The 113313-nt window shown below is 70.5% G+C and carries 104 protein-coding genes and 4 pseudogenes (2 of these 108 cut by a window edge); 58 read left to right on the top strand and 50 right to left on the bottom strand.

Going from position 1 to position 113313, the window contains the following annotated elements:
• Positions 1 to 986: the 5' portion of an acyl-CoA dehydrogenase family protein gene (locus OG780_RS37365; RefSeq protein ID WP_328455729.1), read on the bottom strand. Its footprint begins 205 nt before the window's first position; only the first 986 of its 1191 coding nucleotides appear in the window; the start codon lies at positions 984 to 986; its stop codon lies beyond the left edge, outside the window.
• Between the two features lie 222 nt (positions 987 to 1208).
• Positions 1209 to 1391 carry a CbtB domain-containing protein gene (locus OG780_RS37360; RefSeq protein WP_443062345.1) on the bottom strand — a complete coding sequence of 61 codons (183 nt, stop codon included), beginning with the start codon at positions 1389 to 1391 and terminating at the stop codon, positions 1209 to 1211.
• Between the two features lie 65 nt (positions 1392 to 1456).
• On the opposite strand from OG780_RS37360, the gene OG780_RS37355 reads away from it, so the two are divergent.
• Complete coding sequence (locus tag OG780_RS37355; protein WP_328455727.1) at positions 1457 to 2044, top strand: histidine phosphatase family protein; 588 nt, start codon at positions 1457 to 1459, stop codon at positions 2042 to 2044.
• 18 nt (positions 2045 to 2062) lie between these two features.
• On the opposite strand, the gene OG780_RS37350 is transcribed toward OG780_RS37355, so the two are convergent.
• Positions 2063 to 2434 carry a ferredoxin gene (locus tag OG780_RS37350; RefSeq protein ID WP_328455725.1) on the bottom strand — a complete coding sequence of 124 codons (372 nt, stop codon included), beginning with the start codon at positions 2432 to 2434 and terminating at the stop codon, positions 2063 to 2065.
• Between the two features lie 51 nt (positions 2435 to 2485).
• Entirely contained in the window at positions 2486 to 2878 is a 393-nt protein-coding gene (locus OG780_RS37345) for a nuclear transport factor 2 family protein (protein WP_328455723.1), read from the bottom strand.
• Positions 2879 to 2960: 82 nt separating this feature from the next.
• On the opposite strand from OG780_RS37345, the gene OG780_RS37340 reads away from it, so the two are divergent.
• Positions 2961 to 3524 (top strand): PadR family transcriptional regulator, encoded by a 564-nt coding sequence (locus OG780_RS37340; protein ID WP_328455721.1) that lies wholly within the window; start codon positions 2961 to 2963, stop codon positions 3522 to 3524.
• Positions 3525 to 3768: 244 nt separating this feature from the next.
• Positions 3769 to 4926 (top strand): Gfo/Idh/MocA family protein, encoded by a 1158-nt coding sequence (locus tag OG780_RS37335; protein WP_328455719.1) that lies wholly within the window; start codon positions 3769 to 3771, stop codon positions 4924 to 4926.
• A gap of 234 nt (positions 4927 to 5160) precedes the next feature.
• Here OG780_RS37335 and OG780_RS37330 read toward each other — a convergent pair whose 3' ends face one another.
• Complete coding sequence (locus tag OG780_RS37330) at positions 5161 to 5562, bottom strand: hypothetical protein (protein ID WP_328455717.1); 402 nt, start codon at positions 5560 to 5562, stop codon at positions 5161 to 5163.
• A gap of 942 nt (positions 5563 to 6504) precedes the next feature.
• Here OG780_RS37330 and OG780_RS37325 point away from each other — a divergent pair.
• On the top strand, positions 6505 to 7539 hold the full coding sequence (locus OG780_RS37325) for a hypothetical protein (RefSeq protein WP_328455716.1): 1035 nt from the start codon (positions 6505 to 6507) through the stop codon (positions 7537 to 7539).
• Positions 7540 to 8023: 484 nt separating this feature from the next.
• On the opposite strand, the gene OG780_RS37315 is transcribed toward OG780_RS37325, so the two are convergent.
• Positions 8024 to 8425 carry a hypothetical protein gene (locus OG780_RS37315; RefSeq protein WP_328458660.1) on the bottom strand — a complete coding sequence of 134 codons (402 nt, stop codon included), beginning with the start codon at positions 8423 to 8425 and terminating at the stop codon, positions 8024 to 8026.
• Positions 8426 to 9215: 790 nt separating this feature from the next.
• Between OG780_RS37315 and OG780_RS37310 the strand changes: the two genes are divergently transcribed.
• On the top strand, positions 9216 to 9548 hold the full coding sequence (locus OG780_RS37310) for a hypothetical protein (RefSeq protein WP_328455714.1): 333 nt from the start codon (positions 9216 to 9218) through the stop codon (positions 9546 to 9548).
• A 120-nt stretch (positions 9549 to 9668) separates the two neighbouring features.
• Positions 9669 to 10121, top strand: coding sequence for a hypothetical protein (locus OG780_RS37305; protein WP_328455712.1), 453 nt, complete (start codon positions 9669 to 9671; stop codon positions 10119 to 10121).
• 68 nt (positions 10122 to 10189) lie between these two features.
• Here OG780_RS37305 and OG780_RS37300 read toward each other — a convergent pair.
• Positions 10190 to 11054: pseudogene (locus OG780_RS37300) on the bottom strand (TIM barrel protein); the annotation flags it as partial.
• A gap of 43 nt (positions 11055 to 11097) precedes the next feature.
• Positions 11098 to 11682: a hypothetical protein gene (locus OG780_RS37295; RefSeq protein ID WP_328455710.1), complete on the bottom strand. Its 585-nt coding sequence runs from the start codon at positions 11680 to 11682 to the stop codon at positions 11098 to 11100.
• Between the two features lie 150 nt (positions 11683 to 11832).
• On the opposite strand from OG780_RS37295, the gene OG780_RS37290 reads away from it, so the two are divergent.
• The 8 genes from OG780_RS37290 to OG780_RS37255 all read left to right on the top strand — a co-directional run bounded on the left by OG780_RS37290 (position 11833) and on the right by OG780_RS37255 (position 20206).
• Entirely contained in the window at positions 11833 to 12510 is a 678-nt protein-coding gene (locus tag OG780_RS37290) for a response regulator transcription factor (RefSeq protein WP_328455708.1), read from the top strand.
• Between the two features lie 40 nt (positions 12511 to 12550).
• Positions 12551 to 13981, top strand: a complete 1431-nt coding sequence (locus OG780_RS37285) for a sensor histidine kinase (protein ID WP_328455706.1) — start codon at positions 12551 to 12553, stop codon at positions 13979 to 13981.
• 113 nt (positions 13982 to 14094) lie between these two features.
• The gene (locus OG780_RS37280) at positions 14095 to 14601 is read left to right on the top strand and encodes an AraC family transcriptional regulator (protein ID WP_328455704.1); all 507 of its coding nucleotides are present in this window, start codon (positions 14095 to 14097) and stop codon (positions 14599 to 14601) included.
• A 197-nt stretch (positions 14602 to 14798) separates the two neighbouring features.
• Complete coding sequence (locus tag OG780_RS37275; protein WP_328455702.1) at positions 14799 to 15818, top strand: sugar ABC transporter substrate-binding protein; 1020 nt, start codon at positions 14799 to 14801, stop codon at positions 15816 to 15818.
• Positions 15818 to 16885 carry an ABC transporter permease gene (locus OG780_RS37270; RefSeq protein ID WP_328455700.1) on the top strand — a complete coding sequence of 356 codons (1068 nt, stop codon included), beginning with the start codon at positions 15818 to 15820 and terminating at the stop codon, positions 16883 to 16885. Before OG780_RS37275 ends, OG780_RS37270 begins: the two co-directional genes overlap by 1 nt.
• Positions 16886 to 16893: 8 nt before the next feature.
• On the top strand, positions 16894 to 17805 hold the full coding sequence (locus tag OG780_RS37265) for an ATP-binding cassette domain-containing protein (RefSeq protein ID WP_328455698.1): 912 nt from the start codon (positions 16894 to 16896) through the stop codon (positions 17803 to 17805).
• 280 nt (positions 17806 to 18085) lie between these two features.
• Positions 18086 to 18658: a TetR/AcrR family transcriptional regulator gene (locus OG780_RS37260; RefSeq protein ID WP_328455696.1), complete on the top strand. Its 573-nt coding sequence runs from the start codon at positions 18086 to 18088 to the stop codon at positions 18656 to 18658.
• A 366-nt stretch (positions 18659 to 19024) separates the two neighbouring features.
• Complete coding sequence (locus OG780_RS37255; RefSeq protein ID WP_328455694.1) at positions 19025 to 20206, top strand: acyl-CoA dehydrogenase family protein; 1182 nt, start codon at positions 19025 to 19027, stop codon at positions 20204 to 20206.
• Between the two features lie 55 nt (positions 20207 to 20261).
• Here the strand turns inward: OG780_RS37255 and OG780_RS37250 are convergent, their stop codons facing one another.
• Positions 20262 to 21047, bottom strand: a complete 786-nt coding sequence (locus tag OG780_RS37250) for an ANTAR domain-containing protein (RefSeq protein ID WP_328455692.1) — start codon at positions 21045 to 21047, stop codon at positions 20262 to 20264.
• A 99-nt stretch (positions 21048 to 21146) separates the two neighbouring features.
• Here OG780_RS37250 and OG780_RS37245 point away from each other — a divergent pair, with 99 nt between their 5' ends.
• Entirely contained in the window at positions 21147 to 21542 is a 396-nt protein-coding gene (locus tag OG780_RS37245; RefSeq protein ID WP_328455690.1) for a helix-turn-helix transcriptional regulator, read from the top strand.
• Between the two features lie 207 nt (positions 21543 to 21749).
• Here the strand turns inward: OG780_RS37245 and OG780_RS37240 are convergent.
• The 3 genes and pseudogenes from OG780_RS37240 to OG780_RS37225 form a co-directional block, all read right to left on the bottom strand.
• Positions 21750 to 22348 (bottom strand): annotated as a pseudogene (locus OG780_RS37240) (TIGR03557 family F420-dependent LLM class oxidoreductase).
• Between the two features lie 153 nt (positions 22349 to 22501).
• Entirely contained in the window at positions 22502 to 22846 is a 345-nt protein-coding gene (locus OG780_RS37235) for a hypothetical protein (protein ID WP_328455688.1), read from the bottom strand.
• 246 nt (positions 22847 to 23092) lie between these two features.
• Positions 23093 to 23398 carry a hypothetical protein gene (locus OG780_RS37225; protein ID WP_328455686.1) on the bottom strand — a complete coding sequence of 102 codons (306 nt, stop codon included), beginning with the start codon at positions 23396 to 23398 and terminating at the stop codon, positions 23093 to 23095.
• Between the two features lie 228 nt (positions 23399 to 23626).
• Between OG780_RS37225 and OG780_RS37220 the strand changes: the two genes are divergently transcribed.
• The 3 genes from OG780_RS37220 to OG780_RS37210 are packed head-to-tail and all read left to right on the top strand — an operon-like array spanning position 23627 to position 25486.
• A complete protein-coding gene (locus OG780_RS37220) occupies positions 23627 to 24298 on the top strand; it encodes a HemK2/MTQ2 family protein methyltransferase (protein WP_328455684.1) in 672 nt (223 codons plus the stop codon).
• Positions 24282 to 24491: a CDGSH iron-sulfur domain-containing protein gene (locus OG780_RS37215; RefSeq protein WP_326789496.1), complete on the top strand. Its 210-nt coding sequence runs from the start codon at positions 24282 to 24284 to the stop codon at positions 24489 to 24491. The genes OG780_RS37220 and OG780_RS37215 overlap by 17 nt, the downstream gene beginning before the upstream one ends.
• Positions 24488 to 25486 (top strand): iron-containing redox enzyme family protein, encoded by a 999-nt coding sequence (locus tag OG780_RS37210; RefSeq protein WP_328455681.1) that lies wholly within the window; start codon positions 24488 to 24490, stop codon positions 25484 to 25486. The genes OG780_RS37215 and OG780_RS37210 overlap by 4 nt, the downstream gene beginning before the upstream one ends.
• Before the next feature lie 46 nt (positions 25487 to 25532).
• Here the strand turns inward: OG780_RS37210 and ligD are convergent, their stop codons facing one another.
• Positions 25533 to 25904: a non-homologous end-joining DNA ligase LigD gene (ligD, locus tag OG780_RS37205; protein ID WP_328455679.1), complete on the bottom strand. Its 372-nt coding sequence runs from the start codon at positions 25902 to 25904 to the stop codon at positions 25533 to 25535.
• The gene (locus OG780_RS37200; protein WP_328455676.1) at positions 25901 to 26269 is read right to left on the bottom strand and encodes a DUF6479 family protein; all 369 of its coding nucleotides are present in this window, start codon (positions 26267 to 26269) and stop codon (positions 25901 to 25903) included. The genes ligD and OG780_RS37200 overlap by 4 nt, the downstream gene beginning before the upstream one ends.
• A 124-nt stretch (positions 26270 to 26393) precedes the next feature.
• On the opposite strand from OG780_RS37200, the gene OG780_RS37195 reads away from it, so the two are divergent.
• The 9 genes and pseudogenes from OG780_RS37195 (at position 26394) to OG780_RS37150 (ending at position 34202) form a co-directional block, all read left to right on the top strand.
• Positions 26394 to 27374, top strand: coding sequence for an endonuclease/exonuclease/phosphatase family protein (locus tag OG780_RS37195; protein ID WP_328455674.1), 981 nt, complete (start codon positions 26394 to 26396; stop codon positions 27372 to 27374).
• Between the two features lie 336 nt (positions 27375 to 27710).
• Positions 27711 to 28751: a vWA domain-containing protein gene (locus tag OG780_RS37190; RefSeq protein WP_328455672.1), complete on the top strand. Its 1041-nt coding sequence runs from the start codon at positions 27711 to 27713 to the stop codon at positions 28749 to 28751.
• A 143-nt stretch (positions 28752 to 28894) separates the two neighbouring features.
• Entirely contained in the window at positions 28895 to 29110 is a 216-nt protein-coding gene (locus tag OG780_RS37185; RefSeq protein ID WP_328455671.1) for a hypothetical protein, read from the top strand.
• Positions 29095 to 29247, top strand: a pseudogene (locus OG780_RS37180) (IS982 family transposase); the annotation flags it as partial. The gene OG780_RS37185 and the pseudogene OG780_RS37180, both read left to right, overlap by 16 nt.
• Positions 29248 to 29961: 714 nt before the next feature.
• Positions 29962 to 31116 carry an MFS transporter gene (locus OG780_RS37170; protein ID WP_328455669.1) on the top strand — a complete coding sequence of 385 codons (1155 nt, stop codon included), beginning with the start codon at positions 29962 to 29964 and terminating at the stop codon, positions 31114 to 31116.
• 34 nt (positions 31117 to 31150) lie between these two features.
• Positions 31151 to 31846, top strand: a complete 696-nt coding sequence (locus tag OG780_RS37165) for a TetR/AcrR family transcriptional regulator (protein ID WP_328455667.1) — start codon at positions 31151 to 31153, stop codon at positions 31844 to 31846.
• A 261-nt stretch (positions 31847 to 32107) separates the two neighbouring features.
• Entirely contained in the window at positions 32108 to 33100 is a 993-nt protein-coding gene (dhaK, locus tag OG780_RS37160; protein WP_328455665.1) for a dihydroxyacetone kinase subunit DhaK, read from the top strand.
• 93 nt (positions 33101 to 33193) lie between these two features.
• Positions 33194 to 33793: a dihydroxyacetone kinase subunit DhaL gene (dhaL, locus tag OG780_RS37155; RefSeq protein ID WP_328455663.1), complete on the top strand. Its 600-nt coding sequence runs from the start codon at positions 33194 to 33196 to the stop codon at positions 33791 to 33793.
• Complete coding sequence (locus OG780_RS37150) at positions 33786 to 34202, top strand: PTS fructose transporter subunit IIA (RefSeq protein ID WP_326789471.1); 417 nt, start codon at positions 33786 to 33788, stop codon at positions 34200 to 34202. The genes dhaL and OG780_RS37150 overlap by 8 nt, the downstream gene beginning before the upstream one ends.
• Positions 34203 to 34444: 242 nt before the next feature.
• Here the strand turns inward: OG780_RS37150 and OG780_RS37145 are convergent, their stop codons facing one another.
• Positions 34445 to 35110: a TetR/AcrR family transcriptional regulator gene (locus OG780_RS37145; protein ID WP_326789470.1), complete on the bottom strand. Its 666-nt coding sequence runs from the start codon at positions 35108 to 35110 to the stop codon at positions 34445 to 34447.
• A 170-nt stretch (positions 35111 to 35280) separates the two neighbouring features.
• On the opposite strand from OG780_RS37145, the gene OG780_RS37140 reads away from it, so the two are divergent.
• The gene (locus tag OG780_RS37140; RefSeq protein WP_328455656.1) at positions 35281 to 36045 is read left to right on the top strand and encodes an SDR family NAD(P)-dependent oxidoreductase; all 765 of its coding nucleotides are present in this window, start codon (positions 35281 to 35283) and stop codon (positions 36043 to 36045) included.
• 14 nt (positions 36046 to 36059) lie between these two features.
• On the opposite strand, the gene OG780_RS37135 is transcribed toward OG780_RS37140, so the two are convergent.
• Positions 36060 to 36770, bottom strand: a complete 711-nt coding sequence (locus OG780_RS37135) for a glycoside hydrolase family 75 protein (RefSeq protein WP_328455654.1) — start codon at positions 36768 to 36770, stop codon at positions 36060 to 36062.
• 365 nt (positions 36771 to 37135) lie between these two features.
• Between OG780_RS37135 and OG780_RS37130 the strand changes: the two genes are divergently transcribed.
• Both OG780_RS37130 and OG780_RS37125 read left to right on the top strand, forming a co-directional pair.
• Entirely contained in the window at positions 37136 to 38119 is a 984-nt protein-coding gene (locus OG780_RS37130) for a fibronectin type III domain-containing protein (RefSeq protein ID WP_328455652.1), read from the top strand.
• Positions 38120 to 38454: 335 nt separating this feature from the next.
• Complete coding sequence (locus OG780_RS37125) at positions 38455 to 39018, top strand: hypothetical protein (protein WP_328455650.1); 564 nt, start codon at positions 38455 to 38457, stop codon at positions 39016 to 39018.
• Positions 39019 to 39261: 243 nt separating this feature from the next.
• On the opposite strand, the gene OG780_RS37120 is transcribed toward OG780_RS37125, so the two are convergent.
• The 5 genes from OG780_RS37120 to OG780_RS37100 all read right to left on the bottom strand — a co-directional run bounded on the left by OG780_RS37120 (position 39262) and on the right by OG780_RS37100 (position 44548).
• A complete protein-coding gene (locus OG780_RS37120; RefSeq protein WP_328455648.1) occupies positions 39262 to 39807 on the bottom strand; it encodes a PadR family transcriptional regulator in 546 nt (181 codons plus the stop codon).
• A 163-nt stretch (positions 39808 to 39970) separates the two neighbouring features.
• Positions 39971 to 40420 (bottom strand): spore-associated protein, encoded by a 450-nt coding sequence (locus tag OG780_RS37115; RefSeq protein WP_328455646.1) that lies wholly within the window; start codon positions 40418 to 40420, stop codon positions 39971 to 39973.
• A 197-nt stretch (positions 40421 to 40617) separates the two neighbouring features.
• Positions 40618 to 42633 carry an NADPH-dependent 2,4-dienoyl-CoA reductase gene (locus OG780_RS37110; protein WP_328455644.1) on the bottom strand — a complete coding sequence of 672 codons (2016 nt, stop codon included), beginning with the start codon at positions 42631 to 42633 and terminating at the stop codon, positions 40618 to 40620.
• A gap of 206 nt (positions 42634 to 42839) precedes the next feature.
• Entirely contained in the window at positions 42840 to 43643 is an 804-nt protein-coding gene (locus OG780_RS37105) for an alpha/beta fold hydrolase (protein ID WP_328455642.1), read from the bottom strand.
• A gap of 110 nt (positions 43644 to 43753) precedes the next feature.
• Positions 43754 to 44548: a putative protein N(5)-glutamine methyltransferase gene (locus tag OG780_RS37100; RefSeq protein ID WP_328455640.1), complete on the bottom strand. Its 795-nt coding sequence runs from the start codon at positions 44546 to 44548 to the stop codon at positions 43754 to 43756.
• 409 nt (positions 44549 to 44957) lie between these two features.
• Here OG780_RS37100 and OG780_RS37095 point away from each other — a divergent pair, with 409 nt between their 5' ends.
• Positions 44958 to 45383, top strand: a complete 426-nt coding sequence (locus tag OG780_RS37095) for a MarR family winged helix-turn-helix transcriptional regulator (protein ID WP_328458658.1) — start codon at positions 44958 to 44960, stop codon at positions 45381 to 45383.
• 17 nt (positions 45384 to 45400) lie between these two features.
• Here the strand turns inward: OG780_RS37095 and OG780_RS37090 are convergent, their stop codons facing one another.
• Complete coding sequence (locus OG780_RS37090; RefSeq protein ID WP_328455638.1) at positions 45401 to 46171, bottom strand: GNAT family N-acetyltransferase; 771 nt, start codon at positions 46169 to 46171, stop codon at positions 45401 to 45403.
• A gap of 367 nt (positions 46172 to 46538) precedes the next feature.
• Between OG780_RS37090 and OG780_RS37085 the strand changes: the two genes are divergently transcribed.
• Positions 46539 to 47144, top strand: a complete 606-nt coding sequence (locus tag OG780_RS37085) for a sulfite oxidase-like oxidoreductase (protein ID WP_328455637.1) — start codon at positions 46539 to 46541, stop codon at positions 47142 to 47144.
• Complete coding sequence (locus OG780_RS37080) at positions 47137 to 47916, top strand: ferredoxin reductase (protein ID WP_328455635.1); 780 nt, start codon at positions 47137 to 47139, stop codon at positions 47914 to 47916. Before OG780_RS37085 ends, OG780_RS37080 begins: the two co-directional genes overlap by 8 nt.
• Before the next feature lie 14 nt (positions 47917 to 47930).
• Here OG780_RS37080 and OG780_RS37075 read toward each other — a convergent pair whose 3' ends face one another.
• Positions 47931 to 48845, bottom strand: coding sequence for a universal stress protein (locus OG780_RS37075; RefSeq protein WP_328455633.1), 915 nt, complete (start codon positions 48843 to 48845; stop codon positions 47931 to 47933).
• 431 nt (positions 48846 to 49276) lie between these two features.
• On the opposite strand from OG780_RS37075, the gene OG780_RS37070 reads away from it, so the two are divergent.
• The 3 genes from OG780_RS37070 (at position 49277) to OG780_RS37060 (ending at position 51336) form a co-directional block, all read left to right on the top strand.
• Positions 49277 to 49861 carry an Rv1733c family protein gene (locus OG780_RS37070; protein WP_328455631.1) on the top strand — a complete coding sequence of 195 codons (585 nt, stop codon included), beginning with the start codon at positions 49277 to 49279 and terminating at the stop codon, positions 49859 to 49861.
• A 99-nt stretch (positions 49862 to 49960) separates the two neighbouring features.
• Positions 49961 to 50926 carry an acetylxylan esterase gene (locus tag OG780_RS37065; RefSeq protein WP_328455629.1) on the top strand — a complete coding sequence of 322 codons (966 nt, stop codon included), beginning with the start codon at positions 49961 to 49963 and terminating at the stop codon, positions 50924 to 50926.
• Between the two features lie 8 nt (positions 50927 to 50934).
• Complete coding sequence (locus OG780_RS37060; RefSeq protein WP_328455627.1) at positions 50935 to 51336, top strand: nuclear transport factor 2 family protein; 402 nt, start codon at positions 50935 to 50937, stop codon at positions 51334 to 51336.
• A gap of 136 nt (positions 51337 to 51472) precedes the next feature.
• Here the strand turns inward: OG780_RS37060 and OG780_RS37055 are convergent, their stop codons facing one another.
• Complete coding sequence (locus OG780_RS37055) at positions 51473 to 52174, bottom strand: hypothetical protein (RefSeq protein WP_328455625.1); 702 nt, start codon at positions 52172 to 52174, stop codon at positions 51473 to 51475.
• 95 nt (positions 52175 to 52269) lie between these two features.
• Positions 52270 to 53172, bottom strand: coding sequence for an aldo/keto reductase (locus tag OG780_RS37050; RefSeq protein ID WP_328455623.1), 903 nt, complete (start codon positions 53170 to 53172; stop codon positions 52270 to 52272).
• A gap of 870 nt (positions 53173 to 54042) precedes the next feature.
• Between OG780_RS37050 and OG780_RS37045 the strand changes: the two genes are divergently transcribed.
• Together OG780_RS37045 and OG780_RS37040 are read left to right on the top strand one after the other, a co-directional pair.
• A complete protein-coding gene (locus OG780_RS37045; protein WP_328455621.1) occupies positions 54043 to 54768 on the top strand; it encodes a GntR family transcriptional regulator in 726 nt (241 codons plus the stop codon).
• A gap of 159 nt (positions 54769 to 54927) precedes the next feature.
• A complete protein-coding gene (locus OG780_RS37040) occupies positions 54928 to 55803 on the top strand; it encodes a hypothetical protein (protein ID WP_328455620.1) in 876 nt (291 codons plus the stop codon).
• Positions 55804 to 55900: 97 nt separating this feature from the next.
• On the opposite strand, the gene OG780_RS37035 is transcribed toward OG780_RS37040, so the two are convergent.
• Together OG780_RS37035 and OG780_RS37030 are read right to left on the bottom strand one after the other, a co-directional pair.
• Positions 55901 to 56494, bottom strand: a complete 594-nt coding sequence (locus OG780_RS37035) for an HD domain-containing protein (protein WP_328458656.1) — start codon at positions 56492 to 56494, stop codon at positions 55901 to 55903.
• 291 nt (positions 56495 to 56785) lie between these two features.
• Positions 56786 to 57616, bottom strand: a complete 831-nt coding sequence (locus OG780_RS37030) for a class I SAM-dependent methyltransferase (protein ID WP_328455619.1) — start codon at positions 57614 to 57616, stop codon at positions 56786 to 56788.
• 275 nt (positions 57617 to 57891) lie between these two features.
• Between OG780_RS37030 and OG780_RS37025 the strand changes: the two genes are divergently transcribed.
• A complete protein-coding gene (locus tag OG780_RS37025) occupies positions 57892 to 59499 on the top strand; it encodes an alpha-amylase family glycosyl hydrolase (protein WP_328455617.1) in 1608 nt (535 codons plus the stop codon).
• A 726-nt stretch (positions 59500 to 60225) separates the two neighbouring features.
• Here OG780_RS37025 and OG780_RS37020 read toward each other — a convergent pair.
• Complete coding sequence (locus tag OG780_RS37020) at positions 60226 to 60579, bottom strand: ribose-5-phosphate isomerase A (protein ID WP_328455615.1); 354 nt, start codon at positions 60577 to 60579, stop codon at positions 60226 to 60228.
• A 117-nt stretch (positions 60580 to 60696) separates the two neighbouring features.
• Between OG780_RS37020 and OG780_RS37015 the strand changes: the two genes are divergently transcribed.
• Complete coding sequence (locus tag OG780_RS37015; protein WP_328455613.1) at positions 60697 to 61098, top strand: COG4315 family predicted lipoprotein; 402 nt, start codon at positions 60697 to 60699, stop codon at positions 61096 to 61098.
• 1541 nt (positions 61099 to 62639) lie between these two features.
• Here the strand turns inward: OG780_RS37015 and OG780_RS37010 are convergent.
• Together OG780_RS37010 and OG780_RS37005 are read right to left on the bottom strand one after the other, a co-directional pair.
• A complete protein-coding gene (locus tag OG780_RS37010) occupies positions 62640 to 63464 on the bottom strand; it encodes a hypothetical protein (RefSeq protein ID WP_328455611.1) in 825 nt (274 codons plus the stop codon).
• A 77-nt stretch (positions 63465 to 63541) separates the two neighbouring features.
• Positions 63542 to 64189 carry an RNA polymerase sigma factor gene (locus OG780_RS37005; protein WP_328455609.1) on the bottom strand — a complete coding sequence of 216 codons (648 nt, stop codon included), beginning with the start codon at positions 64187 to 64189 and terminating at the stop codon, positions 63542 to 63544.
• A gap of 53 nt (positions 64190 to 64242) precedes the next feature.
• Between OG780_RS37005 and OG780_RS37000 the strand changes: the two genes are divergently transcribed.
• Both OG780_RS37000 and OG780_RS36995 read left to right on the top strand, forming a co-directional pair.
• Positions 64243 to 64428, top strand: a complete 186-nt coding sequence (locus OG780_RS37000; protein ID WP_328455607.1) for a hypothetical protein — start codon at positions 64243 to 64245, stop codon at positions 64426 to 64428.
• Positions 64429 to 64926: 498 nt separating this feature from the next.
• Positions 64927 to 65961, top strand: a complete 1035-nt coding sequence (locus OG780_RS36995; protein ID WP_328458654.1) for a C40 family peptidase — start codon at positions 64927 to 64929, stop codon at positions 65959 to 65961.
• A 166-nt stretch (positions 65962 to 66127) separates the two neighbouring features.
• Here the strand turns inward: OG780_RS36995 and OG780_RS36990 are convergent, their stop codons facing one another.
• From OG780_RS36990 to OG780_RS36970, 5 genes are all read right to left on the bottom strand, one after another.
• Positions 66128 to 67393, bottom strand: a complete 1266-nt coding sequence (locus OG780_RS36990) for an RNA polymerase sigma factor (RefSeq protein WP_328458652.1) — start codon at positions 67391 to 67393, stop codon at positions 66128 to 66130.
• Positions 67384 to 67725 carry a YciI family protein gene (locus tag OG780_RS36985; RefSeq protein ID WP_328455605.1) on the bottom strand — a complete coding sequence of 114 codons (342 nt, stop codon included), beginning with the start codon at positions 67723 to 67725 and terminating at the stop codon, positions 67384 to 67386. The genes OG780_RS36990 and OG780_RS36985 overlap by 10 nt, the downstream gene beginning before the upstream one ends.
• A complete protein-coding gene (locus tag OG780_RS36980; protein WP_328455603.1) occupies positions 67722 to 68468 on the bottom strand; it encodes a nuclear transport factor 2 family protein in 747 nt (248 codons plus the stop codon). The genes OG780_RS36985 and OG780_RS36980 overlap by 4 nt, the downstream gene beginning before the upstream one ends.
• 93 nt (positions 68469 to 68561) lie before the next feature.
• Positions 68562 to 69815 (bottom strand): cytochrome P450 family protein, encoded by a 1254-nt coding sequence (locus OG780_RS36975; RefSeq protein ID WP_328455601.1) that lies wholly within the window; start codon positions 69813 to 69815, stop codon positions 68562 to 68564.
• Positions 69816 to 69892: 77 nt separating this feature from the next.
• Positions 69893 to 70726 (bottom strand): alpha/beta fold hydrolase, encoded by an 834-nt coding sequence (locus tag OG780_RS36970; RefSeq protein ID WP_328455599.1) that lies wholly within the window; start codon positions 70724 to 70726, stop codon positions 69893 to 69895.
• Between the two features lie 130 nt (positions 70727 to 70856).
• On the opposite strand from OG780_RS36970, the gene OG780_RS36965 reads away from it, so the two are divergent.
• The 3 genes and pseudogenes from OG780_RS36965 to OG780_RS36955 all read left to right on the top strand — a co-directional run.
• Complete coding sequence (locus OG780_RS36965) at positions 70857 to 71306, top strand: MarR family transcriptional regulator (RefSeq protein ID WP_328455597.1); 450 nt, start codon at positions 70857 to 70859, stop codon at positions 71304 to 71306.
• A 427-nt stretch (positions 71307 to 71733) separates the two neighbouring features.
• A complete protein-coding gene (rho, locus tag OG780_RS36960) occupies positions 71734 to 72873 on the top strand; it encodes a transcription termination factor Rho (protein ID WP_328455595.1) in 1140 nt (379 codons plus the stop codon).
• An 89-nt stretch (positions 72874 to 72962) separates the two neighbouring features.
• Positions 72963 to 73820: pseudogene (locus OG780_RS36955) on the top strand (D-alanyl-D-alanine carboxypeptidase family protein); the annotation flags it as partial.
• A 59-nt stretch (positions 73821 to 73879) separates the two neighbouring features.
• On the opposite strand, the gene OG780_RS36950 reads toward OG780_RS36955, so the two are convergent.
• The 11 genes from OG780_RS36950 to OG780_RS36900 form a co-directional block, all read right to left on the bottom strand.
• A complete protein-coding gene (locus OG780_RS36950; RefSeq protein ID WP_328458650.1) occupies positions 73880 to 75355 on the bottom strand; it encodes a glycosyltransferase 87 family protein in 1476 nt (491 codons plus the stop codon).
• Between the two features lie 182 nt (positions 75356 to 75537).
• Positions 75538 to 76944, bottom strand: a complete 1407-nt coding sequence (mptB, locus tag OG780_RS36945; RefSeq protein ID WP_328455593.1) for a polyprenol phosphomannose-dependent alpha 1,6 mannosyltransferase MptB — start codon at positions 76942 to 76944, stop codon at positions 75538 to 75540.
• A 99-nt stretch (positions 76945 to 77043) separates the two neighbouring features.
• Positions 77044 to 77985 carry a glutaminase gene (locus OG780_RS36940; RefSeq protein WP_443062256.1) on the bottom strand — a complete coding sequence of 314 codons (942 nt, stop codon included), beginning with the start codon at positions 77983 to 77985 and terminating at the stop codon, positions 77044 to 77046.
• Positions 77986 to 78146: 161 nt separating this feature from the next.
• Positions 78147 to 78983 (bottom strand): undecaprenyl-diphosphate phosphatase, encoded by an 837-nt coding sequence (locus OG780_RS36935; RefSeq protein ID WP_328455589.1) that lies wholly within the window; start codon positions 78981 to 78983, stop codon positions 78147 to 78149.
• 82 nt (positions 78984 to 79065) lie between these two features.
• Positions 79066 to 79440 carry a fluoride efflux transporter CrcB gene (crcB, locus tag OG780_RS36930; RefSeq protein ID WP_328455587.1) on the bottom strand — a complete coding sequence of 125 codons (375 nt, stop codon included), beginning with the start codon at positions 79438 to 79440 and terminating at the stop codon, positions 79066 to 79068.
• Positions 79437 to 79841: a DUF190 domain-containing protein gene (locus tag OG780_RS36925; RefSeq protein ID WP_328455585.1), complete on the bottom strand. Its 405-nt coding sequence runs from the start codon at positions 79839 to 79841 to the stop codon at positions 79437 to 79439. The genes crcB (OG780_RS36930) and OG780_RS36925 overlap by 4 nt, the downstream gene beginning before the upstream one ends.
• Positions 79838 to 80314, bottom strand: coding sequence for a fluoride efflux transporter CrcB (gene crcB, locus OG780_RS36920; RefSeq protein ID WP_328455583.1), 477 nt, complete (start codon positions 80312 to 80314; stop codon positions 79838 to 79840). The genes OG780_RS36925 and crcB (OG780_RS36920) overlap by 4 nt, the downstream gene beginning before the upstream one ends.
• A 198-nt stretch (positions 80315 to 80512) precedes the next feature.
• Positions 80513 to 81493: an SMP-30/gluconolactonase/LRE family protein gene (locus OG780_RS36915; protein WP_328455581.1), complete on the bottom strand. Its 981-nt coding sequence runs from the start codon at positions 81491 to 81493 to the stop codon at positions 80513 to 80515.
• A 4-nt stretch (positions 81494 to 81497) separates the two neighbouring features.
• Positions 81498 to 81785, bottom strand: coding sequence for an ArsR/SmtB family transcription factor (locus OG780_RS36910; protein WP_328458648.1), 288 nt, complete (start codon positions 81783 to 81785; stop codon positions 81498 to 81500).
• A 145-nt stretch (positions 81786 to 81930) separates the two neighbouring features.
• Complete coding sequence (locus OG780_RS36905) at positions 81931 to 83490, bottom strand: glycoside hydrolase family 53 protein (protein ID WP_328458646.1); 1560 nt, start codon at positions 83488 to 83490, stop codon at positions 81931 to 81933.
• A gap of 586 nt (positions 83491 to 84076) precedes the next feature.
• Positions 84077 to 86098, bottom strand: coding sequence for a beta-galactosidase (locus OG780_RS36900; RefSeq protein WP_328455579.1), 2022 nt, complete (start codon positions 86096 to 86098; stop codon positions 84077 to 84079).
• A gap of 310 nt (positions 86099 to 86408) precedes the next feature.
• On the opposite strand from OG780_RS36900, the gene OG780_RS36895 reads away from it, so the two are divergent.
• From OG780_RS36895 to OG780_RS36870, 6 genes are all read left to right on the top strand, one after another.
• Positions 86409 to 87731: an extracellular solute-binding protein gene (locus OG780_RS36895; RefSeq protein WP_328455577.1), complete on the top strand. Its 1323-nt coding sequence runs from the start codon at positions 86409 to 86411 to the stop codon at positions 87729 to 87731.
• Positions 87728 to 88651 carry a carbohydrate ABC transporter permease gene (locus OG780_RS36890; protein ID WP_328455575.1) on the top strand — a complete coding sequence of 308 codons (924 nt, stop codon included), beginning with the start codon at positions 87728 to 87730 and terminating at the stop codon, positions 88649 to 88651. Before OG780_RS36895 ends, OG780_RS36890 begins: the two co-directional genes overlap by 4 nt.
• Complete coding sequence (locus OG780_RS36885; protein WP_328455573.1) at positions 88648 to 89553, top strand: carbohydrate ABC transporter permease; 906 nt, start codon at positions 88648 to 88650, stop codon at positions 89551 to 89553. The genes OG780_RS36890 and OG780_RS36885 overlap by 4 nt, the downstream gene beginning before the upstream one ends.
• Positions 89550 to 90581: a LacI family DNA-binding transcriptional regulator gene (locus OG780_RS36880; protein ID WP_328455571.1), complete on the top strand. Its 1032-nt coding sequence runs from the start codon at positions 89550 to 89552 to the stop codon at positions 90579 to 90581. The genes OG780_RS36885 and OG780_RS36880 overlap by 4 nt, the downstream gene beginning before the upstream one ends.
• Positions 90582 to 90707: 126 nt before the next feature.
• Positions 90708 to 91058, top strand: coding sequence for a VOC family protein (locus OG780_RS36875; RefSeq protein ID WP_328455569.1), 351 nt, complete (start codon positions 90708 to 90710; stop codon positions 91056 to 91058).
• Between the two features lie 94 nt (positions 91059 to 91152).
• Positions 91153 to 91545 carry a MarR family winged helix-turn-helix transcriptional regulator gene (locus OG780_RS36870; protein WP_328455567.1) on the top strand — a complete coding sequence of 131 codons (393 nt, stop codon included), beginning with the start codon at positions 91153 to 91155 and terminating at the stop codon, positions 91543 to 91545.
• A gap of 145 nt (positions 91546 to 91690) precedes the next feature.
• On the opposite strand, the gene OG780_RS36865 is transcribed toward OG780_RS36870, so the two are convergent.
• Both OG780_RS36865 and OG780_RS36860 read right to left on the bottom strand, forming a co-directional pair.
• Complete coding sequence (locus OG780_RS36865; RefSeq protein WP_328455565.1) at positions 91691 to 92107, bottom strand: SseB family protein; 417 nt, start codon at positions 92105 to 92107, stop codon at positions 91691 to 91693.
• Positions 92108 to 92317: 210 nt separating this feature from the next.
• Positions 92318 to 95287 (bottom strand): carbohydrate binding domain-containing protein, encoded by a 2970-nt coding sequence (locus tag OG780_RS36860; RefSeq protein WP_443062255.1) that lies wholly within the window; start codon positions 95285 to 95287, stop codon positions 92318 to 92320.
• Positions 95288 to 95580: 293 nt separating this feature from the next.
• On the opposite strand from OG780_RS36860, the gene OG780_RS36855 reads away from it, so the two are divergent.
• Positions 95581 to 96597 carry a permease gene (locus tag OG780_RS36855; RefSeq protein WP_328455563.1) on the top strand — a complete coding sequence of 339 codons (1017 nt, stop codon included), beginning with the start codon at positions 95581 to 95583 and terminating at the stop codon, positions 96595 to 96597.
• Positions 96594 to 97376: a TIGR03943 family putative permease subunit gene (locus OG780_RS36850; protein WP_328455561.1), complete on the top strand. Its 783-nt coding sequence runs from the start codon at positions 96594 to 96596 to the stop codon at positions 97374 to 97376. Before OG780_RS36855 ends, OG780_RS36850 begins: the two co-directional genes overlap by 4 nt.
• A 42-nt stretch (positions 97377 to 97418) precedes the next feature.
• Here OG780_RS36850 and OG780_RS36845 read toward each other — a convergent pair whose 3' ends face one another.
• Entirely contained in the window at positions 97419 to 98189 is a 771-nt protein-coding gene (locus tag OG780_RS36845) for a TetR/AcrR family transcriptional regulator (protein WP_328455559.1), read from the bottom strand.
• Positions 98190 to 98461: 272 nt separating this feature from the next.
• Between OG780_RS36845 and OG780_RS36840 the strand changes: the two genes are divergently transcribed.
• From OG780_RS36840 to OG780_RS36820, 5 genes are all read left to right on the top strand, one after another.
• Complete coding sequence (locus tag OG780_RS36840; protein WP_328455557.1) at positions 98462 to 100174, top strand: MFS transporter; 1713 nt, start codon at positions 98462 to 98464, stop codon at positions 100172 to 100174.
• A gap of 366 nt (positions 100175 to 100540) precedes the next feature.
• On the top strand, positions 100541 to 101653 hold the full coding sequence (locus OG780_RS36835) for an aminotransferase class V-fold PLP-dependent enzyme (RefSeq protein WP_328455555.1): 1113 nt from the start codon (positions 100541 to 100543) through the stop codon (positions 101651 to 101653).
• Between the two features lie 258 nt (positions 101654 to 101911).
• Positions 101912 to 102697 carry a DUF3592 domain-containing protein gene (locus tag OG780_RS36830; protein WP_328455553.1) on the top strand — a complete coding sequence of 262 codons (786 nt, stop codon included), beginning with the start codon at positions 101912 to 101914 and terminating at the stop codon, positions 102695 to 102697.
• A gap of 170 nt (positions 102698 to 102867) precedes the next feature.
• Entirely contained in the window at positions 102868 to 103134 is a 267-nt protein-coding gene (locus OG780_RS36825) for a hypothetical protein (RefSeq protein ID WP_328455551.1), read from the top strand.
• Between the two features lie 295 nt (positions 103135 to 103429).
• Positions 103430 to 104941 (top strand): DUF4246 domain-containing protein, encoded by a 1512-nt coding sequence (locus OG780_RS36820; RefSeq protein ID WP_328455549.1) that lies wholly within the window; start codon positions 103430 to 103432, stop codon positions 104939 to 104941.
• Between the two features lie 17 nt (positions 104942 to 104958).
• Here OG780_RS36820 and OG780_RS36815 read toward each other — a convergent pair whose 3' ends face one another.
• Positions 104959 to 113313 carry the 3' portion of a non-ribosomal peptide synthetase gene (locus OG780_RS36815; RefSeq protein WP_328455547.1) on the bottom strand. It continues 3030 nt past the right edge of the window, so 8355 of the gene's 11385 nt are visible here — the last part of the coding sequence; its start codon lies off the right edge, out of view; the stop codon is at positions 104959 to 104961.

Here is a 113313-nt window from a genome sequence, read left to right as displayed (position 1 = left end):
GCCTCGGAGCCGTACACCTTGACCGCGGAGGCGTCCTGCGGGGTGAGCGTGCCCTCCTGGACGGCGTTCACCATCCGCCAGTTGAGGAGTTTCATGGCGTCGAGTTTGGTGTGCGTACGGGCGAGGAGGCGGCGCACCCAGGGCAGGTCGACGACGCGGCGGCCGTCGGCGAGTTTGGTCTCCATCGCCCAGCGCTGGACGTCGTGCAGGGCGCGGATGGCCATGGTGCCGTGCGCGGCGAGGGTGACGCGCTCGTGGTTGAGCTGGTTGGTGATCAGCCGCCAGCCCTTGTTCTCCTCGCCGACCCGGCGTGTGGCGGGGACCCGGATGTTCTCGTAGTAGCTGGCGGTGGTGTCGTGCGAGGCGAGCGTGTTGATGATGGTGCACGAGTAGCCGGGGTCGGAGGTCGGTACGAGGAGCATGGTGATGCCCTTGTGGGGCGGGGCGTCCGGATCGGTGCGGACCGCGAGCCACACCCAGTCGGCCGTGTCGCCGTTGGTCGTCCAGATCTTCTGGCCGTCGACCGTGTAGTGGCCGGTCTCCTCGTCGCCCTCCCGCACGGCCCTGGTCCGGAGCGCGGCGAGGTCCGTCCCGGCACCGGGCTCGCTGTAGCCGATCGCGAAGTCGATCTCGCCGGAGAGGATCTTCGGCAGGAAGTACGACTTCTGCTCCTCCGTACCGAACCGCATGATCGTCGGTCCGACGGTGTTGAGGGCCATCAGCGGAAGCGGCACCCCGGCCTGGGCCGCCTCGTCGAAGAAGATGAACTGTTCCATCGGGCTCAGGCCCCGCCCGCCGTACTCCTTGGGCCAGCCGACCCCGAGCCAGCCGTCCGCGCCGAGCCGTCGGATCGTCTCCCGGTAGAAGCGCTTCTGCGCCGCCGGATCCCCGTAGCGCGCGTACGCGTTGTCCGGAACCAACTCGGCGAAGTAGAGACGAAGTTCGGTCCGTAACCGCTGCTGCTCCGGCGTGTATTCGAGATGCACGGCGCCTCCTGCCTCCCCGGGCCCGACCTGACGGCGCACACCGTAGAACGTGTTTCAAAAATTGGGAATGCCGATGACGCGGACGCCGGGTCGGCGGTGCGTGGGCGGGCGCGCCTGCTCATGCGAGGGGGCGGTGCCCGGTCGTCCGGGCACCGCCCCCTCGTGCGGGCCGGATTCCCCGGCCGTCGCGGAATATCGTGGCTCGTACGTTCCCCGTCGCCGTCAGTGGCAGGGGAAACCGAGCAGGTGACGGGCGTCGCGGACCCATTCATGGACGTTCTCGCCGGAGACGAGGAAGGTGGCGCCCTGTTCGGCGCCGACGAGGTGGAGCAGGACCAGCAGGAGGCGACCGCCCCGCCGAGCCGGGGGTTCGGCTCCGGTCACGGTCCACGACGTACGAGCCAGGCCCGTACAGCACGAACTCGACCCGTACAGCACGGGCCGGGTCCACGACACACGAGAGTGATGGCATGACCAGCCGAGTGTTCTTGATCTCCGCGGCGATCGGCGAGGCGCTGCGCGAGGCCCGCTTCGACGACGGTAGTAGTCCGGTGGACGCGTCGGGCCTGCGGGCCGCCCGGTCGGCGGCCGACGCGGGTGCCGTTCCGGCGGGCGGGCGGCTGTGGGTCTCCCCCACCGTGCGGTGCCGGCAGACCGCTGAGGCGCTCGGGCTCGAAAGAGGCTTCGAGGCAGCGGAGTTGGCCCCTCTCGATGTGGGCCGCTGGCGCGGGGCGACGCTGGCCGAGGTGAGCGCGAAGGAGCCGGAGGCGGTGGCGCGCTGGCTCGCCGATCCCGCGTCGGCGCCGCACGACGGCGAGTCGGTGCGGGCGTTCTGCGACCGGGTGGCGGAACGCCTCGACGCGGCGGCGGCTCTCGACGGCCGAACCGTCGCCGTGGTGGAACCCGAGGTCGTACGGGCCCTGGTGGTACGGGCGTTGGGGGCACCTGAGCCGGCGTTCTGGCGCGTGGACGTACCGCCGCTCACCGTCACGGAGTTGAGCGGGCGCGCGGGGCGCTGGAACCTCCGCGCCGGACGCCCGCTCGCCGGACGGGCCTGACCCGGGCGGCGTACGGACTCAGCGCAGCGTGGCGATGAAGTCCGTGCACGACCGGGCGCATTCACGGCATTTCCGCGCGGCGGCCTCCGCCCCGGAGCATGCGTCGAAGGCCTCCGCGCACTCCAGGCATACGTCCCTGCACCACTCCAGCTGAGCGCGGACATCCCGTTCGTTCCGACCCGGGTGACGGGACAGCACATGACAGGTCGCCTCGCACACCTCCGCGCACAGGATGCCCGAACGCCGCGCGGCCTCCTGCTTCTTCGGCCCGTCGGGATCCATGAGGCTCGCGCGCAGCGCGGAGCTCCTGGCGCATTCGGCACAGGCCCGGGCACACTCGAAGCGGTCCTCCAAGAACTGGAAGAGCTCCTGCTGTGAAGTCGTCGTCACAACAGCCGGGTAGCCGGAGGAAGTCGGTTCAAACAGCGCGAATCCGGACCCTCACGCGCCGGCCGCCTCCCGGGAGATCTGCTCGAACTGCGCCCCCATGGCCTCGGAGAGCGCCTGCGCCGCCGACAACGGGCGCACCATCACCATGAGTTCGTCGATGCGTCCGTCCTCGTCGAAGTGCAGGAAGTCGCAGCCGTTGATCTCCTTGTCGCCGACCTTGGCCGTGAAGACCAGCGCGTGGTCACGGCCGTCGGCCCCGGCGATCTCACGGACGTAGCGGAAGTCGCTGAAGACGCGCCAGACGCCGCGCAGGATGGCGGCGGTGATCGGCTTGCCCGGGTACGGCTTGAAGGCGACGGGGCTGGTGAACACGACGTCGTCGGCCAGCAGCTCCTCGACCGCGCCGAGGTCTCCGGCCTCCACGGCCTTGCGGAAGGAGTTCATTGCGACCACCTCTCATACTCAATTAATTGATTAGGTGCGGATAAGATTAGTCCTGTGGACGGAGGCCGTCTAGCCTTGCGGGATGGCATTGCGCAACGCGGTACTGGCCTCACTCCTGGAGGGCGAGGCGTCGGGCTACGACCTGGCCAAGGGGTTCGACGCCTCGGTGGCCAACTTCTGGATGGCGACACCGCAGCAGCTGTACCGGGAACTCGACCGGATGGAGTCCGAGGGGCTCATCGAGGCCCGGCTCGTGCAGCAGGAACGGCGACCCAACAAGCGGGTCTTCTCGCTGACCGAGGCGGGGCTCGAAGCGCTGGCCTCCTTCACCTCCGAGCCCGCGAAACCCACCGCGATCCGCGACGAGCTGATGGTGAAGGTGTACGCACTCGACATGGGGGACGCCGACGCCGTCCGGGTGGCGATCGCCGAGCGGCTGGAGTGGTCACGCGCCAAGCTGGCGCACTACGAGCGGATCGGCGCCCGCCTGCTCGACGGGCGCACCGAGGACGAGTACCTCGCCGGGGCGGAGCGCGTCGGCCCGTATCTCACTCTCCTGGGGGGACGCGCCTTCGAGCAGGCGATCATCGAGTGGGCGGAGCGGGCCCTGCGGGTTCTGGAACGGCGGGCGTCGGCCGCAGGCTGAGCGGGGCCTCATCGCACCAGCCTGATCGCGGGCCGGACCGGACCAGTTTGATCTCGTTCCGGTCCAGTCCGATTCGGTTTGGTTCGGTCCCGTTCGGTGTGGGTGGGTCCGGATTGGCGCGGGTAGGTCTGGATCGGTACGGATAGGCCCGGTTCGGTTCGCGATGGTTCCGGTGCGGGATGGTTCCGGCACACGGTTCGGTGCGGGATGGTTCCGGTGCGGTTCGGTTCGAAGGAGGGCGATCGTGGTGCGTGCGCTCGGTGTCGCTGTCGTGGGGTTCGGCTGGATGGGACGGGTGCACACGCAGGCGTACGCCCGCGTACTCCATCACTTCCCGCGGCTCACCCTGCGTCCCGAACCGATCGCCGTCGCCGACGAGGTACCCGGCCGTGCCGAGGAGGCCGCCGCTCGGTACGGCTTCGCCGGCGCCGTACGTGACTGGCGGGAGATCGCCGCCGATCCACGTGTGGAGGCCGTGAGCATCACCGCGCCGAACTTCCTGCACCGTGAGATCGGTGTGGCCATGGCCGAGGCCGGCAAGCACATCTGGATCGAGAAGCCGGTGGGGCTGACCGCCGACGACGCCCGGGCGGTGTCGGGCGCGGTGGCCGAGGCCGGGGTCCGGGGCACGGTCGGCTTCAACTACCGGGGCGCCCCCGCGGTCGTGGCGGCCCGCGAGCTGATCGCCTCCGGCGGCATCGGGGACGTGACCCACGTGCGCATCCGTCTCTTCAGCGACTACGCGGCCCATCCGGAGGGCGCGTTGACCTGGCGCTACGAGCGGGAGCGCGGCGGCAGTGGTGTCCTCGGCGACCTGGCCTCGCACGGCGTCGACCTGGCACGTTTCCTGCTGGGCGAGATCGAGGCGCTGGCGGCGGACACGGCGGTCTTCGTGCCGGTGCGGGCCCGGCCGGCCGGCGCGACCGCGGGGCACGCGCGCGCTGCGGGCGGCGAGCCGACGCCCGTGGAGAACGAGGACTACGTCAACTGCCTGCTGCGCTTCGTCTCCGGCGCGCGCGGCGTCCTGGAGGCGTGCCGGGTCTCGGTGGGCGAGCAGAACAGCTACGGGTTCGAGATCCACGGCACGAAGGGCGCGGTGTTCTGGGACTTCCGCCGGATGGGCGAGCTCGGCGTCAGCCGGGGCACCTCGTACCAGGACCAGCCGGTCAGCACCGTGTACGTCGGTCCGGGAGCCGGTGACTACGCCGCCTTCCAGCCGGGGGCGGCGAACAGCATGGGCTACGACGACCTCAAGGTCATCGAGGCGCACACCTTCCTGCGCTCCATCGCCGACAACAGACCGTACGGCGCCACGCTGGTCGACGCGGTCCGCAGCGCGACGGCGCTGGACGCGATGGCACGCTCGGCGGCGTCGGGGGCGTGGGTGACGCTGGAGGCATAGCCCTCCGGGCCCGTCACCGGGTGGGTCAGGGCCGTTTCGGTACATCCGCCCGGCACCGGTGGATCAGACGTGAGTTTCATAGGGAGCCGCAGCTCGATCGCCGACCTTGCGGAAGATGAGCAGGACCGGCGGATACACCCGCTCGACGGCGTCGCTCGGCGCAGGCTGCCCCGGATGCCGGGCGACGTAGCGAGCCGCCGACCGACCTGGATCCGTTGCCCGCCGAATCAGGGTTCAGGACACCATGGCGTAGATCGCCAGCCCCAGGAGGAGAAGGGCCCAGGCCAGGACGACCGCGCAGGTGAGACGGAATCGGAATCTGCTCCAGTACTCCGCCCGCCGACCGTCGGGAGTGTCCGTGCGCCAGGCCGACGGGATGTCGACGCGACCTTCGGCGATAGCCGTCGCGGCCCGTCGCACATCCCCGGGGTGATAGGAGTAAAATGTCGGCGCCGCCCCGTACGTGCCCCGGCTCTCCCCGCCGTACTGGCGGACGCGGACATCCGCACGACCAGCGGCCCCCGGCAGCCACTCCTCACGCACCGGCCACAGCTCGGCGACCTCGCGACTGTCCAGCCAGGGCTCCTCCTCCTCCTGCGCCGTCTCGGGTGCTCCCGGATCTGGCGTTCGCGGCACGCTTCCCCCTCGATGCGACAAGCCCCCAGTACACACCCGCCGCCCCGCATGCCGACAGAGCGCCTGCGGCGCCGCCACGCGCGATCACTGCAGCCCTCCGGGCCGTCAATTGGCGCCGCGACGCCGACGCCGCGCCGAAAGCAACGTGACCCAGTACTGGCCAAAGAAGAGGCCCTGGACGAGTTAAAGCCAGCGCAACGGTTGGGCGACGCCCAAAGGGAGGAGGTCCACTGGAAGCGGCCAGGGGCCCGGTGACCGCAGGCAGTGGGAGGTCCCCGAGCCAGGATCGGCGCGCGAACTCATCCGTGCCGCCCCGGCCCGTTGCCGAAGCCCCACCTCCGGCTTGCGTCAGGAGGCCGGCTGCGCCATCTCGATCAGCACTTGCCGACATGGGGACTGACCGCAACCGTCTGGCTGCCGCGCCTGCGGCGGCCCAAGCGCCGCGGCTCCGCCCGATGCGCAACACCGACAAGTGCGCTCCGATCCCGGCTGCGTCCGCGCCGCCCATCCGCTCCCACTCCTCAACTCCATTCAGGGCATGGGGCAAAGGCGGTCGCACGGGGATGTCAGCGACCCGACCATGCCAAAAATGCCTGATGACCTGTACAGATACGGACGGACTCTCAAAACCGCGCAGGAGATGCTGTAACTGATAACGGCACCAGATGACGCAGGAGTTGACGCAACAAATGTCGCAGTCCGAGGCCGCGCCGAAGTCGTCACGCTGCCTGTAACGCACCCGGCTCGCCGCACAACTCCCCGACAGCGACGTCCGGTCGGGAGCGCGGGGGCGGTCAGGACGTCGGCACGTACCTCGGTTCAGCACACCGCTGAGTCCTGAGCTCCGGCTACCGGATATCCGGGCCCAATTGCATCCTCACCGATGTCGGTCCTCTCGGGCGTGGTCGGCTCCGATCAGACTCGGCATTGGGACGGTGTGACGTGGGTGAGTGGCGAACCGATCAGGCGGTCGCGATGTGCCGGGCGCTGACGGACGGCGCGGACCTGACCTCGTTCGCAGGCGGGCCCTTCGACATGCGGGCTGTGGTGGCCGCCATCCGACCCGAGGCCAAGGACGGATTCCTGCTCGACGAAGTCCCCTGGGAGCACTTCCCAAAGGGGGACCGCGTCAGGGTGGCCGTTCTCCTGCTTCCTGCCGGCCGCTCGTCCGTCCATGCCGGAACGGGCGTTGTGGACGGCATGTGCGCAAACGGCATGCGGGCCGCCGCCGCGCTCGTCGTGCCTTTCTTGATCCGCGTTGGCGCCGACCCGCGCCATCCATGCCGTGCCGACGCACTCGCCGAAGTCTCCTCCCCGGCTCGCGCCCGCTACTTCGGCATCGCCTCCCGTGACGGACTGCTGCTCCATCGCGCCGACACTGAACATGACCTCTACGACGACTACGGCGTCGAGGTGACCGGCTACCCGACGGGCTGGTCGGTCACCGCCGCCCGGGCCGCGATCACCGCCGACACCACCCTCCTGCAACCCCTCCTCGACGACCCCGACCCCGCAATCCGGACCCGCGCCGCCTACACCCTGGCCACCGTCACCGTCACCGACCCCGCGGTGCGTGCCGCCTTCCGCACCCGGCTCGCCGCCGAGCAGGACCCGATCGTCCGCGCCGCCCTGGTTCTCGCCACCGCCGAAGCCACCCACACCCGCCCGCACCCGCCGACCACCGCGTGGATGCGAGAGCGGTGGCAGAACGGGCACAAGTGCCCGAGGTCCGGCTGGCCACCGCGATCGGCTGGCTCTGCCTCACCGACGAACCCGCCCCTGCCGACCTGCGCGCCGCTGTCGACGACCTCGCGACCGACGAGCGCGCCACGCCATGAACGCCCTGCCCTGGATGGCCGCTGCCGGCGGATCCGACGAGACCGGACTGCGGCGCTGCGTCCGAGAGATGCTCCACCCCGAACAGCCCGATCCAGTGGGGTACGACGACCCGTGGGCCCAGCGCCGCTGACTGAGTGAACAGGCCGCTGATGTGCCCAAGCCTGCTACCGCGCCCCGCCCACCGGGCGTTCGGCGAAGGCCAGCGCGCCCGCAAGTCCTCACCGCGCTCTCCCCGGGTACGACTCCCTGACCGGACGGCCCGCCGCGCTAAGTGAGCTGACGGACGCGGCACCGTGCACCGTGCACCGACGGATCGGTGAAGACTCCGGTGGACCTGGCACTCACCCCAGAACACCGGCGCGGGCACGAGGCCCTGTACGGCGCGTTGGGCAAGGCCGCCTGGACGCCGACCGGCTGCGGACCGCGCTGGCCAGCCTGCCACCGCCGCCCGCCGCTGGCAGCCGCCCGGTGCTCGGCGTCGACGTCTCACCGCGGCCGGACGCCGAGACCCAGACCGCTCGGACTTCCGTTCCTATGGCTGCGGCGACGCGAAGCACCAAATGATCCCCGGCTGGCCGTAGCTGATGTGCCCCCGGCGACCACCAGCGACAAAGCGCGGTACTTACGATGGGTCCGCTGCGCCTCGGTTGTCCTCGACGTGGACGACGTGAAGCTCAGTGCCGTCCCGGTGGCGCTTGGAACGTCCGAACAGCCCGACAGCGATGTTCGACTGGTCCTGAGGCTCATCAGGGCCGACATAGGTGAGAACGTCGTTGTGATGCCCCGTGACAACCCATCCCTCGACCTCCTTGAGGTCGATCACCCCGAAATCGCCTGCCGAGGATCCCGCATGCGCCGGGCCAAACTCCTTCAGGAGGTCGGTGGCCTGTTCGGCAAGCTCCCCTTCCGGAGCGGTCAGCACGACACAGGTGCCATGCTCGAACAGCACCCACGACTTGCGAGGGTCGGCGAGAAGCCGCTGCCAGACGTCAATCAGTATCTTGGTGTTCACGCCGGTCATCATGACGCAGAGCACCGACGCAGGGTGACGATCGACCGACAGCTACGGCATCGGCGGGAAGCGGAGCGAACTCGGGGCTCGGTCATGTTTCCGCTGCGGCTTCACCGGAGTCAGCGTCAAACTGTCGCTCCCCCGGCCACGCCCGGCGCATTTCCTCTTCCGCATTCTCGTCGGCTCCGCGTGAGCGGAGGTATCTCGAACGACGACCAACTCGACACGGCGACGCGCACATCGACTCCGTGCGAGCGAACAAGCCATGCGCGCTGGCCGCGGTGCGGCCACTCCGCCCACTGGGGTCGGACAGTCGGCAATGCGCCCTTCCCGTTGCCGTGGCCGGGGTCCTCGGGCCGACCATGCCTCCCCGGCACGATGCGCAGCGGTGCCACAGCGACCGGACGAAGGTTGTGCGTAGTCAGGTTGCGTTCAGCGGTTGCGCGGTTCGGCTGCAAGAGTTCGGCGTTGTCTTGCGTACAGCCGGGTCTTCGGATGTGTAAGTCGCCCTTGTGGGTCTGATGGTGCCCTTGTGCGCATCCGCGTGCGATACGGCGGGGCGGTATGAGCGTGACCGCTGGCGGGCTCGTGGCGTGCGTCGGGGTTGCCACTGGCTGCCCCGTGGGACTCATGGTCGGGACTGTGGTCGGGCTGGCCGTGGCCCTAACCGTGGCCTTTATATCTGCATCGTGACCATATGGATCTCCAACAGGGACGAGTGCTCCACTTACCGTTAGGCGGCCGGTTCTTCGACATCGTGGTGACCGCGTCCGGTCCTGAGGCCTATGCCGTCGTGGACCTCATGGATCAAGTTCAGTACGTTCCCGGTCAGCGCCCCGACGCCTGCGGGCCGGTCATCGAGGACCCCGAACGGAACTGGCTCATCTGGCTCGTTCCCCCGGGCACGCACGAGAGCTGGGAGCCCCACCGGTACGGCGCATGTCTGGGCAGCCCGTACGAACTCGCTCTGCCACCGATGCTGCAGACGGAGCCACCTGGCCCGTACTGGCTGCGCCCTTGCCGCGGGGACCGCCTTGTGCCGTCCTGGCCGCTGGCCGACTTTCTCGGCAGGTTCCAGCCCGGCCCCACGCCACATGAGGAACTTCTCGGATCCGTGCTGAGCACGATCGCCTGATCTCCGCGTGCGGTGGCGGCGAACGCCCCGGACCCTCCATCGCACGCGGTTCCACCCCTCGCACCCGGACAACCAACCAGGCATGCCGGCGGCAGGGGCACCACCGTGAGGGAACACGACATGACCACACCCAGCCGACATCCGGCGCCCTCCGCCACTCCCCGGCCTGACGATGTGCGCCTGGAAATCCTGCGCAGGCGCTACGAGGCGGACATCATCGCCGCGGCCGCCCGTGCGCGCCGCACGGTACGCGCCGCCCCATACGTGCTGGCCGGGCCCGGCGGTGAGCGGCAAGCGGACCTGGAGCTGATCGAAGCGCATGTACAGCACAAGGGATGGCACGTCACGCGGGTCTCCTTCGCCGACCTCGGCCAGGCTCCCCCGATCGGCCACCGGGTGGGGTTCGGCGAAACCTGCCTGTACGCGGCGCAGGGTTTCGCGCACGGCATCGTCGCCATCGCACGAACAGCCATCACCACGGGCAACGACGCCTACGCGGAGCTGCTCGTACAGCTCCACTGCCGTGGTGTATTCCTGTCCTTCCTCCCGACCATGCACGACCCCGCCCACTGAACAACTGTCTCGACTCCGGCCGGGTGCGGCCCGTGCTGCGCCACAGCCCGATGCTGGTCCCACACTCCCTTCGCCGCCCCGCCTCCCCGACGGGGCGGGTCGGGTGGCTCCAGGCCGATTGCGGCGAGCGCGGCGCTCTCGCGGGCGCGCGGCGGTGCCGGTATTGACCAGGATGCGGGCCTCACCCTGCTTCCAGAGGCCAACCAGCTTGCCGCGGTGCCGTGCGGTGCGGGTGAAGCCGAGCGCGCCGAGCACCGTGGCGACCGGCTGGGCGTCGGGGTGGCCAGTTCGGCGAAGACGATGCCCGACGGGACATCCGGCGGCGGCAGTTGGGTGATCCCGGCGGCCCTCTTGGAGGGCCAGCACGGAGCGGTGAGCGTCGAGGGCCGTCGGTGCCGCTTCCGCCTGGCGGAAGACGTCGTTGAAGACCTTGAGGGAGGGACTGTCGTAGCCGATGCGCAGCACGTGCCGCAGCATGCCGGCGATGTCGAAGCCGCCCTGGCCAGGGAAGCAGTGGTAGCGGCGGCTCCCCTGCAGTACGTCCATCGCGCGCAGCAATGCGTCGGCCAGTTGGAGGAAGAAGATCTTCTCCCCGGGGATGTCCTCGCTACCCTTGGGGTTGCTGCCGCGGGAGAGGATGTGGAAGGTGTCCAGGCAGGTGGCGAGGGCGGGATAGCCTGCGGACTCGACGACGTGCCAGGCGTGGTCGTAGGTGCTGATGTGGCGGCCCCAAGCGAGCTCCTCGTAGACGACGCGGATGCCGAACTCCTGGGCCAGGTCGGCGAGCCCGCTCAACTGCTCGGCAGCGAGGTCGTCGTCGAGGGCGAGCGGGAAAACGCTGGAGTAGACGAGGACGGTGTCCGCGCCGAGGCGTCGCATGAGTTCGAACTTGTGGCGGGCGCGGCGCAGAGTGCGGGCGAACTCGGCGGCGGGCCTATGCGGCGCGGCCGGGGCCGCGCCGCTCGGGTCATCCGGTTCAGCCGCCCAGGACGGTGTTGCCGGTCACCGTGCCGCCGGTGCCGTCGACGGTCACCACGTGCCGCACCCCATCGGGGCCGACGACCACGATCCGCCAGGCCCGGCCGCCGCCCTGCTCCGTGACCGGCGCCAACGACTCGACCTTGCCGTCCTTGACCGCGGAGGCGGCCTTGTCCACGGCGTCCGCCGCGGAGAGCGAGGGCAGCGGGGCCGGAGCCTCGCCGGCCGACAGCTCAGGGCCGTCCTCGCCACGTGAGCCGCCCTCGCCGTCCAGGATCCGGCCCTCGCGCTGCCTCAAGCCGTCGTGCCCGTCACGGCCTTCGGGCTCGGCCCCGAACCCGCCACGCCACTCGTGCGCGCCGGCGGGCACCATCTTGCGCTCCCCGCGGCCGTCCTCCTCGTGGTGGTGGATCGCCGCGGCGACGCCGCCGCCTATCACCACCACGGCCGCCGCGCCGGCCACGGCCCAGCGCGCCCTGCGGCCGCCCGGCAGGCGCCTGCCGGCCGGCTTCGTCCCCGTCGTACCCGGACCGTCCTCGTCCGGCCGTTCCTGCGGCTCCTGCGCACCTACGGATTCGCTCACTGTGCCCACCCCGATCTCCCGGAAAGGTCCGGGCCCTGTGCCCGGTCGTCCGGGCACAGCATCGCTGGCGGCTGCTGAAGACTTCCTGAAGACCTGAAGGTGCCTTCAGCTTGGCGCCTTCCCCGCCCGGCGACCTGCCACCCTGGGGGCATGCGCGTACTGGTGGTGGAAGACGAGCGCCGGCTGGCCCTGGCGCTTCAGCACGGTCTGACGGCCGAGGGCTTCAGCGTGGACGTCGCCCACGACGGCCTCACCGGGCTCACCAAAGCCACCGAGCGCGCCTACGACGTGGTCGTGCTCGACATCATGCTGCCCGGCCTCAACGGCTACCGGGTGTGCCAGCGCCTGCGGGCCACCGGCAGCAACGTCGGCATCCTCATGCTCACCGCCAAGGACGGCGAGTGGGACGAGGCCGAGGCGCTGGACACCGGCGCCGACGACTACCTGTCCAAACCCTTCTCCTTCGTGGTGCTCGTAGCCCGCCTGCGGGCGCTCGCCCGCCGGATCGGCACCCGGGCCCCGAGACGCACCGTGCTGGGCGACCTGGTGGTCGACTCCGCCGCCCGCACCTGCACCCGCGGGGGCGTCTCCGTCCCGCTCACCCCGCGCGAGTTCGCCGTGCTTGACCACCTCGCCCGGCGGGCCGGGGAGGCCGTCTCCAAGCGGGAGATCCTGGACGAGGTCTGGGACAGCGGCGCGGACAGCGACCCCAACACCGTCGAGGTCCACGTCAGCGCCCTGCGACGCAAGATCGACACACCGTTCGGGCGGGCGGCGGTACAGACCGTCCGAGGCGCCGGATACCGACTGGCGGCCGACGGTGGCTGAGCCGGATCCGACCACGCGGAAACCAAAGCGTCCCGGGATCGTGCGCGCGGCGCGCCACCGGGTCCGTGCCGCGCTGCGCCGCCTCACCGGACGACCCCGTGCGGCCGCGCTGATCCGTCGGCTGGCGCCGCGCTCGGTCCGTACCCGCACCACCCTCGCCGCGTGCGCGAGCGTGGCCGTCGTCCTGCTCGCCACGTCGGCCGCCGTCCTGCTGCTGCTGCGGGGCAACCTCGAACGCACCGTGGAGACCGGGGGCCGCGCGCAGGCCAAGGACGTCGCCCGCCTCGCCGCGACCGGACGCCTGCCCCAACCGGTGACGCTCGGCCCCGGAGCCGACTTCATCCAGGTCGTCGACGCTCACGGAAAGGTCGTAGCGCAGAGCCAGAACCTCACCGGCCGCCCCGCGCTCACACCCACCGGCACCCACAACGGCCACCGGACGTACAACCTCGACGCCCTCGGCGAGGAACACCACCAGCGCGTCACCACGGTCACCACCACGAGCCCCACCGGCCAGGTGGTCACCATCCACGTCGGGGCCTCACTGCGCACCGCCGACGCCGCCGAGGACGTCACCGCCGCGGCTCTCGCCGCCCTCAGCGCCCTGCTGATCTCCACCGTCGGTGTCCTGACCTGGCGTACGACCGGCCGCGCGCTGCGGCCGGTCGAGGCCATCCGCGCCGAGGTCGCCGCCATCGGCGACCGCGCCCTGGACCGCCGGGTCCCCGCCCCGCGCAGCGACGACGAGATCGCCCGCCTCGCCGACACCATGAACGCCATGCTCGAACGGCTGGAGGCCGCGGGTACGCGGCAGCGCCAGTTCATCGCCGACGCCTCACACGAGCTGCGCAGCCCCCTCGCGGTACTGCGCACGCAGTTGGAGGTCGCCCTCACCCACCCCGATCCGGAAGTGCGCGACACCCTGGTGGCGGGCGCCCTCCAGGACACCGAGCGGCTCCAGGCACTCTCCGCCGACCTGCTGCTGCTCGCCCGCCTCGACGCCACCGGACAGAGCCGGCCCACCGAACCCGTCGACCTCGTCGAACTCGCCCGCAGCACCGTGGCGGTTCGCTCCACCGACTCCCACCCGGTCACGCTCCACGCCCCGGACGACGTCACCGTTCCCGGCAACGCCCTGTGGATCGGCCGACTGCTGACCAACCTCCTCGACAACGCCCAGCGCCACGCCCGGCACACCGTCACGGTGCGGCTGTCGGCCGACCCGGAGAACGGCGACGCCGTCCTGGACGTCACCAACGACGGCCCCCCGATCGCCCCCGCCGACCAGGAGAAGATCTTCGAACGGTTCGCCCGCCTCGACGACGCCCGCAGCCGCGACGACGGCGGCACCGGTCTCGGCCTGCCCATCGCTCTGGACATCGCCGCCCTCCACGGCGGCACGATCACTGTCCTCGACACCCCGGACGGCACCACGTTCCGCACCCGCCTCTCCACCAGCACCCGGGTATGACGGCGGGTGGCACTCGCATCGGCGGCGCAGCTCGTCGGGTACGCGGCTGCCCGCGCACCGGGCCGGGCGCGCCGGCGTGCGTCTGATCGGAACGTCAGGGGGCGGTGAGGGGTGTGTCCTCGGCGGGCACCGGTTCGTCCTGGACCGGTTCGCGCAAGAAGGCGGAGAGCAGCATCGCGAGCACCGGCACGGTGGCCAGTACCGCGAGTGCGACCCGGCACATCGAAGAAGTGCTGCGCGACCGACTGCGCCGCGTGACAGCCCAGCCCATTGTCCTGCCCGCCGCCCGCGACCGACGACTGGCCGAAGCCTGCCGCCTCGTCGAAGAAGACCTGCACCAGCCCTGCACCCTGGCCCGGCTCGCCGGCCGCGTGCACACCAGCGAGCGCACCCTCTCCCGCCTCTACCGCGACGAGTTCGGCATGACCTTCCCCCAATGGCGCACCCGCGCCCGGATCTTCACCGCGATGGTCATGCTCGCCGAGGGCGCCACCGTCACCGGCACCGCCCACGCCTGCGGATGGGCGACGACCAGCGCCTTCGTCCAGACCTTCGCCCAGACGGTGGGCATCACCCCCGGTAACTACCGCGCAGGCATGGGCAAATCGCAGGAGGAATGACGGCCGAAGCGGCGAGGGCGGTCGCGGAGCAACGCCCGACGCCCCGGACACCCGCTGCCGAAAGTGATCTCAAGTCGGGCCCCGGTCAAGGGCGTTGCCGATCGATCCGGTTCCGTTCACATGCGTGATGCGCCTGATGCTGGGGATGTACGGGAGGAGATACACAGGCCCCGGTCGCACAGTGAGGTGCTGCAGAGATGGATCGCACGTTTCATCCCCGTTCACGGAGAATCACCCCGCTCATCGCCCTGACCGCCGCGGCCTTATTGCTCGCCTCGGGGTGTTCCAGCAGTTCAGGCGGCAAGAAGGCCGAGGAGAGCGGGGACGGCGGCACCGCGGGCAAGGCGAACACACCGCGGATGACGGTCGCGCTGGTCACCCACCAGGCGCCCGGCGACACGTTCTGGGACATCGTCCGCAAGGGCGCCGAGGCCGCGGCCGCCAAGGACAACATCGATCTCGTCTACGCGCACGACCCGAACGCGGGCGACCAGGCCGGCCTGGTGCAGAACGCGATCGACCAGAAGGTCGACGGCATCGCCATCACCCTGGCCAAGCCCGGCGCCATGAAGGACGTGGTGAGCAAGGCGACTTCGGCCGGCATACCCGTCGTGGGCCTCAACTCGGGCCTGAGCGACTGGAAGAAGCTGGGCCTGACGGAGTTCTTCGGCCAGGACGAGACCGTCGCGGGCGAGGCACTCGGCAAGAAGCTGAACGCGGAGGGCGCCAAGAAGGCCGTCTGTGTGATCCAGGAACAGGGCAACATCGGCCTCACCCAGCGGTGCGACGGCGTGAAGAAGACCTTCAGCGGCACGACCGTGAACCTGTACGTCAACGGCACCGACATGCCGTCCGTGAAGTCCACGATCACCGCGAAGCTCAAGCAGGACCCGGCGATCGACTACGTCGTCGCGCTGGGCGCCCCGTACGCCCTGACCGCGGTGCAGTCGGTGAGTGAAGCCGGCAGCAAGGCGAAGATCGCCACCTTCGACCTCAACAAGGAACTCACGGGCGCCATCAGCAAGGGCACCATCCAGTTCGCCGTCGACCAGCAGCCCTACCTCCAGGGCTACTTGGCAATCGACTCGCTGTGGCTCTACAAGAACAACGGCAACTACAGCGGTGGCGGCGAGCAGCCGGTGCTCACCGGTCCGGCGTTCGTGGACAAGAGCAACGTCGACGTCGTCGCCAAGTACGCCACGAAGGGCACTCGGTGATGAGCACGGCCGGGCCGACGGCGACCGCGCCGCCGGCCCCCGGCCCTCGCACGGCCGGCGGGCGGGCCGCGCGGCGCCCCCTGGCGCTGCGGCTGCTCGCCCGGCCCGAGGTCGGGGTGTTCCTCGGCGCCGCCGCCGTGTTCGTCTTCTTCCTGATCGCGGCGCCGTCGGTGCGCTCCGGCGGTTCCATGGCGACCGTGCTCTACCAGTCGTCGACGATCGGCCTCATGGCCCTGCCCGTGGCCCTGCTGATGATCGGCGGCGAGTTCGACCTGTCCGCCGGGGTCGCGGTGATCACCTCGGCGCTGACGGCGAGCATGCTCAGCTACCAGTTCACCATGAACGTGTGGGCGGGTGTCGTGGTGGCGCTCGTCCTCTCGCTCGCGATCGGGGCGTTCAACGGCTGGATGATGGTCCGCACCGGACTGCCCAGCTTTCTGGTGACGCTCGGGACCTTCCTGATCCTGCAGGGCGTCAACCTCGCCGTCACCAAACTGGTCACCGACAACGTCGCCACCGACGACATCAGCGACATGGACGGCTTCGGCCAGGCGAAGAAGATCTTCGCCTCGTCGTTCGGCGTCGGCGACGTCCAGGTGAAGATCACGGTCGTGTGGTGGCTCGTCTTCGCGGCCCTCGCCACCTGGGTGCTGCTGCGCACCAAGTACGGCAACTGGGTCTTCGCGGTCGGCGGCGACCAGGACAGCGCCCGCGCGGTCGGCGTACCGGTGACCTTCACCAAGATCACGCTGTTCATGGCGGTCGGCTTCGGCGCCTGGTTCGTCGGCATGCACGAACTGTTCTCGTTCAACACGGTGCAGTCGGGTGAGGGTGTCGGCCAGGAACTCATCTACATCGCCGCGTCGGTGATCGGCGGCTGTCTGCTCACCGGCGGCTACGGCTCCGCGATCGGCCCGGTCTTCGGCGCCTTCATGTTCGGCATGGTGAACCAGGGCATCGTCTACGCCGGCTGGAACCCCGACTGGTTCAAGGCCTTCCTCGGCGTGATGCTGCTCGGCGCCACGCTCGTCAATCTGTGGGTCCGCCGCACGGCGACCCGGAGGTGAACCGACCCATGGCAGACAACGGATCCGCAGCCGCGGGTACCCGCCCGGACACCCCGCCCGGGGACGGCGGCGCCGCGATCGTCGAACTGCGCGGCGCGGGAAAGTCGTACGGCAACATCCGCGCTCTCCACGACGTGTCCCTCTCCGTCCGTCCCGGCCGGGTGACCTGCGTCCTCGGCGACAACGGCGCCGGGAAATCCACCCTCATCAAAATCATCTCGGGGCTGCACCGGCACAGCGAGGGCGAGTTCCTCGTGGACGGCACGGCGGTACGGTTCAGCACTCCGCGCGAAGCCCTCGCCAAGGGCATCGCGACCGTCTACCAGGACCTCGCGACGGTGCCGCTGATGCCGGTGTGGCGGAACTTCTTCCTCGGCTCCGAGCTGACCAAGGGCCCCTGGCCCGTACGCCGGCTCGACATCGCCCGGATGAGGCGGACCGCCGACCAGGAACTGCGCAACATGGGCATCGTCCTCGACGACCTCGACCGGCCGGTCGGCACGCTCTCCGGCGGGCAGCGCCAGTCCGTGGCCATCGCCCGCGCGGTGTACTTCGGCGCCCGCGTCCTCATCCTCGACGAACCGACCGCCGCGCTCGGCGTCAAACAGTCCGGAGTCGTGCTCAAGTACATCGCCGCCGCCCGCGACCGCGGCCTCGGCGTCATCTTCATCACCCACAACCCGCACCACGCGTACATGGTCGGCGACCACTTCAGCGTGCTGCGGCTGGGCACGCTCGAACTCAGCGCCGACCGCGGGGAAGTCGGCCTGGAGGAGCTCACCGACCACATGGCGGGTGGCGCCGAACTGGCCGCGCTCAAGCACGAGTTGGCTCAGGTACGCGGGGTCGACGTTCAGCGCCTCCCGGAGGCGGAGGACCTCGGGGCGCCCGCACCCGTCTCCCCCGAGGAGGCGCCCTGACACTCCCCCGTCCGGCCCGCGCCCGACGCGTCGAGGGACCACCGGCCGGGGGCGGACGACCGCGACACCGCCCGGCCGTCCCCGACCCGACCGGCTCCAGGACCGGTTGCCCAGACCGATTTGCCCGGACCGGTTCCCGGGTGCGTGAGCGGCTCCGACCGGCCGCGCCCGCAGGACCTCCCTGGCGGCCGTCGGCCAGGACAGCGGGCCTTCGGCCCCGTGATCACGGCTCCTGGAGGGGCGGCGGTCACTGTGATGGAGGAACGGTTACGCTGAGATCATGCCGTCCACACGTCGTACCGCGCGCCAGACCGACCTGCTCGAGCGGCTGGTCGCGTTGCTGGTGGCGGAGGGCTTCGCGGCGTTCACGCTCGACGAGCTGACCGACCGGCTGCACTGCTCGAAGACGACGCTGTACCAACTCGCGGGCAGCAAGCAGGAGTTGGTACGGGAAGCGGTGAAGCACTACTTCCGGGAGGCCGCACAGGCCGTCGAGAAGCAGGTGGCCGACACCTCCGCGCCGTCCGAACGCGTGGTGGCCTACCTGAACGCGGTCGCCGAGCAGCTGCGGCCGCTCTCCCGGCAGTTCCTCGACGACATGGCCCAGTTCGAGCCGGCCCGCGAGGTGTACGAGGCCAATACGCGCCTCGCCGCGGGCAGGATCCGGCAGTTGATCGCGGACGGTGTGGCCGCCGGGGCGTTCCGTGACGTCCATGCCGCGTTCGTGGGCGAGGTCGTGGCCGCGACCATGCAGGAGATCCAGCGCGGCGAGGTCGCCGCGCGCACCGGACTGAACGACGCCGAGGCCTACGCCGAGCTGGCCTCGCTCATCGTGCACGCCGTCTCGCCCTGACACCGCCTCGCACTGACGCCGTCCGCCTCTGGCGCCGTCCACCCCGACGTCCCCGTCGAGCGGCGTAGACCGGCGTCGCGACAGCCACCCACGCCCCGAGGCGACGGCCCACGCGTCCGCACCCCCACGGCCGCCGGCACCCCATCCCCGCGCCCGCGCCCGCCCCTGCCCCTGCCCCCACAGAGCCGGCCGGCCACAGCCCGACCCACCACGTACAGGACATCACGCACACAGGGCCCATCGTCCGGTCACCGCAGGAGCGAATCCATCGACGGTCCACATGGCCTGGTGGTACCAAAAACGATACTGTTGTATCGCCTGGCGTATCAATATCGTCCGGCGAACCGCCACCACCGAGGACATGCCATGCCCGCGACCCGCACCCTCCCCACGCCGGAAGCCGTCGACCTGATCGCCCTGACCCGCGAGCTCGCCGAGAAGGAGCTCGCCCCGCGCGTCGCCGAGGCCGAGGCCGAGGGACGCTTTCCCCGCGAGGTCTTCCGCACGCTCGGACGGGCCGGGCTGCTCAGCCTGCCCTACCCCGAGGCGTTCGGCGGGGGCGAGCAGCCCTACGAGGTCTACCTCCAGGCGCTGGAGGAGATCGCCGCCGTGTGGGCGAGCGTGGCGGTAGGCGTCTCGGTACACGCGCTGTCCTGCTTCGCCCTCGCCGAGTTCGGCACCGAGGACCAGAAGAAGGAGTGGCTCCCGGACATGCTCGGCGGCGAGCTGCTCGGCGCCTACTGTCTGTCCGAGGCCCATGCCGGTTCCGACCCGGGCGCGATGCGCACGCGGGCGGTACGGGACGGCGACGACTACGTACTCAACGGCGCGAAGGCCTGGACCACCCACGGTGGGTACGCGGACTTCTACACGGTCATGGCCCGTACGTCCGACGAGGGCTCGCACGCCATCTCCTGCTTCCTCGTCCCTGCCGACACACCCGGCGTAGTGGCCGACCCCCCGGAGCAGAAGATGGGCCTGACCGGGTCCGCCACCGCGACGGTTCGCCTGGAGAACGTGCGTGTCCCCGCGAGCCGCCGGCTCGGCGAGGAAGGCGAGGGGCTCAGGATCGCGTTCGCCGGACTGGACTGCGGACGGCTCGGTATCGCGGCGGTCGCCACAGGCCTCGCCCAGGGAGCGCTGGACCACGCGCTGCGCTACTCACGGGAGCGGGAGACGTTCGGCCGGCCCATCATCGAGCACCAGGGACTGGCCTTCGTCCTCGCCGACATGGCCGCTGCGGTGCAGGTCTCCCGGGCCACCACGCTCGCCGCCGCCCGGCTCAAGGACGAGGGACTTCCGTTCCAGTCCGAGGCGTCGATCGCCAAGCTGATCTCCACCGACAACGCCATGAAGGTCACCACCGACGCGGTCCAGGTTCTGGGCGGCGCCGGCTACACCCGTGACTTCCCGGTCGAGCGTTACATGCGCGAGGCCAAGGTCATGCAGATCTTCGAGGGCACCAACCAGATCCAGCGCCTGATCATCGGCCGCGGCCTGAAGGAGAGCGACCGCGGCAGCCTCCGGGTGCGCGGCGCGGGGAAGTAGGGTCCTGCCTCCCCGGCGACCGGGTCGCCGCCGGGACTCGGTCACCGGGGAGCGGTCATGCCGATGGTCTGCGGCCCTCCAGGGACGCGGCTCGGACGGCGGGCGGAACCCAGTCACGGCGCCGGTGCCGACAAGGTGATTGCGGGTCGTCGGAGATCTCGGCGACCGCCGCGGAGATCCGCTGCTTCAGATGGTCGGGCAGCGGATCGCCGGTGACGGCCGCGACCAACTCCTCGGCGATGAGGCGCAGTTTGGTGTTGCCGCGCTGGGACACCTCGACGAGGACACTCCAGGCGTCTTCGTCGCTCAGGCCGAACGAGGCCATCAGGACCCCGCGGGCGAGGTCGATGACCGGCCTGCTCCGCATCGCCCGTCTCAGGTCGACGACCTCGGCGCGCAGGTCCTTCTCGTACTTCCCGTCCAGGTGCGGACCGGCACCGTTCGAGGGCGCGAACAGAGGTGCCGTGCCGGTGAGCATGAGCAGCCGCTCGACCGCGTGTCCAGCCGCGCCGACATGGACCGTCTTGCCCTGGGCGAGAGCAAGGCTCCGGAGGTGCAACAGGACCCGGAGGCCGGAACAGTCGCAGAAGTCGACCCGCGCGAGGTCGAGATCCAGTCCCTGGCGCGCCTGGGCCAGGGCGGCGCACAGGCTGTGTTGCAGCGGTTGCGCGGTATCGATGTCGATCTCACCGGCGACGACGACGAGCGTCCGTGAGCCGGCGGGATACGCGGCGGTCTCGAGGAAGGGCGACGCGCCTCCCACCCTGGCGCCGCAGGCCAGTGCACCGTGGGCGGCTCCGTCCCCGCTTCCCTCAGGGGGAGAGAGCGGATGTTCTCGCATGGCATACAGGTTCGCCCTCGACCCGGTTACACGTCAAGAGATACATGAACTCTCTTTCACCCTTTTGAATGCGTGAATGAAGAGGCCTACTCTGGGGGGATGACTGAGGTACCCGAGGGACACAGCGGCTGGACGTTTCTGACCAACCACGCACGAGTCCTCGCCGCGATCGCCTCCGGGGCGCAAGGCACGCGTATCCGCGACATCGCCGCACGGTGTCGGCTCACGGAGCGGGCAGTCCAGAAGATCATTGCCGATCTGGAGCAGGACGGCTATCTGGACCACACCCGGCGAGGGCGCACGAACCTCTACCACATCCAGCCCGGGACCAGCCTTCGGCACCCGGCCGACTCGGGCCTGACGGTGGCCGACCTCCTGGCGGCTCTCGACCAGCACGAGAGCTCCCCCGAAGCCCCGCTCGGGCAACGTACGGAGCCGTCCGCGTCCGATCAGTCCGGTGTGTTCACTCGCGACGACAGCACAGCGGCCTCGTAGGGTTCCGTACGGCCCGGTCAGCACCTCGCCCGCCGGAGCACGGTCGCTCCCGGCAGGGCGCCGACCGGTGCGGTGGCAGGAAAGCGAGTACCCCGAACCTGGCTGTCCCGGGCCGCTTCCGTCATTCCCTGTCCGTGAAGACGCCGGTCTCCAGGTGGTCGAGGAGGTCGGCGGGGTCCCGTGGTCATCGCTGGTGTCCTCGCCGTCTCACAGGTCACGCAGGGCGGGAAGCAGCTTCCGCTCGGCCCATTCCAGGTACGGCTCCTGGTGGTCGCCGCCGATCTGGACGAGCGCGACCTCGGTGAACCCCGCTTCGACGAAGGGCCGTACGGCGTCGACCACGGAGTCCACGTCGTCTCCGCAGGGAATGGACCCGGTCACGTCCTCGGGCCGTACGAACTGGGTCGCGCCGGCGAATCCTCCGGGGCCGGGCAGTTCGGAGTCGACCGGCCATCCGCCGCCCACCACGTGCTCGTTGAGGTTCTCGCCGGAGCCGAGCCCCAGGCGGAAGCGTCCCTGGGAAAGGAGTTGCACGGTGGCGGTCTTCTGGGCGACCACCGCGGGATGGTAGCGGGTCGTCGGGCACGTCACGTACGTCATCAGATGGGGATGCGTTCGGTGGCCTGCGCGGCGGCGCCGAGGACACTCCACGCGTACGGGGCGTGTCCCTGGGAGTCCAGCCAGGGGAAGTAGTGGTCGGACGTGACGGAGAAGTCGAAGCCGGCGCGCTCGGCTCCGGTCACATGACCGACGAGCTCACGCGGGCCGGCCTGTTCCGTCATCGTCGTGCACCCGATCCGCACCATGCCGCTCTCCTCCTCGTGGCCGGGCGCCGCCGGGGTGGGCCGGAAATCCCGAGGCCCGGTCGGCGGCGGAACCCCGTGGCAGCGCCGCGTGTTCTTGCGCCTCTCCGACACTGCCGCTTTGTCGCTCTGTCGCTTCGTCCGGAGTCGCAGGTCCTATCGCTTCGTCCGGAGTCGAAGGTCGACCTCCTTCTCCTGGTCTCCCGACGCCGTGCCCTGTTCCTGAACGGCGAACGCGCCGCTCAAAGCCTCACGCAGCCGGTCCACGGCGACGTAGCCGCCCTGCAACGTGGCGCTGACCGATCCCTCCAGAGGGGTGGGACCGGTCGGGATGCGTTCCTCGGTCGGATCGAAGTCCGCGCTCCACACGGGAGGACGGTCGCCCGGCTGCTCGTGAGGGACGTCGGCGGCGGGCCGGTCGGTCGGGAAGGCCGTCCGCAGGACGCCGAACACGGTCGCGACGTCCTCCTTGGACACTCCGGTGAGGGACACGGTGACCATCGGGTCACTCTCCTTTCCGCTGCGGTACGACGGTGTACTTCGGGTCCTCCGCGGAGGCGATGCCCGCCGCGAAGACCCCGAAGCGGGTGCAGGCCGACCCTGCGAGCAGCGCGAGCACGGCGACTGGCCGGCAGCGTCCTCCGGCCAGCGCCGCGGCCGCGGCGCCCCTTCCGGGCGGCCGGCTCTTGCCACGGTCAGGGGCCGTCCCAGCCTCACCCGGCCGGGCTCCCACGGCACGCCGGCGTGTCAGGCGGACGGTTCGTCGGGCACGGGATGTTCCGGGCGGGCGCTGCCGGAGTGCGGGGCACCTCTGCGCCCGGTGCCGGCCTCGTCCGTGTCGGGGATCTCCGGGTCCGGGATCTCGTCCCCGGAGCCCTGTGCACCGGAATTCTCCGCCTCGGGCCCCTCGCCCTCGGTCCACTTCTTCGGCACGCCGACGGCGTCCCACGGGTCTTCGTCGGGTGTGGCCTGCTGGTCGGGCAGATCCCTCGGTACGGGCTTCGGTATCGGCCCACCACAGGCTCCAGGGCCATCCGGGTGGCGCTCGTTCACGGCGTCCTCACTTCCTCGCGCGGGGCGTGGCGTCAGGCGCAAGTACCCCTCTGCCTCACGATGATGCCGATGACCGCCGGACCGCCCCGGTGCCGGTCAGCCACGAGCCCGATCCGTCCGCGAAGACCGCCACGAAGATCGCGTGTAGGCCTCCATTCGAAGGGAACCCAGAGCACAGAGTCCCAGATATGGGCATCAATCGGACATGCCGAGATATGGAGGTGCCCCATGGGGATGTCCGGCGAGGTCCCGCTCATCACGCCGCCCGGCGTGTACGCGCCTCAACGGGACACCGAGCTCCTGATGGACGCCTTGTCGCGGGAGCGCGTGGGCCCCTCCACCGACGTGCTCGACCTGGGAACCGGCAGCGGGGCCCTTGCCCTGCGGGCCGCGAGACTGGGGGCGCGGGTGACGGCCGTCGACATCGACTGGCGCGCCGTTCTCACCACGCGCCTCAACGCGCTCCTCGCACGGCGTCGCGTCGTCGTTCGCCACGGCGATCTCACAGCGGCCGTACACGGACGGACGTACGACCTGGTGGTGAGCAATCCGCCCTACGTTCCGTCCCCCGCGCTCCGGATGCCGTCCCGGTCCCCGGAACGCGCCTGGGACGCCGGGCCGGACGGTCGTGTCCTCGTGAACCGCGTCTGTGACGAGGCGCCCGCCGCTCTGCGCGCGGGTGGCGTACTGCTGCTCGTCCACTCCGCCCTGTGCGGGACGCGGCCGACGCTGCGGCGGCTCGCCCGCGCGGGGTTCGAGGCGGCGGTCACCGACCGCGCCCTCGTCCCCTTCGGCCCCGTGCTGAACTCGCGCCGGACCTGGCTGCGACGCCAGGGCCTGGTCACCGATGAGAACGACAACCGGGAAGAGCTGGTGGTCATCCGTGCCTGGCAAGCCTGAGCGACCGCGCCGCGTCACCGTGGACCGCGAGGGCCCTCTTCTCGTCGAGGGCCCGGTCGAGGTGGTGCTGGAGGACGGAACGGTCGTGGCTTCCCGCCGTTTCCGGGCGGCGATCTGCACCTGCCGGCGCAGCCGGACCTATCCCTGGTGCGACACCAGTCACCGACGCCGGGCGAGGCGGGAAACGACGTGAGAGGCCCCCTCCTTCCGACCCCGCGGGGCGAGATATCGCGCTCTCTCGTCTCGACCCTGCGCTACGGCACCCCGCTGCCCGCGCTCCCGCACGGCCTGGAGGACACCGATCCGTACGGTGACGACGTACAGCTCGCTCTCTACACGCTGTACGAACTCCACTACCGCGGCTTCGCCGAGGTGAGCGACGAACGAGAGTGGGACCCCGGGCTGCTGGCCCTGCGCCGGTCTCTGGAACTGCGCTTCCTGAAGGCCCTGCGCGACGATGTGACCGCCGATCCGCATGCCGACGACGCCCTCGAAGCCCTGCTGCTCGAACCGGTCGGCCACGACGAAGCCAGTGTCGGTCACTTCCTCGAACGCGACGGCGAACTGTGGCAACTGCGGGAGTACGCCGCCCTGCGCTCGCTGTACCACCTCAAGGAGGCCGATCCGCACGCCTGGGTCGTCCCACGCCTGTACGGCCGCGCCAAGGCGGCCATGGTGGCGGTCGAGTTCGACGAGTTCGGCGCCGGCCGCGAGGAGGACGTCCACGCCCGGCTCTTCGCGGACCTCATGGCCGACCTCGGCCTGTGCGCGGACTACGGCCATTACGTCGACGCGGCCCCCACCGAGGCGGTCACCACGGTCAATCTCATGTCCCTGCTGGGCCTGCACCGAGCCCTTCGGGGCGCTCTGGTCGGACACTTCGCCGCGGTGGAAGTCACCTCCTCACCCGGGTCCCGACGTCTGGCCGCCGCCCTGCGCAGGGTCGGCGCCGGCAAGGCGGCGCAGCGCTTCTACGACGAGCACGTCGAGGCCGACGCCGTCCACGAGCAAGTGGTACGCCGGGACGTCGTCGGCGGTCTGCTGGCGAGCGAACCCGAACTCGAGCCCGACGTCGCCTTCGGCGTCCGGGTCACCGGCTTCCTCGAAGAACGGCTGGCGGCCCACCTGTTGGCCTCGTGGAGGCAGCGACGCAGTGCGCTGCGGATTCCACTCGGCCCGGACGGCTGAGCGACGCATCAGGTGACCGGCACATCAGGCCGGACGCGTCGTCCGGTCAGCGCAGCCGGTCGAGCCGGCGCCCTGCGGGGCCGAGTGAACGGCCCCGTCGGAACGCGTTCTGCCACGGGTTGCCTTCAAGCCGTGCGGAGATGTCCCGCAGGGTGAAGCTGGCGTAGGCGTCGCGCTGAATGTCCGGCACGTCCTTCTGCATGAACGACACATCGCCGATGCCGTCGGGATGCCGCTCCAGCATCAGCGGACGGCCGCACAACTGCGGCAGCATCCGGTGGGCGACGGTGCGGTAGTACCGAGCGAGGTCGGCCTTGGTGATGCCGTCGTCGGGGAACAGCACCTTGCCGGGCCGACTGATCCGTACGGTGCGGCCGCCGGCCTTGAATTCCCGAGATTCGGCCGATGCCGGACTCATGTGTTTCCCGGGCCGCCGCTGCCGAAGGAGCCACGCGATTCCGAACTCCAGCGCGGGCGGGCCTGGTCCTCGCTGCGCCTGCTGCCGGAACTGTGGAGCTCGTGCGGAGTCAGACGCTCGCGCCCGTCCATGGCCTCGGAAACCTCATCCGGCTCCCGCACCTCCGATGTTTCGTAGGTGGGTCCGCCCTCCGGCATCCGGGGATGCTCGTGCGGCTTGGGGGGATCGGACTCCCGCCGGCGCACCCGGATACCGAGCCGGACGGCCCACATCAAGACCGCGACGACGACAAGGCCTCCGATGAACGCACCGAGAGTGCCCACCGCCGCGTTCGACATGGCTGTTTCGACGTAGGTCGGGTTCATGGGCGACGAGTACCCCGCCCCATGAGTTGCATACGGATCTCGCCGCGAAGAGCAGAACCGGATGCACCAGGCGGCTCGTCCTGGGAGGCAAGAGCCGGAGCAAGAGGCGTGCGGATGGGAAGCCATGAGTGAGCGGGACCCCGGTGCGGCGGCGAAGACGGCGACACCCCGCGATCGGTCGTCCTGGACCCGGGGGCGGGTGCTCGCCACGTTGGCGGTATTCACCGCAGTGCTGGTGACGTTCCATCGGCTGGTCCCGAACACCCCCGGACACCTGGGCAGTCTGCTGGAATCGTTCCTGCCCTGGTCCGGCCTGGTGATCATGGTGCTGCTCGGCCTGGCGCTGCTGCGCCGCTCAGCGCTCGCGCTCGTGGCCCTCCTGCTGCCGACGGCGGCCTGGACGTACCTTTGCGGCGGGTTGCTGCTGCCCGAGGCACAGCCCGGCGCGCACGACCTGGTCGTCGTACAGCACAACGCCGGCGACGAGAACACCGACCCCGCGGGTACGGCCCGCTCCCTGGCCGATGCCGAGCCCGACCTCATCGCCCTGGAGGAGCTGTTGCCCGCGGCGCTGCCGGTCTACGAGAGAACGCTCGCCCCGCGCTATCCGTACCACGCGGTGGTGGGGACCGTCGGGCTGTGGTCGCAACACCCGCTCACCGACGTCCAGAAGGTGCACATCAAACCTCCTGAGATCACGGAGCCCTGGAGCCGCGGGCTACGGGGCGTGGTCCACACCCGACACCGCGAGATCGCGGTCTATGTCGCGCACCTGCCCTCGGTCCGTATCCACGCAACCGGCCTCGCCTCCGCCTGGCGCGACGAAAGCGCCGGCCTGCTGGGCAAGGCCGTCACCGCCGAGAGACTGCACACGGTGATACTCCTCGGCGACCTCAACAGCACGGTGGGCGACCGCGGGCTGGCCCCGCTGTCCTCACAGATGAACGTGCCGGCACGGGGATTCGCCTTCAGTTTCCCCGCCGCGTTCCCACTGGCCCGGATCGACCAGATCATGGCCCGCTCGGCGACCGTGAGTCACCTTCGTACCCTGCCCGCCACTGGCAGCGACCATCTGCCGGTCATCGCCCGGATCACATTGGGCTGAGGGCATCGCCGGGGCACATGCATCGCCCGGCATACTCCGTGCGGCCTTGGTGAGATCACCGCCGACCACAAATGAAAGCGTGGTCGACGAGCGCTCCTCCACCGGCTCTCGCAATCCCCGCAGCGTCGAGTTCCCCCGCTTCACCTGAGCACCATAGCCACGACTCACGCCGGCCCCGTGACCTGCAACTCCAGGTTGGAAAAATCTCATTGGGGATAAGCGGAAGGCCCGCGGACGAGCCCAGACGCCATGGCCGTTCCGCTCCGGGAGCCAAGATCGATTGTCAGTGGTGGGTGAGACAGTAGGGGCATCGAGTCGGAACCAGGGGGAGCTGCCATGGCCGGAAGTCAGAACTACATCAATCACGTTGCCCTCGTGCTGGATGCCAGTTCGTCCATGTCACATCTGAGCCGCAAGGTTGTCGAAGTCGCCGACCAGCAGATTGCGTATCTTGCTCGCCGGTCGAGGGAGCTGGACCAGGAAACCCGTGTCACGGTGTACGTCTTCGCGGACAAGGTGGAGTGCGTCATCTACGACAAGGACGTGCTGCGGATGCCGTCGCTGAAGCAGTTGTACCGGGTCGGTGGAATGACGGCTCTGCTCGCAGCCGCACTGAAGTCACAGCAAGAGCTGGCACAGACGGCCCAACTGTACGGCGACCACAGCTTCCTGACGTTCGTACTCACGGACGGACAGGAGAACGCGAGTCATCGCTGTCCGGATGCCCCTGCCAGGAATCCGCGTGAACTGGTCAAGGCCGTGGCCGAGATGATCGCGACCCAGGAGGACAACTGGACGCTGGCCGTCCTCGTGCCGGACCAGATGGGCAAGCGCGAGGCCATGCAGTGCGGTTTCCCGAGGGACAACATCGCCGTATGGGACGCCACGAGCACACAGGGTCTGGAGGAAGCCGGACAGGTCATCCGGGAGGCCACCGAGAAATTCATGGTGGGCCGCACCCAGGGCATCCGGGGATCGCGGGCAGTGTTCTCCGTGGGTGCGGAGGCAGTCAACAAGGACACCATCAAGGCGGCCGGCCTCGCTGCGGTGGATCCGTCGGGGTACCGGCTGATCCCGGTGACCCGTGACGCGGCGATACGGGACTGGGTCGTCGAATGCGGCCACACCTACCGTACCGGTGGCGCGTTCTACCAGCTGAGCAAGCCCGAGAAGATCCAGGCACGGAAGCAGATCGCGGTGCTGGAGAAGAAGACGGACCGGGTGTACTCGGGACCCGAGGCCCGAGCCCTGCTCGGCCTGCCGGACGTGGAAGTGCGCGTCAAGCCCGACCACAACGACGACTTCACGATCTTCGTGCAGAGCACCAGCGTGAACCGGAAGCTCGTACCGAACACGCGGCTGCTGCTTATGCTCTGACACCTTGAGCGTGATGTCTGCAAGCGATTCGGGGCCTTCTGGGTGAAGCGGGCGAGGAGGATCCCGCCGCGGTGGCGGAGGTCATCCGTGCCCAGAGGGCTGAGTAAGGCATCCCGCAGCGCGTCTCCTGCCAGATGCTGAGGGTGAGCGAGTCGTGGTTCTACAAGCAGGCCAAGGATCCGGCGACCAGGCGTGAGGCGCGCCGGATGAGCCTTGGTGAGGAGATCAAGCGGATCTTCGATCAGTCCGGGGGCACCTACGGATCGCCCAGGATCTTCATCAAGCTGGTGCGCGCAGTGCGTGAAGACAGACCCGGACCCTCGCGACAGCACTCCATGCCCGCATCGACGACGAGCTGAAGGCTTCGCCATGGTTGGCCCGGTGGCGGCCTGCCGGCGGGATCGCACCTACGCTCAGTGACACCGAACCGGTCACGCCAGCGGTCATGTCCGCGCTGCTCGGTTACACGTCCGAGCGGCGCCGGCCGCGCCGCGCCGAGGCACTCACCGTCAGCGAGGGCACGGTCAGCAAGCACTTCGGCTCCGTCCTGACCGAACTCGACCCGCCGTTGTCGGACTCGACGAACCGCCGGGTCCTCGCGGTGCCGGCCCACCTGCGGGGATGGAGCACGCGACGAAGGCCGACGGGCCGTCCACCGCGCACGAAGCTCATCAGACGAGCCACCGCACCGGGTGGCGGGCGCCCCCAGCCGGAAGCGACCGTGCGCCCCGAGCCTGTTCATCAGCTCTGCGGTGATCCACCGGCCAGTGCCTCCGGCGACGAGGGCGACGCGACGGCCTTCCTCCAGCAGATGCATGAGCCGGGCATGCAAGCCTTCGGCTTCGATGCCGCGCAGCCGCGGGACGTGGTGGCGCCGAATGGCGCGGTCCGCGGACCGGCAGAAGCGGGTGACGGTCCGCGGCACGGCGTACGAGAGCGCCTTGTCGGTCCCGTTCCGCTCGGCGACCAAGTGATCTTCAGACGCTTGAGGCTGCCCGGGCCGGGTGACCCCGTACGCAGCGAGAGCCATTGAATAGACGCGACGACTAGTCTAGTCTCTCTGATTAGACGCAACGGTGAGTCTCGCCTTGCTCTCCCGTTGCTCCGTCTGTATTCACACTCACGAGAGGCCACTTCAGTGGGGAACTCGACCGTCCGCGCCGTCGACCAGACAGGCCCAAGCGCGAGGGCCCGGGGTAGCAGCCTCGCCGTGTTCAGCGTGGCCTTCGCCTTCTGGATCACCATGGCGGGCACCACGGTGCCCACACCGCTCTACCCGCTCTACGGCGACGCGTTCGGTTTCACGCCGTTCACCGTCACCGTGATCTTCGCCGTCTACGCCCTCGGAGTCGTGGTCGGCCTGCTCGCGTTCGGGCGGCTGTCCGACCAGGTGGGACGCCGACCCGTCCTGATCGCCGCGACCTTGCTGTCCGTATGCGCCGCGGTGATCTTCATCCTGGCCCAGAACCTCGCGGCGCTGCTCATCGCGCGGGTCGTCTCCGGCTTCTCCGCAGCGCTCGTCACCGGCGCGGCCACTGCCTCGCTCGCCGAACGACTCGGCCAGAACAGCCGGGTCAAGCCCGCCACCCTCGCACTGTTCGCGAACATGGGCGGTCTCGCGTGCGGCACCTTACTGGCGGGCATCCTGGCGGATCTCGCGCCGTCTCCGCTCCGTGCGCCCTGGGTCGTCATGCTCGTCCTCGCCGCCATCGGCATGCTCGGCATCGTGGTGAGCGGGGAGAGCTCGGATCACCGGTCCGGCTTCTCCCTCCAGTTCCAGCCCCTGCACATTCCCGGGGAGATTCGGTCGGACTTCCTGCGCTCGGCCATGGCGGGGGGCGCCGGATTCGCCGTGCTCGGAGTTCTGACCGCCGTGACGGGACTGTTCCTGGGGACCGTGCTGGACGAGTCCGGCCACTCACTGACCGGGCTCGTGGTCTTCATGGCCTTCGCCTGCACCGCCCTCGGCCAGCTCCTGGTCCGCACACTCAAGCCCGGCGCCGCGCTGCCCGTGGCATGCATCGGTCTGATCGCCGCCGCCACCCTGATCGCGGTGGCCATGGCCACCCGCACCCTGTCCCCCTTGCTCGTCGGAGCCGCCGTGAACGGCCTTGCGACAGGAATCGCCGTCGGCCACGGCATCGGCAGCATCACCACACACAGCGCTCCGCAGCACCGGGGTGCGTCCGTCTCCACGTTCTTCGCCATCCTGTACTCGATGCTCGCCATACCCGCCATCGGCGTCGGCATCCTGATCCGCCAGACCAGTCTGCGCCCCGCGGGCGAGACGTTCAGCGCAGTGGTGGCCGCGCTCGCCCTCGGCGTGCTGCTGAGCCTGGTCCGCCCCGCCAAGAAGGCCGCTTGAGCCGGTCCGCACACCACATCCCGGTGAACCGGCTGTGCCAGAATCGTGGAAACGTACGACTCGAAAGGCTGAAGGAACCATCAGCACCACGCGGAAGCCACAACCGGCCTGCGACCAGCACCCCGTCGTCAGCCGAACCGGTCCTCGACGCAGCGAGAGCGTCCGGGTCGCAGTACTCCATGCCGCGGACGACCTCCTGGTCGAGCGGGGGTTCGCCGCCCTGACCATCGAGGGCATCGCCCAGCGCGCGGGCGTGGCCAAGCAGACGATCTACCGCTGGTGGAAGTCGAAGGTCGACATCCTCCTTGACACACTCACCGACGACGCCCGCGAGGCACTTGAGTGGCGTACAGGAGAAGGCAGTCCCGAGGACGACCTCAAGGACCATCTGCAGCGCGTGGCCGACTTCTTCCAGGAGCCGGCCGGCCAGGTGATGCAGGCTCTCCTCGGACATGCCCAACTGGACAAGGAAACCGCCGCCTCGCTACGCGGCGGCTTCCTGCTGGAACAGCGCGAGCGCGATATCGCCGGTCTGCGCGTGCTCCTCGCGCGTGCCCAGGACCACACAGTCGACGACCGGACCGTCGACCATCTCGTGGATCTACTGCTCGGCCCCCTGTACTACCGGGTCCTCGTGTTCGGCATGCCGATCGACAAGGAACTCGTGGACACCACGGCCCGGCTCGTACTCACTCTGGCCAGAGAGTCCGCTTCTCCTGAAGCCGACTGAATCACAGTCCCACCGACAAGCGGGTGACCTTCGCTACCGCAAGGTCAATACTGGGGATGACAGCACTCCCGCCGACCCGCACCCAGCCGCCCCCGCAGAACTGGCAGACCATCACGAAAGTCGGCATCGGGGCAGCATCAGTACCGCCGCAGCCCGGCAACGAGCTCCACGAAGCGCCAAGATCAAGAACTATCCGCACCAGGTTCGAGCAGGTAAAACACAGGTCAGGAACTCGTCCGTCAGTCTCACCGGGAGGTTTCCATGAAGATGCTCATCAACGTGGCCGAGACGGTGGTGGCGGACGCGCTGCGGGGCATGGCGGCGGCCCATCCGGAGCTGACGGTGGACGTCGACAACCGCGTGATCGTACGCAGGGACGCCCCGGTCGCGGGGAGGGTGGGCCTCGTCTCCGGCGGCGGGTCCGGGCACGAGCCGCTGCACGGTGGATTCGTGGGCCCCGGGATGCTGTCGGCGGCCTGCCCGGGCGAGGTTTTCACGTCGCCAGTTCCTGACCAGATGGTGCGGGCCGCGGCGGCCGTGGACAGCGGCGCGGGCGTGCTGTTCATCGTGAAGAACTACACCGGCGACGTCCTCAACTTCGACATGGCGGCGGAGCTGGCCGAGGACGAGGGCATCCGGATCGCCAAGGTCCTGGTCAACGACGACGTGGCCGTCACCGACAGTCTGTACACGGCCGGGCGGCGCGGAACGGGCGCGACGCTGTTCGTGGAGAAGATCGCGGGCGCCGCCGCCGAGGAGGGCGCGCCCCTGGAGGCGGTCGAGGCACTGGCGCGGCAGGTCAACGAGAGGTCGCGCAGCTTCGGCGTCGCGCTCAGCGCCTGTACGACTCCGGCCAAGGGCAGCCCGACGTTCGATCTGCCGGCCGGGGAGCTCGAACTCGGTGTCGGCATCCACGGCGAGCCGGGCCGGGAGCGGCGCGCGATGATGACCTCGCGCGAGATCGCCGACTTCTCGGTGCACGCCATCCTGGACGACCTCGCGCCGCGCAATCCGGTGCTGCTCCTCGTCAACGGCATGGGCGCCACCCCGCTGCTGGAGCTGTACGGCTTCAACGCGGAGGTGCAACGGGTGCTGGCCGAGCGCGGCATCCCCGTGGCGCGCACGCTGGTCGGCAACTACGTCACCTCCCTCGACATGGCGGGTGCCTCGGTGACCCTGTGCGAGGTGGACGAGGACCTGCTGCGTCTGTGGGACGCGCCGGTCAAGACGCCGGGGCTGCGCTGGGGTGTGTGAACCCCGCCGGTGGGCCGGGTACGGCAACCGGGCCCGCACCACCGGCCCTTGACCGGCAATCAGGTCGACTCCCCTACCACGCAAGGAGATTCCGTGCTCGACGCCGATTTCTTCCGTCGTTGGATGACCGTGACCGCCGCTTCGGTGGACCGGGAGGCGGAGCGGCTCACCGACCTGGACTCGCCCATCGGTGACGCCGACCACGGCAGCAACCTGCAGCGCGGATTCGCCGCCGTGACCGCCACGCTGGAGAAGGAGGCTCCGGACACCCCCGGTGCCGTACTCACGCTCGCCGGGAGGCAGTTGATCTCGACGGTCGGCGGCGCGTCGGGGCCGCTGTACGGCACGCTGCTGCGCCGGACCGGCAAGGCGCTCGGGGACGCCGCCGAGGTCACCGGCGAACAGTTCGCCGAAGCGCTGCGCACGGGCGTCGACGCGGTCATGGCGCTGGGCGGAGCCGCGCCCGGCGACAAGACCATGATCGACGCTCTGGTGCCCGCGGTCGACGCGCTCGCCGAGTCGTTCGCCGCGGCGAAGTCCGCCGCCGAGGAGGGCGCCCTGGCGACGACACCCTTGCAGGCCCGCAAGGGCCGGGCGAGTTATCTGGGTGAGCGGAGCATCGGGCATCAGGACCCGGGCGCCACGTCCTCGGCCCTGCTGATCGCGGCACTGGTGGAGGCGGCAGGTGAGTGACACCGAGGAACGACGCGTCGGCATAGTGCTGGTCTCGCACAGCGCAGCCGTCGCCGCGTCCGTCGCCGAGCTGGCGACGGGCCTGGCCGGCGGTGGCGCGCTCGCTCCGGTCGCGCCGGCGGGCGGCACCCTGGACGGGGGGCTCGGCACCAGCGCGGACGTCATCGCCGCCGCCGCGGCCTCCGTGGACCGCGGTGCCGGGGTCGCCGTGCTCACCGACCTGGGCAGCGCCGTGCTCACCGTCAAGGCGTTGCTCGCCGAGGGCGACGAACTCCCGGACGGCACGCGGCTGGTGGACGCCCCGTTCGTCGAGGGTGCGGTGGCCGCCGTCGTCACGGCCTCGGCGGGCGCCGACCTCGCGGCGGTGGAGGCCGCGGCGGCGGAGGCGTACACCTACCGGAAGGTGTGAGGGCCGGAAGGCACAGCGCCGCCCGGCGTGAGGACGGCCGACGCGGGAACCGGCCGGACCGAGAACCGGCAGCACGTGAGCCGGAGCGTACGCGGGAAGCGTGAGCGCTGCCGTCGGAGCGTACGCGGGAAGCGTGAGCGCTGCCGTCGGAACGGGCTCCGGGAAGCGTGAGCGCCGCCGTCGGAACGGGCTCCGGGAAGCGTGAGAGCCGCCGTCAGGTACGGGAAGCGCGAAAGCCCGGGTCAGGTGATTCCGTTCGCCGCGACAACCAGGGCCGAGCGGATGGTTCCGGCCAGTTCCGCCCTGGCCGTCGCGGGATCGGGCTCCGCGTCGTCGGTGCGCCAGGCATAGTGCTCGACCGCCGCGCGCAGCGCCGCGTTGAGCATGGCGGCCTGGATCTCCGAACGCAGATCGACGGCGCCCAGCCCGGCCCGGTCGGCGAGCGCGCGGGCGAACACCGGCTCGGCCTCGTCATGGGCCTGAAGCCAGACGGCACGCAGCCCCGGCTCGGTACGGGTGAGTCTCAGCAGCGTACGGACCCTCGGCGGCTCCGGCCTCGCCATCAGTACCTCGCCGTTCGTGGACGCCTGCTCCAGCGCGTCCTCCAGGGGGGCGCCCGCGGGCCAGGCCCGCAGCGCCGCGGCGATCGCGTCGATGCCAGCCGCGAACAGCGGGCTCACGCACGCCTCCTTGCCCGGGAAGTAGCGCCACAGGGTCCGCGTGGACAGGCCGACGGCCTGGGCGATCTGGTCCCCGGTGGTGGCGGTCACCCCTTGGTCCACGAACAGTTCCACCGCGGCGCGGGCGATCTCCAGCCGGATCTCGGCCTTGCGTTCGTCGGTGAGCGGCGGCCGCCCGGTACGGCCGCGGCCCTGGCCGGGGTGTTCGTCGATCGCGCCGTCCGGCACTGATGACTCCTCGGTTCTCGGTTCGTCCGCAGATGCCGCCCGGGACTGCGGCTGCGCCGATTCTAGCGATCTCTCTCCCTCCGAAGACTTTCTGTCATTCGGTGACAATAAGTCGTACCGTGGCGGCGCGGCACCTCGCCCGCACTCGCACACACCCCTGGGAGAACGTCATGAGCACCACTGGAGCGGACGGCCGCAGCGTCATCGTCACCGGCGCCGGCTCGGGCATCGGCCGTGCCACCGCCCTCGCCTTCGCGGCGCAGGGCGCACGGGTGGTCGTGGCCGATCTCAACGCCGAGGGCGCCGCGTCGGTGGTCGGCGAGATAGAGGCCGCCGGCGGCAGCGCCGTGGCCGTGACGGGCGACCTCAGCGAGCAGGAGGTCGTCGACCGTGTGACCGCGACCGCGGTGGAGCGGTTCGGCGGTGTGGACGTACTGGTGAACAACGCCGGGATCATGGACCGCATGTCGGCGGTGGCCGAGGTCAGTGACGCGGAGTGGGAGCGGGTCATCCGGGTCAACCTGACGGCCCCGTTCCTGCTGACCCGGGCGGTGCTGCCGCACATGCTCGCCGCGGGCAAGGGCGTCGTCGTGAACACCGCCTCGGAGGCGGGTCTGCGCGGCAGTGCCGCCGGGGCCGCGTACACCGCCTCGAAGCACGGAGTCGTCGGGCTCACGAAGTCCCTCGCCGTGATGTACCGGGACAAGGGCATCCGCGCCAACGCCATCGCCCCGGGCGGCACCAGCACCGGCATCACCGTGGACATCGAGGCGGGCGCCCACGGCCCGGCCACCCTCGGCGCCTACATGGGCAACGTCGGCCGGCTCGCCGAGGCCGAGGAGCAGGCCGCGGCGATCGTGTTCCTCGCCTCGGACGCGGCCAGCAACGTCAACGGCGTGATCCTGCCCGTCGACAACGGCTGGGCCGCCGTCTGACGACGGGACGGCCCTCAGCCCCCGCCCATGAGTCTCAGGGCCAGCCGCTCCCCCGCCTCCACCGCCGCGGCATGGTCCTGGACGGGTGACACCCGGGCGTTCTTGAACACTAGGTAGGTGACCCCGGCAGGGGTACCGCCGCCGCGGGGATCGGCACGGATTCCGAGCCCCGCGGCCGTCGCGTACGAGGCCTCGCCGATGATGTCCTGCGGGCCGGTGTCACCGACGACGGCGTACTGGACGCGGTCCCGGTAGATCACGACCGCGACCGAGCCGGGCCCGATGCCGTGGTCCCGGTAGTTCCAGATGTCGCTCGGCGCCGGGACGACGACGTAGGGCAGGGTCTCGGCGCTCAGATATCGGCCGTCGGACTGCTGGAAGGCCGTGGACTCGGAGAAGAGCGGGTCGGTGCCGCTGTTGCACAGGGGGCCCGGTCTGCCGTCGCAGTCGATGTCCATGTCGGCCGTCCAGAAGACCGCGCCGGGGGCGTCGCAGACCGGGATGTCGGCCCGGGTGCCGTCGTCGCTGCGGTATCGCCCGTGCGAGACGGGGGTGCAGCCGCCGAGTTTCGCCAGCAGGTCGGCGGCTCGGACGGAGCCCTCCCGTGCGGGTGTGACGGGGCTTCCCGGGCGGCCCGTGGTGGGGATCGTGGACAGCACCGCCGGGACCGAGGCGAGCAGGGCGGCTGCCGCGGCCGCGGCCAGCGTCAGCGACTGGACACGCACGATGGGAGACCCTCTCCTGGGGGGCATGGACGCTCATCTGCCCCAATCTGGTGGGCCGTCGAGAGCGCGTCCACCGGGAGGGGGCCGGACGGTGCACGGCCGCTTCCGCGGGCGCCGCGCGGCCCAGCGGCCCTGGCCGGACCCGGCTCCGACCGCTCGGCCGCGCGCGTCGGCACGGGATCAGCGACGACAGCGTTCCGCGCCGCGGGCAGGAACTCCCCTGACAGTGGGGCGAGTTCACACCGCGTCGGGATCAGCATACGTACCCCCGCGACAGTCCGGTCAACGACGTCCGCCCTCTTGATGTGGTCGCGTCACCCGTGTCTTATAGGTACAGACCAATCCCGTCGAGGGAGGGCAGACCCGTGCGACGCGTTCCCCTCACCGTCCCGCGCGCCCTGGTGTGCGCAGCGCTGCTCGCGCTCACCTCCTGCGGATGGGGCGCGCCGACGTCCGTCGAGGGCGAACGGCTGCCCGCCGCGGCGACGGGCGTGACCGCTGCCGCCGGTAGCTCGACCAGCGTGCACGTCATGTGGAACCTGACCACCGAGGACCCGAGGATCACCCGCTACGAGGTGTATCGCGGCACCACCAAGGTCAAGGAAGTACCAGGTTCGGAGCACATGGTGGACATCACCCGGCTCGAACCGTCCACCTCGTACGTCTTCAGGGTCCGGGCCCGGAACGCGGACGGGGTCCCGGGGCCGCTCAGCCGGCCGGCGTCGGCCACCACCCCGGCGGCGGTCGCGGCCGACCGCACCGCGCCGACCCGCCCCGGCGGCCCGCACGGGAAAGCCGTGGGCGGCCGGGCGGCCCAGCTGTCCTGGACCAGGTCCTCCGACGCGCGGGGCGTGGCGTCGTACGACATCTACCAGGGCACGTCGAAGATCCACAGTGTGGGCGGCGCGCAGACGGCGGCCGTCGTCACCGGGCTGCGGCCGGGCACGGCCTACGTCTTCACCGTGCGGGCCCGCGACGCCGCGGACAACGTCTCGGCGCCGAGCGGCTCCGTCCGGATCACCACCGCGCCGGGGCCCGCGGACGACCGGAGCACGGCACCGGCCGACTTCCGGGCGACGACCCACCGGCGCGACGGGGCGTACTACATCGACCTGGCGTGGACGGCCCCCGAGGTCGACGGGGTGATCACGGAGTACCGGATCCAGCTCGACGGGCGTGAGGTGACCTCGCTCGTCTGGGGCGGCAGCCCGCCCCGCGGCACCTGCAACCACAGCTTCTACGTCGGCCGGGAGGCGGACGTGACGCACCGGGTACGCATCCGGGCGAAGCTACCCGACGGCACGTGGGGCGCGCTGTCCCCGGAGCGCTCCGTGACGACGGGCCGCTGACCACCTCCACAGCGCCCCGGCCGTCGCGCGGGCCCCGCAGGCGTTCCCGCACCGCCACGCGTTCCCGCACCGCCGCACGTTCCCGCACCCGCTCCCGCTCCGGCGACCGGTGACCAGGGCGGAGACGAAACCGGAGCCGGTGAACCTGCGGGGGAAGCGGGCCCTCGGCCGCGTCGGCAGTCCGCCGGACGATGGAATTCGTCACCTGCCCGGTCCCCGTCCGCATGCGCGCCCCGGCCGGGGCGCATTGGCTCGCACCGAGGCAGCACGGGCCTTTCCAATCCTCGGCGGTGCATGGGATGTACCGCCAACCGTGCCGCTGGAGGGCAGTTCCTATGCGTACCACTCAGAGACTTCTCCGCTCCGGCCTGACCGTGGCCGCCACCACTGCGCTTCCGCTCACCCTGGCCGCGCCGGCGGCCGTCGCCTGGGGTTCCGGGATCTCCGTGAGCACCAGTGGCACCTCGGTCTCGGTCACCACCAGCGCCTGCCCCAGCAACGGAAGCAGCTTCGGCAACGCCTCGTTGCTCTCCAGCGGGCAGACGAACTTCGCCCAGGGGCGCCAGATGCCGCTCACCGGGACGAGCAGCAACCAGTCGGCGGCCTGGACCGGCGTCAGCCCCGGAACGTTCACGGTGATCGTGGTCTGCCAGGACGGCACGACGGCGGGCACCCAGTCGATCATCGTCGCGGCCAGCGCGGCCCCCTCGACCCCCGCGACCCCCACGATCTCGACGACGGTCTCACCGTCACCGTCGCGCGGTGTCATGGGTGGACTCGGCGGGGCCGTGAAGGACTACGGCACGGCCACGGTCGTCGGCGGCGGCGCCCTGGTCGTGACCGGCACGGTGGCGACGGCCTGGTTCCTGCGCCGCCGCTCCAAGCCCCACCGGCTCTGATCCGGGGCCCGTCGCGACGGGCGGCCGTTTCCGCCGGCTCCGGCCGCGGGCGGCCGCCCCGTGCCGGGATTCGGCCGCCTCGGGCATCGGTTCAACCGCCCCCTGAGCCGGGTTCCGCCGCGCCGGGCCTCGGTTCAACCACTCTGTGCCAGGATTCGGCCGCCCTGTACCGGGCTCCTCATGGAACGGCCCCGCTCTCCGGCCGGGCGTACGCCCGGCCGTGGCCGGGCACACGGTCGGCGCTCAGTCGCTCGCCCGCATGCTCTCGAACTCGGCCAAGGCGTGGGTCAGCCACTGGGTCCAGAAGGTCTCCAGGTCGATACCGGCTCTCAGGACGAGATGGCGCAGCCGGTCCTCGGGCGTGCTCTTGTCCGGCGGGAAGTCCCGGTCCTGGATCTGCTCGTACTCGGCCAACTGGCCTCGGTGCAGGGCGAGATGGCGGCGCAGATCGGCCTCGACGCCCTCGGTGCCGACGACGGCCGCGGCGCGCAGGCGCAGCAGCATCGTGTCGCGCAGCGGCTTCGGGTCCTGCGAGGCGGCGGTCCAGCGGGCGAGTTCGGCGCGGCCCCCGGGCAGGACCTCGTAACTCTTCTTCTGACCCCGGGCGTGCTGCTCGGGGGGAAGCGCCTTGATGTATCCCTCGGCCTCCAGTTTTCCCAGCTCGCGATAGATCTGCTGATGCGTCGCCGACCAGAAGTAGCCGATCGACTTGTCGAACCGCCGGGTCAGTTCGAGGCCGGACGAGGGCTTCTCGAGCAGGGCGGTGAGGATCGCGTGCGGGAGTGACATGAGGTCATCCTAGGGAGCGCCCGGGGCGCCGCCCGATGTCCGGCCGCGCTCCGCCGGGCACCGCGACAGGGCACTCGCCCCGGCGGGACTCGGTGAGTCCCGCCGGGGCGAGTCGGGTCAGGCGTCCCCGCACGGCCACCGGGTGGCCGCGCGGAGCGGCGGGTCAGCGGGTGAACGTGACGCGCTGCTCCTTGAAGGCGCCGCAGTTGGAACCGGACACCTGGGTGTACACGTTCTTGATCTGGCCACCCCAGTCGACGCAGTGGCCCTTGCCGTACACGTACGTCGGTCCCGCGTACGACGTGTACAGCCCGTAGTCGTCGTCGCCCAGGCCGGTGTCGGAGACGTAGACCCATGCGGCCATCTCCACGGCGGTACCCGGGCTGTTGCGGATGGTGGTGACGCAGTTCTTGCCGTTCGAGGAGTTGTACGTCAGGTACACGGTGCCCAGAGAGCCGATGGGCGCCGAGTTCACCGTCTTGTAGGCGCTGCCGCAGACCTTCTGCGGCGTGGTGTTGGCCGCGGCCGAGGCGGGCGCCGCCATGGCGGTGGTGGCCCCCACCATCAGGGCGGCGAAGGCACCGGCCATCAGGGCGGAACGGTTGAATCGCATATTTCCCCCTTGCGATCTTTGGAGACGTTTGCTCCTGCCTGATGTGACCCGCGACACTCCAAAACGGTTGTGCTTGCCCTCGAAAATTGTGCGGCCGGAACGACGTGCGGCGGACGGGACCGGCCGCGCGGGCCGCCCATCACCGCCGCCGTCGACCGTGTGAAGGTGCTCCCTGGCGGGTCCTCCGGCGCGGGACCCTAGAGCGCCGCCGCCAGCTCCGTGCCCTGCTTGATGGCCCGCTTGGCGTCGAGTTCGGCGGCCACGTCGGCGCCGCCGATGAGGTGGACACCGCGGCCCGTGGCGAGCAGCGCCTCGTACAGGTCGCGGCGCGGCTCCTGTCCGGTGCACAGCACGATCGTGTCGACCTCCAGGACCTGGCTGTGCCCGTCGACGGTGACGTGCAGTCCGGCGTCGTCGATCCGGTCGTACCGGACACCCGGAACCATGGTGACGCCCCGGTGCTTGAGTTCCGTGCGGTGGATCCAGCCGGTCGTCTTGCCGAGTCCGGAGCCGACCTTGGAGGCCTTGCGCTGGAGGAGGTGCACGGTGCGCGGCGGGGCGGGCCGTTCGGGGGCGGCGAGACCGCCGGGGGTCCGGTAGTCCATGTCGACGCCCCAGCCGCGGAAGTACGTCGCCGGGTCCTCGCTCGCCTTGTCGCCGCTGTCGGTGAGGAACTCGGCGACGTCGAAGCCGATGCCGCCGGCGCCGAGGATGGCCACGCGGTCGCCGACGGGGGCTCCGTCGCGCAGGACGTCGAGGTAGCCGACGACGCTCGGGTGGTCGACGCCCGGGATCTCCGGGGTGCGCGGGCTGACGCCGGTGGCGACGACGACCTCGTCGTACGTCTCCAGCGTCTCCACGGTGGCCGGCGTGTTCAACCGGACGTCCACACCGTGCAGTTCGAGCTGCGTGCGGAAGTAGCGGATCGTCTCGTCGAACTCCTGCTTGCCGGGGACCTTGCGGGCCACGTTGAGCTGGCCGCCGATGTCGGCCGCGGCGTCGAACAGCGTGACGTCGTGGCCGCGTTCGGCGGCGCTGACGGCGCAGGCGAGTCCGGCCGGCCCGGCGCCCACGACGGCGACGGTCTTGCGCAGCCGGGTCGGTGCGAGGACGAGCTCCGTCTCGTGGCAGGCGCGCGGGTTGACCAGACAGGAGGTGATCTTGCCGCTGAAGGTGTGGTCGAGGCAGGCCTGATTGCACCCGATGCAGGTGTTGATGGCTTCCGGGCGGCCGGCCTCGGCCTTGGCGACGAAGTCGGGGTCGGCGAGCATCGGCCGGGCCAGCGAGACCATGTCTGCGTGGCCGTCGGCGAGCAACTGCTCGGCGATCTCGGGGGTGTTGATGCGGTTGGTGGTCACCAGCGGGATCGAGACCGAGCCCATGACCTTCTTGGTCACCCAGGCGTACGCGCCGCGCGGCACCGAGGTCGCGATGGTGGGGATACGGGCCTCGTGCCAGCCGATGCCGGTGTTGATGATCGTCGCTCCGGCGGCCTCGACGGCCCGCGCGAGCGTGATGACCTCGTCGAGCGAGGAGCCGCCGGGCACCAGGTCGAGCATCGACAGACGGTAGATGACGATGAAGTCGTCGCCCACGGCCTCGCGTACGCGGCGGACGATCTCGACGGGGAAGCGCATCCGGTTCTCGTACGAGCCACCCCAGCGGTCGTCGCGCCGGTTGGCCTGGAGGGCGATGAACTCGTTGATGAGGTAGCCCTCGGAGCCCATGATCTCGACGCCGTCGTAGCCGGCCTGCCGGGCGAGCCGGGCGGCGCGGGCGTAGTCGTCGATGGTCTGCTCGATCTCGGCGTCGCTGAGCTCGTGCGGCACGAAGGGGCTGATCGGGGCCTGGAGCGCACTGGGGGCCACCAGGTCCTGGTGGTAGGCGTACCGGCCGAAGTGCAGGATCTGCATGGCGATCCTGCCGCCCTCACGGTGCACCGCGGCAGTGATCTCGGCGTGCTGCTCGGCCTCGGCCTCGGTGGTCAGCTTGGCGCCGCCCTCGTAGGGCCGTCCGGCGTCGTTGGGCGCGATGCCACCGGTGACGATCAGGCCCACGCCGCCTCGCGCGCGGGCGGCGTAGAACTCCGCCATGCGCTCGAAGCCGCGCTCGGCCTCCTCCAAGCCCACGTGCATGGAGCCCATGAGCACGCGGTTGGGCAGGGTGGTGAAGCCCAGGTCGAGCGGGTTCAGCAGATGCGGGTAACGGCTCATCGGGCCCTCCGTGCACGGTGTCGTCGTACGTCTGTTGTAGACGACGGGCCGCGCGTTATGCAACTAGTTGCACAATGAGGAGGATCACTCGGCGGGAAGCCCGGGGCGGGCCGAAGGAACGCACGGCGCGGCCGGGGAGCACGCGGCGCGGGCCGAAGGGACGTGCGGACCGGACCGGAGAACATCGGCGCGGGCCGGAGGCGGGGTCAGCCGAGAGCGACCTGAGCCACGAGTTCGGCGACCGTATCCGGCTGCTCGACCATCACCAGGTGGCCCGCGTCGGGGACCGAGACCAGGGTCACGCCGGGGGCCGCTTCCAGTCCGGCGCGCTCGTCCTCCGACAGACCGACGTCGTCGTGGTCGCCGCGCACGACCCAGGCGGGCACACCCGAGTCACGGAGCCGCGAGACCAGGTCCGGGTACCGGTCCAGATAGTCGAAATAGTGCCGGATCACCTGGCGGCAGAACGCCGGGTCGTTCTTCTCGAACTCGGCGGTCAGCGCCTCACGCCGGGCCGGGGGCAGTCGGCTCACCATGACGCGGGGCGTCAGTTTGACCAGACCGGACCAGGTCAGCGCCCCGATGCCGGGCACACGCCCGAGGCTGTTGGCGATCGCGAGCGCCTTGTCCTCGTCGGATGCCGAGAACGTGGGGGAGAGCAGCACGACGGGACCGGTGAAGAGCCCGCCGGCCGCCATCTCCAGGGCGACGTTGGCGCCGATGCTGTGGCCGACCACGACGTCGCAGCCCCGCTCCGCGGCCAGGGCGCCCGCCAGCGCCGCGTAGTTCTCCATGGAGAGATCGTGCGGCGGCGTGGTGCCCGCGTGCCCCGGCAGGGTCGCGGCCACCAGCCGCACCGGCGCGGAGGCGAGCGGCGGTGCGGCCATCAGATCGTCGTAGAACGCCGTGCTGCACATCCCGCCGGGCAGCAGCAGCACCCGGGTGCCCGCGTCCGCGGGCCCCGACTCCTTGATTTCCCACGCGTCGAACGTCCGGGGGGTGCTGCTCATGTCCGGGCCTCCCTCTGGTACCTGCCGTCAGCCGGAGTGTGGCGCGCGGGGCGGCACGATCGGCCGACCGAGGGCCGAACGCGGCATGTCGCCGCGTCCGGCCCGCCCGGTCAGGGCTTCACGCCGATCACCACGTTGGCGTACCTCTCCTCCGAGACGGACAGGCGCGCGATCAGTCCGGCACGGGCGAAGGCCTCGACGGCCGTGGGCGCCTGGCGCTCGCTCGTCTCGACGAGGACACAGCCGCCGCGGGCCAGCCAGCGCGGTGCCTCGGCGGCGACGCGGCGCGCGAGGTCGAGTCCGTCGGCGCCGCCGTCGAGGGCGACCAGGGGTTCGTGGTCCCGGGCCTCCGAGGGCAGCAGGCCGACCTCGTCGGTCGGGACGTACGGCACGTTGGCGGCCAGGACGTCGACCCGGCCGCGCAGCGTGGCGGGCAGTGCCGCGAAGAGGTCCCCCTCGTGGACCCGGCCCGCGAACGGCGCGACATTGCGGCGGGCGCAGCGCACCGCCGCCGGGTCGATGTCGGCGGCGTGCAGCTCGGGACCGCCGAGGGACGCCGCCAGCGCGGCGCCCACCGCGCCCGAGCCGCAGCACAGGTCCACCACGACGGACGCGCCGCGCGCCAGCGCGACCGCCTGCTCGACGAGGAACTCGGTACGGCGGCGCGGCACGAAGACGCCCGGGTCGAGGCTGATGCGCAGACCGTGGAACTCGGCCCAGCCGAGGACGTGTTCGAGGGGCAGTCCCGCGACGCGCCGGTCCACCATCGCGGAGGCCTCGTCCGGGGTGCGGGCGGCGGAGCGGATCAGCTCCGCCTCGTCCTCGGCGAAGACACAGCCGGCGGAGCGGAGCGCGGCGACCATGGGGTCTGCCGCGTCGGGAACGTCAGGAGAGAGAGGAGGCATGAAGCCGAGGGCCTTTCGACGAACCGAAGGGCGCTCCCACGGCCACCGTCAGACGGCGACCGCGTTGCCTGGAGAGGAGAGCACCCGACCTGACACAGCGGTAATGGGTCTCACCTCCTCGGCCACTCGTCGGCCGAGACGGTCCTCGGCCGGGAGGGTCACCTTACAGGAGCGATCACCCGACGGGCGTCGACAGGTCGCCGCCATGGGCGGACCTCTCGCCGCCGGATTCACTCGGGCCGACTTGTGTGACTCTCACCCCTCCTGCTCCAAGTTGTATTATGCAACCAGGGCAGCTCAGAGAGGTTCCGTCATGGCATCCGAAGGAGCCGGCGAGCACGCCGTCACCACCGGGACACCGGCCGACGGCGTGACGGCCGACGCGGCGGTGGAGATCATCCAGCGGGAGATGACCGTGTTCGCCCGGAGGGCCCGCGCCTCGGCGGGGCGCATGCATCCCGAGCTGTCCCTGGTCTCGTACACCCTCCTCGGCCATCTGGAGGAGGTCGGCGGCTGCCGGGCCACGGACCTCGCCGCGCACTACGCGCTGGACAAGTCGACGGTGAGCCGTCAGGTGGCGGCGCTGGAGCGGGCCGGGCTGATCGGGCGGCGCACCGACCCCGAGGATCACCGTGTCCAGGTGCTGCATCCGACCGCCGCGGGCACCGAGATCCTCGCCCAGGTGACCCGCAGCCGCCGGACGGCGTTCCGCGAGCGGCTCGCGGACTGGCCCGAAGAGGACCTCGCCCGCTTCGCGTCGTATCTCCTGCGCTACAACGCCGCGGCCCCCGTCCTCGGCACGGGGAAGCCGGAATCAGGGCCACGGAGGGACTGACCCGGCATCCCGTGGTGTCATCCCACGCCCGCGGTCCGGCCGTCGCCCAGGTGTTCGGGCACCCGTGCGGCCATGAAGCGGACCCTGCGGCGCAGCCGGAATCCCAGCGACTCGTAGAGACGGATGGCACCGGTGTTGCTCGCGGCCGTGTGCAGGAACGGGGTCTCACCACGCTCCCGGATGCCGTGGGCGACGGCCAGGATCAGACGTGTGGCCAGGCCCTCGCCGCGGTGGCCGGGGTCCGTGCAGACCGCGCTGATCTCGGTCCAGCCCGGCGGGTGGAGCCGCTCGCCGGCCATGGCGACCAGGGCGCCGTCGCGACGGATCCCGAGATACGTCCCCAGCTCGACCGTGCGCGGCTCGAACGGGCCCGGCTGGGTCCGTTCCACCAGGTCCAGCATGTCCGGCACGTCGGCGGGGCCGAGCCGTACCGCCTCGGCGTCGGGCGCCGCGTCCAGCCCGTCGTCCACCAGCTGGACCCCCTCGAGGCTGAAGACGACCTCCCAGCCGTCCGGGGTCCGCCCGTCGAAGCCGGCCAGCGGGGCATCGCCCCCGGGGCCCACCAGGGCCGCCAGGTCCGCCCAGTCGGCGGCGCCGGGATCATCGGGCAGCGCCAGCCACGGAGACACGTCCAGGGGGTAGCGCAGCACACGTCCACGCCGTTCGGCGAAGTGCGCGTGGGGCCCGGTGAGGGAGCCGAGCGCCGGGTTGTCGAGAGGGTGACGGCCGGCGGGGGTCTCCTGCGTCTCCGGGCCCTCGAACCGTGTGGAGACGTGCGCCTCGGTCATCTGCTCCCTCACTCTCCTTCGCTGTGGTCACCGGTCACGCCGTGACACCGCTCGCCGCGACACCGCTCACCGCTGGTGCGTGTACGGGCCACCGGAGTCGGCTTCAGGATCAAGGAGGATCGGGGCGCGGCTATTCCCGGGCTCCGGAAGAGTTCATACGTACGCAATGATCAGCGCCCGGTACCGGCTCGAAGCACGATCCGTGTGCGCGTACCGTTGAATGGTCAAGAAGCGGTGCGTGCATGGGACACCGATCCGTGCCCGTACCCGTACCTGAACCCGTCACCCTCGATCCGCGGGTGGCCGCCGCGGCGGCCACGCCCGATCGGCGGGCCGTCGTCCCTGCGGTCCTGGAGGCACCACCCGTATGAACGTCACGCGAGGCTTCACCGGCCGCCCGCGCGTCCACAACGCCGGACTGCCGCCCGGCCAGTACGACGCCGGCGACGACTGGCCCGTCCTGTCCGCCGAGGTGACCCCGGACCTGGCACCCGCCGACTGGACCCTGCGGATCGACGGCCTGGTGGCCGAGCCTCGGACCTGGGACTGGGAGCAGGCGCACGCGCTGCCCGCCTCGTCGTACGAGGGCGACATCCACTGCGTGACGAGCTGGTCGAAGTTCGGAGTGCGCTTCGGCGGCGTGTCCCTGGACACGTTGCTGGAGGCCGTACGACCGGACCCGGCCGCCACCCACGCGGTCGCGTACTCGCACACCGGGTACACCGCGAACCTCCCGCTGGCCGACCTCACCGGTGGTCGCGCCTGGATCGTGTGGGAGTACGACGGCCGGCCGCTTCCGGCCGAACACGGCGGCCCCGCCCGGCTGATCGTGCCCCACCTGTACTTCTGGAAGAGCACCAAGTGGATCGCGGGGATCCGGATCCTCGACCACGACGAGCCGGGATTCTGGGAACAGAACGGCTACCACGCCCGCGGCAACCCCTGGGAAGAGCAGCGTTACTCCGGTGACTGAGACCACGACCTTCGTACCGCCGACGGCCTTCGTACCGCCGACACGGTTCGCCGTGCCCGGACGCATCGCCGTGAACACGAGCACGGCCACCACCTGGCAGACCGCCACGCTCACCGAGATCCGCCGCGAGACCGCGCACGCAGCGACGTTCCGGTTCGCCGTGCCCGCGTGGGAGGGGCATCTGCCCGGCCAGCATCTGATGCTGCGGCTCATCGCCGGGGACGGATATGTGGCGCAGCGCCACTACTCCATCGCGTCCTCACCCGACGGCACCGGCCACATCGAACTGACGCTGGACCATGTCGACGGCGGCGAGGTCTCCGGCTGGTTCCACACCGTGGCCCGGCCCGGCGACTCCGTCGAGGTACGCGGTCCGCTCAGCGGCTTCTTCGCCTGGCCCGGGGACCGGCCGGCGCTGCTCGTCGGCGCGGGTTCCGGGGTCGTGCCGCTGATGTCGATGCTGCGGCACCACCGCGCGCAGGGGCTCGACGTACCGCTGCGCCTGCTGGTCTCCGCGCGCAGCCCCGAGGAACTCATCTACGCACCGGAGTACGGCGACGAGACCACAGCCGTGTTCACCCGCGCGGCCCCGGACGGTGTGCCCGTCGGACGTATGACAGCCGCACATATGGCGCCCCTCCTGGCCGAACAGCCGCCCGGTGGGTGGGAGGCCTATATCTGCGGTTCCAACGGATTCGCCGAGCACGCCTCGCGCCTGCTGGTGGAAGCCGGGCAGCCGGTGGACCGGATTCGGATCGAGCGGTTCGGCTAGGGCCTCGCGGCACGTCAGCCGTGCGGCACCACGACGACCGGGCAGGTCACCTGGCGGATGACGGTCCGTGCCGCGCGGCCCAGGCGCTCGCCCGCGCGGCGACCGACGATCAGCAGGCCCGAGCCGGTGGACGCCCTCAGCAACCTGTCCGCGGGATGGCCGTGGACGACCTCTTCCGAGACCGGGGTGTCCGGGAACTTGGCGCGCCAGGGCTGGAGCGTGTCACTCAGGGCGTGTCGTCGGACGGTCTCCCGGTCGTGCGCGCCGCCGGGCGAGGCCACGGTGGCCGACGGCTCGGCCGGGACGCGGTCGTCGTCCGGGGGCGAGGTCCAGGCGTGCACCACGAGGAGCGGTGCCGAGCGGACGGCAGCGGTCTCGAAAGCGTGGCCGACCAGTTGGTCGGCGGGGTGCTCCAGATCGAGGCCGAGGACCACGGGACGGTAGGGCACGGTGCCCGGGAATACGTCTCCGGAGGTGAACGCCCTCTCGTCCTCCGGGAGTTCACCCTCCCGGACGAGAACGACGGGGCGCTCCGCGGCGGCTGCGACGGCCAGGGCGACGGAGCCGGCCAGGAAGCCCGCCGGAGCGGGGTGGCCGGTGTGACCGCGGGAGCCGACGACCAGCGTCTGTGACTCTGCGGCCGCCGCGAGCAGCGCGGGCACCGCGGGCGCCTCGGTGTGGCGCGCGAGGATGTCCAACGCCGGGTGCGCGTACGACAGTTGGATCGCCGCCCGGTCGAGCGCCGACCTGGCGCACCCCACGGGCACGTCGACGTCCGGAACGCGCGCGGCGACACGCTGCGGTGTGCCCGCGTGCACCAGACGCAGCGGGAGGCGGCGTCGTTCGGCCTCGCGGGCCGCCCAGTCGGCGGCGTCCAGACTGGCGCGCGAACCGTCGATTCCCGCGGTGATGGTGGTGCCGGTGTTCATGACCGATGCCTTTCGGGGTGTGGACGGCGGGTGCCGGGAGGCCTTTCGCGCCCGGCATCTCCGGGAATCCGGGCCGGTGGGTGTATCCGGCCGGGGGCGGGGCAGTCGGGTGTGCGCCCGGCTGTCGCGGGCGGCGGCGGTCTGTCTCGCCATCGGGGCTCCTGTTCGCCGACGCGGTGGTGTACGGGTTCCACGGCGGGCGGGGATCAGTCGTTCGCCGTGCGGCACCGCACGGGCCGACGCCGGACCGATCGGCGCCGGAAAACCGGCCGACGTCGGGTGCCGTGTGCTGTGTGCTGTGTGCTGTGTCAGGTGCGGAACCGTCAGGTGCGGTGAACCGGCCGCGGTCGGCAGGCTGTTCGGCGCCGGGGACGCAAGGCGCCGGTCGCCGGGATCGTCCGGGCGTCGGCGCGCGGCAGTGAGGAGGGGACATGCGAACCCGGGTGCGCGGCTGGCGCTGGCGCCGCAATCCGCTGCGGCGCCGTTCCGATGTCGTCGAGGCGTGGTGGGCGCTGGCCGTCTGTGTTCTGCTGTGCGTCGGCGCACCGCTCGTGGGGGCGGGGGCCGCGTGGTGGACGTATGACGGCACGCAGGCACACGCGGCGGCCCGGCACGCCGCCCAGCAGCACGTCCGTGCCGTACTGGTGGAGGACGTGCCGACAGCGGTGCCGTCGAGGCCCGGCGCCAGACCGCCTTCGCCGTCCGCGCGGGTTCGCTGGACAGGGTCGGACGGGACGCGGCAGACCCGTCTGGTGGGCGTGCCCGCGGGTCTGCGGCGCGGTACGCGCGTCGACGTGTGGACCGACGCGCGGGGACGGATCGTGCGTCCGGCGCCGAGCTCCTCGGTGATCCTGCAACAAGCCCTGGCCATGGGCGTCTTCGCGTCCGCGGGCGCCGTCTCCGTCCTCTTCGTCGCGCATCTCTGCGTACGCAGGGCTCTGGCGCGCCGCCGGCTGGCCCAGTGGGAGCACGACTGGGCGCGGACGGAACCGGACTGGACCCGGCGCACGGCCTGACCGCCTGGAGTCTCCCCGTCCCGGCGCGGCCGTAGCGGGCCCCCGAGGGCGGACGTACGGTGTGATCATCCGCGCCCGTGTGCCGAAAGGTGGTCCCTGATGGCCCTGTTCGACCTCCCGCTCGACGAACTCCGCACCTACCGCAGCGCGTCCGCCGAGCCCGAGGACTTCGACTCCTTCTGGGCCAAGACGCTCCAGGAAGCCCGCGATCACGACCTCGCCGCCCGCTTCGAACCGGTCGACACCCCGCTGAAGACCGTCACGGTCCACGACGTCACGTTCGCCGGGTTCGGCGGGCATCCGATCAAGGGCTGGCTGACCGTGCCGGCGTGGGCGAACTCCCCGCTGCCCACGGTCGTCGAGTTCATCGGGTACGGCGGCGGACGCGGACTCCCGCACACGCATCTGCTGTGGGCGTCGGCCGGCTTCGCGCACTTCGTGATGGACACCCGCGGCCAGGCGAGCGCGTGGGGCGGGGGCGAGACCCCGGACCCGGTGGGCAGCGCCCCCGCTTTCCCGGGGTTCATGACACGGGGGATCGAGGACCCCGAGACCTACTACTACCGGCGGCTGTTCACGGACGCGGTGCGCGCGGTGGAGGCGGCCCGCTCGCACCCGCTGGTCGACGCGGCGCGCGTCGCGGCGCTGGGCGGAAGCCAGGGCGGCGGCATCACCATCGCGGTCGGCGCTCTGGTGCCCGACCTGGCGGCGGTCGCCCCCGACGTACCGTTCCTGTGCGACTTCCCGCGTGCCACGGTTCTCACGGACCGCACCCCGTACCGGGAGATCGGCAACTACCTCAAGACCCATCGCGGCCGCACCGAACAGGTTCGGCGCACCCTCTCCTACTTCGACGGGGTGCACTTCGCCGCGCGCGGCCGGGCACCCGCCCTGTTCTCCGCGGCCCTGGAGGACCAGACCTGCCCGCCGTCGACGGTCTTCGCGGCCTTCAACGCCTGGGCGAACGAGGACAAGGAGATCGAGGTGTACGACTTCAACGACCATGAGGGCGGCGGCCCTTACCAGCAGGCCGCGCAGTTGCGCTGGCTGCCCGCGCGCGTCTGAGGCCCGTGATGGACACGATCACCGCGGCCCGGCGCTTCGTACGGGTGTGGGAGCGAGGCTGGGCGGCCCATGACGTCGAAGCGATCCTGGAGCTGTACTCGGACGCGTGCGTCCACCGGTCCATGCCGTTCCGGGAGCCCCACCGCGGCCGGGACGAGCTCGCCGCGTACCTGCGCTGGTCCTTCGCGTCCGAGACCACGACCGACGTTCGCTTCTCCGACCCGCTGGTCGGCCAGGACGGCCGTGCGGTCGCGGAGTTCCGCGTCCTCGCGCAGGAGGACGGCCGTCCCACGACACTCGCGGGCTGTGTCCTCGTCCGCTTCGACGCCGCGGGACTCGCGGTGGAGACACGGGACTACTGGCACAGCACCCCAGGGTCCGTACCCGCTCTCCCCTGGCTGACGGCTTAGGCCCTGACGCGGCGGAGCGGGGCATCGAGGCAGGGAGGCGGGTGGGGGCATCCAGGCAGGGGGAAGGACAGGAGAGCAGGAACAATCGTCGGACGGCCACGGACCCATGGAGAGCCGGGACCGTCGGACGGTCGTGTCAGAAGAGGCTGTCCCACCGGGCGTCCACGCTCCACGCGCTCGCGCCCGACGCGTAGTCGGCGAAGAGCGTGGCCACCTGGTCCTTCTCGTCCAGCACGCAACGGTAATGGCGTTCCGGGGCGCCGTCCCGGTGTTCGACAGCGAACCCGCCCGTGGTCAGGCCCGCGTTCGGACCGTGACCGACCTGGAGGAAATGGCCGCTGCGCCTCTCCAGGATCAGGAACCAGTTCTCCTCGGACAGCCGGTGCACGGCACGTTCGATCACGTCGAGGTCGGCGTCCTCCACCTTCGGCCCGACGCAGGGCTGAAGACTCAGTCCGTCCGTCGCGCGCAGCGCAGGCGGCAGGTGAAGCACTTCCGTCTGCGGGTCGAAGCAGACGAGTCCGTGCCGACCGGCGAGGGCCACCACCTCGGGCGCCACCGCGTCGGCCCGGTCCCAGGACATGGGCATGATCACGTGTGCGGCGGAGACGTCGAGACGTACCGTCCATGGCGACCCCGTCGGCCGCGGACCGTCGGCCGCGGTGTCCGACAGCTCGGGGAACCGCCCGGTCAGCTCCCGATGGAACGCGGGCACGGCCTCACTCGCGACGACTCCCGCCCCCGCGAGGTCGCCGTCGCACAGCCGCTCGTACGTTTCGGTGGCCCTGGCGACCGAGACCCGCTCGGACTCGAACCACACCGCAAGATCAAAACTCATGCCGCCTCACATCCATCCGAGCCCAGCCTGTCTCCGCGACCGTACGGCGGGCCACTGACAACGCCGGCACCCCAGCACCCCAGCGCCTCCCGGGATCACGAGCCGTCGGTGACCGGTGCTCCGAGCAGTTCCTGTTCCTCCGGGGTCAGCCGCAGGGCGGCCGCCGCGATGTTCTCGTCCAGGTGGGCCGGATCGGCCGTCCCGGGGATGGCCAGCACGTGCGGCCCGCGGTGGAGGGTCCAGGCGAGCCGCACCTGGGCCGGTGTCGCGCCGTGGGCGCGGGCGACCGTGCGGACCCGGTCGTCCCGCTCCTGCCCGGCGGCCGCCTCCCGGCGCAGTCCGGAGACCGCGAAGAAGGGGACGAAAGCGATGCCGAGCTCGCCGCAGAGGTTCACCAGGCCGCTCTCGTCGGCCCCGCGCGCGTCGAGCCCGTAGGAGTTCTGCACGCAGACGACAGGGGCGATGGACCGGGCCTCGGCGACGTGCTCGGGGCCCACGTTCGAGAGGCCCAGGTGTCGGATCAGACCCGCCTCGCGCAGGTCGGTGAGCGCGCCGAAATGCTCGGCGACGGAGTGCATGTCGCGGCCGTTCCGGCGCAGGTTCACCACGTCGAGCTGGTCCCGGCCCAGCTGCCGCAGGTTCTCCTCGACCTGACCGCGCAGTTGGTCGGGGCGGACCATGGGGTGCCACGCGCCGGACGGGTCGCGGCCCGGACCGACCTTGGTGACGACGACCACGTCGTCCCGGCGGGACGACAGCGCGCGGTTGATCAGCTCGTTGGCCGAGCGCAGCGGGGAGAAGTAGAAGGAGGCCGTGTCGATGTGGTCGACGCCCTGGTCGACCGCCCGGCGCAGCAGGCGGACCGCGAGGTCGCGGTCGATCGGCGGGCCGTCCGAGTTCCCGGCCATGCCGTTGCCGGTCAGGCGCATCGCCCCGTAGCCGATCCGGTTGACCTTCCGGTCGCCCAGTTCCCATGCCCCCGCTGCCCCCGCACTCACCGTGCACCGTCTCCCCTCGTCTCGGCGGACAGTGGGATCACCGCCCGGCCAGAGCCTGGAGTATGAGGCGGCCCAGGGGTGCGCCGACAGGGGTGCGGGCAGGGTGAATCGTCACACCCGATTCGGGAACGAACCGTCACCGCACGGCCGTTGGACCTGCAGAGGGACGTTGGAGAGACGTCCGGTCCGGGTTCCCGAACACGATCGGCCCGGCCGACGCTCCCGTGACCGACCCGAAGCGGGCACAGCGGTCGTCCCCATGACCTGTGGGTCTACGCCCCCGCCCGCGCGGGAGCGAGCGGCCCACGGTCCGACATCGGCACAGCACGGCGGAACGCTTCTGCGGGTCCTCGCCGGTACGCACGGGGGCAACCGGCCCACGGTCCGACATCTGCGCGCACTGCGGCGGAACGCCTCTCCGATCCCTCGCCGGGTACGCGCGGCGGCGGCTGTTGGCCGGAGGACGCTCGCCCGCCGTTTCCCCTCGGTGACCGAGGCCGCCGCTGACTGTCCACGCAGGGTTTCCCTCCGACCCGCGCGGGCGGAACGGCGGCTCGCACGCCCCCGGCCGGGGACTTTCGGACAAGGCGGGTTCGGCAGGCATCGCGATCTCGCGGACCCGGAAACGGGGTCCCGCCGAGGTGCCGGACGGACCGCGCGGGCCCGCACGGCTCAGTCGGTCCAAGGCAGTCGCCACTCTCCGGCGCCGGCGGCGGCGCGCTTCGAATGCGGCCCGGGCCGACCGGGGGCGCGGGCTGAAATCGGCCGAAGTCCCGGGACACCCTTTCCTAGTGGTTTAGACCAATGCTAGATGTGGTGGCGCACCGAGCTCACACGGCTACATTTTGTCACCACGCAGGAGGCGCGGACATGGCCCGCACCACCCATCCGTCCGACCACGAACCGCTGTACGCACGGATCGCCGCACAACTGCTCGGCGAGCTGCGCGACGGGATCATCCCGCCCGGGGAACGACTGCCGGGGGAACGCGAGTTGGCCAACCGGTTCGGCGTCAGCCGGGAAACCGTACGCCAGGCGCTGCACAGATTGCGGCGCGACGGCCAGGTATCCACCGACCGGCGCGGCAGCCACGCCACGCTGTCCGGCACCGGCGCCGAGCACGTCCCGTCCCTCGACTTCCCCGTCGGCGCGCACACCGGCGAACCCGACGGGTGCCGGCGGACCACCGTGACCTGGGAAACTCCCCCACCGGAACACGCCGAGGCCCTCGGACTCGCCCCGCTGCGGGCGACGTTGGTCCACCGCTACGAGTCCGCCGCGGCCGACGGCAGCGGACTGCGCTCGGCCGTGACCTCGTTCTCCGCCATCGCGGTGACGGAGGTGGAGGAGCTCGCCCGCTACCGCGACCGCGCGAACGGCCACGCCTCGGCGCAGCTGTCACGCGCCTACGACTGGATGCGCAAGGCGGGTCTGACCCTGCACCATCGGGACGCCATCACCAGGCTCCCGCAGTCGGTTCGGGTCACCCGGCGCGTGCACGACCAGTACGACCGCCCCCTGGAGATCACCGACCTGACTGTGGCCGCCCAACAGGACGCCCTGGTCTACGAGTTCACGCTGCCTGCGGCCAAGTGAACCTGCGGATCGGTGAACGGTGTCGGCCCAGTACCCCCGAAGCTGTCGCGAGGTGGCAAGCAACTCTCTGAAGCCGATCTCCCCGCAGGACCACTCCACGCGAACGCCGGACGCGACGACACCTTGATCCTTTCGGTTCCGTGCCTGTTCAATCAGCAGATGACTGAGATCGATGTCGACCTTGGCACCGTCACCACGCCCTCCGGAATGCTCGTGCTGGGGATGGCGGGCTGGATCGACTACTGGCCGCAGGCGGGCCGCCCGCTGTCCGAACGGGCCCGGACCGCAGTAGCCACCGGCGGCGGCCACCTGCACGGGCCCGAAGGCAGCGAGCCGCCCGCTTGGACGTGCGAGGCGATCGCCGTGGAGGCCGCCACAGACCGGCCCCTGCGCGTGCGGGCCCGTACATCGGCCTCACCCTTCGACGGGGAACCGACGATCGCCGTCCTGGAGGTCGGCCTCGGCCTGCCCTGGCCCGGCCCCGATGGCGGCGAACCCGTGCAGCTCGGCGACCTTCCGGTCGACCGATGCGGCATGGTCCTCGGCGACGCCCAGGCGCTGGACGGCTTCATCGGCTTGGACGGCCAGTCCACCGACGGCCTGGCGGACGTCACCTACTGGGGCAAGTACGAAGACACCGTCCATGCGCAGTTCGGCGGTGACCGCATCCCGCAGCACCCCAGCGGACACGGGCCACGCGGGTGGCTCGACCTCCCTCTGGCCGAGGCCCAAGCGGTCGCCGAACGGCTCCGGACCTGGACCCGCGAAGGACCCGGCAACGGGCTGATGGTCGCCGTCGACGCCCACACCGACTTCCACCGATTCAACCGGGCCGGATGGAACCACCCACTACTGGCCGGCCTCATCGACCTCGGCGGCTGCCCAGTACTCGGCATCAGTTGGGACCCTGGGGACCACTCCATGCGCCACCGCGGAGAGCGGGCCTACGGACAGGTCTACCCCGCCACCCTCGAAGCCCGCGCCGGCGAAGCGGTACTGCGCTGGACCATCCCGCCGCACGACCCTGGCCTGTGAACCGCACCCCGGCTGGGACCGTGCCGGAAGAACCCAGTTGAGCTGGACGGCTCAGCCAGGCGCACCCAGCAAGCGGTGAGACGACAGCCTCGAGCCCTCAGCCGTAGATCGGGAAGGACGCCTGGAACGCCAGGCGCTCGTCGGCCCCGTCGCCGATGCGGGCGAGAACCCCATCGAGCGCGATGAACTCCTCCCAAGCCGCCCGGCCAGACGCTTCGGCCAGCCGAGCCACGACGAGATCCTCCAGGTCGGGAACGCGCTTGTTCTTCCAGATCTTGTCGGCGAGGCTCACCAAGAGATCTTCCGAACCGACACGCGACTCCGCCCACGACGCATGCGTCGCGGCAAAGCGGGCCAGCTCCCGGCTGACGCCATGGCCGAGCAGAAGAGTCTGCCCCGCCTCCTCATGCGCCGCCCCTGGCCCGGAGAGCTCCGAGACGTGCACCGTCTTTCCTACGTCGTGCGTCGCAGCCCCGAAGAGCACCGCCTCTCGGTCGAACGTCACGGTGGGGCAGCGCTGCTCCACCCAGTCGGCCAACTGGTGCGCGACATCATGGACAGCCCGCAGGTGAGCCGCCAACCGCGGCGGACTTCCCAACTCCGACAGAAGCTCTGCAACACGATCCGGCAGAGGGAGCAGAAGCGAGTCGAGGGTGCCGCTCATGGCCCTCGACAAGACAGTGTTGGCCATCACCGCGTCAGGGTACTGACCACAGCCTCCTGTTGTGTCCGTACGGGGAACCTCCACCGAACAGACGTGGTGCCCGGCGGAAGAGATCGACCTGCCCTGACGGCGTCTCATTTGAGGCGACTGCCTGGTCTTGGAGGGCCGCAGGATTCAAGCCCTGCACGGTAGAAGCGGCTGGCCCGGCTACGGCGCTGACGCCGCTCAGGGCTCGTCTCAACGGGCGGTATGCGGCAACGGCCTGATTACGTAAGGCTGCTTGTCACTTCATGGCGGCTTCGGGAGTACCCGGCCGTGTCACGCGGCGCCGGCAGGCCCTCCCGGGGTGTCCTCACGTGTGGCCACGACCATCCGGGCTCGCGGGCTGCCGTCCCGTCGCCGGCCGAACTCGTTCAGCGCGTGAAGCTCCGTCCGGAATCCGGCCCGCGCCAGTTCCCGCTCCACGTCGCCCAGCCGGAACGTGCGGTAGTACATGACGAAGGTCGGACGCCGGACGGCGTTGCGCACCCGCATCACCGTGTCGAAGCCCAGCATGACCCAGTACCAGAGCGAGCCGGGCCGCGGCGGAGCCATGATCGGGAAGGCGAGACGTCCGCCCGGGCGCAGGACGCCGTGGACGCCGGCGAACAGGCCGGGCAGCTCGTGCGGCAGAAAGTGCCCGAAGGCGCCGAAGCTCACGACGAGGTCGAAGGCGGGCCCGAAGGGCAGGGCGCGGGCGTCGGCGCGCACGAGGGCGACCGTCGGCGACCGGCCCTCGCCCGCCGGGGACGGTCGATCACCGGCCGCCGAAGAAGGTGGACCACCAGCCGCCAAGGACGGTGAATCACCGGCCCCGAGCCGCGAGCGCCCGACCGCCAGCATGCCCGTGCTGATGTCGACGCCGGTGACGCTCTCCCGGCACAGCTCCCGCAGGACCTCCATGCCCGCGCCGGTGCCGCAGCAGAGGTCGAGTCCCGCGGCGAACGGCCCCATCGGCGCGAGGGCGCTCCCCACGGCTTCGAGGATCGCCTCCGGGGTCCGGAACGGCGTGTGGTCGAACTTGGGTGCGAGCAGATCGTAACCGTGTTCGACCGACGAGAGTGCCTGCACGGTCAGCTCGCGGAGGGTGGGACCTTGCGGGGAGAACATCTCGCCGAGCTTAAGGGCTGCGGGGCGGCGGAGGCGCGCGCCTGCGTGGACGGCCGCGGTCGCGGTGCGGTCGGTTCGGAACGCCGCCGCCGTCACCCATGACGCCTCGTCGGCCGGGTATCGGCAGGGGCGCCCGGCACGCACGCCGCCCTTCCCCGGCCGGGCACCCCGATCCGGGCCAGGGCACCCCCGCGTCCGGGCCGGGAGGCGACCAGCGGCCGAGCGGCGGCCCGTGGGGCAGCGGACGCCCGGTGCGCTGATCTATCGTCACCGGCATGACCTCGTTCCGCCCCGCCCCCGCCTGGCTGGCCGACGCCGTCTTCTACCAGATCTATCCGCAGTCGTTCGCCGACTCCGACGGTGACGGCATCGGCGACTTCGCCGGGATCACCGAGCGCCTCGACCACCTCGCGTGGCTGGGCGTCAACACCGTCTGGCTCAACCCGTGTTTCGTGTCTCCGTTCGGCGACGCCGGGTACGACGTCGCCGACTACCTCCACGTCGCACCCCGCTACGGCACGAACGACGACCTCGCCCGCCTCGTCGACGAAGCGGGCCGCCGCGGGATCCGCGTCCTGCTCGACCTCGTGGCGGGCCACACCTCCGACCAGCACCCCTGGTTCCGGGCCGCGATGGACGATCCGGACGACGACCGGTACGTCTGGGCACCCGAGGGCCGCCTCCCGGACGGATTCGTCCCCTCCCCCGGGACCCGCCCGGGGGCGTACCTGCCGAACTTCTTCGCGTTCCAGCCCGCCCTCAACTTCGGCTACGGGCGGCCCCGTCCGGACGAGCCCTGGCGCCTGCCGGTCGACGCACCGGGTCCGCGCGCCAACCGCGCCGCGCTGCGCACGGTGATGGACCACTGGCTGGGCCTCGGACTGGCCGGCTTCCGTGTGGACATGGCCGCCTCGCTCGTGAAGGACGACCCGGACAAGCGGGAGACCGCCGCGGTCTGGACGGAGTTGAGGCACTGGCTGGACGGCGCGCACCCAGAGGCCGTGCTGCTCTCGGAGTGGGGCGAACCCGAGGTGTCCGTCCCGGCGGGATTCCACGCGGACTTCTTCCTCCAGTTCGGCGGCCCCACCGACGGGCTCGCCCTGCGCTCGCTGTGGAGCAACGGCGAGGGCACGGTCAACGAGGCCTGGGACCCGCTCGACTGCTTCTTCGACGCCGAGGGCCGCGGCTCACCGCGTCCCTTCGTGGAGGCCTGGCGCGGTGCGGCCGACGCGCTCGGCGAGCACGGGTTCATCGCGCTGCCGACCGCCAACCACGACTTCTCCCGGCTCAACTGCGGCCCCCGCACGGCCGGTCAGCTGCCCGTCGCCTTCGTCTTCCAGCTCACCTGGCCGACCCTGCCGGCGATCTACTACGGCGACGAGATCGGCATGCGCTACGTTCCGGGACTGCCCGAGAAGGAGGGCAGTGTCCTGGGCCCGCGCTACAACCGCGCGGGTTCCCGTACGCCGATGCAGTGGGACGAGGGCCCCAACGCCGGTTTCTCCACGGCCCCTTCCGACCGCCTGTACCTCCCTCTCGACCCGCTCCCGGACCGCCCGACGGTCGCCGCCCAGCGGGCCGACGACACCTCGCTCCTGCATCTCGTACGCCGCCTGGTCGCGTTGCGCACCGGCACACCGGAGCTGGGGCCGGCCGGCTCGGTCGAGGTGGTGCACGCCGGATACCCGTTCGTGTACGTGCGGGGCGGCCGATATCTCGTCGTGGTCAACCCTCGTCGGGAACAGGCGAGTTGTTTCGTCGAGTGGGCCACCGGCCTCCGCTCCCTGGAATCGGACGGCGTCGGGATCGACGCCGGCACGGTGAGCGCCCGGGGATTCGGCTACGGCGTGTTCGAGCTCGCCGACGCACGGCGCGGATCCTGACCGACCGCCGTTCCCGCCCCGCGCCCCGGCCGCCGAGCCGACGCCCGGCCCGCCCCCGTCACGGCGGGCGGGGCCGGGTCAGCCTCCCAGGCGAAGGCAGGCCAGCCAGACGTCCGGGGTGCTGGGGACGGCTTCCTCCGCGCGTGAAGCGGTCCGCGTGGGGCCGGCCGCCTTCGGCCGTGCGCGGCGGGCGAACAGCAGGCGAAGTGCGGGAAGGCCTGACAGGGATACGGGGGCTGCCGGGGATACCTGGCCTGCCGGGGTCGTGGGAGCCTGAGCGGTCATGAGAGCGAGCCTCCTGGGGCTGGGGGTCCGGTGTGTCCGCGCTCCCGCCCGATACCGGCCAGGAGCGCTGCTTCACCCCACCGACGAAGAGCCCCTACGCCGATCGACACTCCGCGAGCCGCTTCTCCAGAACGTTGCCTCCTGTTTCCCTGAGCACCCCTCTTTTCCTCGTCTATACAGGTCAGCAGGTGCGGCGCCATCCCGACCGTGTTGATCATTCACGGGCTTTCACCGTCCTTCCGGACCCAGATCGGCCCCAGAGAAGCCCCGTCGGCAGGCTGTCCCGGCTTCAGCCGGGCGGACTTCCGGCTGAAGCGCCGGGCACGAAAGCCCCTCCAACGCAGACCCCTTGCGGAGCAGGGAAGCCCAAGGTGATCCCCGGCGCCGGGCGAGGCCCACTCGCACCCTCCGAAGCCATAATCCACGTCGCGATGATCGATCTCAGACGAACGCGTCGGCGACCAGCATCGGAGGGAACAGGCCATGCTCGACGACGCCCGGGGTGGCGCCGAGCAGCGCGGCCACGCCCGCGAGGTCGTCGACGCCACCGTGGTAGTCACATTCCGTAATGATGTTGACCCCCTCCGTCACCACCTTCGTGGCTCCGCGATGAGGTCTCCGGCCTGCGGGTCCGGCATGACTTACCCGTTGACGGGGCCGCTCACCAGAGTCTCGGGTGAACGACCGACGCTGTGGCCAGCTCGTCGGCTTCGGGGTGTACTGGGAGATGTGCGGCGCGCGCCCACGAGCGGAGGCCGCAATACACTCTCCGAGGCGATTCTCGTGAATAGACACACCAGAGGATTCATCGCCGCCACTGGATCGGCGCTTCTCCTGTCCGCGACGACCGTCGCGTACGCCCAAGGCAACAGCCACAGTCCGGCAAGCGGTGCACACGCAGCGGCGTCGGCCGTGAGCACTTCGTCCTCCGCGACGGTGTCCACCAAGTCCACACCGCTCGGCAAGATCCTGGTCAACGGCAAGGGACACACCCTTTACCTTTTCCAGTCCGACCAGAAGAACAAGTCCACGTGCAACGGGGACTGCGCCAAGGCCTGGCCGCCGTTGAAGGCGAACGGAAAGACGATCGCCAAGGGCGGCGTCAACAGCAAACTCCTCTCGGCCATCACGCGCAGCGACGGCTCGAAGCAGGTGACGTACAACGGCCACCCGCTCTACACGTTCACCGATGACACAAAGGCCGGGCAGACCAACGGCCAGGGGATCGACGCCTTCGGCGCCAAGTGGTACGTGCTGGGCACTGATGGCAAGCAGATCACCAAGCAGTCGTCGTCACAGAGCGGCGGCTACTGACCAGCCCACCTGGCACAGCTGTTCGATCCTGTCCCTTGTCCACACCTCCCAGGACAGTGGTGAGGACCCGCACTGTGGCGGCTGCGGGTCCTCACCCACAACCCCACGACGGCAGCACGAGCACTGCCGCAGCAGGCGGTGGCTTACGTCCCGCGGACGCGCGGGGCCGAATCAGCCCGGCAGCAGCAGTCAGAGCTCCTGGCCGGAGTGCCTGGTGCGCGATGGTGAGAGCGCGTGCCGCATCGCCACGCTTCTACCGGCGTCCGCCCTCAGCCTGATCGTCAGGCGCCCGACGTTGAGATGCGGTGGCGTTGTTTCAGGGAGTGCCGCAGCTGGTGGCTCCGCCGGGGCAGGTGACGCTGCCGCTGGACGCCATGCCCGCGATCCCCAGCACCAGGACGATGAGAGCCAGGATGATCACAGGTACGTTGTCTGCAGCCCAACTGTCTTGCTCGCGTGGAGGTTTCGGAGCGTTGGGCCGTGGGCTCACATTGTCGCGTGCGGGTTCGGCACCAGGGCCGCCATTCCCTCTGTCACCATCGCGTCACCCGTCGTCGTTGCCTCTTTCACGATGACACGGCATCGGACCTCACACGTCAAGCCCCGCGCCGTGCGGGCTCTCCGAACAGACGTCCATCCACGGGACGGTGAACGCCATCGGCCGCACCCCGCAGCCGGGACACGATCGGGGGTGGCCCCGGCTGCGCACGAACTCCGTCAACTCCTGCGCTTGGGCGCGGCCTTGGCAGCCCGGCTGCCCGAACGCCGTCGCGGGCCCGGTGGGCGTGCCCGCGAGGGCGGGAGGCGGGTTTCGGGGCGTCACAACGATGGGCTGGTGCGCCAGCGCGCGGCCAGCCGCTTCGGCGCCGCGGTGCGTGCACTGCCGTTCATGTCTTCCCCCTCCCTTGTCCGCCATCGACCGTCCGTGCACGCGCACCCTTCACCGGCAAGGCAGGCGCCGTGTCACACGGCACCGATCTCGGCTTTCCCATGATCAGTTGCCTCCCACCTGCAACCCTGCCGAGGCCGTCGGCGCCCCCTCGTCTACCGCTTCCCTGCCTGCCCGCCGGCTGACTGCCGGGCGGGTGGGCCGGGGCCTTCATCGCGTAGGCAAGGTCGGCAGTGGTCCGGGAACCGGTCCGGTGACCCGCTCCGGTGCTTTCGGCCGGGGCGGTGGTGGTACGCGGCATCGGTCGGCCGGCCTGTCGCCGCCGCCTTCGATAACGGTGAGCAGCCGTCTTAGCCGGACTGCAGGTGGCTGAGAAGCCTCTCCAGATGGGCTGTCAGGTTCTTGTGACGCCGTAGTTCACGGATCCGCTCGACAGGCAGCTCGCGCCAGTTGCTGCCGAGAGCGCCGGCGTCCGCCCGATCTGCACGGCACTCGACGATCTTCGCTCCAGGCCGTAGGCATACCGAGACCGACGACCGTTTGCTTGCGGGAACGCCTATCGATCTGGGCGAGCTCATCCTCAGCGCCGGCGAGACCGGCGCGTAGTCCTTCGGCTTCGCCGGGCAGCAATAAGGTCGACCGAATGGCCCATTTACCGGTTGTTGGTGAACTGCGGGTCCTTCTCCTGGTTGTAGATCTCCTCACCGGATGCGTTGTAGGCATGGACGTAGGGACTCGGGCCCGCATAGTGCGAGCCGGGGTTGTCGACGGAGAGAGCCGCCGCGTAGACGAACGCGCCGCCCGCCATGACCGCCGGGTACTGCTTCGGATTATCGCCGTAGCTGATGGCGATCTTGGCAATGTTGGATGTGTAATGCCCGGCGCCCAACATGAGATATCGCCCCTTGCCGGCGGCCTCGCGAATGGAGTCGAAATACTCGATCGTACGACCGGTGCCCCACAGGCGATTGTTGATGAACGTGGGCGGGGAATCCTGACTGTTGCCCTTGTCGCCCTTTGACTGGCATTGCACGTACTGATCGGCGGAGTTGACGGCGATGACCACACCGTCCCCGCCCCGCGAGGCGATGGGAGCGCGGGCCGCGACCACCGCGTGGTAACTCGAGGCATCCGAGCCCAGGCAGGAGGCCAGGATCTTGGCGACGGTCCCCGCGTCGATCGGGCTCGTCGTCCCGCTGGTGATGGCGAACGCGTCCGGGGTGGAAGTCGTGCGAGTCGATGACGGCGCCGACCCGGCTCCGGCCGACGTGGAGCCACGCGTTGTGATCGGACTCGGTGGTGCGGCGACGCTCGTCGGGTTTCCGGCAGGATTGGCAAGAAGCGGCTTGGCATCCCCTATCCCGCTGAAGACGGCCACGGCCGCGACGCTCACCGCCGCGACGCCGGTGGCAACACCCAGCGGCACTCCCCACCTGCGTCGCAGCGAAGCACGGTTGTCCTCTGGATCGATCTTCATCAGTAGCTCCTCTCGGGTCCGCCGGTGGTTCGGCAGATCACGATCGGAAGGAGCCGCGGGAATGCCCGGCATGTCATTCATCGTGCGACCTCTTCCGCGTTGACGGGACTCCTCGAACTGAATGACGCCGGAACCGTGGATCTGCCGACGAGGTCGGCCCCCAGCCTCCGCCGCGCGCGGTGCAGTCTGGACTTCACGGTTCCGACCGCCACCTCCAGCGTTGCCGCAGCCGCCTGCTGATCCAGGCCCGACCACACGCAGAGCTCGACGACCTCGCGTTCATGGCGCGGCAGCCGAGCCAGCGCCCGGTGGATCTCCGACATACGACGCTCGTCGTCGACCAGGACGGCGACGCGGTCCGCGTGGTCGCCCACCGACTCGTCGTGCGAGACGAGCCGGCGCAGCAACGCCTCGGCCCGCCTCAGCCGCCGCCTGGTGTTCGACAACAGGCGGTCGGCGATGCCCAGCAACCACGGCAGGGCCGAGTCGCGGTCCAGCACCGTCTCCGATCGCCGACGCCAGGCATGCAGGAACACGGTCGACGTGAGGTCTTCGGCCTCGGACCAGTCGGCCGTCCGCCGGAACAGGTGGTTGTAGACGGTCTTCCCGTGACGGTCGAAGATCCGACCGAACGCCTCCCGGTCGCCGTCGACGGCCCTCGCCCACAGTTCTCGATCAGATATCCCTCCGACCGGTACGGCGGGACCAGCGTCATTCAGTTCCATGCCCTATACGTGTCCGGCAACCGGCCGAAGGTTCCCGCTGAACCAGATCCGCTTTGACGGACTCGGATCCAACCGGCCAGAGCGACGGTGCCGGTTGGAGGCAGACGGCGCTGCCCCTGCTGCCGGAGAAGTGGTCGCCCGAACAGATCGTCGGGCACCCGCGTCTGCGTCACGGGGACGACCCACGGACGCAGATCACCCACGAGACGATCTACCGGACGATCCACACCACCCGCTGACAGGTGGTCCCCCTCGAACTGTGCAGGCGCGTTCGAACTGGCCGCCCGATCCGGAAGAACAAGCGCCACACGGTGAAAGGCCAGTGGCGTTCACAGATCACCGACGCCCGACCGATCGAGGAACTGCTCCGGCAGTATCTGCCCAAAGGAACAAACCTGTCGACGTTCAGCCAGGACGAGCTTGACGCCATCGCGACGAAGTTCAACAACCGGCCGCGCGAGTGCCCGGGATTTCGCACATCAGCCGAGAGTGTCGCCTTGACCGGTCGAATCCAAATCAACACCTGCCGCCTCACCGACAACACCCTGAAGGGAGCCTTCACTCGTCTCTGTCACTCAACATCCGGCATTACAACGCCACTTGCTCTAATGAAGACTGAGTCACTACAGTCGCCACCCGAACCTTTGCTCGGTTGTTCACTCGCTGGGGTGACAGCAAAGGATCACCGCTCGTCGGCGTATTCGGCAGGCGGCCGAAAGAAGAAGGAGCTCGCTTTCGTGGCGTCCCACCGTCGACCCAAACAGCCGAGCCGCACCCGTGTGACCGTGCTCACCACAGCCGCCGCTGCCGCCGTTGCCCTCAGTGCCAACGTCGCCAATGCCGCGCCGTCCGAGAAGCCCGACAAGGACGAGGTCAAGACCAAGGTCGACAAGCTCTACCAGGAGGCCGAGCAGGCCACGGAGAAGCTCGACGGCGCCCAGGAGAAGCAGAAGGAACTGCAGAAGGAGATCAACTCCCTGCAGGACAACGTCGCCCGCGGCCAGGAAGAGCTCAACGAGCTGCGTGACGGCCTCGGTTCGATGGCCAGTGCCCAGTACCGCACCGGTGGCATCGACCCCTCCGTGGCGCTCTTCCTCTCCTCGGACCCGGACGACTTCCTGGACAAGGCCTCGGCCATGGACCAGCTGACCGCTCAGCAGGCCGAGTCGCTCAAGAAGGTCCAGGAGAAGCAGCGTTCGCTCGCCCAGCAGCGCTCCGAGGCCTCCGCGAAGCTCAAGGACCTCGCCGACACCCGGACCAAACTCGCGAGCAAGAAGAAGGAAGTCCAGAGCAAGCTGGGCGCGGCGCAGAAGCTCCTGAACACGCTGACGGCGCAGGAGAAGGCGGCGCTGGCCACCCAGGACCAGCAGCGGGCCACCCGCGCCGACGAGCGGGTCGACCTCGGCACCACCAAGGCCGCCTCGGGACGCGCCGCCGCCGCGTTCGCCGCCGCCCAGAGCGTGATCGGATCACCGTACGCGTACGCCCACTCCGGCCCCAGCACCTTCGACTGCTCGGGCCTCACCTCCTGGGCGTACGCCCAGGCCGACGTGACCATTCCGCGCACCTCGCAGGCCCAGGCCAACGCGGGCACCCGCATCTACTCGCAGAGTGATCTACAGGTCGGCGACCTGGTCATCTTCTACGGCGACCAGCACCACGTCGGCCTCTACGCCGGCAACGGCCAAGTGCTGCACGCCCCGCACACCGGCGCGTTCGTCCGCAACGAGTCGATGGCCGACATGCCCTTCCAGTTCGGCGTCCGGATCTGATCCGTGCCTCGGTCCGGGGCTGCGGTGCGGTCTTGGTTCACGGGGTTTCACCGTCCTTCCGGACCCGGATCGGACCCTGAGAAGCCCCGCCGGGGGCCTGCCCCGGCTCCAGCCGGGCGGGCTTCCGGCTGAAGCGCCGCACGAAAGCACCTCCACCGCAGGGCCCCTACGCCGATCGACACTCCGCGAGCCGCTTCTCCAGAAATCTCCGCTCGGCCGCGTTCTCCACCAGTGCGAGGGCCCTGTCGTACGCATCGGCGGCCTCCACCGTGCGTCCGGCGCGGCGCAGCAGGTCCGCGCGGGTGGCGGGCAGCAGGTGGTACGTGTCCAGCTCGCCCTCCGCCTCCAGTTCGGCGACCAGGGCGAGCCCGGCGTCGGAGCCTTCGGCCATGCCCACGGCGACCGCCCGGTTGAGCCGGACCACGGCGGAGGGCACGAAACGCCGGAGCTCGCCGTAGAGGCCGGCGATGTCGGCCCAGTCGGTCTCCTGCGCCGTGGCGGCGGTGGTGTGGCAGGCGGCGATCGCGGCCTGGATCTGGTACGGGCCGGGGCGACCGCGGCGCAGGGCGGTCTCCAGGAGTGCGGCGCCCTCGTCCGCCTCGGACGTGTTCCAGGCGGTACGGTCCTGGTCCTCCAGCGTGACCAGGTCGCCGGAGGCGTCGACGCGGGTGCCGCTCCGGGCGTCGTGGAGCAGCAACAGCGCGAGCAGTCCGAGGACTTCGGGCTCGTCGGGCATCAGTCGGGCCATGACGCGGGCGAGGCGGATCGCCTCGGCGGAGAGGTTCGCGCGCACGAGATCGGCACCGGCCGTGGCGGCGTACCCCTCGTTGAAGAGCAGATAGAGCACGCCGAGGACACCGGTGGTGCGTTCGGGCAGGAGGTGCGCGGGCGGTACGCGGTAGGGGATGCCCGCGTTGCGGATCTTCCGCTTGGCGCGCACCAGCCGCTGCGCCATCGTCGCCTCGGGGACGAGGAAGGCGCGCGCGATCTCCGGCGTGGTCAGCCCGGCCAGGGTGCGCAGGGTGAGCGCCACCCTGGCCTCGATGGCCAGCGCCGGATGGCAGCAGGTGAAGACCAGCCGCAGCCGGTCGTCGCCGACCCCGCTCCCGTCGCCGGAATCCGGGTCGTACGCGTTGTACGGCCCCTCGTCGCGTGCCGACACCGCCACCTCCCGCAGTTTCTGCGCGCCGACCGCCTCGCGGCGCAGCACGTCCAGGGCACGGTTGCGGGCGGTCGTGGTCAGCCAGGCACCGGGGCGGCGCGGTACTCCGTCGCGCCGCCACCGGTCGAGCGCCTGGGCGAAGGCGTCCTGCGCGCACTCCTCGGCGAGGTCCCAGTCGCCGGTCACCCTGATCAGGGTGGCGACGACCTGGCCCCACTCCTCACGGAACGCGGCCGCGACCGCCTCCTCGACTCCGTCGTTCACTCCCAGAGCGGCCGCACCTCCACCGAACCGCCGCCCAGCGCCGCCGGATGCCGGGACGCGAGCGCGATGGCCTCGTCGAGGTCGGCGACCTCGATGATGTCGATGCCCGCGACGTACTCCTTCGATTCGACGAACGGTCCGTCGCTGAGCAGGACTTCGTCACCCTGGACCCGGACGGTGGTGGCGTCGGCGGCCGGCCGCAGGCGGGCGCCACCGATCACGATGCCGCGCTCGCGCACCTCCTGGACGTACGAGGTGAACCGGGGGTCGTCGGCGAGCTCCTCGGGGCCGAGTTCCTCGCCGTCGGCCGGCGTGCAGATGAACAGGGCGTACTTCACGGCCGTGTCTCCCCGGCCGGCGGGCGGCCCGCGGCGGACGGCACGGACGTGTGCTCGTGGACGATCTGCCAGCGGTCGCCGGCCGCACGGTAGCCCGTGGTGACGCGTGCGGTGGTGTCGAGAGTGGTGCCGTCGGCGAGCGGGGCACGCAGACGCACCAGGGCGTGGCTGAAGGCGACGCTCTCGTCGATCCGCACCCGGAAGTCGAGCACCTCACGGTCGGCGGGGCCTGCGAGCGTCGCGAACCACTGTTCCTGCGCCTTGCGCAGGGCGTCGGCGCCGCTCTGTTCCATTCCGCCGACGGGGTGGAACACCTCGACGTCGGGGGCGTAGCAGGCCATCGCCCGGTCGATGTCACGTTCGCGGAGGGCCTCGGTGAGCCGGCCGTCGAGGCGGCGGATCTCTCCTTCGGCGTCCTCGTCGTCCCAGAACGGGCGGATCTCCATGGCGCCGATCGTCGCGACGGGGTGTTTCGCGGCGGCCTCGATCGCCTCCTCCATGTCGGCGCAGTCGAGGATGTCGAAGCCGGCGACGTACTCCTTCGTCTCGGCGAACGGCCCGTCGGTGCGCAGCACTTCGCCGTCACGCACCCGGACGGTGACCGCGTCGGCGGGCAGCCGGAGCCGGTGGCCGTGCAGCCGGACGCCGCGCTCGGCGCCCAGTTCCTCGACCCACGGTTCGACGGGCGCCATCCCGGAGGCGTCGGCGGTGTCGTCGCCGCAGACCAGCAGCATGTACTTCATGGTTCCTCCTGGTACTCGTGAGCTTCCTACACCCCGCCGACGAACGGCGCCCCGGCGAATCGACAGGTGGTGAAATCTTTTTCTCGAACGCCGTCAGACGCGGGAGGTGCCGGGCCGCACGGGAAGGACCTGGACGCTGTTGCCGACGAAGCTGGTCTGCTGGGTGAGCTCCGCCTCGGACACGGCGAGGTCCAGGTCGGGGAAGCGGGTGAACAGCCGTTCCAGGGCGATGGTGGCCTCCATCCGGGCGAGCGGGGCGCCGAGGCAGTAGTGGGCGCCGTGCCCGAGGGAGAGGTGGCGGACGGCGTCGGGCCGCCGGGAGCGGGTGATGTCGAAGCGGTCGGCGTCCGCTCCGTGGGCGGCCCGGTCGCGTCCCGCGGCCGAGTAGCCGGCGAGGACGGGCGTGCCCCGGGGAATGACGGTTCCGTCGACGGTCAGGTCCCGCACGGGGTAGCGGAACGGGAAGTAGCTGACGGGGGCGTCCCAGCGCAGGGTCTCCTCGACGACGTCCCCCCAGCTCGATTCGCCCTTCTGGACGGACTCGAGCTGGTCCCGGTGCCCGCACAGCGCCCGTACGGCGTTGGTGATCAGGTTGAGCGTGGTCTCGTGCCCGGCGATGATCATGAGTACCAGGGTGCCGATGAGTTCCTGCTGGCTGAGCCGGTCGCCCTCCTCGTCCCGGGCGGCGATCAGCGCACTGGTGAGGTCGTCGCCGGGGTTCTCGGCGCGGGCGGCGGCGACGGCGCTCAGCACGGCCACCAGTTCGCGGTTGGCGGCGACGGCCTGCTCGGGGCCGATGTCGGTGGCGACGACCTGGTTCGTCAGATGGTGGAGCCGGTCGCGGTACTCGGCGTCGACTCCGAGGAGTTCACCGATGACGCTCATCGGCAGCGGGAGCGCGAAGTGCTCGCGCAGATCGGCCACTCCCCCGCCCTCCTCGGCCGCCGCGTGCAGGCCGTCGAGCAGCCCGGAGGTCAACTCTTCTATGCGAGGGCGGAGTTGCTCGACCCGTCGCACGGTGAAGGCCTTGCTGACCAGGGAGCGCAGACGCCGGTGGTCGTCTCCGTCGGCGGTCGTCATCCCCTGCACGGTGGCGAAGGTCATGAGCGGCCAGCCGGCGGCTATCCTCCCCTCGCCCAGGGCCGTGAAGTGCCGGGCCCCCTTTGCGACGTCCGGGTGGGCGAGGAAGTCCTTCAGCGCCTCGTGCCCGAGCACCACCGCGCCTTCCACCGCGCCGGGCAGCTCAACCGTCGCGACGGCTCCCCGGGCGAGCAGCCGCTGGTTGTCGGCGTGCGGGCAGCCACCCGCGGGGTCCAGACGGTGCGGTGTGCCGGACGAGGTGTCCACCGAATTCTCCTTGCTGCTGGGCCGAGTTGACGGTCGTACGACCCCGTCGGCGTCGTACGACGATCGATTGTGCCTGCTCAGAGCAATGTGCGCAGCAGCTCGGCGAAGCCCTTCGGGTGGGTCAGGTTGCCGTTGTGGCCACCGGGGAAGTGGACCGGTGCGACACCGAGCCCGGCGGCGAGTTCCTCGGCGCAGCGGTAGTCGAACACCTGGCGTGGCGTGGTGCGTCCGGCCGCCGGGACGATGCGGACCGGTCCTCGCCCGAGCGCGGTGATCTCGTCCTGTCCGAGTTCGGCCCGGCTCATGGTCAGGGCGTCGTACTCGACGAAGAAGGTGAAGTTCGCCTCGCGGGAGGCGTCCAAAGGGGGCAGCCCGGCGCCTGGTTCGGCCTCCTGACGGGCCGGGTCGATGCCGAGGATCTCGCCGATCCTGCGCACCCCGGCGATCCACCCGTCCCGGCGGAAGACCTCACGCATCTCGTCCAACTCCCGCCGCGCGCGCAGTTTCTCGGCTTCGGGCAGCATGCCGGGGATGGCGGGCTCGTGGGCGACCAGGACGCTCAGCCGCTCGGACCGCCGCCGGGCGAGCCGGAGTCCGATGACGGCGCCCATGCTGCACCCGAGCATCAGCGCGGGACCGTCGGCGAGGTGGGCCAGCAGCCGGTCCACGTCGTCCACGTGCTCGTCGAGCGTGGCGCCGCGGACCGGGTCGTCGAGAACACTGCGGGACAGTCCGCGCCGGTCGTACGTCACCACGGTGTACGCGTCGACGAGGTGGTCGACCATCGTGTCGCTGCGGTTGGCGTCACCCTCGCCGCTCTGCGACACGAGCAACAGGGGCCCGTCACCACGCACTTCGTAGTGGAGGGCGGCGCCGGGGACGGACAGTCGGCCGGTTCGGGTGGCAGGCATGACGGGCTCCTCCGCTGGTCGCTCGCGTACACCACTCGATGCCGCGTGCCGCCGAACGTACTCCATCATTTTTGATACATCAATAGAGATGCATTATTTCCGATGCATCTTGCTTGATATGATCCGGGCCATGAACGGAGCGGAACTCTTCCTTCTCGGCCGGACCCTGATGAAGATCGGCGAGGAGGCCATCCCCGCCGAGGGGGCCGGACGACGGTCCACGAGCACCCGGTCCATGCTGATCGTGATGCTCGACGTGTACGCCAACCCCGACACGACGGTCGGCGAGGTCGCCGTCCGCACGGGCCTGCCGCAGAGCGCCGTGTCCGCGTGCGTGGCGCGCCTCAGGGAGGCCGGCTCGGTCCTCACCGCGACCGACCCCGCCGACCGCCGCCGCTCCCTGATCCGGCGCAACCCCGAGGTCACAGGCCGCCGGGCCGAAGTCGCGGCGACCCCGATCGACGCGGCACTCGGCGCCGCCCTCGGCACCGAGGACGGCGCGGCGATCGCCGAGACGGTCGACCTCCTGGAGCGGCTCGCCGAACGGCTGTCGCCGGACGTCCTCGGGCGCCTGCGCTGACGTCGGGGCGTCGCCGTCGAGACCACGCCGGCGCGGAGGCGATGAACCCGGCGGAGACCCGAGCAGGCGCTTCACCGGCCCGGACAACCTTCAGCGGTTCGCGCGAACCCGAGCCGTACACCGGGCCCACGACTCGCTGAGACTCGGATCACACCCCAACCACCCCAACCGGTGGTACTCTGCCATCAGCACTCGTGTACGCCTCTCTTCAGGCGCCGGTGCCAGTTCCTTTCCCCCGCTGTCACGCCGTCGATTCCGACGGGCGGACCGGCTTCTCGGCACCACCTCCCGCACGCACCCGGGGATTCCTCCCGTCGCGTCCGAGGTGATGTTCCCGCCGCACCGAGGCGCGCCCCGCGCCCTCCCTTCGCGGCCTCCCCCCTTCCTCACGCATGCCCATGCGATCCCGTCCCCGAGAGGACACCCCATGACCACCACACTCGAACACCCTCCTGTACAGCAGCGGCCCCAGGCCCGGACCGCCACCGGTGTCCTCGACATCGACGGCAACGGGAAGGGGCACCTGCGCTCCCCGAACCTCCTTCCGTCACCCGACGACCTCCAGGTCTCCCCCGCGCTGATCCGCCGTCACGGACTGCGCAAGGGCGACACCGTGGAAGGTGTCCGCGGCGGGTCCCGGACCCTCACCGAGGTCGAGCGGATCAACGGCCGCACCCCCGAAGAGCTGCGCCGCCGCCCGCACTTCGGCGACCTCACCCCGCTGCACCCGCGTGACCGGCTCCGACTGGAGCACCCGGCGAGCGGACCGGCCGGACGGCTCATGGACCTGGTCACGCCCGTCGGCAAGGGCCAGCGCGGCCTGATCGTCGCCCCGCCCAAGACCGGCAAGACGGTGCTGCTCCAGCAGATCGCCGCCGCCGTGGCCGGCAACCACCCCGAATGCCATCTCATGGTGGTGCTGCTCGACGAGCGGCCCGAGGAAGTCACCGACATGCGGCGCTCCGTACGCGGCGAGGTCTACGCCTCCACCTTCGACCAGACGCCCAGGCAGCACATCGCGCTCGCCGAGCTCGTCGTCGAGCGGGCCAAGCGGCTCGTCGAAGCGGGCCAGGACGTCGTGATCCTGCTCGACTCGCTCACCCGGCTGTGCCGGGCGCACAACAACGCGGCCGCCGCCGGCGGCCGCACCCTCAGCGGCGGAGTCGACGCCGCCGCCCTCCAGGGCCCCAAGCGGGTCTTCGGCGCGGCGCGCCTCGCCGAGGAGGGCGGCTCGCTCACCATCCTCGCCACCGCCCTGGTGGAGACCGGTTCCCGCGCCGACGACTTCTTCTTCGAGGAGCTCAAGGGCACCGGCAACATGGAGCTCCGGCTGGACCGGACCCTGGCCGCCCGCCGGGTCTTTCCCGCGGCCGACATCACCTCCTCCAGCACCCGCCGCGAGGAACTCCTGCTGTCGGCGGCCGAGTCGACAGCGGTACGAGGGCTGCGCCGGGCCCTGCTGACCCGGGACGGGCAGACCGGCCTGGAAACGCTCCTGGAGCGGCTGCGCGCCACACCGGACAACGCGACCTTCCTGCGCCACATCCAGCCCACCCTGCTGTCCTGACCCGCCGCGCCTGCGGCATCCGGGTGCTCGACGGCGCCGCTCGGCCCGGCCACCCCGGCGTGTCCCGCGTCCGTTCCTACGTTTGCGGTATGACCATCGGATTCTCATTCCGGACCGTCGCTCCTCGCTCCGCGGTCGCGCGTGCCGCCCTGACCTGTTCCGCCGTCTGCGCGGCCGGTCTGCTGGCCGCGGCGCAGAGCCCGGCCACCGCACTCGCCGACGCGGGCCCCGGAGCACCCCGGCCCGCCGCGCCGCCGCCTTCGACGCTCTATCAGCAAGGCACACAGGTACGGCCCCGGGCCGACGCACCCGAGGTCCCCGACGTCTCCGCGCTGTCCTGGGTGGTGGCCGACGCCCGCACCGGCGACGTCCTCGGCGCGCACAACGCCCACCGCAGACTGCCGCCCGCGAGCACCCTCAAGACCCTGTTCGCCCTCACCGTCCTGCCGACCCTGCCCGGCACCACCCTGCACACCGTCAGGGAGCGGGAACTGGAGGGCATCGGCGCCGGCAGCAGCATGGTCGGCGTGGCCGAGGGCATCACGTACCGCGTGGCGGACCTGTGGCGCGGTGTCTTCCTCAACTCAGGCAACGACGCCGTGCACGTCCTCGCCTCGATGAACGGCGGCTGGACGAGCACCGCCGCCCAGATGCAGGCCAAGGCCCGTTCTCTCGGCGCGAACGACACCCACGTCGTCTCGCCCGACGGATACGACACACCCGGGCAGGTCTCGTCGGCGTACGACCTGGCGGTGTTCGGACGGGCCGGACTGCGCAACCCCGACTTCGCCCGGTACTGCTCCACCGCCGAGGCGATGTTCCCCGGCGAGGGCAGCTCCACGTACGGGATCCAGAACACCAACCGGCTGCTCACCGGCGCCAACGGGGTGGAGCGGTACCCGGGTCTGATCGGTGTCAAGAACGGCTACACCACCAACGCGGGCAACACCCTGGTCGCCGCCGCCAAGCACGGCACGCGCACCCTCGTCGTCACGGTGATGAACCCTCAGGCGGGCGGCGGACTGGCCGTGTACGAGGAGGCGCGCTCGCTGCTCGACTGGGGCTTCGCGGCGGCCGGCCGTGTCGATCCCGTGGGGACGCTGCTCGACACACGTGCCGTCCCCGCGGCCGGACCCTCCGCCCCCTCCAGACCCACCGCGCGCCCCGGTCGCGCGGCCCGGCCCGCGGCCACCGCCCGGCCCGACACCGCCCAACCCGTGAACAGCGCACGGCCGATGGCCGCAGCGCCGCCCGAGGACGAGGGGCTCGGCTGGTCCGGCGCGGCCGAGATCGCCGGTGCCGCCGTACTGGGGGCGGCGGGCGTCGCACTGGCCCTGCGGCTCAAGGCGGACCGGGCAGGGCGCGGCTGACCCACCGGCAGCCACAGCAGCAGCCCGAGCGTGATCCACGCATACGTGTTGCTGCCGAGGAAGCCGTCGAGACCCGAAACGTCGTCGAACCACAGCCACACCACGCTGCTGCACAGCACCGCGTACAGGGCCGCCGCGACCCGCAGCCGGCGCCGCCGCAGCAGCACGGCGAAGGACGGCAGCAGCCAGACGAGATGGTGCACCCAGGTGATCGGGCTGACGAGACAGGCGGCCAGCCCGGTCAGGGAGAAGGCGGCGATCCAGTCCTCGTCGGCGAGAGCACGCGAGGTCCGCCGCGCCCAGACGCACAGGACCAGCAGGGCCAGCGTCGCCCACAGCGCCCTGCTCGGCTCCTGCGGTGCCACGAGCCGTGCCAGCACCCCCTGAAGCGACTGGTTGGAGACATAGTCCAGACGCCCGATGCGGGTCGTGTCCCACAGCGCGTCGGTCCAGTAGAAGCGCGAGGCGTCCGGCATCGCCCAGGCCGCCAGTGCGGTCGCCGCGCCGGCGACGGCCGTGGCGACACCGGCGGCCCGCCGACGGCGGCCGAGCAGCAGCAGCACGATGAACAGCGCCGGGGTGAGTTTGACCGCCGCGGCGAGACCGATGCCGACGCCCGCCCAGCGGCCCCGCCCGCGCGACAGCAGCCAGGCGTCGCTCAGGACGAGGGCGAGCAGCACCAGGTTGACCTGGCCGAAGCTGAAGGTGTCGCGGACCGGTTCGAACAGGGCCAGCAGACAGGCCGCCAGTGCACAGCCGAACCAGCGGTAGCGGCGCAGTTCGGGCCCGACCAGGATGCCCGTGACCAGAGTGAGCGCGGCGAGGTTGAGCAGCAGGGCGGCGGCGATCGCCGTGTGCAGCCCGACCAGGGCCATCGGCAGCATGCCGAGAGCCGCGAACGGCGGGTAGGTGAAGCCGTACGTCGTTCCCGGCACCCGGTAGTCGTAGATGCTGCCGCCGTGGTGGACCCAGGTGTCGACCGCCCCGTAGTACACGCGCAGGTCGAACCAGTCGCGCAGCAGGGGCACGGTGGCCGTGAACACGCCGACGACGACGGCCAGTACGAGGACGAGGAGGAGTCGCCGGCGGTCGGTGGCGAGCAGCGCCGCCATGCCGCCGGAAACCCGCCCGGCGCCCGGCGTTCTCGCTCCCGTCGTGCCCGTCACCGTGCTCCTCGTGCCGCTCGTGCCGCTCGTGCTCATCGCCCTCGTCCCGATCGCCCCGCTCGTCTCCCCCGTACCACTCGTCCCGCCCAGGGCCGTGCCGTGCTCCGTGCCGTCCGTCATGCCGTCGGTCATGCCGTCCGCTCCAGTCCCGGTGCCTGCGGCTGCGCCGCCTGGCGGGCCTGCAAGAGCACGACGAGGGCGAGCAGGCCTCCGGAGACGGCGAGGATCACCTGTCCGGCGTCCGCGGGCGACCCGCTGGGCAGGACCGCGAGCGCGAGCACCGCGCTGGCGGCCGCGACCCGGCCGCGCACCGACCCCGTGGGCGCCGCCGCCGCGATGAGGAACAGGCCCCACAGCGCGTACCACGGCCGGATCGCCGGACCGAACAGCGCCACCGCGGCCAGGCTCAGGCCCAGCGCGTAGACCGGGTGCGGGCGCAGCCGCAGCCATATGAACAGCAGCAGCCCCACGGTCGCCACGAGTCCCGCGGCGTGCCAGACGGGCATCGCGAACGGCGCGAGTCCGCTGCCGAGCTTCTGGAGAAGGGCGCCGGTGACGCGCCCGAGGACGCTGGTGGGTGACCAGTTGTGCGGTGAGACAGGGGTCTTCAGGGCGGCTATCCAGCCGTAGCCCGTACCGGCCACCGCCGTCGCGGCGACGGTCGTGGCGGCCGCGACCACGACGGTGGTCGCCGTGGCCCGCGCGATGCCCCGGTGCCCCTGCCCGCGCCCGCGCAGCGCGATCACCGCCACCAGGCCGAGCGCGGCGGGCGCCTTGACGAGGGCCGCGAGGGTGACCAGGACGATGCCCGCGACGGGCCATCGGCCGCGCGCGGCCACCAGGCCGACGCCGAGCAGCCCGAGCATGATGGCGTCGTTGTGCGCACCGGCCACCAGGTGCAGCAGGACCAGCGGGTTCAGCGCGCCCAGCCACAGCGCGGCGGCCGGATCGGCGCCGCTGTGCCGGGCGAGGCGGGGCAGGGCGGCCGCCATCAGGGCGACACCGAACAGGGCGACCACGCGCATGCCGAGGAGCCCGGCCGGTATCTCCCCGCGGGTCAGCGAAGACAGTCCGCGGGCGACGGCGAGGAAGACCGGGCCGTACGGGGTCGTCGTCGTCTGCCACACGGGCGCCACCTCGTCGGCGAGCGGGCCGCCGAGCCGCGCGGGGCCGTAGGCGTAGACGTCGATGTGGGCGTCGACCATGGCGCCCTGCGCGAGATAGCTGTAGACGTCCCGGCTGAAGAGGGGCGGCGCGAGCAGCAGCGGTGCCGCCCAGGTGGCCAGAACGAGCAGCAGGGAACGCGGGGTCGGCGGTTCCGGCCCGCGCACGACGGTGCCCAGCAGCGCCCAGGCGGCTATCAGCAGGACGACACCGAAGTACACCCCGACCAGGCCCAGTACGGCCCGCCCGGACCCGGGGGCGAGGAGGTCCCGCGCGGGCAGGGCCCCCGCGGTCTCGCCGCCCAGCGCGAGGACGGCGGAACCGGCCAGGCCCAGAGCCTGGCAGCGGCGGAGATCGACGGGGAAAGCCATGGCCAACACTCCGCAAGCGTGTCAACGCCGGGTGGCCGGAAGGCGACGTGGCGCTCTCCGGGCGGGGTCAGGAGCGTGACCTCCGTGTGGTGGCGCGCCTCAGAACACCGACAGGCCGGTGAGCGTCGTGAAGCGGTCCAGGGCCGCCACACCGGCCACCGAGTTGCCGCGTTCGTCGAGACCCGGGCTCCAGACGCACAGGGTGCACCGGCCGGGCACGACGGCGATGATGCCGCCGCCGACCCCGCTCTTGCCGGGGAGCCCGACCCGGTAGGCGAAGTCGCCCGCGGCGTCGTAGGTCCCGCAGGTCAGCATGATCGCGTTGATCTGCTTGGCCTGGCTCCGGGAGAGCAGCCGGCCGCCGTCGGCCCGGATGCCGTGCCGGGCCAGGAATCCGGTGGCGAGGGCGAGATCGGCGCAGGAGGCGGCGATCGAGCACTGGAGGAAGTACTGGTCGAGCAGGTCCGGCACCGGGTTGTCGATGTTGCCGTACGAGGCCATGAAGTGGCCGAGTGCCGCGTTGCGGTCGCCGTTCGCGGTCTCGGAGGCGGCGATGTCCCGGTCGAAGCCGAGCTCCGCGTTGCCGCTCTCGGCCCGCAGGAACTCCAGCAGGACGCCGGCCGCGTCGCCGGTCCGGGTCTGGAGCCGGTCGGTGACGACGAGGGCTCCGGCGTTGATGAACGGGTTGCGCGGGATGCCGTTCTCGTACTCGAGCTGGACCAGGGAGTTGAACGGGTTGCCGGAGGGCTCCCGCCCGACGTGCTCCCACAGGGCGTCGCCCTCGCGGGCCAGGTCGAGGGCGAGGGTGAAGACCTTGGTGATGGACTGCGTGGAGAACGGCTGCCGCCAGTCCCCCACGCCGTACACCGTGCCGTCGAGCTCCGCGACGGCCATGCCGAAGCGGCGTGGATCGCAGGCGGCCAGCGCCGGGATGTAGTCGGCCGGTCTCCCGCGTCCCGGCGTCTGCGCGATCTCGGTGGCGACGCGCTCCAGGATCGGCTGGAAGGTGTGGGAGGACGGGTACGGCGATTTCCCGGGCATGATCGCCATTGTGCCGTCCGCCCCGTCCCGAGGCCCGGCGTCCTGGTCGGACGGGGTGCGGGGAACAGCACAGGGGGCGCGGAGCCGGAATCCGGCTTCGCGCCCCCTGTGGGCGGACCCTTCGTGCCCGGAGCCTGTTCGCACCGGCGCCCGGAGCGGTGTCAGCTGTCGATGACGCCCGCGCCGAGCAGCCCGAAGAGCAGCACGCCGATGACGATGCGGTAGATCACGAAGGCGTTGAAGGAGTGCTTGGCGACGAACTTCAGCAGCCAGGCGATCGAGGCGTAGGCGACCACGAACGACACGAGGGTGCCGGCGATCAGCGGAGCGGCGCCCACACCGGTGCCCAGGGCGTCCTTGAGCTCGTAGATGCCCGCGCCGGTCAGGGCCGGGATGCCGAGGAAGAAGGAGAGCCGGGTGGCGGCGACGCGGTCCAGGTCGAGGATGAGGCCCGTCGACATGGTGGCGCCGGAGCGCGAGAAGCCCGGGAAGAGCAGGGCGAGGATCTGGGAGCTGCCGACCAGCATCGCGTCCTTGAACGAGACGTCGTCCTCACCGCGCTTGTGACGGCCCATCTGGTCGGCCACCCACATCACGCCACTGCCGACGATCAGCGAACCGGCCACCACCCACAGGGAGGCCAGCGGACCCTCGATGAGCTTCTTGGCACCGAGACCCACGGCCACGATCGGGATCGTCGCGTAGATGACCCACCAGGCGAACTTGTAGTCGTGGCTCTGGCGCTCGTTCTTGTCGCGCAGGCCACGGCCCCAGGCGGAGACGATCCGCACGATGTCCTTGAAGAAGTACACGAGCACGGCGGCGATCGCGCCGACCTGGATGACCGCGGAGAAGCCGACGACGGCGTCGTCGTCGACGGGGATTCCCATCAGGCCCTCGGTGATCTTGAGGTGGCCGGTCGAGGAGACGGGAAGGAATTCGGTCACCCCCTCGACGACTCCGAGGACGACGGCCTGACCGACGTTGATGACGCTCATGGGATCCAGTTCTGAAAGTTGGTCGACAGTGCTGTAGACGGTGCAGGAGACAGTGTTACGTATCCACGAGGACGCCCGACACCTAGGTCCACAAAGCTTGTGCAAACGAGACCCCGGCGAACGCCGCGCCCAGGCCCGCCGTCACGCTCACGATCACGTTGGCGGCAGCGTAGAACGCCGCCCCCGTCTCGGTCAGCCGCAGGGTCTCGTACGAGAACGTCGAGTACGTGGTGAGCGCCCCGCACAGGCCGGTCCCGATCAGCAGTTGCAGGTGTCCGGACACCTGCCCCGCCGAGACGGCACCGGTCAGCAGACCGAGGATCAGGCACCCTGTCACGTTCACGACGAGGGTGCCCCAGGGGAAGACCGTATCGTGCTTCCGCTGTACCGCCCGGTCGGTCAGATACCGCAGGGGTGCGCCGACCGCGGCGCCGATGATCACCAGCAGCCAGTTCACCGCGGCGTCCCGCCTTCCCCTGCCGGGTCACCGCCGGTCGGGCCGGAGTCGTCGTCGGCTGCGGCGCCGCGGCCTGTGTAACGGATCACCTCACAGGGGTCGAGGACCACCAGACCCTCGGTGACGAGTTCGTCGAGCTCCGGCAGGAACGCCCGGACCCGCTCCTCGGTGTCCACGACGATCACGGCCACCGGCAGGTCCTCGCTCAGCGAGAGCAGCCGCGAGGTGTGGACGAGGGAGGAGGCGCCGAATCCCTCGATGCCCCGGAAGACGCTGGCACCCGCGAGGCCCGCGGCGTGGGCGCGGTGCACGATCTCGGCGTAGAGCGGCTTACGGTGCCAGGTGTCGTTCTCGCCGACGAGGACCGTCAGTCTGAGGGCGTCGCCGGTCAGCCTTGTCATCGCCGCCTCCGTGCCAGGGCGCGGCGGGCCGTCGTCGTCCCGAGCCACACCGCCGCGAGCGCCGCGCACAGGGTCGCGGCGAGATAGCCGAGCCCGGTGCCCGGGTGGCCGGTGCCGACCAGGTTCCGGATGTCGACGGCGTACGTGGAGAAGGTGGTGAAGCCGCCGAGGACCCCGGTGCCGAAGAAGGGGCGCGCGAGGCGGTGCACCGCCCGCATGTCGGTGATCAGCACCATGAGCACGCCGATGACGGCGCAGCCCACGACGTTGATCGTGAACGTGGTCCAGGGGAAGCCGCCGTCCGGCGTGGGCCACAGCAGTCCCGCGCCGTAGCGGGCCGAGGCGCCGATGGCGCCGCCCAGCGAGACCGCCGCGACGACCGGGCCCTGGCCGTGCCAGGGGGACGCCGTGCGCGCGGGCGCGCGTGCGGGGGTGCCGGACTCGCCGACGCGCTCGGGATGCGGGACTGTCATGGTTTCCGGGCTCCTACTCGCCGGGCCGGTGCGGGCGCACGGCATCGCAAGCAGGGACCGTTGGCGGCATCCGTGCCGCGGTTCGGGTACGGCGGGCCCCACCGCCGCGCCGCGCTGCAAGATCGCGGCCGGTGACCAGGGTAACGCCGGGCACGCGGGCCGCGCACGCCTGGTCCTTCCCCCGAAAGGCCCGGACGCTCAGCCGGTGGCGCCCGGAAGGTCACAGACCGCGAGGCCCCGTTCCCAGATGCTCCCGAGGATCAGCCGGCCCTCGGACTCACAGACGCTGGTCACCATCCGGAAACGTGCTCGGCGGCTCTCCAGGTGGTGCAGGACGGCGCCGTCGTCATCGACCGCGAGGACACCGGTGGTGCCCGGTGGTCTGAAGGGCGCGCGCACGGCGATCCGGGCCGCGGCGCGCCGGACCGCCGGGCCCCGGCGGTGCAGGTATTCCAGGGCGCCGACGCGGGGGCCCGCCAGGGCCACCCAGATCGGGCCGTCCGGGGCGCGCCAGAGGTTGTCCGGCTGGCCGGGGAGGTCGTCGGCGAAGGTCTCGGACCGGCCCGCTCGCGGCCCGGTGAGCCAGTAGCGGACGAGCCGGAACGCGCCGGTCTCCGCGACGACGAGGAACGACTCGTCGGCCGAGGCGGCGAGACCATTGGCGAACTGCAGCCCCTCCAGGAGCACTTCGGGTTCGGTCTCCCCCGGCGCGAGGCGCAGCAGACAGCCGGATCCGGTGTGTTCGACGAGATCGCCGATCCACTGCTTCAGGGGGTAACTCCGGCTGGAGACGGTGAAGTACACGGTGCCGTCCGAGAGGGCGACCACATTGCTGCAGAAGCGCAGCGGTACTCCGGCGACCCGGTCGGCGAGGACGCGGACCACTCCGTCCTCCAGCCCGACCCGCAGCAGTCCGCGTTCGGCATCGCACACCAGCAGAGCGTTGTCCGGCAGGAGTTCGAGGCCGAGCGGTCTGCCGCCCGTCTCGGCGACGACCTTGACACCGGTGCGGTCGGGGTCGCCGAGGCCTTCGACGCGTACGATGCGGCCGTCCTCCAGACCGGTCAGCACCCCGCCCCGGGAGTCGGCCACCACGTCCTCGGGGCCGCGGCCGCCGAGCGACACCGCGCGCCGGGGCGAAAGGGCGGTGACCGCCGTCGTGCCGGACCCGTCTCCCACGCGTCTACCAGCCCTTCTCGAAGTAGTGGCTCACTTCGGCGATACGGTACTCGTCAGGACGGTAGTAGGTCCGCCGCCCGACCTTCTTGGCCCGCAGCAGACCGACTCCGGTGAGGAGGTCGAGGTGGGTGCGTGCCACGGCCCGGCTCACGCCGAGTTTGACGGCGAGGGCCTCGGGAGTGACGCCGCCCTCGACGAGGTCGACGGGGCGCCGGTGCGGGAAGTGCGTCACGGGGTCGCGCAACCACTCCAGGATGTCCAGCCTTTGACCGCTGCCGGGCCCCTTGAGCATGTCGTCCCCCTCCGTCGTGACGGTCTCCCGCCACTGTCCCGCAGCCGGCTGCGGCACGCACTGCCTTCCGGCGACCCTGGCCGGAGCCGGACGGCTCGGAAAACGCACGGGGCCCGGCCGCACCGGCGGCCGGACCCCGTCGCCCTCAGCGGTGACCGAACAGGGACATGGCCGGAAGAGCCTTGTCGTCGAAGCCGAACAGGGCCTGGTTCTCCCATCCGTTGCCGGAGGTGGAGTCGGCCGGGTCCCAGCCGTTGCCGGTGACCGCCGTCCAGGTGGCCTCCCAGTAGAAGACGCCGAGACCGCGGCCGTTCGGCACGGCCTCCACGACGTTCATGACGTCACGCAGCCAGTTGGACTGCCCGGCGGTCGTGGCCGCGTAGCCGGAGACCAGTTCGGCGGTCGTGTCGATCTGGTTGGTGAGCGCGTCGTCACTGTCCAGACGGAAGGGGTAGGCCGTCTCGGCGAGGAAGACCGGCTTGGCGTAGCGGGAGGCCGCGTCGTCCAGGGTGGTCTGGAAGTCGTAGAGCGAGCCGTGCCAGTAGCCGTAGTAGGACAGGCCGATGGCGTCGAACTTCACGCCGTTGGCGAGGGCGGTGTCGAACCACCAGCGGGTACCGGTGAGATCGCCGCCCTTGGCGAGGTGCAGGGCCACGACGGTCGAGGAGCTGACCGCCTTGGCCGCGTCGTAGCCGGAGTTGAGCAGTCCCGCGAGCTGCGCGAAGTTGTCCGTGGAGCCCTCGGACCAGAGCATGCCGCCGTTGATCTCGTTGCCGATCTGCACCATGTCGGCCGTGGTGCCCTGCGCCTTCAGGGCGTTCAGGACGTCGTACGTGTGGTTGTAGACGTCCGTCTTCAGCTGGCTGTACGAGTGTCCGGCCCAGGCGGCCGGCTTGGTCTGGGTGCCGGGGTCGGCCCAGGTGTCCGAGTAGTGGAAGTCGACCAGGAGCTTCATGCCCTGCGCCTTGATGCGCTTGGCCATCGCAAGGACCCGGGCCTTGTTGTTGTAGCCGTCGGCCGGGTTCACCCAGACCTTCAGGCGCGCGTAGTTCATCCCGGAGGACTTGAGGATGGCGAGCGCGTCGCCGGTGGTGCCGGAACTGGTCTTGTAGACCCCGCCGTAGGCCTCGCTCTTGGCGAGGGAGGAGATGTCGGAGCCCTTGACGGTCAGTCCGGTGGTGCCGGAGGTGAACGTCAGGTCGTCGACGTTGATCCAGTTTCCGGCGTTGGCGTCGGAGTAGACGCTGACCGTGCACTGGTTGCTCGTCACGGAGACGGGCACGACCAGGTGGATCCACCCGCTGGCGGAGACCGGCAGATCGGTGCGCTGCTCGGTGCCGCCGCAGTTCTTCAGGGCGAGGTAGGCGGAGTTCTGTCCGCCGCCCGAGCGCACCCATGCGGTGAGCTTGTAGCTCCCGTTGGTCAGCCCGGTGAGGGTCTGGTAGGTCTCCACCTTGTAGGCCGAGGCGGAGTAGTGGCTGAGGCGGTAACTCCCGCCGTGGCCACCGGCTTCGACGTACGAGGCGGCGGTGGTGCCGGACTCCGACCAGCCGCTGGGAACGGCGGTGCCGGTCCCGTCGGCCTCGAATCCGGCGTTGGTCAGGGTGCTCGCCGCCTGCGCGGTCTGCGCGGGGAGGGCGGTGAGGGCGAGCCCGGCCGCGAGCGGCAGCAGCAGGGCCCTGAGTGTGCGTCTGGGATGGAACATCATCGTCCGTCGTCCCTTCGACGTGGTGGGGAGAGGTGCCCCCGGCGGATCCGGGTGGATCCGGGGGCGAACCCCTCCGCCCGCGGCTTCACGGCTCGCACGGGCGGAGGGGGGGTCGGGGCGCCGCCGAGTGCTGTGACGCGGGCGGCGGTTGAAGCGACCGGCGGGCCGTGCGGCCCTGCCGGATGGGGGGATCGCCGGGTGGTGACCCGGAGGACTCGGTGCGGTCGCCGGGAACGCGAGCCCGGAGGGTGATCGGGCGCGCCCCGCACGGGTCCCGACGACCGGTGCTGTGGGTGCGGCTGGTGCGGTCGTAACGGGCGCCGACCGGTGTCCTTCGGATCGGCCTGGCCAAAGTCCTTGCAAGCGCGCCCGGTTGGACCTTGGTCCGGACACGTCCCGTGCGTCGAAGGCCGGTTGACCTGGCCACGGGGCAGACCCGCACCCCGGGCGGCCGGTCACCCCAGGGCCCGGGTGCGGCCCGAATCCCGCCTCCGGTCGTGCCGGGACCCGGTCAAGGCGCATGCAGGACGAGTTGGTTGGGCCTGACCGCAGGAAGGACGAACCCTGCGGAACCGTGCCCCGGTCAGCCGTCGAGGCGTACGACCCGCACCGCGCCCGCCGGAACCGCGAGCCGGCCGGCGGCGCGTTCGCCCGTGAGGAGCTCGGTGCCGTGCGCGTCCAGCGGCACCTTGGCGTCGGACGCGGTGTGGTTGACGGCGAAGACGTAGGTGCCGGACTCGCCGGTACGGCGCACCACTTCGACATCACGGGGCAGATCCGCGCGCGGCGCGATGCGCGCGTCGTCGGCCACCCAGCCGATCAGCGCGTCCAGCCCCTCGGCCGCGAGGCGCGTGGACACGTACCAGGCCGAGCCCGCGCCGCTCTGGTGCCGGGTGACCGCCGGATGCCCGGCGGTGAGCCCGTCGGCGTACGTCCACACGGTCTCGGCGCCGCGCGGCACCACGAACTCGGTCCACACGTCACCGGTGAGTTCGGAGCCGTCGGGCCCGGTGATCCGGACGATTTCCCCCTGGAGCAGCGGGGAGAACTCCTCGACGTTCAGGCCGAGTACGTCCCGCAGGGCGCCGGGATGGGGGCCTTCGTGGAGGGCGTCGTGCTCGTCGACGATGCCGGAGAAGTAGGAGACGAGGAGGGTGCCGCCGCTGTCGACGTACTCCCTGAGGTTGTCCGCCGCGGCCTCGGTCATCAGATAGAGGGCGGGTACGACGACAAGGGGATAGGCCGACAAGTCGGCTTCCGGGTGGGCGAAGTCGACGGTGAGGTGACGGTCGTAGAGGGCCTCGTAGAAGGCGTCGGCGCGCTCGCGGGCGTCGTGGTCCTCGCTCGGGCGCCATTGCAGGCTCTGCGCCCACCAGGACTGCCAGTCCCACAGGACGGCCACGTCGGCGACCGTGCGGGTGCCCTTGACGGAGGCCAGCGAGTCGACGGACGCGCCGAGTTCGACGACCTCGCGCCACACGCGCGAGTCGGTGCCGGCGTGCGGCAGCATCGAGGAGTGGAACTTCTCGGCGCCGCTGCGGGACTGCCGCCACTGGAAGAACATGGCGCCCTCGGAGCCGCGGGCCACGTGGGACAGCGAGTTGCGGGCCATCTGGCCGGGCGCCTTGGCGGGATTGCGGGGCTGCCAGTTGACGCCCGAGGTGGAGTGTTCGAGGAGCAGCCAGGGCGCGCCGCCGGCGACCGAGCGGGTGAGGTCTGCGGCCATCGCGAGGTTGACGTGGGTGCGGCGGCCGTCGGTCATCAGATAGTGGTCGTTGGTGACGAGATCGACCTCGCGGCCCCAGGCCCAGTAGTCGACGGAGTCGCACTGGCTGAGGGCCGTCATGAAGTTGGTGGTGACGGGGATGCCCGGCGCGAGGCGGTGGAGGATGTCCCGTTCGGCCACGAAGTTCTCGCGCATGGTGGCGTCGGCGAACCGCTTGTAGTCCAGCGCCTGGGCCGGATTGCCGACGGTCGGGGTCAGGCGCGGCGGGTCGACCTGGTCGAAGTCGGCGTACCGCTGCCCCCAGAAGGCCGTCCCCCAGGCCTCGTTGAGCTCGCCGACGCTCCCGTAGGTGCCGGTCAGCCACCGGCGGAAGTGCTCCGCGCAGGAATCGCAGTAGCAGGCCGAGACGGGGACGCCGTACTCGTTGTGGACGTGCCACAGCGCGAGGGCGGGGTGGTCGGCGTAACGGGTCGCGAGCCGGGTCGTGATGGAGGCGGCCGTGGCGCGGTAGTGGGCGTTGCTGTGGCAGATGGCGCCGCGTGAACCGAAGGCGTAGCGCGTGCCGTCGGCGGCCACGGGGAGCGCCTCGGGGTGTTCGCGGTAGAACCAGGCGGGCGGTGCGACGGTCGGGGTGCCCAGGTCCGCGCGTATGCCGTTCTCGTGGAGCAGGTCGAGGACGCGGTCCAGCCAGCCGAACTCGTAGGTGCCCCGGGCCGGTTCGAGCAGGGCCCAGGAGAAGATCCCGACGCTCACCATCGTGACGCCCGCCTCCCGCATCAGCCGGACGTCCTCGGGCCAGAAGCTTTCCGGCCACTGCTCGGGGTTGTAGTCCCCACCGAAGGCGAGCCCGGTGAGGCCCTTGGGGTTGGTCTCCGGCATGGATCTCTCCCATGTAATCGATCATTTGGGAACGTGCACACACAACGCCAGCGGCGTGAGCCCAACATAACCGCACAGCAACAACCATTGACAAGTGTCCGGGATGTTTCTCTACTGTGAACGCTCACAGAAGCACCGCGAGTGAGCCCAAGGGACGCTCAGGTGCCGGCAGGCGAGCGCGTGAAGGCCCCAGGGCCCGGCGTGCGCTCGCGGTCACCGGTACCGGCCGGCGCACCCCCGCAAGCGAATCGCGCAAGAACAGGGCAGGCCCCCGCAGCAGGCGGAGGCCCAGGTCAGGGGAGAACGTTCCATGCCCAACACGAAGCACAACCGCCTCGTGGCCAGCACCATCGCCGTCGTCCTCGGCGCCACCTCGCTCGTCGCCTGCGGCTCGTCCGACGACGACAAGAGCGAATCCCAGTCCGGACCCGCGACACTGACGTTCTGGACCTGGGCGCCGGGCATGGACAAGGTCGTCGACCTCTGGAACAAGGGGCCGGGGAAGAAGCAGCAGATCACCGTCACGGTGAAGAAGCAGGCGTCCGGCGACACGCTCGTCACCAAGATTCTCACCGCGCACAAGGCGAAGAAGGCACCGGACCTGGTCCAGGCCGAGTACCAGGCGCTGCCGACCCTGGTCAGCAATGACGCGCTCGCCGACATAGCCGCCGAGTCCAAAGAGGCGAAGACCAAGTTCGCCGACGGCGTCTGGCAGCAGACGACGCTGGGGACGGACGCGGTCTACGCGATCCCGCAGGACATCGGCCCGATGATGTTCTACTACCGCGCGGACCTGTTCAAGAAGTACGGCCTGACCGTTCCGGCCACCTGGGAACAGTTCGCCGAGACCGCCCGCGCGCTGAAGAAGAAGGCGCCGGACAAGGCGCTCACCACCTTCTCCGCCAACGACTCCGGTCTCTTCGCGGGTCTGGCCCAGCAGGCCGGCGCCAAGTGGTGGACCACCTCCGGCGACAAGTGGAAGGTCGGCATCGACGACGCGGCCACCCAGAAGGTCGCCGACTTCTGGGGCGGTCTCGTCAAGGAAGGCGCGATCGACAACCAGCCGATGTACCAGCCGGCCTGGAACAAGGCGCTGAACACCGGCAAGCAGATCGCCTGGGTCAGCGCGGTGTGGGCGCCCGGCACTCTGACCACGGCGGCCCCGCAGACCACGGGCAAGTGGGCGATGGCCCCGCTGCCACAGTGGTCGGCCGGCGAGAACGTCACCGGCAGCTGGGGCGGTTCCTCGACGGCCGTCACCACGGACTCCCCGCACAAGGCGGCCGCCGCGAAGTTCGCCGCCTGGCTGAACACCGACCCGCAGGCGGTGGCCGCGCTGGCGAAGGAGAGCGGCATCTACCCTGCGTCCACCAGCGCCCAGAGCGGTGACGCGTTCGCGCAGCCGCCGGCCTTCTTCTCCAACCAGCCGGACTTCTACACCAAGGCCTCGGAGATCGCGAAGACCACCGCCCCGTCCGCGTGGGGCCCGAACGTGAACGTCGCCTACACGACCTTCAACGACGCCTTCGGAGCCGCCGCCAAGAACAAGTCGGACTTCGGTGCCGCCCTGAAGACCATGCAGGACGCCACCGTCGCCGACCTCAAGAAGCAGGGCTTCGGGGTCGCTCAGTGACGACCGCACGCCGGAAGCCGTACGGGGTCAAGGGGGCCCCGTACGGTTTCCTCCTCCCCGCGACGATCCTCTTCGTCCTCTTCTTCGCCCTGCCCATCGGCTACGCGATCTGGCTGAGCCTGCACAAGGTCCAGGTCAAGGGTCTCGGCCTGGGCGCCGGTGCCCGCAAAGAAGTCTGGGCCGGCATCGGGAACTACACCGACGCGCTGACCGACAGCGAACTCGTCGACGGCGCGCTGCGCGTGGCGGGCTATGGCCTCATCGTCGTGCCGGTGATGCTCGGCCTCGCATTGCTCTTCGCGCTCATGCTCGACGCGGAGAAGGTACGCCTGACCCCCTTCACCCGGCTCGCGATCTTCCTGCCGTACGCCATCCCCGGCGTCGTGGCCGCCCTGCTGTGGGGGTTCCTCTACCTCCCGGACGTCAGCCCCTTCTACTTCGTCCTCGGCAAGCTGGGCCTGCCGCAGCCGAACCTGCTGGACGGCGGCCCGCTGTTCCTCGCGCTGTCGAACATCGCGGTGTGGGGCGGCACCGGCTTCAACATGATCGTCATCTACACCTCGCTCCAGGCCATCCCCGCCGAGGTCCGCGAGGCGGCGAAGCTGGACGGCGCCACCCCGCTGCAGACCGCGCTGCGGATCAAGATCCCGATGGTGGCGCCCTCCCTGGTGCTCACCTTCTTCTTCTCGATCATCGCCACGCTCCAGGTGTTCAGCGAGCCGACCACCCTCAAGCCCCTAACCAACTCCGTCTCCACGACCTGGAGTCCGCTGATGAAGGTCTACCGGGACGCGTTCAACACCGGTGACATCTACGCGGCCGCCGCCGAGGCAGTGATCATCGCCGTGGCCACGCTGGTCCTGTCCTTCGGTTTCCTGCGCGCCGCGAACTCCCGTACCAAGCAGGAGGAAGCACGATGAGTTCTCTTGCCGTCCGCAAGGCCGCTCCGGCCGCGGGCACCACCCCCGGCACCGCCCAAGGGCCGCCCCTGCGCGGCCGGATCGCCCTGGTCCCGACCCTCACCCTGCTGCTCGGCGCGCTCTACTGTCTGCTGCCCGTCGCCTGGGTGGTGATCGCGGCCACCAAGTCGGGCCGCGAGCTGTTCTCGACGTTCACGTTCCTGCCGGGCACCGGCTTCACCCAGAACGTCACGGACCTCAACGCCTACCGCGACGGCATCTACTGGAAGTGGATGGGCAACTCCGCCCTCTACGCCGGTCTCGGCGCCCTTCTGTCGACGGCCGTCTCGGCGGTCAGCGGCTACGCGCTCGCGATCTACCGCTTCCGGGGCCGCGAGACCATCTTCAGCGTCCTCTTGGCGGGCGTGCTGATGCCGCCGGTGATCCTCGCGATCCCGCAGTACCTGCTCCTCGCCAAGGCGGACCTGACGGATTCGTACGCCTCCGTGCTCCTGCCGCTCGTCCTGTCCCCGTACGGCGTCTACCTCGCCCGGATCTACGCCGCCGCAGCCGTCCCCGGTGACGTGGTCGAGGCCGGGCGGATGGACGGCGCCGGCGAGTGGCGGATCTTCACCCGGGTCGCGCTGCCCATGATGGTTCCCGGCCTGGTTACGGTGTTCCTGTTCCAGTTCGTGGCCGTGTGGAACAACTTCCTGCTCCCCTACATCATGCTCAGCGACGACGAGAAGTTCCCGATCACCCTCGGCCTGTTCACCCTCCTCGAACAGGGCTCCAACACCCCGGCCCTGTACACCCTGGTCATCACCGGCGCCCTGCTGGCGATCATCCCGCTGGTCGCGCTGTTCCTGGTCATCCAGCGCTTCTGGAGCCTCGACCTGCTGTCCGGAGCCGTAAAGTCATGACCATGAGCAACACGGGGGGTCGGCGCAAGCCGCCGACGATCCATGACGTCGCGCGCGAGGCCGGTGTCTCACGAGGCACCGTGTCACGCGTACTCAACGGCGGGCACTATGTGAGCCCCACGGCGGCGGAGGCCGTCAACGCCGCCATCCGCAGAACGGGCTACGTCGTGAACCGGCACGCCCGCTCACTGATCACCGGACGGTCCGACTCGGTCGGCTTCCTGCTGACCGAGCCGCAGGAGCGGTTCTTCGAGGACCCGAACTTCAACGTCCTGCTGCGCGGCTGCACCCAGGCACTCGCCGCGCACGACGTGCCGCTCCTGCTGATGCTCGCCGGCACCCAGGACGAGCGGCGGCGCATCACGCGGTACATCACGGCCGGCCATGTCGACGGGGTGCTGCTGGTCTCCAGTCATTCCGGCGATCCGGTCGCCGAGGAGCTGCGCGAGGCGGGCGTGCCGCTCGTCGCCTGCGGCAAGCCCATCGGCCTCGTTTCCAAGGTGAGTTACGTGGCCGCCGACGACCGCGACGGCGCCCGGGACATGGTCACGCACCTGCTCTCCCTCGGGCGGCGCCGGATCGGCATGGTCACCGGCCCGCTGGACACCCCCGGCGGTGTCGAGCGTCTGGCGGGCTACCGGGAGGTGCTCGCCGAGGCGGGCGTCGAGGCCGACGACCGTCTCATCGCCTCCGGCGACTACAGCCGCGCCAGCGGTGAGGCGGGCGCCGAACAGCTCCTCGACCGCGCACCGGACGTGGACGCCGTGTTCGTCGCCTCGGACCTGATGGCCCAGGGCGTGCTGACCGCGCTGCGCAAGGCGGGCCGCCGGGTACCGGAGGACGTCGCGGTCGGCGGCTTCGACGACTCCCCCGCCGCGACGGCCGCGACCCCGGCCCTGACCACCATCCGCCAGCCCTGGGACCGCATCAGCTCCGAGATGGTCCGGGTCCTCCTCGCCCAGATCGGCGGCGAGGATCCGGCGGCGGTGATCCTGCCGACGGAGCTGGTGCGCCGCGAGTCCACCTGAGAGCCACACCGGTCAGGATTCGAGAAGCCGTACCCGCCTGCCCCGGCTTAGCGTGAAAGGGCCGCCGGATCGCCGACGGCACGACAGCCGGCCGCCACGGCCGCCACGCACCGTACAGGAGTCGAGATGACCGCCGGAGTCAAGACCATCATCTACCCCGTCAAGGACATCGCGAAGGCGAAGGCCCTGTTCACCCAGCTGCTCGGGGTGGAGCCCTATGTGGACGAGCCGTACTACGTCGGTTTCAAGGACGCGGGCCAGGATGTCGGCCTCGACCCGAACGGCCACTCCAAGGGCCTGACCGGCCCGGTCCCCTTCTGGCACGTCGATGACATCAAGGCGACCCTGGCGGCCCTGCTCGAAGCGGGCGCCGAGACGCTCCAGGAACTCCAGGACGTGGGCAACGGCCGGCTGGTCGCGTCGGTGAAGGACGCGGAAGGCAACCAGTACGGGCTCATCGAGGACCCCACCACCTGACAGGGGGCGCGGGCCGGAAACGGGCGGGGCGACTGGATGCAGGCACACTAATTGCACACTCAACTAGTGGCCCGATCTCTGTTACCGTTCAGTTATGGCAACGAAGACGCCCGGTTCCCGGCTGGAGGACCAGTGGCGGGACATCCTCTCGGTGCACGCCCGCACGATGTGCGAGATCGACCGCGTGCTGCATCCGCACGGCCTGGGAGCCAGTGACTTCGAGGTCCTGGACATCCTCGTATCGGAGACGGTCACGGAGCCCGGCGAGCACTGCCGGGTGCAGAACATCGCGGACCGGGTCCATCTGAGCCAGAGCGCGCTGTCCCGCCTCATCGGCCGGCTGGAGAAGGACGGCCTGGTGGAACGCACCATGTGCCAGGAGGACCGCCGGGGAGTGTGGGTCGCCCTCACCCGGAAGGGTCGCGAGCTGCACGCCGAGGTACTCCCCCTTCAGCGGTCCGCACTCGCCCGCATGCTGAACGGCTGATCCGCCCGCCCCGTCCTTCCTGCGGCCTTCCCACGGCTCTCGCCCAGGACTCGCTACGGCACGCCTTCCGCTCCGTCCGGCAGCCTGACGGCGCCGGAGAGCGGAAGGTGCCCCGCGGCCGACCGTGCTGCTGCCTACCGCGCCGCTACCGCGCCAGCAGCGTGCGCACGCCCTCCGAGGTGAGCGTGAGGCCGTGCGGTGAGGCCGCGTCGATGACGAGGTCCAGATCGCCCGAGGGCCACTGGGAGGCGAGCGCGGCCAGCGGCACGAGACGGTAGCGGGAGACGGAGGGCAGGAGTTCGGCCAGCTCCAGCTCCGAGGTGAACACCGGAACCACCTGTCCGCCTTCGGGGTCGTCCAGGACGGGCAGCGCCACGGCGTGGGGGTCGGCGATGTCCTCGTCCGAGGCGTCGTCCGGCACGGGCACCAGGACGTCGCTGCCGGCGAGGGTGTCGAGCGCGGCGGTGTCGTCGGTGTTCACGGCGAGGGTGTCCAGGGCCTCCTGTGCGGGCGTCGCCGCGGGTGCGGTGGGGTGGTGGTTGTTGTTCACGGGCGTGTCCATGGCAGATCCCCGGATCGTGGCGGGCGGGCGGCCACTCGGGCCGGTCTGGCTCCCGAGCGTGTCGACGGTCGCGTACCCAACGCTCCCCACGCCATTCATCCTGGCCCCCACCGAGTGCGGTGGCGGCGGTCGGGGTGTCCCGTCCGGGCGTGGGGCGCCCGGACGGGACCACGGTGACCGCCGCTTCCGTACGTGTCCGCCGGTCGCGGGCTACTTGAGGTAGGGCCCGTCCGTTCCGATCTTTCCGGGACCGTTCAGCACGTAGACCCGCAGGTTTCCCTTCCCCGGCGCGGCCACCGACAGCGTGCCGCCGGTGACGGTTTTCACCGCTCCGGTGACGGCGTCCGTGTAGGTGCCGTTCGGGATGCCCGTGAACGTGGCGTCGCCGGTGACCGTGACGAGGGCGAAGCTGTCGGTCGACCCGCTGGTGTAGCGGCGTTTGAAGGCCATCGAACCGCTGATGCCGTCCGTCGAGTACTGCCCCGACTGGAGGGCCGGGATCGCCCGGCGGATCTGGTTGAGCCGCTGGAGGTGCTTGACCAGCGGCTGTGCGAGGGTCGTCGCGACCTCACCGCTCGCGGAGTCGGCCTTGCCGAAGTCGGAGGCCGTGACGCTCCCCGCGAGATGGTCGCCGTAGTAGGCGCGCCCGGTGGTCGCCAGGGGGCAGGTCGGCCCGCAGTCGATCTGCTTGCCCGCCTGGAACTCGATCTCCGATCCGTAGTAGAGCGTGGGGATGCCGCGGAAGGTCCACATCAGGGACATGTTCTCGGCCCAGGCGTCGGTGCCGCCGCTGTAGCGGGTGCTCGACTTGTTCGGTCCGTAGTCGTGACTGTCGACGTAGACGACGTTGTACGTGGCGTCGTTGACGGAGTCGTCGGAGTCCTTGCCGTTGCTGTAGGCGTTCTGCGCGTCACCGAAGTTCATGTGCATGCGCATGTCGATGATGTTCATCCCGGAGAACTGGCTGCGGTCCGGGGTGTGGTAGCTGTTCCCGCTCAGGAAGGCGTTGGCCGAGGTCGGCTGGCTGCCGGTGCCGAGCTGCTCCTCGTAGTTGTACTGCTCGATCGCCGCCGTCTCGTCGTCGGCGCTGTAGTCCTTGCGTTCCTTCCAGGTGAAGAACTGCGCTGAGTGGTTCACCGAGCCGCGGTTCCACTTGTCGTTGACGAAGGCGCCCACCTCTCCGAAGACGAAGAAGTTCTTCGCGGCGTCCGTGCCGAACCGCTGGGTGACCCTGTCGTAGATGGCGGGCAGGAAGCGGCGGTTCCAGGTGACGCGCGGGATGTGGACGGCCGTGTCGACGCGGAACCCGTCGACGCCCATGTCGATGTACTTGTCGTACGCGCCGATCAAGTAGTTCTGGACGGTGGCGTTCTCGGTGTTGAAGTCGGCGAGGTCCTCGTGCAGCCAGCACGAACGGGAGTCCTCGCCCTCCCAGTTGCCGATCCAGCACTGGTGGTAGTACGCCTTCGGGAACATGCCCGAAGTGGGGCTGGGCCACTGGCAGTTGTACACGGTGTAGCCCTCGGCGCTCTTGCCTCCGGTGGGCTTGCCCCAGTTGAGACAGGTGTTGCCGGAGGGTTCGGCGGTCGACCACAGGTCGCCGTTGTAGTACGACTTCCCCGACTTGGGCTCGACGGTCAGGCCGTCGTACTCGAAGCCCTCGTTCTTCTCGTCGTAGTACCAGCTCCACTGGGAGTCGCGCACGCCGTAGACGGTCGGGGTGAACAGGCCCTTGGCGCCCCAGCGGGAGCTGTGGTTGTAGACGACGTCCTGGTAGATCTTCATGCCCTTGGCGTGGGCCGCGTTGATCAGGTCCTGGTAGGAGGCGCCGGCCGACTCCAGGCGTGGGTCGACCTTGTAGAAGTCGTAGCCGTGATAGCCGTGGTAGTCGTAGTCGGAGCGGTTGAGGACGACCGGGGTGATCCAGACGGCCGAGAATCCGAGCGCCTTGATGTAGTCGAGTTTGCCGACGAGACCCTTGAAGTCGCCGCGGAACATGGGGTCGTTGTTGGCCGCGTTGCCCGACTTGACGTCCTGGCTGCCGCCGCGGTTGTTGGAGCTGTCGCCGTCGTAGAAGCGGGCGGTGAGGACGAAGTAGATCGGGTCCTTGCGCGGGTCGGTGCCGAGCGGCGTCCCCGAGGCCGGTGCGGGAGCCTTCTCCCCAGTCGTGACGGTGGCCGCGGCGGAGGCGGGCGAGGTGTTCCCGGCCGCGTCGACGGCCTTCACCGTGTAGGTGTACTGGGTCTTCTCCTCAAGTCCCGTGTCGGAGTACACCGTCGAGCCGACATCGGTGACGACGCTTCCCTTGGTGCCGCCCGTGCGCGTGAGTTGGTACTTCGTCACGGCGGTGTCGTCGGTGGCCGGGTCCCAGCTCACGACCACCGAGGTGTTGGTGGCGGTCGCCGTGACCTTCGTGGGCGCGGTCGGTGCCTCGGTGTCGGGCTCTTCGGCGGCGCACGGGTCCTTGGCGTCGGCGGTGACGGTCCGGTCCTTCACCGTCGTGGTGCCGGCCGGGATCGCGTAGTCGGTGCCGTTGTTGTTGTCCCAGACGCCGTTGCCGTTGTTGAAGGCCGCCTTGAGCGAGGTCGCCGTACCGATGTCGAGGGTCTTCTTCCACCAGCCGGTGCAGGCGGTCTCCATGCCGACGCCGGGAACCGTGGTCCAGGAGCCGCCGGTGGGCGCGTAGTGGATGTTGGCCGTGGTCCAGCCGGAGGTGGCGGTCGAGTAGTACACGGTGGCATGGTTGCCGCTGCCCGTACCGGTGTCGGCGCACGGGTCGCTGTGGGCGATGACACCGTCCTTGACGGTGATGGTGCCGGTGCCCAGCGCGTAGTTGCTGCCGCCGTTGTTGTCCCAGGTGCCGCTTCCGTTGTTGAAGGTGGCCTGGAGCCCGGTGGCCGAGCCGAGGTCGACGGTCTTCTTCACCCAGTCCGTGCAGGCCGCCTCCATCTGCACTCCCGGCACGGTGGTCCAGGAACCGCCGTCCGGGGCGTAGTGCAGGTAGGTGGCCGGCCAGTTCTTGGTCTTCGTGTAGTAGAAGACGGTCGCCGTCGTGGAGGTGGCGGCCGTGCTCTCCATGGGGGCGGCCCCCGTGTCCGGCGGGGTGAGTCCGAACAGTCCGGTCACCGCCAGGAGCGCCATGAGCACTCTCAGCGGTGGTCGTTGACGTCTGCGGCGCATGGTGCGGCTCCAATGCGGGTGCGGGGAAGGGGAGTTGCCTTGCAAGAAGAACCGGCAAGTTCCTGAAAGGGCTTGCGGCCCGGAAGCTACAGGTCCATGACAGCCACGTAAAGAGATGTGACACGACCTCGACGCACGGTGCGCACCGGCGCCCCCGCTCCGGTGAGGGTCAAGAAACCCCCGGGCGCGGGCAATCCCCTCGTCACGCGGTGAGAAGCTGTGGCCTGACCGGCGTATTCAGGGCGGGAGGGCATCCTCGGCCGCGCCTTTCCCCGACCGGAGGTACATCGAGCATGACCGTCACCAAGGAAGCCCCGCCGCCGGTCCGGCGGCGGGACGCGGACGACCAGGGCCGGCAGGGCTGGCACCTCAACTCCCCGCTCGCCCTGACCATGCTCCTGCTGCTGGTCGTCGCTTCACAGGGGCCGATCCGCGGAGCGCTGTCCGCACCGGTGATGCAGAGCTGGATGACCGTGTTCGTCGCGGTGGTGGTACAGGCCCTGCCCTTCCTCGTCCTCGGCGTCCTGCTGTCCGCGGTCATCGCGGTGTTCGTCCCGCCGTCGTTCTTCGCCCGCGCGCTGCCGAAGCGGCCGGCGCTCGCGGTCCCGGTCGCGGGGATGGCCGGGGCGATCCTGCCCGGCTGCGAATGCGCCTCCGTACCGGTCGCGGGGGCGCTGGTGCGCCGCGGGGTCACTCCGGCCGCGGCCCTGGCGTTCCTGCTGTCCGCCCCGGCGATCAACCCGATCGTGCTCACCGCGACGGCCGTCGCCTTCCCCCGCAACCCCGAGATGGTTCTCGCCCGCTTCGTGGCCAGTCTCCTCGTGGCTTGTTCGATGGGCTGGCTGTGGCAGCGCCTCGGCCGCACCGACTGGCTGCGTCCACCGGCCCGCCCCGCGCACGACGGCCTCGGCAAGGGGGCCGCGTTCTGGGGCTCGGTGCGGCACGACGTCATGCACGCGGGCGGGTTCCTCGTGCTGGGCGCGATGGCCGCCGCCACGCTCAAGTCCGTCGTACCGGCGAGCTGGCTGCACGCCGCGGCCGGCAATCCGGTGGTGTCCGTCCTGGCCCTGGCGATCCTGGCCGTGCTCCTGTCGATCTGCTCCGAGGCCGACGCCTTCGTCGTCGCCTCGCTGACCCAGTTCTCGCTCACCGCCCGGCTGGCGTTCCTCGTCGTCGGCCCGATGATCGACCTGAAGCTCTTCGCCATGCAGGTCGGCACGTTCGGCCGCGGGTTCGCGGCACGGTTCGCGCCCACCACCTTCGCCCTGGCGATCCTCATGTCCGTACTGATCGGGGCGGTGCTCCTGTGAACCGGCAGGCCCAGGCGGCCGTGCTCTTCCTCGTCGGCGCGGCGGTGTTGCACGCGAGCCTCACGGATCTCTATCTGCGGTACGTCAAGGCCGGGCTGCGGCCGCTGCTGCTCGCGGCCGGTGTGGTGCTCATCGTCACGGCCCTCGCCACGGTCTGGTACGAGGTACGCGAACACCGGAAGGCCTCCGCCGACCGGTCCGGCGACGGACACGACGCCGAACACGGGCACGGGCAGGACGCCGAGCACGGGCCCGAACACGGGCACGCGCATCGGGAACCGCGGATCTCGTGGCTCCTCGTCCTCCCGCTGCTCGCGCTCATCCTGGTGGCCCCGCCCGCCCTCGGCTCCTACAGCGCGATGCGCACCGGTACGGCACTCCAGGCCCCCTTCGGCTACGCCAAGCTGCCCGCCGGTGACCCGGTCCCCCTCGGGCTGGTCGACTACGCGAGCAGGGCGGCGTACGGTCACGGCCGCTCCCTCGACGGCCGGCAGGTCAAGATCACCGGTTTCGTCGCACTCGACAGCGCCGGTGTTCCCTATCTCGTCCGCATGGCCCTCAACTGCTGTGCCGCCGACGCCCAGCCGGTCAAGATCGGCCTGTCCGGACGGATTCCACCCGTCCTGCGGCCCGACACCTGGCTCGAGGTCACCGGCCGCTACACGCCCAAGCGCACGAAGGACCCGGTCAACGGCGGGCTCATCCCGTACCTCGACGTCAGCTCGGCGAGGCCGGTCCCGACGCCACACGATCCGTACGACGAGAGCTGGAACAACTGAGCCGAGAGGGGCGGGGCGGATCCACGACGGCCCGCCCCGGGCTCAGGCCTTCCGCTCCGGGAGATAGCTCGCCAGGCCACGCAGGATGATCTCCAGACCGATGTCGAACCTCTCGTCGGAGGAGTCCGTCACCATCGTCCCGGACAGGGCTCGCAGATGGGGGAAGTCCTCTTCGGGCAGGGACGCGAAGTAGTTCTGCATCTCGTCGGCCATCTCACGCCAGTCGGGGCGGGCCAGCGAGCCTCCGCCGGTGTGCTGGGCGGCCCGGTCCTGCCACATGCCCTCCTCCAGGACGAACCCGTCGATGTAGGTGGAGATGAGGTCACCGGCCTCCGCCGCGATGCGGTCGGGCAGTCCCGCGGTCCGGAAGATGGCGAGCAACGACTCTACGTACGGCAGCAGTTCGGCGGTGAAGGGGACGTGCGCCATGGAGATCCTGGCCATGTCGCGGTGGGACAGCAGACGCCACCGCCAGGAGCGCGCGTAGTCCCGCACCTGCTCCCGCCACCGCTCGGGGTCGGGCTCGGGCAGCGTGAAGCTGGCGAAGAGCCGGGTGTACATCAGCTCCAGGAGGTCGTCCTTGGAGCGGACGTAGGCGTAGAGGGCGGAGACCGCGACCTCCAGTTCGGCCGCCACCTGACGCATCGACAGCTTGTCGAGACCGGACCGGTCCAGCACGACGAAGGCGGCCTCGACGATGCGTTCGCGCGACAGCGGCTCTCGCGCCGGGGTGACGCGGGCGCGGACGGGACGCTCGCGCTCCCAGGGGGACGGCGGGGGTGGTTCGGGGGTGCCGGCGGCCGCGTCGCTCATGACGACAGTCTAGGCGCCGGAGAGCAGCGTTCTCCCCTGGAGAGCGGCGTTCACCACCGCACAACGCGATATATCTTGTCGTCGTCGCAGAGTTGCGCTATATCTTAATGAACGCCGTTCTTTTAATGAGCACTGTTCTGTTAAAGTGAACGGCGTTCACCGGCGTCTCGTCTGCTGCTTCTCCCTCGTGACGGCAAGCCGGGCAGCCACATCCATCCGCCCCACCGCGCCCCGGCCGTACCCCGGCGCGGCCTCTTCGCGAGGAGTTCCCGATGTCCACCACCGGTGTCGCGTCCGCCGAGACGCCCATCGACTCACCAGCGCCCTACCGGTGGCGCTGGGCTGCGCTGTTCGTGATCCTCGCGGCCGAGGTGATGGACCTCCTCGACGCCGTCGTCACGAACATCGCCGGTCCCTCCATGCGGGCCGACCTCGGCGGCGGCGCCTCCACGCTCCAGTGGCTCGCCGCCGCCTACACCCTCTCGATGGCCGTCGGGCTCGTCACCGGAGGACGGCTCGGGGACATTCACGGGCGCCGCACGATGTTCCTGGTCGGAGCCGCCGGCTTCACCGTGGGTTCGCTGCTGTGCGCGGTGTCCGTGTCCCCCGGGATGCTGATCGGCGCGCGGGTCGTCCAGGGGCTGTTCGGCGCCGTGATGCTGCCGCAGGGCCTCGGCATGATCAAGGAGATGTTCCCGCCGAAGGAGTCGCAGAAGGCCTTCGGCATGTTCGGCCCGGTCATGGGCCTGTCCGCGGTGTGCGGGCCGATCCTGGCGGGCTGGCTGGTCGACGCCGACTACTTCGGTACCGGCTGGCGCATGATCTTCCTCATCAACCTGCCGCTGGGCGCCGCGGCGATCCTCGGTGCCGTGCGCTACCTGCCGAGGAGCAGGTCCGGCAGCAAGCCGCGCCTCGACATCCCCGGCATGATCCTGGTCTCCCTGGCCGCGCTGCTCATCATCTTCCCGCTGGTCCAGGGGCGTGAGTACGACTGGCCCGTGTGGACGTTCCTGATGATGGGCGCCTCCGTCGTCGTCTTCGTCGCCTTCGCCGTGTACGAGTCGCGCCGCAGCAGGGCCGGCCTGGACCCGCTGGTCGTCCCGAGCCTCTTCCGCAAGCGCGGCTTCAGCGGCGGCATGGTCCTCGGGCTGGTCTTCTTCTCGACCATGCAGGGCTTCATGCTCGTCTTCAACCTCTACACCCAGATCGGCCTCGGCTACTCGCCGCTCAAGGCCGGCCTGGTGATGGTGCCCTGGTCGGGCGGCATGATCGTCGGCTTCGGTATCGCCCAGGGTGTGGTCCGGTTCGGCCGGACCGTGCTCCAGGCGGGCGCGCTGGTCATGGCGCTCGGTGTCTTCGGCGTGTGGCTGACCCTCGACCAGGTGGGGTCCGGCGTCGGCCCCTGGCAGCTCCTGCCCTCGCTGCTCGTCACGGGCATCGGGATGGGCCTGCTCATGGCCCCGTTCTTCGACATCGTGCTCGCCAGCGTGGAACAGCACGAGACGGGGTCGGCGTCCGGCACGATGACCGCGGTCCAGCAGCTCGGCGGCGCCTTCGGCGTGGCCATCCTCGGCACGGCGTTCTTCGGTCTGCTGGGCGGCGGGATCGCCACCGCCGTCGACCACCGCTCGGACGGCCTGCGGGGACAGCTGACCGCCGCGCATGTCGCGCCCGCGGCCCAGGAACGTATCGTGTCCGGCCTGCGCACCTGCACCTCGGACCGTGCCACGGCCAAGGACCCCGCCGCGACCCCGGCGTCCTGCGCGCGCCTGGAGAAGGACACCCGTTCCGCCGTCACCTCGCCCGAGGACGGCGCCCGGATACCCGCCGCACTGCAGGCCACCGCGTCGTCGGCCTTCCGGAGCGGTTTCGGCTCCGTCATGCAGACGCTGCTCTGGATCGTCGACGGCATGCTGGCCCTGACGTTCCTGCTCGCGTTCCTCCTGCCCCGCCACGCGCGCCCCGAGGAATCCGCCGGACACTGAGCCCCGGCGACGCCGACGACGTCGCCATCGGCAACGGCTTCGGCTTCGGCTTCGGCTTCGGCTTCGGTGAACGGGACGGCCGGGCACTCCCCAGGGGTGCCCGGCCGTCCCGCTTCCCTGTGCGGTCGCCCCCTGGCCAACACCCAGGGCCGCCCCGGGCCGGTGTGCATGGAGCGCGACGCGTACCGTGCAGGCGGGTGGAAACGCGCCCGGGACGGCGAGAAGCGGTGATCCGGGCACGTCACACCCGCGGCACCGCTCACCCGGTGGACCCGCCGCCACACCCGACCGACGTGTCCGTCCCGCACGTCCCGCACCGTCCCGAACCATCTCGAACTACCCGCACCGTCCCGGAGGAACGAGCCCGTGCTCACGTCGTACGCAGCCCACTTCGACACACCCGCCGGGTATCTCGACTTCGCACGGTTCGGCCCGCCGTCGCGGGACGCCGTGGCCGCCACCGCGCGAGCCATGGAGGAGTCCGCCCGCGCCGATCACACCACCGTGGACGGGCTGATGCGCGCGGAAGCGCTCGCACGGGACACAGCCGCGCGTCTCGCGGGCACCGACAGCCGGCACACCGTGCTGCTCCCCAACGCCTCCACCGGACTGTTCCACGCCGCCCTCGGCATCCCGGAGGGTGTGGTCCTCGCGCCGCGCTCCGACTTCCCCGCCAACCACTATCCGTGGCGCCGTACCGCCGACCTGGGCCGGGCCACGCCCCGCTGGCTCGACCCGGTGCCCGGCGGCGGGGTCACCCCCGAACTGGTCCGTGCCGCCCTGACCGACGACGTCGTCGCCCTGTCCGTCAGCGCCGTCGACTTCCGTACCGGATTCCGCGCCGACCTCGCGGCATTGCGCGAGACGATCGGACCGGACCGGCTGCTGATCGTGGACGCCATCCAGGCGTTCGGCGTGGCCGCGATGGACTGGGACGCGGCCGACGTGGTCGTGGCGGGCGGTCAGAAATGGCTGCGCGCCGGCTGGGCGACCGGTTTCGCGGCACTGTCCGACCGCGCGCTGGAGTCCCTGGAACCGGTCCTCACCGGGTGGACGGGAGTCGAGGACGTCGGTCTCTTCGACGGCGCGGAACACCCGCCCGCCGCGGACGCGCGGCGATGGTCGATCACCAATCTCAGCCCGGTGACGGCCGCCGCGTTCGCGGCCGCGCTGGACCTCGTGGAGCAACACACCGTCACGGCGATCGAGGCCGCCATCGCCACCCGGATCGCCGAACTCGCCGAGACGGTCGAGGAACACGGCGGCCACGTCCTCTCCCCCACCGACCCGGCGCGCCGCGCGGGCATCCTCTCCTTCACCATGCCGGACCACGATCCGTCCGTCGTAGCGAAGGCCTTGCACGCCGAGGGCGTCACCCCGACGGCGCGCGCGGGCTCGCTGCGGCTCTCCCCGCACGCGTCGACCCCGCCGGAGGCTTCCGCACGGGTGGCGGCAGCCCTGTCGTCGCTGGGGAGCTGAATCCACGTCGGCCCAGGGGATACGGCGGGACAGTTCCACCTCGGCAACTGGACCGCCTCGGCCGCCACTCGAAGCGGCCGTATGCCGGGGTCCGTGGACGAACTGTGGACGGGATCTCGGTCTATCGCCGCAGGCGAAGCCCGGAAACGAACACATCCTCCTGGCAAGGACGCGGAGCCTCGGACACGGAGCCTGCTGCCGCTACAACCTCAGCGGCGACCGGTGCGTCCTAGCTCGTAACGGGGCGAGGAGGCGCAGATGAGTGAGCGCGGGTCCGTACAGAGCGACAGCCGGGGGAAGTACCGCTTCCTCAAGGGGTGGGTCTCGCTGGCAGGCGTCGCGGCCTTCGTGGTGTGGCTCGCATTCGATCCGTTCGAGCTGACCTGGAACCAGGTTTTCGGCGGCGCGGTGGCGCTGTCCGCAGCGGGCGCCATCGCGAGCTTGCTATTACGCCGCTGGGGCTGGGCTCGTGGTTGGGCCGGCCGAATTCCTCCGCCGGGCCGCCTCGCGGCCGGGCTGGTCTCCAGGCTTGGTGTGCCATCGCCGCTGCTGGACCCCCGCTGGGCCAGAGCCCGATCGACCGCTGTGGGTTTCCTGATGTTCGCCACCGTGTCCGGATTCATGGGATGGAAAGCCGGCCAGGAGGACCAGATGCTGCAGAACCTCCGGGAGCACGGGAACAGGACCGAAGCGACCGTAGTCGCCATTGCCGGCCGGTCGGAGGAAGGCAGGACGAACTCCTTGACCGTGCGCTTCAGCGCACCGTCCAGCACGGTGCAAGCGGATATCGATGTCGGAGACGGCTCGGGAGACGACGCGAAGCCCGGAGGCCACGTACCCGTCGTCTACAACCCAACGGACCCCACGAAGGTCCGCCACGCTGACCGTCTGGACGGATCCGACGCCGACGGGATTCGACTGGGTTCTGTGGTGGTCGGACTACTCGCGGCAGGTTTTCTGGTGGGGACCGCCCGGGAGGTGGTGCGTGTCAAGGAGCAGACGGAAGCAGGCAAGACGCCGGACACCCCCCACGCCGGAGCCTGAACACCCCACGCCGGCCCGCTCCGCAACCCCGGGACTTGTCCATGTCACCAAGGTCTCCGGCTGCACCGTGTTCCAGCAGTCGGTCGGCGAGTACAAAAAACGAGTTCGTCGCCGCGTACCGATCCCAGAAAGGTGCCGCCAAGTTCGGCCTCTTCGTAGGTCCCGGCACGATGACAGCGGAGAGCCGCCCCAAGCAGCCGCTGGGCGAGGTGTCGGACAAGCACGTCATCTGTGAGCACGACGGCGACGCCTGGTACCGCAAGGCAGGCGAACGCCACGAATACGCGGTACCCGACGACGGCGTGGTGATTCGTCCGATCGCCGACGCGGGCACGGTCGACCGCGCCATTCCGCGTAAGGCGGCCGAGGCGGCCCACCGCCCGGACGACGCCGAATTGGCCGCGCTCCTGCCGACCACCGGCGGTGCGGACGCCTGAGAGGACGGCACGAAGTCGACTGCCGACCCGTTTCGTGACCGGTCCCGCGGCAGGCCCGGACGCGAAAGGATCAGCAGTTCTCAGGATGAAATCGTCGACCCTGATTTGGTCCTTGAATGAATTTCGTCCTCAGCGGCAAGGGGCAACTACCCGGTGGGCGGCGGCAGTCCGGGCGTCACGCGACCACGTCGAGGCCATGCGCCCCTGACCAGCGGCGACAGGGGCCACGACCGCGGTGTCAGTCTGCTGAAGTATCCTTCCCGCCACCGCACACCGACTGGGAGGACCGAGAGAATTGACTGGCCTGACTGCTTTCCCACTGCCCTTTCATGCTGCCCGTTCCATATCGTTCGCGACACCGCGAACGCTGCGGGAACTGGAGATGATGCAGTGCAGCGCACACATTCGGGCGAAGCCGGCGTGGTTCGACAAGATGAACGACGCCGACATCGTGGCCCGGTGGACGCAAGAGGCGGTCGCCCAAGGCCTCACCGAAGCGCAAGTCTCGTACGTGCTTGCCGAACTCGCGCATTACGCCGCGCTGCGGGACGGACGAACCGGCGTCGAGGTGTCCGCCGTCGACGGGGTGTGGCAGTCGGACACCCTGGTCGACGACAAGCTCAGATCCCGACTGCGCGAAGCGGTTCAGGTTCTGGAGCAGGTCCCCGAAGCGGAGCAGGACTGGCATCCCGGATCCGACGGCCAGGTACTGGATCTGGTTCATCCCTCACTGTTCTGCCTGGTGAGAGGGGTGAGCGGCGGGCCCGAGCGGGCATGGCAGAATCCGACGAACCGCTACTCGAAGTACGAGTTCTCGGAGAAATTCCAGTGGCTCCCCACGGACGTCGACGTCAGTGACGACGGCGATGTCGCCTTCCGTTCGTACGTCAACAACGTCCACCCCGAGACTCATCGCGAACTGGCCTCCGTCCTGCCGGACTTGTTCGCACGCGTGCGCCCGCTGCTGGAGAACGTGCTCACCGATCTGCGCCATCCGCGGCCCCTGCGGATCCAGGCCAATCCTTACGGGTGGTACGAGTCGCGGGAGCCGGAGTATCCGGACAAGTCCTCCTACAGTGATGGTGAGGCCTACGAAGAAGCCTTCCGCGCATGGGAAGAAGCCCATGACGAGTGGTGGGAAAACCGCCGCCCGACCATCCCGGACGCCCCGGCCTTCACCCCGCCCGAGTTGCCTGACGAATCCGCCCGAGTCGACCTGCGCGGTCGCCGTCTCCAGGTCATCGTCAAGCTCGCCACCATTCATCTCACCCCGGACAAGCCCGAGTACCCCGGCGGATCCTGGCACGTCGAGGGGATGTTGAACGAGCGGATCGTCTCGACCGGCATCTACTACTGGGACAGCGAGAACATCACCGAGAACCACCTGAGCTTCCGGGCGGCACTCGACGACCCGAACTACGAACAGAATGACGACAACGGGCTGCGTGAGGTCTATGGCCTGGAGAACGAAGACGCACTGAACCAGATACTGGGATCGGCGTCGACCCCAGAGGGCCGCTGTCTGGCGTTCCCGAATATCCTGCAGCACCGCGTAGGCTCATTCCGCCTCATGGACCACACCCGCCCGGGGCATCGCAAAATTCTCGCCTTCTTCCTGGTCGACCCATCGGAAGAGATCACCTCGACGTCCGACGTGCCGCCGCAACAACCATGGTCCGACGCCTCGACCATGACGCTTGAACAGGCCAAGAGCCACCGCGAACAGCTCATGCAGGAACGCAAGTTCTTCGTCGACGAACACAACGAGCAGCTCTACGAACGAGAATTCTCCCTCTGCGAGCACTGAATCTCCCGGTAACCCGGTCACTGTGCCAGCTTGCGGGCGATCACCTCCATGATCTGGCCCGCGGGTTGGGGCATGTGCAGGTCATGGTGCGAGGCGTCCACGTCGTACTCCTCGACGGTACCGAGGACGTAGGGCCGCCATCCGGGCCCGTACGACGACAGCCCGTCGATTTTGTCCGACTTCGCATTGAAGTACAGCAGGTCGCCGCGGTAGATCGGTGACGCGAAAATGGCCATCGCGTTGAGGTTGTTGGCACCCACCTTCGACATGTCCTCCAGGAAACCGTCCAGGTTGTCGGTGTTCATGTACTGGCCGAAGACCTCCTCGACATCCCCCCGGTACATCGCGGCGGTCCTGCCGGCCACCTGCTTGAACGGGCTGTCGGGAGCGGTGGTCGCCGGTGGGGCGTCCAGGACGGCGACGAGGCCGACGCGGTGACCGCGCCGGTCCAGCTCCGCGGCCGCGGCGTGCACGACCGGGCCGCCGAAGGACCAGCCGATCAGGTGGTACGGGCCTTCCGGCTGGATGGCGAGGATCTGGGCGAGGTAGTCGTCGATCATCTCCTCCACCGAACCCGCCAGCGGATCCTTGCCGTTGGAACCACGGGACTGCAACGAGTACGCGGGCCGGTCCTTCACGTACGGCGCGAAGGTGAAGAACGCCCAGCCCAGGCCGCCGCCTCCGTGGAAGAACCACAGCGGCGGCTTGCCCGTACCGGGATCCCTGTTCAGCGGCAGCACGACCCCGTACGAGTCGCTCTGGTCGTCCGGTGTACCGCCGACGATCACGAGCCCGCCCAGCTCGGCCACCGTGGGATAGTCGGTGATCGTCCTGAGGGGCAGGTCGATACCGAACTCCTCGCGGATGCGAGCGCTGAGGCGGGTGGCCAGGTCCGTATTCCCGCCGAGCCCGAAGAAGTCGTCGTCGACACCGACCTTGTCCAGGCCCAGCAAGTCACCGAAGAGGGCGCACAGTTTCTCTTCGTGCGCGTTGCTCGGCTCCCCACGGCTGCTCAGGTTCTCCTCCGGGGAGTTGCTCGGCCCACGGCTGCTCCGGCTCTCCTCATGGGAGTTGCGCGGACCACGGCTGTTCTCGGTGGTCGTGTGCTGTGTGGGCCGTGCCCGTTGGTCCTCCGGCACCTCGATCGCGCTGATCGGCGACTGCGGGGCGGCGACCAACTGGTCCAGCACCGACACGAACTCGGCGGCGATGGCCTCGGCCGATCCTCTGTCGAACAACGTGGTCGCGTAGATGAGGTCGCCCCGCAGCGCCCCCGAACCGTCCTCGGCCATCGTGAACATCAGGTCGGCCTGGGCGGTGGAGGCGAGGTGCTGCTCGAACTCCACCTTCAAGCCCTGGAGTTCGAGTTCCCTCTTCTCGAAGTTCTGCCAGGCGAACATCACCTGGAACAGCGGCTGGTACGCGGCGGAACGCTCGAGGTCGAGGGCCTCGACCAGCATCTCGAACGGCAGGTCCTGGTGCTCGTAGGCCGCCAGCGCCTTGTCCCGCACCCGTGCGAGCAGGTCCGCGAACGACGGGTCGCCGGAGAGGTCCACCCGCAGCACCTGGGTGTTGACGAAGAACCCGACCATGTCGGCCAGCCCTTCGTCCGTGCGGCCGGCGATCGGGTTGCCGATCGGCACGTCCTCGCCGCCACCCAGCTTGCCCAGCAGCACGCCCAGCGCGGCCTGGACGACCATCGCCATGGTCGTCCCGCGTTCGTCTGCCAGTTTCCGCAGCCCGGCCGCCAGGTCCGGTTCCACCACGACATCGACCATGCCGCCCTCCGAGCTCCTCACCGTGGGCCTGGGGCGGTCCAGTGGCAGGTTCAACGGCTGTGGCACCCCGGCCAGTTCCTCGCTCCAGTACGCGGCCTGCGCCGCAGCCAGACTGTCCGGGTCCGTCACGTCGCCGAGCAACTCGCGCTGCCACAGCGCGTAGTCCTCGTACTGCGCGGCCAACGTCTCCCACTGCGGCGCCCGGCCGTCCAGGCGCGCGGTGTAGGCCTCGGCCAGGTCGCGTGCCAGCGGCGCTCCCGAACTGCCGTCCGTGGCGATGTGATGGATGACCAGAACCAGGACGTGCTCCTGAGCGGAGCGGCGCAACAGGGCGGCCCGCAAAGGAATTTCCGTCGCCAGATCGAACCAGTGCGCGGCGGCCTCGTCGATCGCGCGGGACTCGTCCTCGGGCGCCACCTCGATCACGGGCACCCGCACCGGTGCCTGTGCCGCCGACAGAATTCTCGGTCGGGGCTCACCGTCGGCGTCCGTCACATACGTGGTGCGCAGAATCTCGTGCCGGGCGACCACGTCTCCGATCGCGGCGACCAGGGCAGCCTCGTCCAGTGGCCCGGTCAGCCGGAACGTCGGGGAGATGTTGTAGGTCGCCGCGCCGCGATCCAGTTGGTGCAGGATCCACATGCGGCGTTGCGCGAAGGACAGCGTGGTCCCGGTGTTCACCCGTGTGCGATCACGCGGCTCGAACCGGAGGCGGCCGGGAGCAGCCGCCTTCCGCGACCACTCGGCGAACGCGGCCACCGTCGGCAGGTCGAAGATCGTACGGATCGGAATCTCGATCCCCATCTCGGCACGGGCGCGGTTGATCAGCCTGGTGGCCAGGAGCGAGTGCCCACCGAGCGCGAAGAAGTCGTCGTCGATACCGACCCTCTCCAGACCGAGCAACTCGCTGAAGAGGACACACAGTTTCTCTTCATGGGCGTTGCGCGGCCCACGGCTGCTCACGGTGGTCGTGTGCTTCGCGGGCAGTGCCCGCCGGTCGATCTTTCCGGCCGGGTTGAGCGGGAGCCGCGAGAGCGGTACGAAGGCGGCCGGAACCATGTAGTCGGGAAGGCGTTCGCGCAGGTACCCGGGCAGCTCGGCCAGGAGCGGACCGATCGCCTTGGCCAGTGCGGGGGCGTTCACCCGGACACGATCGGTGGCGCCACCGGGAACGAACCCTCCGGAGAGGGGCCGCCGCCCGTCCTCTCTTTCGGGCAGGAGGATCGCGTCGAAGGTGTGGACGGCCTCGCCCGACCATGTGAGGACCGCGTCAAGACCCTGCAGCCGTGCCCACGCGGCGACGTCCTCCGGATCCAGCGCCATGCCGGCAGGGGCTACGACGGTTCCCCGGGTACCGGTGCAGGTGGCCGCGGCGGCCTCCACGGTGAGCCGGGCGTTGGGTATCCCGGTCACCCGCACCGGTCCACCACCCGCCCGCTCGACGCAGCCACCCAGGCCGGCCGGGCCGGACATCTCCCGGCCCCACGCCACCGCGGGCACACCGGAAAGTTCGAGGACGTCGGCCGGCTCCTTGTGCAGGACGACCTCGTAGCGGTGCCGGGTCAGCTCGTTGTGCGCCTGCCCCGCCTTCAGCCGAATGTCCACACCACCGGCATGCTCACGCGCCCACTCGGCGAACCACTCCGGAGCGACCACCAGTTCCCGCTCGGCGAGCAGTGCCTGTTCCACCAGCGTCCGCACCTCGCTCGATGACGCGTGTGGGTGCGCCGTGCCCTGCACCGCGGTGGCCAGGAGTCTGAGGGTGGTGGCGTTGCGGACGTCGCCGACGACGATCCGGCCGCCCGGGGCGAGGAGTCGCATGGCCTGGCTCAGCACCCGGTCCAGGTATGCGGCAGTCGGGAAGTACTGGGCCACCGAGTTGATGATCACGGTGTCGAAGGTGCCCTGGGGCAGCCCGGAGAGGTCGTCGGCCGCCTGGGCGCCGAGATGAACCCGGTCGCCGTGGCCGGCCTCCTCCACCTGTGCCCGGACCCGGTCTACGACCGTGGGCGAGATGTCGGTGGCCCAGTATTCCTCGACCTCGCCGACGATCTTCGCCAGCAGCAGACCGGAACCCACACCGATCTCCAGCACCCGGCGTGGCGCGAACCGCAGCACCTGGGCCACCGCCGCGTCCCGCCACTGCCGCATCTGTTCGAGCGGGATCGGCTCGCCGGTGTAGCCGGAGTTCCAGCCCTGGAAGTCCTCACCCCACGCCCCTTCGGCTGAGGCGGTATAGGTGTCGTCATAGAGGTGGCGCCATTCCTCGACCTGGGCGGTGGTGTCGGCGACGGCGGCGTCAGGGTCGGGTTCGATGTAGGCGACCAGGCGCTGGTCGCCCTTCTGGTCCTCGCGGACCACGACGGCGGCCTGTGCGACCAAGGGGTGTCCGCTCAGGACGTGGTCGATCTCGCCGAGTTCGATGCGGAAGCCGCGGACCTTGACCTGGGAGTCGGTGCGGCCCAGGTATTCGACCTGGCCGTCCTTGTTCCACTTCACCAGGTCCCCGGAGCGGTACATGCGTGCGCCGGCCGGTCCGAAGGGGCAGGCCACGAACCGCTCGGAGGTCAGGGCGCTCTGGCCGAGGTAGCCGCGGGCCAGGCAGGTCCCGGCGAGGTAGAGCTCGCCGGCGACGCCGGGGGCGACGGGGCGCAGGGCCGCGTCCAGGATGTAGACCTGGTTGTTCCAGATGGGGGTGCCGATCGGGACGCGGTCGGCGCCGGGGACGTGCTGCCAGCCGGTGATCTCGACGGTGGCCTCGGTGGGGCCGTAGAGGTTGTTGGCGGTGCAGCCGGGGAGCAGGTCGGTGAAGCGGTTGGCCAGGGCGGGCGGGAAGGCTTCGGCGGCGACCTCGATCCAGCGCAGGCTGGTGCAGTGGGCGGCGGCGGGTTCGGTGACGAACGCGGAGAGCAGGGAGGGCACGAAGAACGCGGCGGTCACCTGTTCGCGCTGGATCAGTTCGGCGAGGTAGGCGGGGTCGCGGCGGCCCTCGGCGCTGGCCACGACGACGGATGCGCCCATCTGCAGGTTGGAGAACATCTCCGGCACCGAGGCGTCGAAGCTGGCCGAGGTGCTCATCAGCATCCGGTCCTCGACCGTGACCCGGAAGTGTTCCAGGCCCCACTCGATCCGGTTCGTGATCGAACGGTGCGCCACGGGCACGCCCTTGGGGCCGCCTGTGGAGCCGGAGGTGAAGATGACGTAGGCGGCGTTGTCCGGCGACAGGTCCCGCACGGGGTCCGTCTCCGGATACCCCGACACGTCCGGCAGGGTGTCTTCGAGGAGCAGCAGTGGCTTGGCGCTCGCCAGGACGTGGCGTACGCGTTCGGCGGGCAGTTCGGTGTCCAGCGGCACGTAGGCGGCGCCGGCCTTGACCACCCCGTACACGGCGACGAGCAGGTCCACCGAGCGCGGGATCTTCACGGCGACGAGTTGTTCGGGGCCGGCGCCCTGTTCGATGAGCCAGTGCGCGAGCTGGTTGGCACGCCGGTTGAACTCGGCGTAGGTCAGGCTCTCGTGCTCGCCGATCACCGCGACACGGTCGGGAGTGCGGGCGACCTGGGCCTCGAACGCGTCGGGCAGGGTGGTACCGGTCACCGGGTGGACGGTGTCGTTGACCTGCCGTACCAGGCGGTCGCGTTCGTCCTCGCCCAGCACCTCGATCGAGCTGAGCGGCGCCCCGGGCGCGGCAGCCACCTGCTCGAGGACCCGCACGAACCGGGCGACGATGTCGGCCGCGGCTTCCTGGTCCAGCAGGTCCTTCTGGTATTGCAGGACCAGTTGAAGCTGCGGATCGGCTGCGGCGGCCAGGATGACCGGGTAGTGCGAGCCCGCGAACGGGCGCAGCCCGGTGATGGCGACACCTGCTGAGGAGTTGGCCTCGCCGATGGCTTCCCGGTCGATGGGATACGACTCGAACACGACCATCGTGTCGAACAGTGTGCTCAGCCCGGTCGCTTGCTGGATCTCCGCCAGGCTGTGCTGGTGATGGTCGAGCAAGACCGTCTGCCGGTCCTGCAACGCGGTGAGCAGGTCGGCGAAGGTGTCCTGCCCCTCGCAACGCACCCGGACAGGGATGGTGTTGATGAACAGCCCGACCATGTCGTCGACGTGCTTCACCGCAGGCGGGCGCCCGGACACAGTGGCTCCGAAGACGACGTCGGAGTTCCCGGTGAGATGGGCGAGGAGAACGGCCCAGGCACCCTGCACAAGGGTGTTGAGCGTGACGCCGAGCTCCGCTGCCCGGCGGGACAGGCCCTGCTTGCCCTCGAATACCACTTCGATGTTGCCGATGCCCGCGGAATCGTGCCGAGTTCCCGCGTGCGGCACGAGCAGGGTCGGTTCCTGGACACCGTCGAGTTCGACCGCCCAGACACGCACGGATTCCTCGTGGTCGTGGTGGGTGAGCCAGGTGAGGAAGTCGCCGTAGTCGCGAGTGGGGGCGAGCGCGGCCGGGTCGCCGTCGGCGGCGTAGAGCAGCAGCAGGTCGCGCATGAGCAGAGGTGTGGACCAGCCGTCGAACAACACGTGATGGGCGGTCAGTACGAGTTCGGCCCGGTCGGGTTCGAGGACGGCCAGGGCCAGCCGGATCAAGGGTGGGGTGTCCGCGTCGAAGTAGGTGGTTCGGTCCCGGTCGAGGAATCGCTCGAACTCCTCGGCGCGCTCGGCCTCTTCGGCCGCGGTCAGGTCGAGGTACTGCCACGGCAGTGCCACCGACTCCGGTACGACCTGTACGAGATCGCCGTCCGCCCGGTCGACGAACGCCGCCCGCAGGGCGGGGTGGCGGTCCAGGAGTGCCTGTCCGGCCCGGCGCATCCGTTCCGGGTCGACCTCGCCGGACAAGTGGAACACCAACTGCATGTGGTACGCGTCGAAGGAGGATCCGGCCAGCATCGCGTGGAACAGCAGCCCGGACTGTGCGGGGGTGACCGGCCATACCTGGGCGAGCTTGCCGAAGCGGGCCTCCCAGGTGTCGATCTCGTGTTGGGCCACCGTGACCAGGGGTGCGTCGCTGGGGGTCAGTCCGCCGACGCCGTCGGTGGTGGCGTGCCGGGCCAGGGCGGTCAGGGCCTGGACCCACAGTGTCGCCAGTTCGCCGACCTCCTCGTGGGTGAGGACCCCGGTGGGGAAGCCGAAGTAGGCGGTCAGTTCCTCGCCCTCGCCGGTGTCGGTGGCCACCGCGTTGATCTCCAGCGCCGACAGCACCTCCATGTCCGCGTCGGGTGCGGCGATCAGGTGGGTGTGCGTGGTGTCCGGGACCCAGCCCAGGCCGCGCAGTTCCTCGGGAATGTCCGAACCGGAGGCCTTGCCCAGGTAGTTGAATCCGATCTGCGGTCGGCGTGCCGTGGCCAGTTCGGCGGCGGTGTCGGGGTTGAGGTGGGCCAAGAGCCCGTATCCCAGGCCGGCGTCCGGTATCGCCCGCAGCTGTTCCTTGACGGCCTTGACCGCCTTCCCGGCGGCCGCGCCGCCCGCGAATGCCTCTGCCAGGTCGATACCGGCGACATCCAGACGGACCGGATACATGGCGGTGAACCAGCCGAGCGTGCCGGACAGGTCCGCGCCGGGCACCAGATGCTCTTCACGGCCGTGCCCCTCCAGCCGCACCAGCGCCGAGGACGCGGAGGTGCCACGTACCTGATGCCAGCGCGCCAGGGCCAGGGCGAGTCCGGCCAGCAGACCGTCGTCGACTCCGCCGCGGAAGACTGCGGGCACCGTATCGAGCAGGGTCTTGGTGACGTCGGCCGGGACGCGTACGCGCACCGTGTCCACGGTGGCCGCGACATCGCGTGTGCCGTCCAACTCCCTTGCTGCCAGCGCTGGTTCGTGACCGTCCAGGATCTGCTGCCACAGGGCCAGCTCGGCGACCCGTTCTGGGCGGGCAGCCTCCTCGGCCAAGGCGTGCGTCCAGCGGCGCAGTGAGGTGCCCACGCCTGCCTGTTCGGGCCGGGGCTTGCCCTTGACCTGCTGCCAGGCGGCCACCAGGTCGGGCACCAGGATCCGCCACGACACCCCGTCGACGACCAGGTGGTGCAGCACGACGAGCAGCCTGCCCGTGTCCGAGTCCGAGCCCATGTCAGTGCCCGGGTCGGCGGTGAACCACACGAACTGCGCCATGACGCCCGCGTCCGGGTCGAGGCGGCCGGCGGCCGCGTCCAGTTCGGCCCGCACATCGGCGCCGGAAAAGGCGACCTCCCGTACCAGCGTGTCGGCGTCCACGCTGCCCGTCGGCCGCATCCGCAAGCCCGGCTGTGCCCGGTCGAGCCGGGAACGCAGCACGTCATGCCGGTCCAGGACGGCTTGCAATGTTGCGGTCAGTCCCGCACGGTCGATGCCCTCGGGCAGAGTCAACAGCGCGGACATGCAGAACCGGCCGATGCCACCGCCCAGGGCGAGCACGTGCGCCGCCGTCGGCGACAGCGGTGCCCAGCCGACACCCTCGCCCTCCAACTCGGCCAGCGTCACGCGCTCCTCGTCGGCCCGGCCCTCGACCAGCTCCGCGAGCCGGGCGACCGTACGGTGCTCGAAGATCTCCCGTGTGGTGACGACGACACCGCGCGCCTTGGCCCGCGCCACGACCTGGATGGAGCGGATGCT

The organism is Streptomyces sp. NBC_00386, assembly GCF_036063235.1.
In the GTDB taxonomy this organism is placed as follows: Bacteria; Actinomycetota; Actinomycetes; order Streptomycetales; family Streptomycetaceae; genus Streptomyces.
This window is presented reverse-complemented; position numbering and strand designations above follow the sequence as displayed.

What these genes read in the sequence shown, in the direction of transcription:
- OG780_RS37355 (WP_328455727.1), top strand. Translation starts at nt 1,457, where the DNA reads ATGACCAGCCGAGTGTTCTTGATCTCCGCGGCGATCGGCGAGGCGCTG.
- OG780_RS37345 (WP_328455723.1), bottom strand. Translation starts at nt 2,878, where the DNA reads ATGAACTCCTTCCGCAAGGCCGTGGAGGCCGGAGACCTCGGCGCGGTC.
- OG780_RS37340 (WP_328455721.1), top strand. Translation starts at nt 2,961, where the DNA reads ATGGCATTGCGCAACGCGGTACTGGCCTCACTCCTGGAGGGCGAGGCG.
- OG780_RS37315 (WP_328458660.1), bottom strand. Translation starts at nt 8,425, where the DNA reads ATGATGACCGGCGTGAACACCAAGATACTGATTGACGTCTGGCAGCGG.
- OG780_RS37310 (WP_328455714.1), top strand. Translation starts at nt 9,216, where the DNA reads ATGGATCAAGTTCAGTACGTTCCCGGTCAGCGCCCCGACGCCTGCGGG.
- OG780_RS37305 (WP_328455712.1), top strand. Translation starts at nt 9,669, where the DNA reads ATGACCACACCCAGCCGACATCCGGCGCCCTCCGCCACTCCCCGGCCT.
- OG780_RS37290 (WP_328455708.1), top strand. Translation starts at nt 11,833, where the DNA reads ATGCGCGTACTGGTGGTGGAAGACGAGCGCCGGCTGGCCCTGGCGCTT.
- OG780_RS37275 (WP_328455702.1), top strand. Translation starts at nt 14,799, where the DNA reads ATGGATCGCACGTTTCATCCCCGTTCACGGAGAATCACCCCGCTCATC.
- OG780_RS37270 (WP_328455700.1), top strand. Translation starts at nt 15,818, where the DNA reads ATGAGCACGGCCGGGCCGACGGCGACCGCGCCGCCGGCCCCCGGCCCT.
- OG780_RS37265 (WP_328455698.1), top strand. Translation starts at nt 16,894, where the DNA reads ATGGCAGACAACGGATCCGCAGCCGCGGGTACCCGCCCGGACACCCCG.
- OG780_RS37260 (WP_328455696.1), top strand. Translation starts at nt 18,086, where the DNA reads ATGCCGTCCACACGTCGTACCGCGCGCCAGACCGACCTGCTCGAGCGG.
- OG780_RS37255 (WP_328455694.1), top strand. Translation starts at nt 19,025, where the DNA reads ATGCCCGCGACCCGCACCCTCCCCACGCCGGAAGCCGTCGACCTGATC.
- OG780_RS37250 (WP_328455692.1), bottom strand. Translation starts at nt 21,047, where the DNA reads ATGCGAGAACATCCGCTCTCTCCCCCTGAGGGAAGCGGGGACGGAGCC.
- OG780_RS37245 (WP_328455690.1), top strand. Translation starts at nt 21,147, where the DNA reads ATGACTGAGGTACCCGAGGGACACAGCGGCTGGACGTTTCTGACCAAC.
- OG780_RS37235 (WP_328455688.1), bottom strand. Translation starts at nt 22,846, where the DNA reads ATGGTCACCGTGTCCCTCACCGGAGTGTCCAAGGAGGACGTCGCGACC.
- OG780_RS37220 (WP_328455684.1), top strand. Translation starts at nt 23,627, where the DNA reads ATGGGGATGTCCGGCGAGGTCCCGCTCATCACGCCGCCCGGCGTGTAC.
- ligD (WP_328455679.1), bottom strand. Translation starts at nt 25,904, where the DNA reads ATGAGTCCGGCATCGGCCGAATCTCGGGAATTCAAGGCCGGCGGCCGC.
- OG780_RS37200 (WP_328455676.1), bottom strand. Translation starts at nt 26,269, where the DNA reads ATGAACCCGACCTACGTCGAAACAGCCATGTCGAACGCGGCGGTGGGC.
- OG780_RS37195 (WP_328455674.1), top strand. Translation starts at nt 26,394, where the DNA reads ATGAGTGAGCGGGACCCCGGTGCGGCGGCGAAGACGGCGACACCCCGC.
- OG780_RS37190 (WP_328455672.1), top strand. Translation starts at nt 27,711, where the DNA reads ATGGCCGGAAGTCAGAACTACATCAATCACGTTGCCCTCGTGCTGGAT.
- dhaK (WP_328455665.1), top strand. Translation starts at nt 32,108, where the DNA reads ATGAAGATGCTCATCAACGTGGCCGAGACGGTGGTGGCGGACGCGCTG.
- OG780_RS37140 (WP_328455656.1), top strand. Translation starts at nt 35,281, where the DNA reads ATGAGCACCACTGGAGCGGACGGCCGCAGCGTCATCGTCACCGGCGCC.
- OG780_RS37125 (WP_328455650.1), top strand. Translation starts at nt 38,455, where the DNA reads ATGCGTACCACTCAGAGACTTCTCCGCTCCGGCCTGACCGTGGCCGCC.
- OG780_RS37120 (WP_328455648.1), bottom strand. Translation starts at nt 39,807, where the DNA reads ATGTCACTCCCGCACGCGATCCTCACCGCCCTGCTCGAGAAGCCCTCG.
- OG780_RS37115 (WP_328455646.1), bottom strand. Translation starts at nt 40,420, where the DNA reads ATGCGATTCAACCGTTCCGCCCTGATGGCCGGTGCCTTCGCCGCCCTG.
- OG780_RS37110 (WP_328455644.1), bottom strand. Translation starts at nt 42,633, where the DNA reads ATGAGCCGTTACCCGCATCTGCTGAACCCGCTCGACCTGGGCTTCACC.
- OG780_RS37105 (WP_328455642.1), bottom strand. Translation starts at nt 43,643, where the DNA reads ATGAGCAGCACCCCCCGGACGTTCGACGCGTGGGAAATCAAGGAGTCG.
- OG780_RS37100 (WP_328455640.1), bottom strand. Translation starts at nt 44,548, where the DNA reads ATGCCTCCTCTCTCTCCTGACGTTCCCGACGCGGCAGACCCCATGGTC.
- OG780_RS37095 (WP_328458658.1), top strand. Translation starts at nt 44,958, where the DNA reads ATGACCGTGTTCGCCCGGAGGGCCCGCGCCTCGGCGGGGCGCATGCAT.
- OG780_RS37090 (WP_328455638.1), bottom strand. Translation starts at nt 46,171, where the DNA reads ATGACCGAGGCGCACGTCTCCACACGGTTCGAGGGCCCGGAGACGCAG.
- OG780_RS37085 (WP_328455637.1), top strand. Translation starts at nt 46,539, where the DNA reads ATGAACGTCACGCGAGGCTTCACCGGCCGCCCGCGCGTCCACAACGCC.
- OG780_RS37075 (WP_328455633.1), bottom strand. Translation starts at nt 48,845, where the DNA reads ATGAACACCGGCACCACCATCACCGCGGGAATCGACGGTTCGCGCGCC.
- OG780_RS37070 (WP_328455631.1), top strand. Translation starts at nt 49,277, where the DNA reads ATGCGAACCCGGGTGCGCGGCTGGCGCTGGCGCCGCAATCCGCTGCGG.
- OG780_RS37065 (WP_328455629.1), top strand. Translation starts at nt 49,961, where the DNA reads ATGGCCCTGTTCGACCTCCCGCTCGACGAACTCCGCACCTACCGCAGC.
- OG780_RS37060 (WP_328455627.1), top strand. Translation starts at nt 50,935, where the DNA reads ATGGACACGATCACCGCGGCCCGGCGCTTCGTACGGGTGTGGGAGCGA.
- OG780_RS37055 (WP_328455625.1), bottom strand. Translation starts at nt 52,174, where the DNA reads ATGAGTTTTGATCTTGCGGTGTGGTTCGAGTCCGAGCGGGTCTCGGTC.
- OG780_RS37045 (WP_328455621.1), top strand. Translation starts at nt 54,043, where the DNA reads ATGGCCCGCACCACCCATCCGTCCGACCACGAACCGCTGTACGCACGG.
- OG780_RS37040 (WP_328455620.1), top strand. Translation starts at nt 54,928, where the DNA reads ATGACTGAGATCGATGTCGACCTTGGCACCGTCACCACGCCCTCCGGA.
- OG780_RS37035 (WP_328458656.1), bottom strand. Translation starts at nt 56,494, where the DNA reads ATGGCCAACACTGTCTTGTCGAGGGCCATGAGCGGCACCCTCGACTCG.
- OG780_RS37030 (WP_328455619.1), bottom strand. Translation starts at nt 57,616, where the DNA reads ATGTTCTCCCCGCAAGGTCCCACCCTCCGCGAGCTGACCGTGCAGGCA.
- OG780_RS37025 (WP_328455617.1), top strand. Translation starts at nt 57,892, where the DNA reads ATGACCTCGTTCCGCCCCGCCCCCGCCTGGCTGGCCGACGCCGTCTTC.
- OG780_RS37010 (WP_328455611.1), bottom strand. Translation starts at nt 63,464, where the DNA reads ATGAAGATCGATCCAGAGGACAACCGTGCTTCGCTGCGACGCAGGTGG.
- OG780_RS37005 (WP_328455609.1), bottom strand. Translation starts at nt 64,189, where the DNA reads ATGGAACTGAATGACGCTGGTCCCGCCGTACCGGTCGGAGGGATATCT.
- OG780_RS36980 (WP_328455603.1), bottom strand. Translation starts at nt 68,468, where the DNA reads ATGAAGTACATGCTGCTGGTCTGCGGCGACGACACCGCCGACGCCTCC.
- OG780_RS36970 (WP_328455599.1), bottom strand. Translation starts at nt 70,726, where the DNA reads ATGCCTGCCACCCGAACCGGCCGACTGTCCGTCCCCGGCGCCGCCCTC.
- OG780_RS36965 (WP_328455597.1), top strand. Translation starts at nt 70,857, where the DNA reads ATGAACGGAGCGGAACTCTTCCTTCTCGGCCGGACCCTGATGAAGATC.
- rho (WP_328455595.1), top strand. Translation starts at nt 71,734, where the DNA reads ATGACCACCACACTCGAACACCCTCCTGTACAGCAGCGGCCCCAGGCC.
- OG780_RS36950 (WP_328458650.1), bottom strand. Translation starts at nt 75,355, where the DNA reads ATGGCGGCGCTGCTCGCCACCGACCGCCGGCGACTCCTCCTCGTCCTC.
- mptB (WP_328455593.1), bottom strand. Translation starts at nt 76,944, where the DNA reads ATGGCTTTCCCCGTCGATCTCCGCCGCTGCCAGGCTCTGGGCCTGGCC.
- OG780_RS36940 (WP_443062256.1), bottom strand. Translation starts at nt 77,985, where the DNA reads ATGCCCGGGAAATCGCCGTACCCGTCCTCCCACACCTTCCAGCCGATC.
- OG780_RS36935 (WP_328455589.1), bottom strand. Translation starts at nt 78,983, where the DNA reads ATGAGCGTCATCAACGTCGGTCAGGCCGTCGTCCTCGGAGTCGTCGAG.
- OG780_RS36925 (WP_328455585.1), bottom strand. Translation starts at nt 79,841, where the DNA reads ATGACAAGGCTGACCGGCGACGCCCTCAGACTGACGGTCCTCGTCGGC.
- crcB (WP_328455583.1), bottom strand. Translation starts at nt 80,314, where the DNA reads ATGACAGTCCCGCATCCCGAGCGCGTCGGCGAGTCCGGCACCCCCGCA.
- OG780_RS36910 (WP_328458648.1), bottom strand. Translation starts at nt 81,785, where the DNA reads ATGCTCAAGGGGCCCGGCAGCGGTCAAAGGCTGGACATCCTGGAGTGG.
- OG780_RS36905 (WP_328458646.1), bottom strand. Translation starts at nt 83,490, where the DNA reads ATGTTCCATCCCAGACGCACACTCAGGGCCCTGCTGCTGCCGCTCGCG.
- OG780_RS36900 (WP_328455579.1), bottom strand. Translation starts at nt 86,098, where the DNA reads ATGCCGGAGACCAACCCCAAGGGCCTCACCGGGCTCGCCTTCGGTGGG.
- OG780_RS36895 (WP_328455577.1), top strand. Translation starts at nt 86,409, where the DNA reads ATGCCCAACACGAAGCACAACCGCCTCGTGGCCAGCACCATCGCCGTC.
- OG780_RS36885 (WP_328455573.1), top strand. Translation starts at nt 88,648, where the DNA reads ATGAGTTCTCTTGCCGTCCGCAAGGCCGCTCCGGCCGCGGGCACCACC.
- OG780_RS36880 (WP_328455571.1), top strand. Translation starts at nt 89,550, where the DNA reads ATGACCATGAGCAACACGGGGGGTCGGCGCAAGCCGCCGACGATCCAT.
- OG780_RS36875 (WP_328455569.1), top strand. Translation starts at nt 90,708, where the DNA reads ATGACCGCCGGAGTCAAGACCATCATCTACCCCGTCAAGGACATCGCG.
- OG780_RS36870 (WP_328455567.1), top strand. Translation starts at nt 91,153, where the DNA reads ATGGCAACGAAGACGCCCGGTTCCCGGCTGGAGGACCAGTGGCGGGAC.
- OG780_RS36865 (WP_328455565.1), bottom strand. Translation starts at nt 92,107, where the DNA reads ATGGACACGCCCGTGAACAACAACCACCACCCCACCGCACCCGCGGCG.
- OG780_RS36860 (WP_443062255.1), bottom strand. Translation starts at nt 95,287, where the DNA reads ATGCGCCGCAGACGTCAACGACCACCGCTGAGAGTGCTCATGGCGCTC.
- OG780_RS36855 (WP_328455563.1), top strand. Translation starts at nt 95,581, where the DNA reads ATGACCGTCACCAAGGAAGCCCCGCCGCCGGTCCGGCGGCGGGACGCG.
- OG780_RS36845 (WP_328455559.1), bottom strand. Translation starts at nt 98,189, where the DNA reads ATGAGCGACGCGGCCGCCGGCACCCCCGAACCACCCCCGCCGTCCCCC.
- OG780_RS36840 (WP_328455557.1), top strand. Translation starts at nt 98,462, where the DNA reads ATGTCCACCACCGGTGTCGCGTCCGCCGAGACGCCCATCGACTCACCA.
- OG780_RS36830 (WP_328455553.1), top strand. Translation starts at nt 101,912, where the DNA reads ATGAGTGAGCGCGGGTCCGTACAGAGCGACAGCCGGGGGAAGTACCGC.
- OG780_RS36825 (WP_328455551.1), top strand. Translation starts at nt 102,868, where the DNA reads ATGACAGCGGAGAGCCGCCCCAAGCAGCCGCTGGGCGAGGTGTCGGAC.